Source organism: Streptomyces sp. NPDC039462, assembly GCF_055639375.1.
In genome coordinates this window covers 1328894-1413246 of record NZ_JBVKAO010000002.1, presented here as the reverse complement: position 1 = coordinate 1413246, position 84353 = coordinate 1328894, and the positions used below count along the sequence as shown (strand labels likewise).

Here is an 84353-nt window from a genome sequence, read left to right as displayed (position 1 = left end):
AACGCCCGGTTACATTCCGAACCCGGAAGCTAAGCCTCATAGCGCCGATGGTACTGCAGGGGGGACCCTGTGGGAGAGTAGGACGCCGCCGAACTATTTTTGAATGGGAAACCCCCGCACCTTATGGTGCGGGGGTTTTCTGCGTTCTGGGGCTCCTGCGAATTAGGGTCGGGATATGCGATACGAACTGGTCATCTTCGACAACGACGGTGTCCTCGTGGACAGTGAGCCCCTCTCCAACACAATCCTCGCCGGCTATCTGACCGAGCTCGGGCACCCCACCTCCTACGAAGACTCCCTGCGGGACTACATGGGCGCCGCCGTCCACCGCGTACACGATCTGATCCTCGAGCGGAGTGGGCAGCGGCTTCCCGAGGACTTCGACGACGTTTTCCACGGACGGGTCTTCGCCGCTTTCGAGCGGGAGCTGCAGCCGGTCCAAGGGGCCGTGGAAGTGCTGGAGAAGCTGACCGACGACGGGGTGGCGTACTGCCTGGCCTCCTCCGGGAGTCATGAGCGGATTCAGGTCGGGCACCGGAAGGCCGGGCTCGACAAGTGGTTCGACCAGGGGCGGGTCTTCAGCTCGCAGGACGTGGGGCGGGGAAAGCCGGCGCCCGATCTTTTCCTGTATGCCGCCGAACGCATGGGCGTGGCGCCCGAGAAGTGCGTCGTCGTGGAGGACAGCCCGCTGGGCGTGCAGGCCGCGGTCGCCGCCGGAATGGATGTCTTCGGGTTCACCGCCATGACGCCGCCCGAGCGGCTGGCGGGTGCCACCAAACTCTTCGGGGACATGCGCGAGTTGGTGGACCTGCTCGCATGACGACAGTGACGACGTGCCGAGATTGGGCGGGTGATCCATCTACCCACTGGTAGACCTGGGGCCTACGCTCTGCAGCCATGACCGAAGTGCTGCGGCGCGGCAGGGCCTCGCTGGCGTTCGCCTTCCTGGTGCAGGGAGTCACGTTCGCCCTGCTCGTGACGCGGATTCCGGCGATCCAGGACCGCTACGGGATATCGGACGGGCTGCTGCCCGTCTTCCTCGCGGCGGTGCCGATCCTGGCCGGAATCGGGAGCCTCGGCACCGAGCGGCTGGTGCGGAAGGTGCCGCCGAGCGCGGTGCTGAGATGGTCGCAGCCCGCGGTGCTGCTGGCGCTGCTCGGGGTCGGCGCGGGTGACGCGATGTGGCACGTGGCCGTGGCGCTCGGGGCGTTCGGGCTTGCCGTGGGGGCGCTCGACGCGTCCATGAACATGCTCGGGGTGAGCCTCCAACGGGCGTACGGGCGCAGCATCATGCTCGGATTCCATGCCGCGTACAGCCTGGGCGGGATCGTGGGCGCGTCGGCCGCCTGGGCCGGGGCGCACTGGGACCTTTCGCTCTTCGTCTCCTACCTGCCGGCCGTGGCGGTCCTGCTGCCGGCCGCGCTGGTTGGCAGCCGGTGGTACGTCGACGCGGCGCCGGTCCAGGGCGCGGCGGTACCGACGGAGGGGGCGGGCGGAGGTGTCGGCTTCAAGTTGCTGCTTCCGCTCTGCCTCGTGATGACGTTCGCGTACATCGGGGACTCGACGGTCTCCAACTGGAGCGCCAAGTATCTGCAGGACGTGCTGGGGAGCTCGGAGGAGGTCTCGACGGTTCCGTACAACGTCTACATGGTCATGACGCTGGTGGGGCGCGGGCTCGGGGATCTGGGGGTGCGGCGGTTCGGGGCCGTGGCGGTGGTGCGGGGCGGGTCGGTGGTGGCCGCGCTGGGGTTCGCGGTGGTGGCGGCGGCGCCCGGGGCGTGGGTGGGGATCGCCGGGTTCACCGTGCTCGGGCTGGGGCTGTGCGTGATCGTTCCGCAGACGTTCGCCGCGGCGGGGAGATTGTTCCCGGGGGCTTCGGATGCGGCCGTGGCACGACTGAATGTCTTCAACTATGTGGGGTTTTTGATCGGTTCGCCGCTGGTGGGCGGACTCGGGGATGTCTGGAACTACCGGGGGGCCATGGTCGTTCCTCTGGTGTTGGTGCTCCTGACCTTGCTGTACGCCCGTTCCTTCGCCCCGGGACCGGACCGGTACGGTGACGGGCATGAGTGGCCGCGCGCAGCTGATGTGGGACGAGGCAGTAACGGGCTATGACTTCGGCCCGGGTCACCCGATGGACCCGGTCAGGCTCGGGCTGACCCGAAGTCTGGTCGACGCCTTCGGGCTCGACCAGGAGCTGGAGGTCGTCGCGGCCAAGCGCGCCGGAGACTCGACGCTGCGGCTCGTGCACCGCGGGGACTACGTGGACGCGGTCAAGGCCGCTTCCGCCGATCCCGCGTCCGCCCGCGGGGAGTACGGGCTCGGCACGGAGGACGACCCGGCCTTCGCCGGGATGCACGACGTGTCGGCGCTGATCGCCGGGCAGTCCGTGGGCGCTGCCGAAGCGGTGTGGCGCGGGGACGCGCTGCACGCGGTGAACTTCGCGGGCGGGCTGCACCACGCGATGCCCGGGTCCGCCTCCGGCTTCTGCATCTACAACGACGCGGCGCTGGCCATCGCCCGACTGCTCGAACTGGGCGCCGAGCGCGTCGCGTACGTGGATGTGGACGTGCATCACGGCGACGGGGTCCAGGCCGCGTTCTGGGAGGACCCGCGGGTCCTCACGATCTCGCTGCACGAGCATCCGCGGACGCTGTTCCCGCAGACCGGGTGGCCCGAGGAGACCGGCGCGGACGGCCCGGCGGAGGGCACCGCGGCGAACGTCGCGCTGCCGGCCGGGACCGGTGACGCCGGATGGGTGCGGGCCTTTCACGCCGTGGTGCCCGAGCTGCTCGCCGAGTTCCGGCCACAGGTCCTCGTGACGCAGCACGGGGCCGACACGCACTTCGAGGACCCCCTGGCGCACCTCGCGGTGTCGCTGGACGCTCAGCGGGCCGTGCAGGTGGCCTGCCACGACCTGGCCCACGAGCACGCCGACGGGCGCTGGGTCGCTCTCGGGGGCGGGGGGTACGCCGTGGTGGATGTGGTGCCGCGCTCCTGGACCCATCTCGTGGCCATCGCGGCGGGACGCCCCGTCGAGCCCACGGCGGAGACCCCCGAGGCGTGGCGGCACGAAGTGTTCGCGCGGACGCGGCAGTTGGCGCCGGGGCGGATGACGGACGGCCGGTGGCCGGTGGACTGGAAGGGCTGGGAGTCGGGGTACGACCCCGCCGACCGGCTCGACCAGGCTGTGCTCGCCGCGCGGAGGGCGGTGTTCCCCTTGCGGGGACTGCTGGCGTAGGGGTGTCGGCGTAGAGGCAGAGGGCTGTCGGCGTAGAGGCAGGAGGCTGTCGGCGTAGCGGCAGGGGGCTGTCGGCATAGAGGATGTGCGGCGAGGCCGCCGGATTATGCCCGCGTTAGCCCAACTGTGGGGGCTTTCCGGGGTTTTGAGGCACCATGGGCGCCGGTGCGCCAGCATCGGACCGTGTTGAGCACCGGAGCGCTGCGTGCGCATCTGTTGGCGGCTCGGTTGGCCGGGCCCGTGGCCACGTCGCGGGAGCAGAGCCTGCGGAGTTATCGGCTGTTCGCGGCGCGGGACCCACGGATACTGCTGGGGCTCGACCCCGAATGGAGCTGGGGCTCCGGCGACCTGCTGCGCCTGATGTCCGACAAGTGCGGAGTGTCCGCCGACCCGGGGTGCACCACGGGCGCCGATGTCATCGATCCCGAGCGGACGCTGACGGCGCTCGACGCCTTTGCGGAACGGCTCGCGGCGGCGGCGCGACGACGGCTCCCGGTGCTTCTCGGGACCGGTCACCCGCACCGACTGCTCGGGTTCTACGCCGCGTTGGCGGACGCTTTGTCGGCGGCGGGATGTCCCGTCCTCACCCCCGCGCAGGGCAGCAGTGTCGACATAACGACCCGGTTCGGCCTACGCACGTACAACCTTGACTACGTACAAGGAGTCGCGCTGGTGCGCGAACCCGGCGCGCGTCCCACCGGGAGTGACACCGGCGCACACACCCACTCACCCCTCCCGATTCGGGCCGCTCTGGACGCCGCTGCGGAGGCCGGCGGACCGCTTCCCGAGTTGGTCATCGGGGACCACGGATGGGTCTGCGGAGCAGGTCAGCTGGGGTTTGAGGCGATCGGTCTGGCGGATACGGACGATCCCGCGCTGTTCGTCGGAGAGGCCGAGGGGCAGGTGTCCGTCGTCGTTCCGCTTGATGACGCTGTGCGGTCTGATTACTACCGACCGCTTACTCGCTATGTACTCAATCGAGCGTGTCTGTCACAGTAGGCGGCCGATCGCGGCTCCTCTTCCCCACTCGCATCATCCGCCCCTAGTCTGGGGAGTGAGCGCGCAGAGACGAAGAGTCACCGGAAGGGGAAGCCGGTGCCCGTCATGTGCGGAAGGTTCAGGTGGGGTGTCATGGCTGCAGAGCAGAGGCCGCTGAACGAGGTCGCGTTCCTGACCGTGGCGGAAGTCGCCGCGGTGATGCGAGTGTCCAAGATGACCGTGTACCGCTTGGTGCACAGCGGTCATCTGCCCGCCATCCGGGTCGGGAGGTCCTTCCGGGTCCCGGAGCAGGCGGTTCACGAGTACCTCCGCGAGTCTTATGTGGGGGTTGAGGCTGGTTGAGTCACGGGTCCCCGGGTCCGTGGCGCAGGGTTCATGGCTCCTCGATTACGTCCCTCACGCGGGGGCAGGTAGGCTAGGCCGACGTAGGTCGTGTGGGCCCAGTCTGCTGCCCCGCACCGAGTGAAGAGAAGTGAGCGAGGGTAGTCGTGGGCTCTGTTATCAAGAAGCGGCGTAAGCGGATGGCCAAGAAGAAGCACCGCAAGCTGCTGAAGCGCACTCGCGTTCAGCGTCGCAACAAGAAGTAAGCGACAGCTGCACAGCGTGTCCGAAGCCCTCCCCTCATCCGACGGGAGGGCTTCGGTGTTTTCGGCCGTCTCTGGGTGCGCGGTCGTCACAGCGCGACGTCCACCCGCTAGCGTGGTCCGCAACGCCGACGGTGGTGCGGCGACGGTGGTGGGGCGAGGGTCGGGGAAAGGCAGGCGCTGATCTTGGGCAAGGTCGTGCTCGTGACCGGAGTGGCCCGGCAGCTGGGCGGACGGTTCGTCCGGCGGGTCCAGCGCGATCCCGAAGTCGACCGGGTGATCGCCGTCGACGTCGTCCCGCCCGAGCACCATCTCGGCGGCGCGGACTTCGTCCAGGCCGACATCCGGCAGCCCACGATCGCCAAGGTCCTCGCGGAGCACAGCGTCGACACGGTCGTCCACATGGACGTCAGCGCCACCGCCCTCGGCGGCCGCGACGGCAGGGGCGGCCGCGGCTCGGTCAAGGAAACCAACGTCATCGGCACGATGCAGCTGCTCGGCGCCTGCCAGAAGTCGCCGACGGTGAAGCGGCTCGTGGTGAAGTCGAGCACCAGCGTGTACGGCTCGGCGCCCAGGGACCCCGCGGTCTTCACGGAGACCACGCCGCCCAAATCGCTGCCGAGCGGCGGCTTCGCCAAGGACATCGTCGAGGTCGAGGGCTATGTGCGCGGGTTCGCGCGGCGCCGTCCCGACGTCGCCGTGTGCGTGCTGCGCTTCGCGAACATCCTGGGGCCCGCTGCGGACTCCCCGCTCGCCGAGTACTTCTCACTGCCGGTCCTGCCGACCGTGTTCGGCTACGACCCGCGCCTGCAGTTCGTCCACGAGGACGACGCGGTCGAGGTGCTGCGGCTCGCCTCGCACGAACCGCAGCGCGGCACGCTCAACAGCGGCACCTTCAACATCGCCGGCGACGGCCAGCTGCTCCTGTCCCAGTGCTCGCGGCGGCTCGGCCGCCCCACCGTGCCCCTCTTCCTGCCGGCCGTCACCTGGGTCGGCTCGGCGCTGCGCACGGTCGGCATGACGGACTTCTCGCCCGAGCAGATCAGACTGCTCACCCACGGCAGGGTCGTGGCCACCCGGCAGATGCGCGAGACACTGGGGTTCCGGCCGAAGTACACGACCGCGGAGGCCTTCGCGGACTTCGTGCGCAGCCGGGGCCCGGGACTGCTGCCGCCAGGTGCCCTCGCGGGGGCAGTCGACCGGATCGCCGCGCTGCCCCTCGCGGGTGGCCACCAGAGCGCCAACTGAGGAGAGCGTCAACCATGGCGGACGCCAAGGTCATTCCGTTCGACGACGACCGGTCGCGCGGGAGTGCGCAGCGCACCTCGCGACGGAGGTCCGCGCCCCGGCGCAAGGGTGATCCCGTGGCCGGGGTCAAGGCGCTGCCCGGGCAGCAGGACGGGCCCCAGCAGGGCGGCCCCCAACAGGGCGGGGACCCGCGGGTGACGCCCCCGGAGCCTTCAGGGCGGGAGCAGGGACCCGAGCCGCGGAGCGGCGGCGGGTGGGACCGGCGCGTCGCGGGCGGCCTGGCCTTCCTGCGGCGGCGGCTCACGGGGGAGTACGAGGTCGACGACTTCGGTTACGACGAGGAGCTCACCGACCAGGTCCTGATGTCGCTGCTCCGCCCGTTCTACGAGAAGTACTTCCGGGTGGAGGTGAAGGGCATCGAGAACATCCCCGCCGACGGCGGGGCGCTGATCGTCGCCAACCACTCCGGGACGCTGCCGCTTGACGGCCTGATGATGCAGGTCGCGGTGCACGACAACCACCCGCACGGCCGGCATCTGCGGCTCCTCGCCGCCGACCTCGTCTTCATGCTCCCGGTGATCAACGAACTGGCCCGCAAGGCCGGGCACACGCTGGCCTGCGCGGAGGACGCGGAGCGGCTCCTCGAGCGGGGCGAGCTGGTCGGTGTGATGCCGGAGGGCTTCAAGGGCATCGGAAAGCCGTTCAGCGAGCGGTACAAGCTGCAGCGGTTCGGCCGCGGCGGCTTCGTGTCGACGGCGCTGCGGACGGGCTCGCCGATCGTGCCCTGCTCGATCGTCGGGGCGGAGGAGATCTACCCCATGATCGGCAACGCGAAGACGCTGGCGCGGGTGCTGGGCATCCCCTACTTCCCGATCACGCCGACGTTTCCGTGGTTGGGGCCGTTGGGGGCGGTGCCGCTGCCGACGAAGTGGACGATCCAGTTCGGGGAGCCGATTCCGACGGACGGGTATCCGCCGGAGGCGGCGGAGGATCCGATGCTGATGTTCAACCTGACGGACCAGGTGCGCGAGCAGATCCAGCATTCGCTGTACAAGTTGCTGGTGCAGCGGCGGTCGGTGTTCTTCTAGGGGTTCTTCGTCCGTCCGGCGTCCTTCCTGGCGTTCTTCCATGCCGTACGCAGTCGGGGGCGCCCTCCTGTGTGGAGGGCGCCCCCGACCGCGTACTGGTGGGTGCTACTTCGTGTCCTCGCCCTTGATGCCCAGCTCCGGGAGCTGGAGACCCGGCAGGAGCGGTGGCAGCGTCACGTCCGGTTTGGGGGGCGTGGTGTGCTGGCCGGGCTTGCTCTTGCCGTCCGAGGGGGCCGGGCTCGTCTTCTTGTCGTCCGGCGGGTCGAGGAGGCCGCCGGTGGTGCCGCCGAGGATGCCCTCGTCCTCGCGGTCCGACGTGGAGGGCCTGGGCTTGCTGTCGCTGCCCGCACCGCCGCCGTGCGAGCTGCCGCTGCCCGAGGGGCGGGTGGGGCGCCCGTCGGAGCTGTCGGAGCCGCTGGGGCTCTGGGACGTCCGGCCGGTGCTGCCGCCCTTTTCCGGGGGGCTGGGCAGCAGGGACCGCAGCGGTTCGACCTCTTCGTCCATGGCGTCGAAGACGGAGTTCACCTGCTCGCCCACGTCGCCCAGCTGGACGGGGAGGCGGCCCTGGAGGTCGCTCCACGCCTCGCGGTGCGACCGGGAGAACGCGGACAGCGCCTGGATGGCGCCCAGGGAGCCGTCGCGCTCGTACGCCTCGAGGAGGAGGCGGTGGCCTTCCGTGGCGTCGTGCCGCATGCCGGAGAGGGCTCGCCTGACCTCGCCGAGCGACTCGTGGTCGAGGGCGCCTGAGCGGCCCCGCTCCATGAGCCTGCGGGCCTCGCTCAGCCGCGTGGAGGCCTGGTCGAGGTAGATCCGGCCGCGGTCGCTGTCGTCGTCGGCCAGGCCCCGCTTGAAGTCCTCCATGCCGCGCTTGAGGCCGTACAGCGAGTCGCCCGGGAGGGCGTCGGAGCTGGCGGCGGCGACACCGCCGAACGCGCCCGCGGCGACGCCGACAGTGAGGCCGCCGGCCGCGATCCCCTTGGACAGGCGGGAGCGCGGACGCAGTTTCTGCAGGGCGCCCGCCCGGTGGGCACCCTTGCGGGACCGCTGCTGTGGCACCGACGGGGTGCCGCCCTCCAGGAGCATGGCTTCCATCGCGGCCACGAGCTGGGCGCGCTGGACGACCTTGACCTCGGGGTCGAGGGCGGGTTTGGGCAGTGCGTCGAGACCGTCCGCCAGGGCCAATAGGTGGCTCTGCTCGGTCGGCTCGGCGCGGGCCGCGGTGGTTTCGGTGGACTCCACGGGTGCGGCCGCGGGCGCGGGCGTGAGTGCGGAGTCCTCGGACTGCTCGGCTGCCGGGCCCTGGTCGGAACGCTCCTCCAGGGCCTGGGCGAAGGCGTTCGCCCGCCGGTGGGCCGATACGTTCGCGATCACTGGCGGCACCTCCTCTCGTCATGACGGTCGACTCCCCAGGGGGTCCTGAGGGTTGCATGTCCTGACCATTTCCACACGATCGAGTGAGCGGAGCCAGCCAGGTAGCGACCACAGGGAGCCTGCATCCCGCACAACGAGCGTCGCGGCACTTGGGTTACGGACGGCGGATGATCGGACCGCGACAATTCCGTGGCGACCATCTGGCCGCCACGGAGGGGGAGTTGGGCATGGCGGACTGCTAGCGGGCGTCGTCGGGCAGCAGGCGGGCGAGGGTGCGCACCGCGCGGTACTGAAGGGTTTTGATCGCGCCTTCGTTCTTGCCCATGACCCGCGCGGTCTCGGCGACGGAGAGGCCCTGGAGGAAGCGCAGGGTCACGCATTCCTGCTGCTGGGGGTTGAGGCGGCGGACGGCTTCGAGGAGGGCGGCGTTCGAGAGGGACTCCAGGACGGAGTCCTCGGGGCTGCGCTCGACTTCGTTGGCGTCGAGCATTTCGCCGGTGGTCACTTCGAGGCGGAAACGGCTCGATTTGAAGTGGTCGGCGACGAGATTGCGGGCGATCGTGACCAGCCAGGCGCCGAAGTCACGGCCCTGCCAGGTGAAGGTGCCGATGCGGCGGAGGGCGCGCAGAAAGGTCTCACTGGTGAGGTCCTCGGCGGTCGCCTTGCCGCCGACGCGGTAGTAGATGTAGCGGTAGACCGTGTCGCTGTACTGGTCGTAGAGACGGCCGAAGGCGTCGGACTCGCCGGCCTGGGCGCGCTCGACGAGCTCCATCATGCGGGCGCTGTCGCTGTCCGCGGCGGGACGGCGGGGGGTGGGTGCGGAGGTGGCGGCAGCGGCGGAACGGCCCCGTCTGCCGACTGCCGCACCGCCGTTCGCCAGGGCATAGCACGGCCCGGCGGGTGCGGGGACGGCGAGGGCGGGGACGGCGGGGACGGCGTACGCGGTGGGGACGAAGCCGCGCAAGCGGTCGATGACCGTTGCGCGCAGCGTAGCCAGGCCCGAGGTGTCAACCCCGACGTGTGGGTACACGGGACTCCCAGAGGCAGAGCTTCCATCACGTGCAGTGCGGGACCGTTCACCCGTCGTAGCGACGTGTGGGGTCCCTTATGCGTCTGAGGAGAATAACGCTTCGTACAGGCAGCACTACACCCAGTTGCTCAAATCATCGATTACGTCGCTTCTGTAACCGATTGACGCCCGTTCAAGTGCCGGAGAGTGAGCACTTGTTGATCGAATGAGTTCACATTCCGTGTCGGCCTGAGGCGTGTTGTGGCCGAGTGCTACCGGCGCGACTGGCGGGAGACACCCTGGGGTAGGACCGACGGATGCTCAGTGGCGGCGGCGGTGCAGGGCCACGGCCGCGGCCGCGCCGCCCGCGAGGGCGCCGACGCCCGCGGCGGCCGGGATGCCGACCTTCGCGGCCTTGCGGCCGGTGCGGTAGTCCCGCAGCCGCCAGTCCCTGGCGCGGGCGTGCTTGCGCAGTTTGGCGTCGGGATTGATCGCGTACGGATGCCCGACGAGCGAGAGCATCGGGATGTCGTTGTGCGAGTCGCTGTACGCGGCGCAGCGGCCCAGGTCGAGGCCCTCGGCGGCGGCCAGGGCGCGGACCGCCTCGGCCTTCGCGGGGCCGTGCAGGGGTTCGCCGACGAGCTTGCCGGTGTAGACGCCGTCGATGGACTCGGCGACGGTGCCGAGGGCGCCGGTCAGGCCGAGGCGGCGGGCGATGACCGTGGCGATCTCCACCGGGGCGGCGGTGACCAGCCAGACCTTCTGGCCCGCGTCGAGGTGGGCCTGGGCGAGGGCGCGGGTGCCCGGCCAGATCCGCTCGGCCATGTACTCGTCGTAGATCTCCTCGCCGATGGACATCAGCTCGGCGACGCGGTGGCCCTTGACGATGGAGAGGGCGCTGTCGCGGGCGTCCTGCATGTGCTCGGGGTCCTCGACGCCGGCGAGCCTGAACCACGCCTGCTGCCAGGCGAACCGGAACAGCTCCTGGCGTTCGAAGAACTTCCGTTTGTAGAGGCCGCGGCCGAAGTGGAAGATCGCGGCGCCCTGCATCACGGTGTTGTCGAGGTCGAAGAAGGCGGCGGCCTTGTCGTCGCCGACGACGGGGAACTCCGGCTCCCGCGGGGCTTCGTCGGGCGCGGTCCGCGCGGCGAGGGCGTCGAGCTCCTCCAGTTCCTGCGAGGACTTGCGCGCTGCCTCGGCCGAGGCCTCGCCTGCCAACACGCTCCGCGCCGTGGCGGAGCGCCTACGGGGGGTGAGCCATCCGAGAGCGGCCATGTCGTGAGCATAGCCAGTCTGTTCGGTGGTCCCGGAGTCGGGAGGATTCGGGCCTGTGAACTCTCCGCGACCGAGCCGTTAATCGGGGCGCGCCGGGGATGTCCTCCGGCGCGGCACGCCGGGCGAGAATGGGGCCATGAGCCCGATTTTTCGCCGTAGTGGCGGTCGTACGGAGAAGAAGAAGCCGCAGGAGCGGTTGGTCACCCTGATCGGGAAGCCGGGTTGTCATCTGTGCGATGACGCACAGGCGGTGATCGAGAAGGTCTGCGGGGAGCTCGGCACGCCCTGGGAGAAGAAGGACATCACGCGGGACGAGGAGCTGCACCGGGCCTACTGGGAGCAGATTCCGGTGGTGCTCGTGGACGGGGAGCAGCACACCTTCTGGCGGGTGGACGAGGGCCGGCTGCGGCGCGAGCTCGCCGGGTAGGCCGGAAAGGGCCGTCACCTACTGACCGACCAGTCCAAAGTTCCCGCGAAGTCGATTACGCTTTGGGGCGGTTTTGGTCTCGGGGGCGATGATCGTGAGGAGAGTGTGCGGTTTTGCCCCCATCAAATGAGCAACGACGCTCCGTGCGCGCCGGTTCCACGATCGCGCGCCGGGGGCGCGTGACCCCGGTCACGTTGGCCGGGCAAATCGGACACCATCTTTGTGCACGCGTTCACAAAGACATAGCCTGCATTCGACGGGGCGGTCTGGGGACGAGTGACCGCCTGCAGCCCCGCTCTACCCGCAGGAGCACCGTGGCAACTGGCCGAACTCACCGACCGGCGACCCGCAGCCGAGGGATTCCCGAGGCCACCGTCGCCAGGCTTCCGCTGTACCTCCGAGCCCTCACCGCACTGTCGGAGCGCTCGGTGCCCACGGTCTCCTCCGAGGAGCTCGCGGCCGCCGCGGGGGTCAACTCCGCGAAGCTGCGCAAGGACTTCTCGTACCTCGGGTCCTACGGGACGCGCGGCGTCGGCTACGACGTCGAGTATCTCGTGTACCAGATCTCCCGTGAACTCGGGCTGACCCAGGACTGGCCGGTTGTCATCGTCGGCATCGGTAACCTCGGCGCGGCCCTCGCCAACTACGGCGGGTTCGCCTCCCGCGGTTTCCGCGTGGCGGCCCTGATCGACGCCGACCCGGCCATGGCGGGCACGCCCGTCGCGGGCATGCCGGTGCAGCACACCGACGAGCTCGAGAAGATCATCGAGGAGAACGGCGTCTCGATCGGCGTCATCTCGACCCCGGCCGGCGCCGCCCAGCAGGTCTGCGAGCGGCTCGTCGCCGCCGGTGTGACCTCCATCCTGAACTTCGCGCCGACCGTCCTGTCCGTGCCGGACGGTGTCGACGTACGCAAGGTCGATCTCTCCATCGAGCTGCAGATCCTCGCCTTCCACGAGCAGCGCAAGGCCGGGGAGGACGCGGCGCCCGAGGGCCCCGTCCCGCCCGTCTCGGCCAAGCAGCAGCGGAAGGGACCCGACGGGGACGTCCCCGCCGTGATGCCGGCATGAGTCTCCTGGTCGTGGGGCTGAGTCACCGCAGCGCCCCCGTGAGCGTCCTCGAGCGTGCCGCGCTGTCCGCGGACGCGCAGGCCAAGCTGCTGCAGGACACCCTGGCCGCCGAGCCCGCCGCCGAGGCGGCCGTGCTCGCCACCTGCAACCGCATCGAGCTCTACGCCGACGTGGACAAGTTCCACGCGGGCGTCGCCGAGCTGTCCACGCTGCTCGCGCAGCACAGCGGCGTCGGCCTGGAGGAGCTCACCCCCTATCTGTACGTCCACTACGAGGACCGCGCCGTCCACCACCTCTTCTCGGTGGCGTGCGGCCTTGACTCGATGGTCGTCGGCGAGGGGCAGATCCTCGGGCAGATCAAGGACGCCCTGGCGCGCTCGCAGGAGCTGCACACCGCGGGCAAGCTCCTCAACGATCTCTTCCAGCAGGCCCTGCGGGTCGGCAAGCGCGCGCACTCCGAGACCGGCATCGACCGGGCCGGGCAGTCCCTCGTGACCTTCGGCCTCGAACAGCTCGCGGCGCGCGAGCCGGTCGACGCCTGGGCGGCGGGCAAGCGGGCCGTGGTCATCGGCGCGGGCTCCATGTCCTCGCTGGCCGCGGCGACGCTCGCGCGCGCCGGTGTGGCGGAGATCGTGGTCGCCAACCGCACGCTGGAGCGCGCGGAGCGGCTCGCGGAGATCCTCGGCGAGTCCGGCGACCACGGGGTGCGCGCCCGCGCCGTCCCCATGGACGCCGTGGCGGACGAACTGACACGTGCCGACGTGGCCGTCTCCTGCACCGGAGCGACCGGCCTGGTGCTGACCGCGGAAGCCGTCACCGCCGCCGTCGAGGGGCGCGTGCCCCCGGCCGACGGCCCGCTCGACGAGGCGCCCGCGCAGGCCGGAAACGGTTCGCCGGGCTCCGGTGCCCGGACGGCCACCGTGGCCGACGAGGGCTGCCCGGTCGACCTGTCCGCGCCGCGCGGCTTCTCCGTCGCCGGCGAGGAGGCCGTCGCCGGGATGGACGCGGCGTCCCTGGAACAGCACGCGGCCTGGGTGGACAACGCCCCGGCCGAGCGCCGCGAGGAGCAGGCCGCCGACCCGCGGGCCGAGGCCGACGCGATCGCCGCCCTGGTGGCCGCCGCGCGCGTCACGGGCCGCCTCCCGGAGCGGCGCCTGCGCGCGTCGTCGGCCGGTGCGGCCCGCCCGGCCGTGCTCGCCCTCCTCGACCTGGCCATGCCCCGCGACATCGACGCCGCCGCGCACCGCGTGCCCGGCGTGCGGCTCGTGGACATCGAGTCGCTGGCCGAGGCTTCCGCCGACGCGCCCATGGCCAACGACGTCGAGCAGGTCCGCGGCATCGTCTCCGACGAGGTCGCCGCCTTCGGCGCCGCCCAGCGGGCCGCGCACATCACGCCGACCGTGGTCGCCCTGCGCACCATGGCCGCCGACGTGGTGGCGGGTGAGATGGCCCGGCTCGAAGGACGTCTGCCGGGTCTCGAGGACAAGCAACGCGCGGAGATCACCCAGACCGTGCGCCGCGTCGTCGACAAGCTGCTGCACGCGCCGACGGTGCGGGTCAAGCAGCTGGCGAGCGAGCCCGGCGGCGCCGGGTACGCGGACGCGCTGCGCACGCTCTTCGACCTCGACCCGCAGACGGTCGCGGCGGTCAGCAGGGCTGACCACCTGAACAACGAGAACGACGACCCGAATAGAGGCCGGGCATGACCGAGAGGGCCCTCAGACTCGGGACCAGGCGCAGCAGGCTGGCCATGGCCCAGTCCGGCCAAGTGGCCGAGGCAGTCAAGGAGCTGACGGGGCGCCCCGTCGAGCTGGTGGAGATCACGACGTACGGCGACACCTCGCGCGAGCACCTCGCGCAGATCGGTGGCACCGGCGTCTTCGTGGCGGCGCTGCGCGAGGCGCTGGCCCGCGACGAGGTCGACTTCGCCGTGCACTCGCTCAAGGACCTGCCCACCGCGCAGCCCGCCGAGCTCACCCTCGCCGCGGTGCCGGTGCGCGAGGACCCGCGCGACGCGCTGGTGGCGCGCGACGGGCTGACCTTCGCGGAGCTCCCCGACGGAGCTCGCGTGGGCACCGGTTCGCCGCGCCGCATGGCGCAGCTGAACGCCTACGCGCGCAGCCACGGCATGACCATCGAGACCGTGCCGATCCGGGGGAACGTCGACACCCGTATCGGATACGTCCACAAGGGGGAGCTCGACGCCGTCGTGCTCGCCGCCGCCGGACTCAACCGCGTCGGCAGGTCCGACGAGGTGACCGAGCTCCTGTCGGTGGACACCGTTCTGCCCGCCCCCGGCCAGGGGGCACTGGCGATCGAGTGTGCCGCGCACAACGCGTCACTCGCCGCCGCGCTCGCCGAGCTCGACGACCCGTACACCCGGGCCGCCGTGACCGCCGAGCGGTCCCTGCTCGCCGCCCTGGAAGCCGGCTGCAGCGCACCCGTGGGTGCGTTGGCCGACTTGCTGGCCGACGGGCAGATTGTCAAGGAAATGCGCCTGCGCGGCGTCGTCGGTACGACCGACGGCTCGACGCTGGTGCAGCTGTCCACCACCGGTCCCGTGCCCGAGACGGAGACCCGAGCCATGGCGCTGGGCCGCGAACTCGCGGTCGAGATGCTTGCCAAGGGCGCGGCCGGTCTGATGGGGGAGCGAGCACTTTGAGCCCCACCTCGAACCTTCCAGGCCTTCCCGCACACGGGCACGTCACCTTCCTCGGTGCCGGACCCGGAGATCCGGGACTGCTGACCCTGCGCGCCGTCGAGGCGCTGGCCCGAGCGGATGTGCTGATCGCCGAGCCTGATGTGCTCGACGTCGTCCGCGTGCATGCCAGGGGAGGTGTGGACACACCCCAGCCGACAGCTGACGACACGTCAATGACCGCCGACGCGACGCCGTTCCGAGCTGCCGCCAATCTTGTCATGGAGGCGGCGCGGGGCGGCAGGCGGGTCGTGCGTGCGGTGAGCGGCGACCCGGGCCTCGACACGTACGCGGCGGACGAGATGCTCGCCTGCGCCGCCGAGGGCATCCCCTTCGAGGTGGTGCCGGGCATCGCGGCCGCGGTCGGTGTGCCCGCGTACGCGGGTGTGCCGCTGCGGGACGCGCAGGGCACGGACGTCCGCTTCGTCGATGCCCGTACCGCCTCCGACCGCTGCTGGAGCGAGGTCGGCGCGTCCGACGGGACGGTCGTCGTCTCGGTGGCGCTCGACTCCGTGGCCGCGGCGGCCGGTGAGCTGGTGGCCGCGGGCCGCAAGCCGGACACCCCGATGACCGTCACCGTCGCCGGTACGACGACGCGCCAGCGCACCTGGACCGCGACGCTCGGCACGGTGGCGCAGGTCCTCAAGCAGGCGAAGGTGCTGCCCTCGCCGGACGGCGGCCGGACCGTCATAGCCGTGGTCGGCGAGTCCTGCGCCGCCGCCCAGCGCGATCAGCTGTCGTGGTTCGAGTCGAAGCCGCTCTTCGGGTGGCGCGTGCTCGTGCCGCGTACGAAGGAGCAGGCGGCCTCGCTCTCCGACCAGCTGCGGTCGTACGGCGCCGTGCCGCACGAGGTCCCGACCATCGCGGTCGAGCCGCCGCGCACGCCCCAGCAGATGGAGCGCGCGGTCAAGGGCCTGGTCACCGGCCGGTACGAGTGGATCGCCTTCACGTCCGTCAACGCCGTCAAGGCGGTGCGGGAGAAGTTCGAGGAGTACGGGCTCGACGCGCGTGCCTTCGCCGGGATCAAGGTCGCGGCCGTCGGTGAGCAGACCGCCGCCGCGCTGATCGCCTTCGGCGTGAAGCCGGACCTGGTGCCGAGCGGTGAGCAGTCGGCCGCGGGGCTCCTGGAGGACTGGCCGCCGTACGACCCGGTCTTCGACCCGATCGACCGGGTGTTCCTGCCGCGGGCCGACATCGCCACGGAGACGCTCGTCGCCGGGCTCATCGACCTCGGGTGGGAGGTCGACGACGTCACCGCCTACCGGACGGTGCGGGCGTCGCCGCCGCCGGCGGAGACCCGTGAGGCGATCAAGGGCGGTGGCTTCGACGCGGTGCTCTTCACCTCGTCGTCCACGGTGCGCAATCTCGTCGGGATCGCCGGGAAGCCGCACAACGTCACGGTGATCGCCTGCATCGGGCCCGCCACCGCGAAGACCGCGGAGGAGCACGGGCTGCGGGTGGATGTGATGGCTCCGGAGCCGTCCGTGCACAAGCTGGCCGAGGCCTTGGCGGAGTTCGGTACGCGGCGGCGGGTGGCCGCTCTTGAAGCGGGGGATCCTGTTACTCGGCCCAGTGAGCGTCGGCCCGGTTCGCGTCGGCGACGCACGGCGCCGTAGGTTTCTCCGGGTGGGCGCCGCCCTCAACAGTGCTCTGCACCGGGGGTTGTGCCCACCCGTTCCGCCGTGCGGAACGCCTGCCCACAACGGGAACGGCTGAGCGCACCCGGCGGGACCGTCAGAGGTAGCGGTCGGTAAGAGGTGAGGGTTTCAGTGACTAAGTACGGATCGTTTCCCGGGGCGCGGCCGCGGCGGTTGCGGACCACTCCTGCCATGCGGCGCATGGTCGCCGAGACGCGGTTGCATCCGGCCGATCTGATCCTGCCCGCGTTCGTGCGCGAGGGGATCAGCGAGCCGGTGGAGATCGGCGCCATGCCCGGCGTCGTGCAGCACACCCGCGACACCCTGAAGAAGGCGGCCGTCGAGGCGCTGGAGGCCGGGGTCGCCGGGATCATGCTGTTCGGTGTGCCGGAGGAGTCGAAGAAGGACGGCCTGGGAACGCCGGGCACGGACCCGGACGGCATCCTTCAGGTGGCGCTCCGCGACGTGCGTGCCGAGGTCGGCGACGACCTCATCGTCATGTCGGACCTGTGCCTCGACGAGACCACCGACCACGGGCACTGCGGTGTCCTCGACGCCGAGGGCCGTGTCGACAACGACGCGACCCTGGAGCGGTACGCGGAGATGGCGCAGGTCCAGGCCGACGCGGGCGCCCATGTGGTGGGCCCGAGCGGCATGATGGACGGTCAGGTCGGCGTCGTGCGTGACGCGTTGGACCAGGTCGGGCACGAGGACGTCGCCATCCTCGCGTACACGGCGAAGTACTCGTCGGCCTTCTACGGCCCCTTCCGCGAGGCCGTCGGCTCGTCGCTCAAGGGCGACCGCAAGACCTACCAGCAGGACCCCGCCAACACCCGGGAGCCCCTGCGGGAGCTGGCGCTCGACCTGGAGGAGGGCGCCGACATGGTGATGGTGAAGCCCGCGGGCCCCTACCTCGACATCCTCGCCCGGGTCTCCGACGCGGTGGAGGTGCCGGTGGCCGCGTACCAGATCAGCGGTGAGTACGCGATGATCGAGGCCGCCGCCGAGCGGGGCTGGATCGACCGGGACAGGGCGATCATGGAGTCCCTGACGGGGATCAAGCGCGCGGGCGCGAACATGATCCTGACGTACTGGGCGACCGAGGTCGCGCGGCAGCTCTGAGCCGCGGTACGGCGGCCCTTGACCTCAACCTTGGTCGAGGTCGGAGGGTGGTGTGCATCGACGTTCGTTTCCACGTTCCGAGGAGCACACCATGCGCGCTGTCGTCCTGCACGAGTTCGGTCCCGCCGAGAACCTGCGGTACGAGACCCTGCCCGACCCCGTCGCGGGGCCCGGGCAGGTGCGGATCGCCGTACGGGCGGCGGGAGTCCACTTCGTCGAGACCGTCATGCGCCGGGGCGAGGCGTCCGACATGGCGCCACCGCTGCCCGAGCTGCCCGCCGTCTTCGGCGGCGAGGTCGCGGGGACGGTGGAGGCCGTGGGCCCCGACGTCGACAAGACATGGCTCGGGCGGCCCGTGGTGGTCTCGCGCTCGGCACCCGGCGGGTACGCCGAGCTGGCGGTCGCCGACGTGGCGAAGCTGCACACCGTCCCGGACGGGCTCGGCTTCGAGGACGCGGTGGCCATGGTGGTGACGGGGGCCACCACCATGGGGCTTCTGAGTGCGGCGCAACTCCGGTCGGACGACGTGGTGTTGGTGACGTCCGCCGCCGGTGGCGTGGGGCGGCTCGTGGTCCAGTACGCGCATGCCCTCGGGGCGACGGTGATCGGCGCGGCCGGCGGCCCCGCCAAGGTCGAGGCCGTGCGCGCGCTCGGCGCCGACATCGCCGTCGACTACAACGAGCCCGGCTGGCAGCACGAGGTCGCCGAGCGGCTCGGCGGCGGGCGGCGCGTCACCGCCGTACTCGACGGGGTGAGCGGTGAAAAGGGCGCTGCCGCCTTCGAGTTGATCGCCGACGGAGGACGGTACGTCGTCATCGGCTGGTCGTCGCAGGAGGCCTTCGAGCCGGGCCCCGAGGTGCTCGCGGAGCGGCGGATCACCTTCACCAACGCGCTGCTCCAGCTGCTCGGGAGCCCCGAGGACGGTCCCGCGTACGAGCGGGAGGCCCTGGAGGCGCACGCCAAGGGGGAGTTGGCGCCCGCCGTCCAGGCGTTCCCGCTGGAGCGGGCGGCCGAGGCGCACGCCGCCATCGAGCGCCGGGAGACCACGGGGAAGGTGGTACTCGTCCCGTGACCCCGCCGCCCGGTGCCCCGCACGTCAGTCCTTCGTGAGCAGCAGCGGCATGCGCGAGAACCCGTCGGCTCCATAGCCCTGCTCGACGGCGCGGTCCAAGAGGTCCTGGAACGGCTCGAACAGGTCGGTGCGCAGGCCCTGTTCGGCGAACGCGGTGGTGAAGTTGGGAAACGCCTCGCGGTTCATGGCGAGGTTCGAGACGTCCGTCAGGTGCTGGTCGGTGTCGAGCGCCTCGGCGCCCGTGGGGACGAGCCCCTGCGTCATCGCGATGATCCAGTCGGTGAGCAGCGGCGCCAGCTCACGGGCCGGGATGCCCTCGCTGCGGATCATCGCGAAGGCCTGGGCGACACCCATCGCCATGCCGTACATGCCGGTGAGCAGCGACAGGTCGTACAGCGCCGCGAGGCCGGGGTCCTTGCCGACCCACTTGGTGTCGGCGAGGGCGGCGAGCGTCGGGCGGTGCGTCTCGAAGGCCGCCTCGTCGGTGCCGCTGTAGAAGATGTACGCGCCTGGGGTGGCGATCATCTGCGGGACGGCCATGATGCCGCCGTCGATGTACGTGATGCCGTGCGCCGCCGCCCAGTCCGCCAACTCCCGTGCCTGGCCCGGGGTCCCGTTGGTGAGGTTCACGACGGTGCGGCCGGCGAGCGCGTCGGCCTCGGGCGCCAGCAGGGTGCGTACGTTGTCGTTGGTCGTGAGGCAGACGATGACGAGGTCGGCGGCGGTGATGGCGTCCCGCGCGGTGTCGGCGGGGGTGGCGCCCTGGGCCGCGAGGGGCCCGGTCTTGGACTTCGTGCGGTTCCACACGGTCGTCGGGTGCCCGGCCTTGACCAGGGCGGTGGCGAGGGCGGTGCCCATGAGGCCGAGGCCGAGGACGCTGACAGGGGACGTGCCGGCCTGCTTGCTGCTGCCGTTGCTGGGCACGGGGGAGCTCCTTCGAGGGCGTTGCGTCGGGTACGCGTTCGATCCTCGTCCCGCCCTCACCACCGGACAAGTACCGACTTTTTTGTGCGGTACTCACCAAAAGGTGTGTGAGCAGGTCGGAGCCCCCCGGGCCGGGTGGTGGTCAGCCGAACTGGCCGGGCTGGTAGTCGCCTGCGGGCTGCTGGACGATGACGTTCAGCCGGTTGAAGGTGTTCATGAGCGAGATCAGCGTCACCAGGCCGACGAGCTGCTCCTCGTCGTAGTGCTTCGCGGCGTTGGCCCACACCTCGTCCGGGACACCGCCCGCCCCGTCGGCGATGCGGGTGCCCTCCTCCGTCAGCTCCAGGGCGGCCCGTTCGGCCTCGGTGAACACCGTGGCCTCGCGCCACGCCCCGACCAGGTGGAGACGCGTCGACGTCTCACCGGCGGCGATCGCTTCCTTGGTGTGCATGTCGAGGCAGAACCCGCAACCGTTGATCTGGCTCGCGCGGATCCGCACCAGCTCCTGCGTCGCGGCCGGCAGCCCCGTCTCCGAGACGGCCTTGTTGACCGCGGTCAGGTGCTTGATGGCCTTTCCCGCGGCCGGGCTGGCGAAGACGTTCAAACGGGGTTCCATGATGTGCTCCTGTGCCGTTGTTGGTGCCAGGTCCTACACCTCTACGACGGACGGGCACGGCCGGGATGTGACAGGAACGGTTGTGACCTGGATCTCTCTTCGCCGGGCGGTCGTCCGAGGTCACCGGTCCAGGGCGTCCTGCCGCGACGGCTGCCAGTAGGTGACCGTGGCGGAGCTGTCCACGTACACACCCCCCGCGGGGAGCTCCAGAACCGCCTCGGGGCCGATGCTGCCGTCCATCGCCCGGTCGGCGAAGTGGACGCCGAGGCGGTGGGCGGTGCGGCCGTCCGTACCGCCGCCGTCCGCCGCCGCGGGGACGACGCCCGCGTACGCCGACTGGCCCGGGCGCAGGGTGACGACCGCCTGCGGCACGGAGTCGTGGTCGACGGCGGTCGTGGATCGGGCGTCGTCGAAGCGGAGGTAGGGGGCGTTGTAGGCGTGGCAGGGCACGTCGCCGATGTTCGTGGCGGTGATCAGGAGGTGGTTCGCGGGGCGGGTGACCTCGGTGACCTGCACCTCGGTGTCGGCGCCGGTGCAGGCGACCGGCTGCCGCGCCCGGTCCCCGGTGCGCCGGTTGGTGGTGGGCCCGGGAACCGTGCTGTGCTTGGTCGTCGTCTGTGCCACGAGCGTCGCCGCGCCTTCGTCCCGGGTGCCGGTGCCGTCCGAACAGGCCGTCAGGGACAGCCCGCCGAGGGCGATCCCGGTGGCCGCGAGGGTGCGGACGGCGAGGGTGGTACGGGAACGGGAGCGGGGGCCGGTGCGGAACATGGCTGATCCTCTGTGTGGGGTGCCGGAAGCGGCGTGCTTGTATGGGCCACAGCTTGTGCCGTGGTTCGGCCGAGGCGCTACGGGGGCCGGGGAGTTGGGGACGCTGGAACGTTCGTACCGACTCTGGCCAGGGGGTATGACCTCCCCCTGGAACGTCTGAATGGAATGGTGGAGGGCGGAGATGGCGTCTCTCGCGGAGTTGCTGCGGGAGCTCAAGGAGCGGTCCGGGCTCAGCTATGGAGTGCTGGCGCGACGGCTTCACATGAGTACGTCGACGTTGCACCGGTACTGCAACGGGGATGCCGTGCCAACGGAGTTCGCCCCCGTGGAGCGGCTCGCCCGGCTCTGCAAGGCGACCCCCGAGGAGCTCGTCGAGGTCCACCGGCGGTGGATCCTCGCGGACGCGACGCGGGGCAGGAAGGCGGAGCCCGTCGCCCCGAGCGCCCCGGAGCCCGCGCCGGCCCCACAGCCACAGGAGCAGGCGGACCCGGAGTCGGACCCGGACCAGGTCGTGGTCCTCTCCAAGCGGCCCCCGTTACGGAGGCGGCGGACCGTCGTCCTCGCGGCCGCCGTCGCCGCGGTCGTCGGGCTCGGCTCCGTCGCCCTCGCCATGAGCGGCGGGGGAGACGGCGACGGGAACCGGCACAAGGCGCAGGCCGCTTCCTCCCCGGAACCCGGTGACCCCGCGGACACCGCGCCCGGCAAGGCCGAGGCCGAGGGCAAGGACGACGGCAAGGACGACGGCAAGGACAAGAAGGACGACGCCGAGAACAAGAAGGGCGCCCCCTCCGCCTCGCCGTCCGGAAAGGGGAGCCCGCCCTCCGACGCCTCCCACCCCGGCCGCAAGGGGCCCACGTCCGGCGGCGCGCAGAGCGACCCCGGCGTGCCGGTGACGGCTCGCACCAGGCCGTACGCCTTCGACGACCCCTGCCTCCAGGACTTCCTGGTGAACCGCAAGGCCGACGAGGTGCCGCAGCAGCCCGCGGTGCAGGACGCGGCCGGCTGGGTCGGTGACCTCGGCGCCGTCCCCGCCGGCCGGCAGCTCATCGAGGTCACCGTGCAGGGCATGGGCAAGGACACCGTCGTCCTCCAGGACATGAACGTCCGGGTGCAGAGCACCAGCGCGCCGCTGGCCTGGAACAACTTCCAGATGGCGACCGGCTGCGGCGGCAACGTGGACCCCAAGTCCTTCTCCATCGACCTCGACGACGGCTCACCGCGCCTCAAGCCCCAGTCGGGCCAGCGCGACTTCCCGTACAAGGTCAGTGAGAACGACCCCGAGGTCTTCTTCATCATGGCCGACACCGATCTGCACGACGTGCGGTGGTACCTGGAGCTGCAGTGGTCGAGCGGCAAGCGGCACGACTCGCTGCGCATCGACGACCAGGGCAAGCCGTTCCGCACCAGCGGCAAGAAGGGGCGCCCCACCTACGGCTGGCCGCCCGGCGGCTCCAAGTGGACGAGGCAGCTGCAGGACGGCTGAGCCGCCTCCTCGTCGGCGTCCGCATCCCGGAATGGCGTGTGTAGCCCGCACCTACGTGCTTAGGGTGCGGGCTACACACGCCACAGCCGCCACAGCCGCCACAGCCCGAGGAGCCGCCGCCGTGACCGTCACCGAGCCCGCCCGTACCGCAGCCGCCCCCACGCCGCCGCTCGCCGCGCGCGCCGCAGCGGTCGGGGGCTCGCCCGTACGGGACATCCTCGCGGTCACCGCGCGGCCCGAAGTCATCAACTTCGCGGGCGGGTTGCCCGCCCCCGGCCTCTTCGACGCCGACGGGATCGCGGCCGCCTTCCGCGCGGTCCTGGAGGAGACTCCGGCGCGGGCGCTGCAGTATTCGACGACCGAGGGCGAGCCCGCGCTGCGTACCGCCGTCGCCGCGCGGGCGGCCGTCCGCGGCCTGCCGACCGACGCCGACGACGTGCTCGTCACCACCGGATCCCAGCAGGCGCTCTCGCTCCTCGCGACCGCGCTGATCGAGCCCGGCGACACCGTCCTCGTGGAGAACCCCTGCTACCTGGCGGCACTCCAGGCCTTCGCCTTCGCGGGCGCGCGGGTGTTGCCCGTGCCCTGCGACGAGTCCGGCATCGACCCGGCCGCCCTGGACGAACTCGTCGCCCTGCACCGCCCCAAGCTGCTCTACACCGTCCCCACCTTCCAGAACCCGACCGGCCGCACCCTGCCCGCCGACCGCCGCGCGGCCATCGCCGAGGTCGCCGGGCGGCGCGGGCTCTGGATCGTCGAGGACGACCCGTACGGCGAACTGCGCTTCGAGGGCGAGCGGGCGCCGTGGATCGCCACGTACCCGGGCGCCGGTGACCGGACCGTCCTCCTCGGCAGCTTCTCCAAGATCATGGCGCCCGGCCTGCGGCTCGGCTGGCTGCGCGCGCCCGCCGCGCTGCTGCGCGCCTGCGCCGTCGCCAAGCAGGCCGCGGACCTGCACACGCCCACCGTCAACCAGCTCGCCGCGGCGTGCTACCTGGCCGACCGGGACCTGGACGCGCACGTCGCCCGCGTCGCGGACGTCTACCGCGACCGCCGGGACGCGATGCTCGCCGGCCTCGCCGACGCGCTGCCTGAGGGTTCCCGGTGGATCCGGCCGGAGGGCGGCATGTTCGTGTGGGCGAAGCTGCCCGACGGTTACGACACGACGGAGCTGCTGCGGACGGTCGTCACGCACGACGTGGCGTACGTGCCGGGGGCGCCGTTCTTCGCCGGGGAACCGGACCGGTCGACCCTGCGCATGTGCTTCGTGACGCAGACCGAGGAGGAGATCGCGGAGGGGCTTCGGCGGCTCGGCCGGGGTATCGGCCGGGGGCTCGGTGAAAAATGAGCTAACTCGCGGGATCGCGGGGGCAGTTGACGGGCGGCGAGCCTAGGGTGACCACTGTTGACAGCTCATCCGCCCGGGGAGTGCGGATGCTTCACAGAGGGGATCATCCATGCGTACTTCGGCTCTGCCCGCCGGGAGACTCCGGCGCGCCCTGGTGGGCGTCGCGGTGGCCGGCGGCCTGCTCGCCGTCGCCGCCCCCGCGCAGGCCGCCCCCGGTGACCCGGTGGCCGTCAGCTCGTACGCGTACACGAGCGCCGCGGGCGACTACATAGGGGACGGCAAGTCCGCCTCGTACAAGGCACCGGACACCGCCCTGCGGATCAGCGGCACCGCGGAGGACGTGACGGTGGAGCTGCCCGACGCGAACTGGGAGGTCCAGCTCGCGGCGCCCAAGGGCGAGAAGCTGCACCCCGGCGTCTACCGCGACGCCGAGCGCGCGGATTTCCGCACCGGCCGCGCGCCCGGCCTCGACGTGAGCGGTGAACACCGCGGCTGCAACCGGATCTGGGGCCAGTTCTCCGTCAACCAGATCGAGACCGACGCGTCGGGCCAGGTCACCCGACTCGACGCCACCTTCACGCAGAACTGCGAGAGCGCCACGGCCCCCGCCCTCAAGGGCACCGTCAAGTACGACGCCTTCCCGCTCTCGTACAGCTACAAGAGCGACGCGGACGACTGGATCGGGCAGGGCACGGACGGGACGCACACCGGGGCCCGCAGCACCTTCCTGCTCGACGGGAACGTCCGCACCGGCTTCCGGTACACCGTCGAGGGCAAGCGGGAGGACTGGACCGTCCGCTTCTACGTGCCGGAGGGCGACAGGCTCGAAGCGGGCCGCACCTACACCGTCACGACCGAGAAGGGCGGCCTGTCGATGCACGGCAACGGCCGTGGGTGCGGTGAGGCGAGCGGCAGCCTGACCGTCACCCGCCTCGCCACGGCGGACGACGGCACCATCAAGGCGCTCGCCGCCCGCTACAGCCACTACTGCGGAGGCGGGGAAGCCGGCATGCACGGCACCATCCACTACTACGCCTGACCCCGCCCCCGCCGGGCCGCCCGAGCGTCAGAGGCGCTCGGGCGGCCTGATGCCCAGCAGGGCCATGCCCTGGTGCAGGGTCCGTGCCGTGATGTCGCACAGGAACAGGCGGTTCTCGATCTGCGCCGGGGAGTCCGCCTTCAGGACCGGGCACTTGTCGTAGAACGACGTGTACAGCGACGCGAGCTGGTAGAGGTACGCGGCCAGCTTGTGCGGGGCGTACTCCTTGGCGGCGTCCGCGACCGTGTCGCCGAACGCGTCCAGGTGCAGGCCGAGTGCCCGCTCCGCCGCGTCGAGCACCAGCTCCGGACGGGCGGCGGGGCGGACCTCGCCGGCCTTGCGGAGGATCGACTGGATGCGCGCGTACGCGTACTGGAGGTAGACCGACGTGTCGCCGTTCAGGGAGACCATCTGGTCGAGGTCGAACTTGTAGTCGCGGTTGGCCGATGTCGAGAGGTCCGCGTACTTCACGGCGCCGATGCCGACCTGGAACGCCCGCTCCTGGATCTCGTCCTCGGTGAGGTCCCGCGCCTTCTCCCGCACGACCTCGGCGGCGCGCTGCACCGCCTCGTCCAGCAGGTCCTCCAAGCGCACCGTCTCGCCCTCACGCGTCTTGAACGGCTTGCCGTCCGCGCCGAGCACCGTGCCGTAGCCCATGTTGTGCGCGGTGACGTCGTCGTTCAGCCAGCCCATCCGGCGGGCCGCCTCGAAGACCATCTTGAAGTGCAGCGACTGGCGCACGTCCACCACGTACAGCAGCGTCGTGGCGTGCAGGCCGACGACGCGGTCGCGGATCGCCGAGAGGTCGGAGGCCGCGTAGCCGAAGCCGCCGTCCGCCTTCTGGACGATCAGCGGGACCGGCTGGTCGTCCTTGCCCTTGATGTCGTCGAAGAACACGACGAGCGCGCCCTCCGAGCGGACCGCGACACCCGACTCCTCCAGGAGCCGGGCCGTCTCGGCCATCATGTCGTTGTACGCGGACTCGCCGACGATCTCCTCGTCGCGGACCTCCATGTCCAGCTTCTCGAAGACCGAGTAGAAGTAGACCTTCGACTCGTCGACGAACCGCTGCCACAGGTCGAGCGTCTCCTTGTCGCCGGACTGCAGGGCGACGACCCGCTTGCGGGCCCGCTCCTTGAACGCCTCGTCCGCGTCGAAGACCGCGCGCGACGCCTTGTAGATCCGGTTCAGGTTCGACATGGCCTGCTCGCCGTCGACCTCGTCGGCCGGGGCCAGCTCGCCCGGGTTCTCGATCAGGTACTGGATGAGCATGCCGAACTGGGTGCCCCAGTCGCCGATGTGGTGGCGGCCGATCGTCTTCTCGCCCGTGAAGTCCAGCATGTGGCGCAGGGCGTCGCCGATGACGGCCGAACGCAGGTGGCCGACGTGCATCTCCTTCGCCACGTTCGGCTGGGCGTAGTCGATGACCGTCGTGCCCGCGTGCGGGTTCAGGGGAACGCCGAGGCGGTCGCCGTCGGCGGCGCGGGCGGCGAGCGTCTCGATGATCGCCTTGTCGGTCACCGTCACGTTCAGGAAGCCGGGGCCCGACACCTCGACGTCGGCGAGCAGGTCGCCGGCGGTGATCTTCTCGACGACCTGGGTGGCCAGCTCGCGCGGGTTGGCCTTGGCCTTCTTCGCGAGCGCCAGGATGCCGTTGGCCTGGAAGTCCGCCCGGTCGCTACGTCGCAGCAGCGGATCCGCGGCGCCGGCCTCCGGCAGGGCAGCCGAGAGGGCGTCCGCGAGGCGCTGGTGGACGGAGGCGGTGAGGGACGTGACCGAGGCCATGAATGGGTGCCGTTCTGCTCGGGTGCCTGGTGTGCTGAAGCTACGAAAACCGAGTATCCCACGCGGTGAAAAGCGGTTTTCGCGGTTACGGGGCGACCTGGGAGAATGGCTCCGACAAGCGGTACTCACGTAGAAGAGGAAAGGCGTGCCGATCGTGGCTCAGAGCACCGATACCACCGACTGGGTCTCCCGCTATGCGGATGAGGTCATCGCCGAGTCGGAGCGTCGTGCCCCGGGCGCGAAACACGAGGGCGCCGCCGCGCCGGTGGTCGTCGTCGCCTCCGGACTCTCCCCCTCGGGCCCGATCCACCTCGGCAACCTCCGCGAGGTCATGACCCCGCACCTGGTCGCCGACGAGATCCGCCGCCGCGGGTACCAGGTCCGCCACCTGATCTCCTGGGACGACTACGACCGGTACCGCAAGGTCCCGGCCGGCGTCCCCGGCATCGACGAGTCCTGGGCCGAGCACATCGGCAAGCCGCTGACGTCCGTCCCGGCCCCGGCCGGATCCGCGTACCCGAACTGGGCCGAGCACTTCAAGGCCGCCATGGCCGAGGCGCTCACCGAGCTCGGCGTCGAGTACGACCCGATCAGCCAGACGGAGCAGTACACGTCGGGTGCCTACCGCGAGCAGATCCTGCACGCGATGAAGCACCGCGCCGACATCGACGCGATCCTCGACCAGTACCGCACCAAGAAGGACCCCGCCAAGGCCGGCAAGGGCAAGCAGCAGCAGAAGCCCGTCGACGAGGCCGAGCTGGAGGCCGCCGAGGGATCCGGCGCGGCCAGCGAGGACGACGGCAGCGGCGGCTCCGGCGGCTACTACCCGTACAAGCCCTACTGCGGCCAGTGCGAGAAGGACCTGACCACCGTCGTCTCGTACGACGACGAGACCACCGAGCTCGTCTACACCTGCACGGCGTGCGGCTTCGGCGAGACCGTCCTGCTCAGCGAGTTCAACCGCGGCAAGCTGGTCTGGAAGGTCGACTGGCCCATGCGCTGGGCGTACGAGGGCGTCGTCTTCGAGCCGTCCGGCGTGGACCACTCCTCGCCCGGCTCGTCCTTCGTCGTCGGCGGCCAGATCGTCCGGCAGATCTTCGACGGCGTCCAGCCCATCGGCCCCATGTACGCCTTCGTCGGCATCTCCGGCATGGCGAAGATGTCGTCCTCCAAGGGCGGCGTGCCGACCCCGGCCGACGCCCTGAAGATCATGGAGGCGCCGCTCCTTCGCTGGCTGTACGCCCGCCGCAAGCCGAACCAGTCCTTCAAGATCGCCTTCGACCAGGAGATCCAGCGGCTCTACGACGAGTGGGACAAGCTGGAGGCGAAGGTCGCCGACGGCTCGGCGCTACCCGCAGACGCCGCCGCGCACTCCCGCGCGGTGCGCACCGCCGCAGGTGAGCTGCCGCGGACCCCGCGCCCGCTGCCGTACCGCACGCTGGCCTCCGTCGCCGACATCACCGCGGGCGCCGAGGACCAGACGCTGCGGATCCTGCGCGACCTCGACCCGTCCGACCCGATCACGTCCCTCGACGAGGCCAGGCCCCGCCTGGACCGCGCCGAGAACTGGATCACCACCCAGGTCCCGGCCGAGGCCCGCACCATCGTCCGCTCCGAGCCGGACACCGAGCTGCTCGGCTCGCTGGACGACGCGGGCCGCGAATCGCTCCGCCTCCTCCTGGAGGGCCTGGACTCGCACTGGTCCCTGGACGGCCTCACCCACCTCGTCTACGGCGTGCCGAAGGTGCAGGCGGGCTTCTCGGCGGACGCGACGGCGAAGGAGCTCCCGCCGGAGATCAAGGTGGCGCAGCGCTCGTTCTTCGCGCTCCTGTACCGCCTCCTCGTCACCCGGGAGACCGGCCCGCGCCTGCCCACGCTGCTCCTCGCGGTCGGCGCGGACCGCGTGCGCAAGCTGCTGGGCGCCTAGCGCCCCGGTGCGACAGCAAGGCCCCGTTCCGGGTGGAACGGGGCCTTTGCCGTGCGCGGTGCATCCTTCGGACTACCGCGGATTCGGCCGGAGGCAGGACGTGCGCCCCGGATCCGTGGCCGATCGTGGACGTATGAGAGAGATCATCGCCATCGTCGGCTGGGTCGTGGGAATTCAGGGCGGCCTGGGCGTCGCCGGACGGCTGTTCGGCGACGGCCCCTGGGGCATGCTGCACAAGTGGTGGGACGTGCCCACACCGCTGTACGCCGCGCTCTTCGTGGTGGGCGCGGGGCTCGCCCTCTACGGCGAGACGTCGAAGCACCGGCGCAAGGCCCGCGCCTGAGAGCCCGTCTTCGGCCCGCTCAGGCCACGGTCGCGCGCCGCTTGGGCGCGGACAGGGCCGGCAGCAGGACGGTGACCGCGGCCACCGCCGCAAGCACCCAGAACGCCCGGTCGCCGTCGTGCGACGACGAGGTGGCGACCGCCGCGGACAGGGCCGCGATGCCGTTGACCCCCGCCGCCGAGCCGATGTTGCGCAGCATCGTCGCCGCCGAGGTCGCCACGCCGAGCTGCGCGGGCGGGGACTGGTCCTGGATCAGGGCGAGCGTCGCCGCCGTGACCGCACCCGTCCCGACGCCCGCCAACAGCCCGGCCAGCCACGGGAGTTCACCGGTGGCGCTGAGGGCGGCGCTGGCGAGGAGCGCGAGCGCGCCCGCGACCATCGAGGGACGGTAGCCGTGCTTGGCGATCAGCCCGCCCGTCACGGCGCTCCCGGCCACCCAGCCGAGCGCCGAGAGGCCGACGACCACGGCGACCCCCGCGGTGGACATGCCCCGTTCGGCGAGCCGGACGGGCAGCACGGTCACCGTGGCGTACATGACGACGCACGCGCCGACGGTGGCGAGCGCCGCGCCCGCCGACGGCGTCCGGGCGAACATCTGCCGCGGTACGAGGCTGCCGCCGAAGCGGCGCACCAGCGCCAGGGCGAGCAGCCCGACGACCACCGCGGCCGCCCCGCCCGCGGTCCCGATGCCGAGCGAGCTCCCCTGCAGACCGCAGAGGAACAGCGCCGAGCCGCCCGTGACCAGGGCGTACTCCCCGACCGGGAAGCCCTTGCGCGCGGCCGCACCGTCCTCGTGGCCGGCGCGCCCGGGCAGCGCGACCGCGATCGCGACGACGACCAGCACGCACAGCGGCACGTTGACGAGGAACACCCAGCGCCAGCCCCACGCCTCGGTGAGGCTCGCGCCGACGACGGGGCCGAGCACCGCGGCCACGCCCCAGACCATGCTCAGCATGGACTGCGCCTTGGCGCGCCGCTCGGGCCCGAAGACCCGGCCGACGATGACGTAGCTCGACACGACGATCGCCCCGGCGGTCAGCCCGTGCAGGACGCGCGCCGCGACCAGCACCCCGAAGGAGTCGGCGAGCCCGGCGACGACGGACGCGGCGAGGAAGACCACGGTCGCGCCGATGGCGAGCACCCGGTCGTCGAGCCGGTCGGAGACCCAGCCCGCGAGCGGGGTGCCCGCGACCTGGGCCAGCATGAACCCGGACACCAGCCAGGCGTACCCGCCGCCGGAGCCGCCGCCGACGTCCGCGAGCACGCTGGGCAGCACCGTGCCCATCACGGTGGCGTCCATGGCCGCGAGGAGCAGGGCGAGCACGGCCGCCGCCACCGCGATCCGGCCCGTGGCGGCGGCGCGGCCCGCCGCCGGGGCCTGCGGGGCGGCGTCCGTGCTCACCGTCGACGAGGTCACTGGGGAGCCCCGACGAGCGGCGGTACCGGGGCGGCGAGCGGCGGAATGCCCGCCGCGTGGACGCGCGCGGTGCCGGAGAACGCGGTGATCATGTCGCTGAGTTCGTCGTCGAGGATCTCGTCGACGGTGTGCAGCGTCCCGTCGGCGGCGAAGACCTTGCCGCCGAACGCCTTGGTCATCTCCAGCTGGACGGCGGCGGCCGGGTTGCCCGTCACGAAGTCGACGCCGAGGATCCGCTCGGTGGCCGCCTGGAAGGAGTCGGCGAGCTTGCGGTTCAACTCCTCGATCTGGTCGAGGAGTTCGCGTACCCGGGCCTGCTGCGGAGCGGTCAGCGCCGGGTAGATCAGCTTCATGGCGACGTGGTCGATCTTCACGTGCCGGGCCTCGTCCAGGCCGTGCGTGTGCAGCAGCCGGGTGAAGAACCGCTCGCGCCCCGGGTCGAGGGCGTCGGCGCGGTGCTCGAAGACGGTGATGACGGACTCGCCGACGTACGCCGAGCAGCACAGGGCGACCAGCTTCACGTACGGGTGGTCGTCGGTGCGGAAGACGTCGAGACGCTCGTCGAACAGGGCCTTGTCGACACGCGGTTCGCTGCCGGAGAGCGCGCGCACGTACCGGTAGAAGGTGTTCGCGTGCTGGATCTCCTCGGCCGCGAAGCACGACAGGGCGTGGTGCAGCTCGTGGCCGACGTTGACCGCGTCCCGCAGGTCGTGCAGCTCGCCCATGACCATGGCCATGACCGTGCTCACGTGCCGTTCGATCTCGGCGAGCTGGGCGAGTTCCTTGGTGAGGTAGGCGACGGCCTGCTCCTCGTGGCCCGGTTCGCCGTACGCGACGGTGGAGACGTACGCCAGCTCCTCGGGGGTGCGTGCCTCCGCCCAGTCGAAGGCGCCCGGGTGGAACGTGTTGATGTGGGCGAGCCGGGTCACCGAGGCCAGCTCGGCACGGACGGCGTCCGCGATGGCGTCGAACTGGTCAGGCGTTGTCATTCTCGTACTCCTTGTAGCCGTCCTGGATGCCGATGGAGATGTCGCGCAGGCGCACCCAGCCATGCGCGATGAAGTCGCTGTCGCGGAGCTTCTCGATGAAGTAGTAGTAGGACGTGAGGTCGTCGGTCTCCACGAACAGGAAGTCCGAGTAGTCGGTGGAGAAGGCCTCCGCGTCGAAGTGCCGCACGGACAGCTTGTCGGCGAAGGGCCCGACGATCTCCTTCTGGAAGACCTGCTCGTTGGCGTTGCGCTCGTCCCTGCTGAGCCGCAGCCACGACGCGTCGAATTCGTAGCGGATGACGATGCCGTACTTCATGGTCAGCTCCTGGCGTAGCTCTGTGCGTTGAGGATGGTGCGGTCGGGGTCGGTGATGGCCCTGCGGCCGTGCATGACACGGGAGTTGTCGATGAGGACGATGTCGCCGTCCTCCCAGGCGATCTCCTCGGTGACGGCCTCGGTGACCTCCGCGTACTCGGCGATCACGGCGTCGGGGATCGGGGAGCCGTCGGCGAAGCGGATCTCGGGGGCCTCGTAGTTGAAGGAGGGGCCCAGCAGGCTGTTGGCCCACGCGGTGCGGGTCGACCAGCGGGTGGGGTGGGCGACGTACACGGTGTACGTGTAGGTCAGGCTGCCGTCCGCCTCCTCGGTGAAGGTCGCGTCCGCGCCGTCGTTCGCCAGCGCGTACAGGCTGGACACCTCCATCTGGTCGGGCTGCAGCCCACCGCCCGCGAGATGGGCGGCGAGCCGCTGCCACATCTCCCTGGGCACGTTGCGCGTGTACTTCACCGGCTGGGCGGCGAACAGCTCGCGCGACCGCTCGGAGAGGGCGTCCCAGACCCGGAACCCGTCGCAGACGGTCGTCTCCGAGCCGGACCTGGCCGCCTTGACGCAGTGGAACCACAGCAGGTCGGGGGCGAACGGCGTCGCCCCGTTCTCCAGGTGCAGGCCGATCGGGTCGTGCCCGGAGTCGACCTTCTGCGCGGCGTCGCCGTGGAAGGTGCGGGCCGGGTCGAGCGTCGTACGGGAGCTGTAGCGCCGCACGAGCTCGTTGAACTCCTCGACACCCGGGTCGAAGCCGCGGATGAGGAGGTGGCCCGCGTCGGCGAGGAGCTGGTCGAGGCCCGCCTCGTACAGCTCGGCGAAACCGGCCGTCCCTCCGGCCGGATTGATCATCATGCCGTCGCCGTCACCGATGGAGGTCAGGCGAAGGGCGTTGTGGGTGAGCGTTGCCATGGAAAGTGATCCCCCTGTTGATCATTTGCTGTGCACTCGGGTGCGCCGACGCTGCGTTGAGCTGGCGCTGGGTTGCGTCGGTGCTGTGCTGCGTCGGTGCTGTGCTGCGCCGACGCGGCGTTGAGCCGGCGCTGGGTTGCGCCGGCGCCGCGTTGGGCTGGCGCTGGGTTGCGCCGGTGCTGCGTTGAGCCGGGCGTGCTGTGGCGAGCCCGGCGCTGTGGTGAGAGGCGGGTTGCGTCGAGGCGGACTGGCGTCGAGCTGCGCGCCGCCGTCAGCCGTGGGCCGTCGACGGCCGTGGGCTGCCGTCAGCCGTGGGCTGCGGTCAGCTTCGGGCCGCCGTCAGCCGCGGGTTGCCATCAGCCGCGTGCCGCCGTCAGCCGCGGGCTGCCATCAGCCGCGTGCCGCCGTCAGCCGCGTGCCGCCGTCAGCCGCGGGCTGCCATCAGCCGCGTGCTGCGGTCAGCCGCGAGGTGCGGTGTTCCGCGTGCCGTCGGTAACCGCGCTGCCGTCAGCCACGGGCTGCGGCCAGCCGCGTGCCGTCGGCAACCGCGCTGCCGTCAGCCGCGAGCCCTCGGCAACCGTGGGGCTGCCGTGTGCCGCGTGCTGCGGTCAGCCGCGAGGTGCGGCCTTCCGCGTGCCGTCGACAACCGCGCTGCCGACTGCCGCGTGCTGCGGTCAGCTGCGAGGTGCCGTCAGCCACGGGCCGCCGTCAGCCGCGCGCCGCCGCCAGGCGCCGGCGCGGCGCCCGGCACGAAGTCGTCGTAGATGAGCTGCCGCCGCGGGCGGCCGGTCACGGTGAAGTACCGGTCGCGGAAGGCGCGGCCGTCCTGTACGACGACGAACGTCTCGGGGCGGTCGGTCTCGGCGAGGTGCGCCTCCGCGTACGCCCGGGCCTGCTCCCGCGCCGTCTCCGCCGCCACGTCGTCGGGCGTGACGAGGACCGCGACCAGATGCTCCATGCCCTCGCCGAACACGACGGCGTCGACGACGGCGGAACAGCTGCGCAGATTCCCCTCGACCCACTCCGGAGAAACGTTTCTGCCGTGGCTGGTGATGATGACGTTCTTCAGCCGGCCGAGGATCCGGATATACCCGTCCTCGTCGATCTCCGCCCGGTCCCCCGTGTGCAGCCAGCCCTCCGCGTCCACGGGGCGGCTGGTCGGGTCCTCCACGGTGTACCCCGCGAACAGCGACGTCGACGTGACCAGAAGCTCCCCCTCCGCAGAGAGCTTCACCCGGCAGTGCGGCAGCGGTCTGCCCACCGTGCCCGGCCGCCAGTGCTCGGGCGTGTTCCAGGACACCACCGAGCTGTTCTCCGAGAGGCCGTACCCCTCGTGCACCCGCAACCCCGCCGCGTCGAGCCGCAGTTGCGCCTCCACGTCGACAGGCGCGCCCCCTGCCATCAGGAACGGCCGCTGCCCCGCCCCGAGCAGCGCGTCGGCGTCCGCGCCCGGCTCGCGGACGGCCTTGTCGAGCGCGCTCACCGCCGCGGGCGGCAGCACGGCTGCGGTCGGGCGCGCCGCCCGCAGCCACGCCACGACGTCGTCGGCGCGGGAGCCCGCCGTGCCGAGGAGCGCGGCCGTGTCCGGCAGCAGGATCATCCGGCCGCCGCTGAGCAGCGGCAGGTACACCGCGGTGACCTGCTCGATGAGCAGGCTGAACGGTACGAGCGACAGATAGCGCGCGTACACGCCGGGTGGGGAAACGGAGTGCAGTGACTCCAGCAGGGCGCCGAGTGCGCCGGCCCTGATCTTCACGCCCTTGGGCGTCCCGGTGGTCCCCGACGTATGAATGATCTTGATGATGCGCTCGTCGGAGGGCGCGGGCAGCAGCTGGGGATCGTCGTGGGCCCCACCCGGGTGTTCGCCGATCGGGATGATCGTGAGCGCTTCGGCGAGGCCCCACTCGTGGAGCTTGCGGGCCCCGGCCTCGTCGGCCAGACACAGGTGGACCTCACGCAGCAGCGACCCGGCCTGCTCGGCGGAGAACGCCAGCGGTACCGGCACCTCCACCAGACCGCCCTGCAGGAGCGCCAGGTCGGCGGCGACCCACTCGGGTCCGTTGCCCGCGACGAGGCCGATCCGGGCGCCGGACGGCGTGGCGTGCGGGCTGCCCGGCTCCGACAGGCAGCGGTGAAGTGCCGCCGCCCAGCGGGCGATGCGGTCGTAGGTGTACGTCTCGGCGGTCGTGCCGTCCGCGGCGAGCCGCTCGACCAGGACCCGGTCGCGGTGCTCGGCGGCCAGCAGACTGTCCCGCACGGCCTTCATCGGGCGTCCACCCCCTGGCCGGCCCCGGCCAGCGCGCTCTCCTGCCCCCAGGTGACGGCGAGGTGGTAGCCCGCGCCCGCCTGCCGGCCGAGGCCCGCGTCGAAGGCGCGCAGGTCCACATAGCCGGCGACCGGAGCGGTGTCGTAGTACGTCCCCCAGTTCCCGCGCTGCTCCGGCGGGAGGGAGTCCTCGCGGGCCTCGGCCACGCCGGTGAACCGAATGCCGATACGGTCCAGCATCCGCGCGAGCGGAGCGGTGACCGTGCACAGCAGGTACGAGGCGCCGTTGCACCAGACCAGCGCCGGCACCATCCGGATCAGCTCACGGCCGGCCCCCGCCTCGCGCGAGGCGAGCGGACCCACCTCGATCAGGTCGGCGGGCCGGCACTTCTCTCCCGACCGCTCGGCGAGCAGGTCCGTCACCGGGCCGCCGAGGTAACTCTCGATCAGCAGGTCCTTGGTGCCCCCGTAGGTCAGACCCGCACACGCCAGCGGGACCGGGCCCCCGGCGCCCTCCGTGTCCCCGGCGCCCTCCGTGTCCGCGCACAGAGCGATGTAGCAGTCCGGCGACGGCTCGATCCGCGCCTGGTAGTCGCGCGCGTAACGATCCTTCGCGAGATCGGTGCACGCCTGCCACAGCTCACTGCCGCGGCGGGCGATGTTGATGCGCATAGCCCCTCCATTCGCATCTGCCCAGCCCGGCGGCTGAGCACGACTCAATTATTGACTACTAGTCGTTTTTTGACGCCCAGTTCATTTAATGAGTCGGCAAAGAGATGGTCAGAGCTTGGTGGAGGGGAGGCGAGAGGGAGGGGAGGGGTGCGCTACCGGCCCGTCTCGTAGTCCCGGGTGATGTCGCCGACGATGCCGACCACGACCTTGTGGATCTCCGCCAGCTCCGCCTTGTCGAGCTTCGGCCAGCCGAGGCCGCCCATCATCGACGCCATGACGGCGAGCCGGCCGTCCAGGTGTTCCTCGTCGGCCCACAGGAAGCGGCGGGAGAGCAGATGCATCGCCGCGTACCCGAGGATGTAGGCGCGCAGGGCGTCCACCGCCACGTCGGTCGGCACATCGGGATTGCGGTACGCGCCGTCCGCCACCGTGCGCTGCACGGCGAAGCCGACCACCTGCGCCATCTGGGATTCGACCAGGTCGCGCCGGGTCATCCGGTCCTCGGACGCCGTCCGGCAGACCGCGTCCGTGCGCGCGGTGATGCTGCATTCGAACAGCACCGGGGCCACCACCGCGTGGTGCAGATACGCGAAGGCCATGCCGTAGAGCGCCCGGGTGCCGCTCCAGGGCAGGTCCGCGATGGCCTGGAAATAGCGCAGCTGGCGGCGCGCGCTCTCGGCGGACAGCTCGATGAGCAGGTCCTCGCGGCAGGCGAAGTGGTTGTAGACCGTGCCCTTCGAGTAACCCGCCTCCTGGGCGAGCTTCCCCAGGGTCAGGTTGTGGAAGCCGTCCCTGCTGATCATGTCCAGCGCCAGGCGCACGAGCGCCTGGTCGCGCTCTGCTACTTCTCGTGTCTTCCTCTGGGATGTCCGCATGGGGAAATTATGGGTGACAGATGGTCGAGAATCGACTGAACGTCAAAATTTCACGGTACCTGTACACGCCATGCGGAGGGGCTACGCGATGTGGTCTTCCACGAACTCGTTCTCCAGGCGGGCCGAGAACCGGTCCATGTAGTTGTTCAGCTCGCGCGACTGGAGGCGCAGACCGAAGGCCGCCTCCGCGTTCGCCGCGAACGCGCCCGGAGTCGGCATGCCCTCACCCTCTATCGACTGACGGAACACCTGGTACAGGTCCTCGTCAGAGGGAGCAGGAGCAGGAGCAGGGGTGGGAGCGGCGCCGGGGTCCGGCTGCGGGATGCCGTCGCCGAGCGGACGCGTGCCGCCCGCGCCGTTCGGCACGGGGAACTCCGGACCGTGCTCGCCGTCGGCACCGCCGGCCTGCTGCTCGTGCTGCCGCTCCTGCTCGGCGTACCACTCGTCGTACGGAGCCACGGGTGCGTACGACGCGTTGTGCGCCGCGAACCAGGGGCTCGTGTGGTTGGCCACCGGGAGCATCTCCTCCGGGTGCTGCGGCTCCTGCTCCGGTTCCTGCTCCGGGCCCTGGGCGGGCTTGGGCCCGGACTCGGGCTCGGGCGCGGCGGCCTCCGCGGGCCCGGCGGCCAGCTGCGGCTGCTGCGACTCGCCGACGGACTTCACCGTCGAGACCGCGGGGGCGGGCGGCAGCAGCACCGGCTCGATGCCCGCCGCCGCGAGCCCCGCCGGGGCGGTCTCCGCGAGAGGAACGCCGTAGCGCGCGAGGCGCAGCGGCATCAGCGACTCGACCGGCGCCTTGCGGCGCCAGGAGCGGCCGAACCGGGCCTGCAGGCGCGCCTGGTAGACGAGACGTTCCTGTTCCAGCTTGATGACCTGCTCGTAGGAGCGCAGCTCCCACAGCTTCATCCGGCGCCACAGCTTGAAGGTGGGCACGGGGGAGAGCAGCCAGCGGGTCAGGCGCACGCCCTCCATGTGCTTGTCGGCGGTGATGTCCGCGATCCGGCCCACCGCGTGCCGCGCCGCCTCGACGGCGACCACGAACAGCACCGGGATCACCGCGTGCATGGCGACACCGAGCGGATCGCCCCAGCTGGAGGCGGCGTTGAAGAGGATCGTGCCCGCCGTGAGCAGCCACGCCGTCTGCCGCAGCAGCGGGAAGGGGATGCGCAGCCAGGTCAGCAGGAGATCGAGGGCGAGCAGAACGCAGATGCCCGCGTCGATGCCGATGGGGAACACCGCCGAGAAGTCGCCGAAACCCTTCTTCTCGGCGAGCTCGCGCACCGCCGCGTACGACCCGGCGAAGCCGATCCCGGCGATGACGACCGCTCCGGCGACGACCACCCCGATGAGTATCCGGTGCGTGCGTGTCAGCTGCATCGCGGCCACCCGCGAACCCCTCCCTGTTCAAGTCCCTGTCTCAAGGCCTGTGTCGGCTTGTTTGCGCTTGTTTGCGAGCGACAGCCTGGCACACGTGTGCGGAAGGCCGTGTGCCGGTACGCCAGAAGCCCGGCCCCCCGGGGCCGGGCTCCTTCAACGTGCTTGCTCGCGGCGCGAGTTCACCGGCGCGCTCGTCAGGCCTTGCTGCTGCTCTTCTTCTTGGCCGTGGCGTCGTCGGCCTTCGCGTCGTCCGACTTGCTGTCGTCGGACTTGCCGTCGTCGCCCTTCGGGTCGTCGGCCTTCGGCTTCTCGCTCGGGTCGGAGGACGCCTTGCCGCCACCCTTGCCGCCGTCGCCCTCATTGGCGGCCACGACCGCCTCCGCGGCCTCCTTGGCCGCCTTCTGCGCGTCCTTCCCCAGCTTGCCGGCGTCCGGGGACTTGTCGCCCGCGAGGCCCGCGCCGTTGAAGTCGACGGTGATGACCGCGTTCTCCACGCGGGTCACGAACGTCTGCTGCTTGAAGGTGTCCTTGTCCTTCTTCAGGTCGTACCGCACGAGCGTCGCCTGCTGGCCGACGCCCTGCACCGGCTCCGCCTTGACGCCCTTCGCGTCCTTGATCGCCTGGGCGTCCGCGACCTGCTTGGCGAAGTTCTCCTGGGCGCGCTTCGCACCGCTGCCGAGCGAGGGGTCCGACTCGAAACGCATCAGCGAGACGCGCAGCCAGCGGAACTGCGAGCCGTCCACGCCGTTGTTGTCGAGGCTGTCCCAGGAGCAGCTGCCGCGCAGCGCCGTGTCGGTGGACGTGCCCGCCTTGCCGGACTTGTCCTTCGCCTTCGGCACCAGGTCCTCGAGCGTCTTCTTCGACAGGACCTCGCAGGGCTCGGGAAGCTTGGCGTACGCCGCCTTCTCCACGGTCGGAGCCTTGTCGCCGGCCTTGGCCGAGGCCGAGGCCTTGGCGCCCGCGTCCTTCTTGGCCCCGTCGGATCCGGAGTCGGATCCGGAGTCGGAGGAGCAACCGGCGACGAGGATCGCCGGTACGGCGGCCGCGCAGACGAGGAGGCGGCTGCGGAGCTGTCGCTTTCGCTGTGCAGGTCGGTGCATGGTTCCTTCACTCTGTTCGTCTCGTGACGTCCAGTTCGTCTCGTGACGTCGTCGGGTCCGAGGGGCCACGGTACGCGCATGGGGCGACGGACGACTCCGCTTCACGGCAGCAGGGGCCCCGTCCGCGCCCGCCACGCCCCTTCCCTACTCGTCGAACTCCCCGGCCAGCGTGTCGGCCAGTTCCTGCGCCTTGTCCTGCATTTCCTTGCTGTCGGGGACGTCCGTGCGACGGCCGGGCTGCTCGTCGTACTCGATGGTCACGACGACGTTCGACGTGCGGAACACCACAGTCACGGTGCGGTGACGGGAGGCCGAGGCGGAGGTGGTGAGGGCGTCGTCGAGGAACGCCTCGTCACCGAGGTCGGTGAGGGTGCGGGGCTCCAGGCCGGGGGGCGGGGTGGCGGACAGGGAGGACTCGTCCCCGGCGTCAGGACTCCCCGACTCCGTGTCTTTGTCGTCCTTCTTGCCCTTCTTGCCCTTCTCGCCCTTGTCGTCGTCGCTGCGGCCGTTCTTCCCGCCCTGGGGCTTGTCGCCCGCCTCGGAGTCCTCGGCGGTGGGGGACGTGTCCTCCGAGGACGTGCCGGTCGGCCGGGTGAGGCCCGCTTCGCGCAGCTTCGTCGCGTAGACCTCGGCGGCGCGGGCGTCGTCGCTGACCGTGCCGTCGTACGAGACGACGCGCTCGAAGTCGATCAGCAGGTGGTGGGAGGCGCCGGACGACTCGACCTTCCAGCGGCAGCCCACGCGCCGGTCGGTGTCGTACGTCCCCGTCGGCGTGCCCTCGTACGCCTTCTCGCGCTGCTCGGCGTCCTCCATCTCCGCGATGCCGGGCAGCATCGCGTCGAGGGTGTCGGTGTCGACCTCGCCGCAGGGCTCGGGGAGCGTGCGGTACTTGCCGGGCTGGGCGACGGCGGTCGAGCTGCCGCTGTCACCCGGCTTGGAGTCGTCGCTCCCGGCGTCGCCGGACCCACCGGTGCAGCCGGTCAGCAGCACCGCGATGAGTGCGGCGACGCCGGGTACCCGGGCCTTGGCCTTCCGCTGCACCGTGATGGCTCCTCTCGCCTGGCTCTGCCTGGTTATTGGGTTGCCGCTGGTGGGCGGCCGGTGGACACAATGTGTATCGCACGCGCTGCCGTGGACGCCGGTCCGTCACCCCTTTCGTCGACCTTGGCGCCGGTATTTGCGCTTCTTGGCTTGTGGTTGATTACCGTTGATTAGGGATAATTGCGGGGGAATGAGGGCGATATGTCGCATGTAGAGGTTCCGGGGGCGAAGGTACCGATCCGGATGTGGGCGGACCCGGCCACGGTCGAGGACGCGGCGATGCGCCAGCTCCAGAACGTGGCGACGCTGCCGTGGATCAAGGGCCTGGCCGTGATGCCGGACGTCCACTTCGGCAAGGGTGCGACGGTCGGCTCGGTGATCGCCATGCAGGGCGCGGTCTGCCCGGCCGCGGTCGGCGTCGACATCGGCTGCGGCATGAGCGCCGTCAAGACGTCGCTCACCGCCAATGACCTGCCGGGCGACCTGTCCCGCCTGCGCTCGAAGATCGAGCAGGCGATCCCGGTGGGGCGCGGCATGCACGACGCCCCCGTAGCGCCGGAGCGCTTCCACGGCATGGCGACGGCCGGGTGGGAGGACTTCTGGGGCCGGTTCGAGGGGGTCGCGGAGGCGGTCAGGTTCCGCGAGGAGCGCGCGGCCAAGCAAATGGGAACGCTTGGCTCCGGAAACCATCACTTGGAACTATCGTTCGATACTGAAGGTGCGGTCTGGCTCACGCTTCACTCCGGGTCGCGCAACATCGGCAAGGAGCTTGCCGAACATCACATCGGCGTTGCTCAGACACTCCCGCACAACCAGGGGCTGGTCGACCGGGACCTCGCGGTCTTCGTCTCGGACACCCCGCAGATGGCGGCATACCGGAACGATCTCTACTGGGCTCAGGAGTACGCCAAGTACAACCGCTCGATCATGATGGGGCTCCTCAAGGACGTGGTCCGCAAGGAGTTCAAGAAGGCGAAGGTGACCTTCGAGCCGGAAATCAGCTGCCATCACAACTATGTGGCGGAGGAGCGGTACGAAGGCATGGATCTGTTGGTGACGCGAAAGGGCGCGATCCGGGCCGGTACGGGGGATCTCGGGATCATCCCCGGCTCGATGGGTACCGCCACGTACATCGTGAAGGGGCTCGGGAACGAGAAGGCCTTCAACTCTGCTTCGCACGGTGCGGGTCGGCGCATGAGCCGAGGTGCGGCCAAGCGCCGCTTCTCGACGAAGGACCTGGAGGAGCAGACGCGCGGGGTCGAGTGCCGAAAGGACTCTGGCGTCGTGGACGAGATCCCGGCGGCCTACAAGCCGATCGAGCAGGTGATGGAGCACCAGCGCGACCTGGTGGAGGTCGTGGCGAAGCTGAAGCAGGTCGTCTGCGTCAAGGGGTGAAACGGGCGGGGCCCGTGCTGATACCGGCACGGGCCCCGCTGCTCAGTGCCTCACTGATCGTTCGAGGGCATGGGGGCCCGGCCGCTGCGGAGGCGCCAGAGGCGCAGACTGCAGCTCTGGACCGTCCGTCCCAGCTCGGTGGCCGAGGCCTCGGCATCGCAGTGCTGCAGCAGGTTCCGGTCTTCCCATTCTTTCCAGCGCCGACGGGGTGGGGCGTGCCGCATGTCGGCCGGGCGGACCCATGAGGCCAGCTTCGCGGCGGCGGCGCGCTTGCGGTCCAGGGCGAGGCATCCCGGATAGTAGAGGTCGCTTGCCAGCTCCAAGGCTGTTTCTTTGGTGTAGGTGATGTTGTAGATGTCGTCGCGTGCGTTCCTCTTGATCAGGCGCTCGGTGCCGGTGAGCAAGCGCGCGTACCTGCAGAGGTAGACACCTACTGCGGTACTTGCCGTGGTCAGCGAGATGAACGGGAGGCCCTGGCCGGTGTAGCCGACGGCGCCGTCCGCGTCGATGATGCCCCGGAGGTAGTCCCGTCGCGAGAATTCGACGCGCGGAGGCGTGATCCCTTTCGACTTGCGGCCGTACGGCAGACCGAGGTCGTTGAGCTTGGTTCTGGCTTCGAGGGAGCACAAGGTCCAGGTTGCCGACGTGTGCGTCTCGGCGAAGTTCGTCGAGCGGGTGCGCTCGCTGATGGTGGTGTTGTACGGGGTCAGCCGCTGGAACTCGCGCAGGATCCTGATGTCCCGCACGCTGATCTCGACGGTCAGACGCCCCTTCCGTCCGGGGCCTGGTGCGAGATGCCCGTCGGCCTGCAGGAAGCCGAACATGTAGGCGTACTCGGGGACGCTGAGGTCCATGAACTGCGGAGCGCTAGGCTCGTGTTCAGCCATGAGGAAGTTGTAGGCCTTCCTGTGTGGTCAGGCCCTCGGCTCGGGGTTGCAGCCCGGCCGGGGGCCGTCGCATGTGATGTTGTCGTGCCGAGCCTAGGCAGGCCGCACAGCAACTCGCATGGCGATACGTCGCGTTCACCGATGTGGGTGACTCTTAATCGGCGGGCGCTCATGGCGGGACGCCTACTTCGCGTGGGTGACCGCGTAGATCATGATGAACGCGACGATGTGGATGCCGAAGAGGAAGTACGCCAGGTACCACCAGACCAGGCGTTCGTTCTTCGCCTCCTCGGCGAGGGAGCGGGCCTCGTGTTCGTGGGTGAGGCGTTCCAGGGGGTCGGGGGAGTCCGCGGAGTACGCCGGTCTGCCGGGGTCGTCGCCGGGGAGCCGCATCGTCAGGACTCCCTGTGGACCTTCGTGTTGGAGGCCTGGGCGCGCGGGCGGACCACCAGGAGGTCGATGTTGACGTGCGGCGGGCGGGTCACCGCCCAGGTGATCGTGTCCGCCACGTCGTCGGCGGTGAGCGGCTCGGCGACGCCCGCGTACACCTTCGCGGCCTTCTCGGCGTCGCCGCCGAAGCGGGTCAGCGCGAACTCGTCGGTCTTGACCATGCCGGGCGCGACCTCGATGACGCGGACGGGGGTGCCGACGATCTCCAGGCGCAGGGTCTCGGCGAGGACGTGCTCGGCGTGCTTCGCGGCCACGTAGCCGCCGCCTCCCTCGTACGTGCCGTGCCCGGCGGTCGAGGAGAGGACTACCACCGTGCCGTCGCCGCTCGCGGTGAGGGCGGGCAGGAGCGCCTGGGTGACGTTGAGCGTGCCGATGACGTTCGTCTCGTACATCCGGCGCCAGTCGGCCGGGTCGCTGCTCGCGACGGGGTCGGCGCCCAGCGCGCCGCCCGCGTTGTTCACCAGGACCGCGATCTTGCGGAAGGCGGTGGCGAACTCGTCCACGGCGGCGCGGTCGGTGACGTCGAGCGCGTACGCCATCGCGTCGTGTCCGGCGTCCTTCAGCTCGGCGGCGAGCGCTTCGATGCGGTCCTTGCGGCGCGCGGTGAGGACGACGCGGTATCCGGCGGCGGCGAGGCCGCGGGCGGTGGCGGCGCCGATACCGCTGCTCGCGCCGGTGATGATCGCGATGCGGTTGGCTGCGGCGGTCATGGGCGCTCCTCGGGCAGGCGTACGGCGTACGGCGTACGGCGGATGACGTCTGGCGTATGGCGTATGGCGTACGCCGGGGTCGGTCCTCGTCAGGATATGCGTGCGGGTCGGCGGGCCCGCGGGTGCGTCAGCGTGTGCGCGGTGCGTACATGATCACGGCCATGCCCGCGAGGCAGATCAGCGCCCCGGTCACGTCCCACCGGTCGGGCCGGTAGCCGTCGGCGACCATGCCCCAGGCGATCGAGCCCGCGACGAAGACGCCGCCGTACGCGGCGAGGATGCGGCCGAACTCGGCGTCGGGCTGGAGCGTGGCCACGAAGCCGTAGACGCCGAGGGCGATGACACCCGCGCCGATCCACGCCCAGCCCTTGTGCTCGCGCACGCCCTGCCAGACGAGCCACGCGCCGCCGATCTCGAACAGCGCGGCGAGGACGAAGAGGGCGGCGGAGCGGACGATGAGCATGGTCAACAGGGTGGCATGCGGTGTTCCCGGGCCGGCGGAGTGGCATGTATCGGGACGGAGTGTGAAGTTTCGGCCGACGGGGGCGGAGGCGGAGGTTGCTGTGCGGGTTCCTCGTGCGGGTGTGTGGTGCGGCGGTGCGGCGCTCGTGGCGGCTGCCGTGGGCATGGTCCTCGGCGGCGGCGCGGCTGCCGCCCTGCCCGGCGACCCCGAGGCCGACCTCGCCTTCCACGGTGACGTGTCCGTGCGCGAGGGCGTCGTGACGGTGCGGTTCGTGCCGCAGAACCACGGGCCCGCTGACCTCGCCGACGCCACCGTGCGCGTGCGCTGGTCGGTGCCGGTCGCGGAGGTGCGGACGCTGCCGGGGACGTGTTCGGCGTCGGGGACGAGCGCGGTGGTGTGCCGCACGGGCACGCTGGCCGCGGGGGCCAAGGGGGAGCCGGTGGAGATCGTGGTCCGGACGGTGGGGGAGCCGGGCGCGGTGAGCGTGCGGATCAGCACGGAGGCGGAGGGCGGCGCCGCGGACCTGAACCAGCGGAACAACGAGCACGCGGTGTTGGCCCTCGACACCGGGGACACCTATCACTTCTGATCACGTCTGACGTCACCTCTGATGTCCCTTCCGACGCACCTGCGCCGCTGATACGTGCGTCGTACGATTGCTGTCCGACGCAGCTATGGACCTCCTGGAGGAGCGTGCCCGTCATGGCGGACGACAAAGACGGCAAAGGGGAGAGCGGGCGGTCGGCCGACGGCCGGCGTGGGCTGCTGATGAGCGAGCTGTCCGTCGAGTCACGGCGCTACATGGCCTCGTACGCCCTCTTCAACCAGGCCGTCGCCGACCATCTGAAGCTGCACCCCACCGACGTGCAGTGTCTGAACCTCCTCAGCCTGGAGAGCGGCCCCGTCACCACCGGCCGTGTCGCGGAGCTGACCGGGCTGACGACGGGCTCGGCGACGCGGCTCGTCGACCGCCTGGAGAAGGCGGGCTACGTCGTACGCGAAAGGGACACCGCCGACCGGCGCCGGGTGCTCGTCGCGACGGTGCCGGAGAAGGTGGCCGAGTTCGGGCGGATGTGGGGAAAGCTGAGCGGCGGCTGGTACGCGCTCTTCGAGGGGCTCGACGACGACGAACTCGCCCTGCTCATCGGCCATATGAAGCGCACGGTGGAATTCAGCGGGGCGCAGGTGGAGCGGATCCGCGGCGGGGAGCTGGACGGCTGACGGGCCGGTCCGACGCGGGGCGCCTCGGGTGCGTGGGCGTCAGTGCTGTCCCTCCGGTGCCTTGCGCGGCAGCAGGCGTACGAGGGGGACGCACAGCAGCGTCACGCCCGCGACCACGGCGAGGCTGACGGTCATGGCGTGCCCGGCGCCGCCGCCCGCTGTCTTGAAGAAGACGGTGGTGACGGTGGCCGCGCCGACGGCGTTGGCGAGCTGCTGCACCGCGCTCAGTGAACCGCTCGCGCTGCCCGCCTCCGCCGGGGCGATGTCGCCGATCGTGACGTCGTAGACGGTGCCGAAGCAGGTGCCCATGCCGACGCCGATGACGAGCAGCGGCGGGACGAGGGCCCACCTGCCGGTCTCCGTGCCGGTGGCGGCGGTCTGGGCGAGCAGCCAGCCGGTGCCGGTGAGCGTGATCAGCAGACCCGCGAGGACGAGGGTGCGGCCGAACCTGCCGATGAGGCCGTAGCAGGCGATGGACGCGACGACGATGCCCGCGGAGAGGGGGAGCAGGCCGAGCGCGGTGTCGGAGGGGGAGAGCCCGAGGCCCTGTTGCAGGAAGAGCGAGATGACGTAGAGCAGTCCGGAGACGGCGGCGAAGAAGACGACGCCGAGGACGAGGCCCGAGGTGAAGCCGCGGTTGCGCAGCAGCGAGGGCCGGATCAGCGGGTTCCGCGCGGTGGTCTGGCGCTGGCAGAAGAGGGCGAAGGCGATGAGTCCGGCGGCGATGAGGAGGACGGGGGCGGCCGTCCAGCCGTTGGCGGAGCCTTCGATGAGGCCGGCGAGCAGGCCGAGCATGGCGGCGCCGAGGAGTGCGGAGCCGGGGCCGTCGACGGAGGTGGCGGGGTCGCCGGCGTCCTTCGGCAGGAGGCGGGCGGCGGCGAGGAGCGCGGCGCCGCCGAGCACGAGGTTGATCAGGAACATGGGGCGCCAGCCGAGGCCGCCGAGGTCGGCGTCGATGAGGAACCCGGCGAGGACCGGCCCGCCGACGGCGGAGAGGCCCATGACGGGCCCGAAGAGGCTGTAGGCCTTGCCGATGTGCTCGCGGGGCCAGGTGGCGCCGAGGATCCCGAACCCCTGCGGGATGACGAGCGCGCCGAACGCGCCCTGTGCGAGCCGGGCGGCGACGAGGGTCTCGGGCGTGGGGGCGAGGCCGCAGGCGAGCGAGGCGAGCGTGAAGCCGGCGAGGCCGACGAGGAAGAGGCGGCGGCGCCCGTACCGGTCGCCGAGCCGGCCGCCGACGACGAGCAGGACGCCGAGCGCCAGCGCGTAGGAGGCGCCGAGCCACTGGATCAGGGCGGGGCCGCCGCCGAGGTCCTTGGTGATGGCGGGGGCGGCGATGTTGGTGATGGTGGCGTCGACGAGATCGAGGATGTCGGCGGCGAGGACGACGGCGAGGATCGCCCATCGGCGGCGGGCGGAGGGGGACTGGGCCAGGGGCGGGATCGGGGCCGGGTCCGTGGACGTGGTGGTCACGTGAGTCCTTGGGTGTGGAGCGGCGCAGCGGCGCACCTCTCGTGCGGTGCTTGCCGCTGGGGCGGGCGATTTGACTGCGTAACGCATAAGTTTCGCGATGCATAAGCTGCGTGACGCAGATAAATGTGAGGGTGGCGCCCCCGCGCTGTCAAGGCGATTCGGGCGGGCGGGGCGCCCTGCCCGCCCGTGTCCCCCTCCCCGGGCCGCCTCACCTCACCGCAGTACGACCCGCCAGTCGTTGCACGCGTGCCAGTTGCCCTTCGGGTACTCCACCGTCGACTCGCCGCGCAGCGTGAAGCCCGCCTTGCGGCACACCGCGTTCGACGCGCCGTGGTCCGTCGCGGGGAACGCGTGCAGGTGGGCGTGGCGGCCCGCGGCCCTCGCCTCCTCGATCACCAGGCGCGCCGCGCCCGCGGCGATCCCCAGGCCCTGGAACTCGGGCAGGACGCCCCAGCCGGTCTCCCAGACCGGCTCGCCCTGCCAGGTCGTCTCCCAGAACCCGATCGAGCCCGCCGTCCGCCCGTCGGCCGTGATGCGGAACATCCGGCCCTTGTCGTCGAGCCGGAGATAGCGGCGGTGGCGGTCGACCACCTTCTCGTGGGTCTCCGGGCCGCCCAGATGTTCCGTCATCTCCGGGGTGTTGAGCCGCAGGAGCAGCGCGAGGCCGCCCTCGTCGGTCCAGGGTTCGAGATGGATTGCCGGTGGCCGACTCGGTGACGCGGGCTGTGATCGGTGCGATCGGTGCGCTTGGTCCATTGCCTCACCGTAGGTGTGGGGTCTGACAAGCGCGGGCCGGTGAAGGGGGGGCTCGTCGACCGAGGATCCCTGCCGGGAATAGGTCGGCCCGAGCCCTCGTTCTGCGGGTATAGTTGAACCGTAAACAAAATGCGGACCCGCGGAGAGTGAGCCAGCCATGCAGTTCGGGATCTTCAGCGTCGGCGACGTGACCACCGACCCGACCACCGGCCGCACGCCGACCGAGGCCGAGCGGATCAAGGCCATGGTCGCCATCGCCCTCAAGGCCGAGGAGGTCGGCCTCGACGTCTTCGCGACCGGCGAGCACCACAACCCGCCCTTCGTGCCGTCGTCCCCGACCACGATGCTCGGCTACATCGCCGCCCGCACCGAGCGGCTCGTCCTCTCCACCTCCACCACCCTCATCACCACCAACGACCCGGTGAAGATCGCCGAGGACTTCGCGATGCTCCAGCACCTCGCGGACGGGCGGGTCGACGTGATGATGGGCCGCGGCAACACCGGCCCGGTGTATCCGTGGTTCGGCAAGGACATCCGCCAGGGCATCAACCTCGCCATCGAGAACTACGCGCTCCTGCGCCGGCTCTGGGACGAGGACGTCGTCACCTGGGAGGGCAAGTTCCGCACGCCGTTGCAGTCCTTCACCTCGACGCCCCGGCCCCTCGACGGTGTGGCGCCCTTCGTCTGGCACGGCTCGATCAGGTCCCCGGAGATCGCCGAGCAGGCCGCGTACTACGGCGACGGCTTCTTCCACAACAACATCTTCTGGCCCGCCGAACACACCGCGAAGATGGTCGAGCTGTACCGGTCGCGTTACGCGCACTACGGGCACGGCACGCCGGAGCAGGCGATCGTCGGGCTCGGCGGGCAGGTGTTCATGCGCAAGAACTCCCAGGACGCGGTGCGGGAGTTCCGGCCCTACTTCGACAACGCGCCGGTCTACGGCCACGGGCCGTCCCTGGAGGAGTTCACCGAGCAGACCCCGCTCACCGTGGGCTCCCCGCAGCAGGTGATCGAGCGGACGCTGGCCTTCCGCGACACCGTGGGCGACTACCAGCGGCAGCTGTTCCTGATGGACCACGCCGGGCTGCCGCTGAAGACCGTCCTGGAGCAGCTCGACATCCTCGGCGAGGAGGTCGTGCCGGTGCTGCGCGAGGAGTTCGCGAAGAACCGCCCGGCCGGCGTCCCGGACGCGCCGACCCACGCCGCCCGGAAGAACCAGCAGGCCCAGCAGGCCCAGCAGGTCCAGAAGGAGGTCACCGCATGAAGCTCGTCGTCGTCTCCGCGGGGCTGAGCCAGCCCTCGTCCACCCGGCTGCTCGCCGACCGGCTGGCGGCCGCCACGACACGCCACGCCGGCGCCGAGGTGGAGGTCGAGGTGATCGAGCTGCGGGACCTGGCGACGGAGATCGCCCGGCATCTCGTCACCGGGTTCCCGCCCGCCCGTCTTGCCGCCGCGCTCGACGCGGTGGCCGGCGCGCAGGGGCTGATCGCCGTCACGCCGGTGTTCTCCGGGTCGTACAGCGGACTGTTCAAGTCGTTCTTCGACGTGCTCGACAAGGACGCGCTGACCGGGAAGCCGGTGCTGATCGGCGCGACCGGCGGCACCGCGCGGCACTCGCTGGTCACCGAGCACGCCCTGCGCCCGCTCTTCAGCTACCTGCGGGCGCTGGTCCTGCCGACCGCTGTGTACGCGGCGTCGGAGGACTGGGGCGAGGAGGGCCTCGCGGCGCGGATCACCCGTGCGGGCACGGAGCTGGCGCGCTTCATGGCGCCCGGCGGCCAGGCGCAGGCGGACCCGGCAAGTGACGCGGCACCCTCGAGCGGTGCGGCTCCCCTGAGCGGTGCGGCTCCCCCGAGCGGTGCGGCACCCGACACCGACACGGCCGCGGCCATCGCGCCCCGCTCGCTGACCGGTGCGATCACGTCGGTGGACCCGGCGAGCGGCTTCGAGGTCGTCCCGTTCGAGCAGCAACTCGCCGCGCTCAGAGTGGAGTGAACAAGCGTCAGGGCCAGACCAGGCAGTACGCCTGATGGCCCGCGTCGTGCAGGCGGTGGCTGAAGTCCTGCCACTCGTGGAGGAGTTGGTACACGTTGAAGGCGTCGCGCGGGCCGCCGCGGTCCGGGACGGTGGACCAGATGAACGCCGCGGCGCCCACCGACTCCTCGCCGACGCCGCGCAGCGGGTCGACGACGGTCATGGGGAGCTTCACCACGGCGTAGTCCGGGTGGAGGACGACCAGTTCGAGCGGGGGGACCTTGTGCAGGGGTATGCCCTCGATGCCGGTCAGGACCATCGCGGCCATCGTCTCCGGCTTGATCTTCGTGAACATGCCGCCCATGCCGAGCTCGTCGCCGCCGAGCTCCTCGGGCCGCATCGAGATCGGCACGCGGGCGGCGGTGGCGCCGTCCGGGGCTCCGAAGTACTTGTACGTCACCCCCACCCCGCCACTCCTGCTGGTCACCCGGTCCCGCCGGGACTCGCCGGAAGCGCCGAGCGTCTGGTCGGACGCCTGCGCCGGTTCCGCTTCCGCCTCGCGCCGGTGCTTGCCCCGCCGGGCACGCCGGGGGCCCAGGCCGTCGGTCCCCTCGCCCAGTCCGCCACCGCGATGCATATCTCCACCCGACTGCTTTGCCAGGGCGGCACGGCCCTGTCTTTTCTAGGCCTCGCGGCCCCCGCCACGCAACCCGATCATCGTGTCAGTGACCTCCCCCGCGGTCACCCTCTAAAACGTGGAGTGAAACACCTGTCCGCAGGATGTCCGGACGCTCTGACACCATGGCTCGTGTGAGCTTCCCGTATAGCGCCCCAGTTTCGCAGACTCTTTTCGACCGTGCGGCGGCCGTGACGCCCGGCGGTGTGAACTCTCCCGTGCGCGCGTTCCGCGCTGTGGGTGGTACGCCCCGTTTCATGGTGTCCGGTACCGGTCCGTACCTGACTGACGCCGACGGCCGCGAGTACGTCGACCTCGTGTGTTCGTGGGGTCCGATGATCCTCGGGCACTCCCACCCCGAGGTGATCGCCGCCGTGCAGGAGGCCGTGTCGCACGGCACCTCCTTCGGCACGCCCGGCGAGGGCGAGGTCGCGCTCGCCGAGGAGATCGTGGACCGCATCGAGCCCGTCGAGCAGGTGCGGCTCGTCTCCAGCGGCACCGAGGCGACCATGTCCGCCATCCGGCTGGCCCGCGGCTTCACCGGCCGCGCCAAGGTCATCAAGTTCGCCGGGTGCTACCACGGACACGTCGACGCGCTGCTCGCCTCGGCGGGTTCGGGCGTGGCGACCCTCGGTCTCCCCGACACGCCGGGCGTCACCGGCGCCCAGGCGGGCGACACCATCGTCGTGCCGTACAACGACCTCGAAGCGGTGCAGGAGGCGTTCCACAAGCACCCCGGTGAGATCGCGTGCGTCATCACCGAGGCGTCGCCCGGCAACATGGGCGTGGTGCCCCCGCGCCCCGGCTTCAACGAGGGCCTCAAGGCCGCCTGCGCCAAGAACGGCGCGCTGTACATCTCGGACGAGGTGATGACCGGCTTCCGTACGTCGAAGGCCGGCTGGTTCGGCGTGGACGGGGTCAAGCCCGACCTGATGACCTTCGGCAAGGTCATGGGCGGCGGCTTCCCGGCGGCGGCCTTCGGCGGCCGCGCCGACGTCATGGCGCACCTCGCCCCGGCGGGCCCCGTCTACCAGGCGGGCACGCTGTCCGGGAACCCGGTCGCGACGGCCGCGGGCCTCGCGCAGCTGCGGCTCCTCGACGACGCGGCGTACGCCAAGGTCGACGCCGTCTCCGAGCAGCTGCGCGGCCTGGTGACCGAGGCGCTCGCCAAGGAGGGCGTCGCGCACCGCGTGCAGAACGCGTCGAACATGTTCTCCGTCTTCTTCACCGACCGCGAGGTGCGGAACTACGAGGACGCGAAGGCGCAGGAGTCCTTCCGCTTCACCGCGTTCTTCCACTCGATGCTGTCGCAGGGCGTCTATCTGCCGCCGTCGGCCTTCGAGTCGTGGTTCGTGTCGACCGCCCACGACGAGCGGGCGGTCGAGCGGATCGCCGCCGCCCTGCCGGGTGCCGCGCGCGCGGCCGCGGAAGCGACGGAGGCCACCGCATGACCGGCACCCCGGCGGGCGACGAGCTGACCGTCGTCCACGTGATGCGCCACGGTGAGGTGCACAACCCGGACGGGATCCTGTACGGGCGGCTGCCCGACTACCACCTGTCCGAGCTCGGCCGGCAAATGGCCGACCGCGTCGCGGAGCACCTCTCCCACCGTGACGTGACGCATGTCGTCGCGTCGCCGCTGGACCGCGCCCAGGAGACGGCGACGCCGATCGCCAAGGCGCACGGCCTGGACCTGGCCACCGACGCCCGTCTCATCGAGGCGGCCAACGTCTTCGAGGGCAAGACCTTCGGGGTGGGCGACGGCGCGCTGAAGAACCCGGAGAACTGGAAGCACCTCGTCAACCCCTTCAAGCCGTCCTGGGGCGAGCCGTATGTCGAGCAGGTCGTGCGGATGATGGGCGCCCTGGACGCGGCGAAGGACGCGGCCCGCGGGCACGAGGCGGTGTGCGTCAGCCACCAGCTGCCGATCTGGATCGTGCGCAGCTTCGTGGAGAAGCGGCGGCTGTGGCACGACCCGCGCAAGCGGCAGTGCACGCTCGCCTCGCTGACGACGTTCACGTACCGCGGCGACCGAATCGTCTCGGTGGGTTACAGCGAGCCGGCCCGGGATCTCGTGCCCGCACATCTGCGCGCCGGCGCCAAGCCCGTGAAGGGCAGTAATAAGGGCAACAGCAAGGCATTCGGGGCCTGATAAACCGGCCTGTGAGCAACCGCGTGTAATCGCTCGGCAACTGTATGTCCCGTCCGGCAAATAACCGTAAATAAATGCGGCTTGTCCGGAACCCCACTGTTCGTCGCGCCCTCTAACGGGTCGTCCCTCTTGCATGGCAGATACGGCAGGAACGGATCCAAGGGCGCGACGAATGGGGTAGGAATGCGCGACATCAGCCGCAGGGGAATGCTCGGTCTCGGAGCGGGCACGGCCGCCGCTTTCGGGCTCGCGGCGTGCGGCTCCGGGGGCGGCGGCGATTCGTCGAAGTCCGCGGGAAAGGCCGGGGAAGGCGCCGGTGCCGAGAAGCGCCCGGCCAAGCCGATCGGTGACGGGTCGACCGCCTACACCGGCAAGCAGCCACGTCAGCCGGGCAAGCCCGTCCCGCTGGAGCCGGGCGAGACGCCCCCGCAGTTCGTGATCTTCTCCTGGGACGGCGCGGGCGAAGTGGGGAACGGTCTGTTCCCGCGCTTTCTGAAGCTCGCCGAGGACCACGACGCGCACATGACGTTCTTCCTCTCCGGGCTTTATCTCCTTCCGGAATCGAAGAAGCGCATGTACCGGCCGCCGAACAACGCGGTCGGCGCCTCCGACATCGGTTATCTCACCGACGGTCACATCAAGGACACCCTGAAGTACGTCCGGCAGGCCTGGCTCGAGGGCCATGAAATCGGCACGCACTTCAATGGGCACTTCTGCACGGGTACGGGTTCCGTCGCCAACTGGACGTCCGCGCAATGGCAGGACGAGATCGACCAGGCCAAGTCCTTTGTGAAGAAGTGGCGTACGAACACCGGCTGGACCGATCTGCCGTCGCTGCCCTTCGACTACGAGAAGGAACTCGTCGGCGGCCGCACGCCCTGTCTGCTCGGTCAGGACAATCTGCTGCCGACGGCGAAGAAGCTCGGCTGGCGCTATGACGCATCCTCGCCCGGCGGCCGCCAGAAGTGGCCCCAGAAGAAGATGGGCGTCTGGGACCTGCCCCTGCAGGCCATGCCTTTCCCCGGGCACTCCTTCGAGGTCCTGTCGATGGACTACAACATCCTCGCCAACCAGTCGAAGAACTCGACGAAGGCGCCCGCGCACAACTACCCGGGCTGGCGCAAGCAGGCCACGGAGTCCTACATAGCCGGCTTCAAGCGTGCCTATGAGACCAACCGCGCGCCGTTCTTCATCGGCAACCACTTCGAGGAGTGGAACGGCGGCATCTACATGGATGCCGTGGAGGAGGCGCTGAAGCACATCGCGGGCAAGAAGGACGTGCGGCTCGTGTCGTTCCGCCAGTTCGTCGACTGGCTCGACGTGCAGGACCCCAAGGTGCTCGCGAAGCTCCAGGGCCTGGAGGTCGGCCAGCAGCCCGCCGGGGGCTGGAAGAGCTTCCGCTAGGCGTCTTTCGGGCGCCTGAAGTGGGCGATTCGTTCGGTGGAGGGGGTGCGGAAGATCCCCGAAATGGACATGCGAAACTTTTCACATGAGTGTTGCCTGCCGTGCCCCACACCGCGTCGATAGCAGCAGTCACCGTCGCAGCCGTGCCGCCCTGCTCACCGCAGGCGCCGCGGTCGCGGCGCTGGCTCTGACCGCTTGCAGCTCAGGCGGCGTGTCGGGCGGTTCCGGAAACACCAACTTCGTCGCCGGGTCCGATGGCATCGCCACCGTCAAGAAGGGCGACCGCAAGCCGAACCCGTCGCTCGACGGAGAGACCCTCGACGGCAAGAAGCTCGACATCACCAAGGCCTACAAGGGCAAGATCGTCGTCATAAACGTCTGGGGCTCCTGGTGCGCACCGTGCCGGGCCGAGGCGCCGAACTTCGTGAAGCTCGCCAAGGAGACCAAGTCCAAGGGCGTCGAGTTCGTCGGGATCAACACGCGTGACCCCGAGCGCAGCCCGGCGATCTCGTTCGAGAAGCAGCACAAGGTTCCCTACCCGAGCCTGTACGACCCGATGGGGAAGCTGATGCTGCGCTTCCCCCAGGGTTCGCTCAACCCGAACGCCATTCCCTCCACGCTCGTCGTCGACCGGGACGGGAAGATCGCGGCCCGCGCTCAGCAGCCGCTGAGCGAGGAGAAGCTGCGGAAGATGATCGACCCCGTCCTCGCGGAGAAGTGATGTCGGCGCTCGCGGCCGTCACCGGTACGAACCAGACCGTCATGAGCGGGGCCCTGCTCCTCGCGATCCCGGTCGCGCTGCTCGGCGGGCTCATCTCCTTCTTCTCGCCGTGCGTCCTGCCGCTGGTGCCCGGCTATCTGTCGTACGTCACCGGGGTCGGCGGCCAGGACCTCGGCGAGGCGCGGCGCGGCCGGATGGCAGCGGGGGCCGGCCTTTTCGTGGCCGGGTTCACCGTCGTCTTCGTCTCCGCCACGGTCTTCTTCGGCGCTCTCGGCCGCACGCTCAAGGAGCACCAGAGCACCATCAACACGACGCTCGGCGTGGTGATGATCGTGCTCGGCCTCTTCTTCATGGGGCTCATGCCCTGGCTCACCCAGCGCGAGTTCCGCTTCCACAAGCGGCCCGCCGTCGGGCTGGCCGGCGCGCCGGTGGTGGGCGCCCTCTTCGCCGTCGGCTGGACGCCGTGCATCGGCCCGACCCTCGCCTCGGTCATGTTCCTCTCTGCCGACGGCGGCAACCCGCAGCGTGGGGCGATCCTCGGTGTCGCGTACTCCCTGGGGCTCGGCATCCCGTTCATCCTCGCGGCCGTCGCCTTCCGCAAGGCGCTCGGCGCGTTCGCCTGGGTGAAGCGGCACTACGTCTGGGTGATGCGCGTCGGCGGCATCATGATGATCGCGACCGGCCTGCTCCTCGTCACCGGTGTGTGGGACAGCATCGTGCAGGACATGCAGGTCTGGACCAGCAGCTACTCGGTGGGGATCTGATCCATGAGCAAGACGGAAGCGCCCGAGGGCAAGACCGGAACCCCTGACGAGCAGGGTGAATTCGGTGCCGCGGGCGCCAGCATGTCCACCGCCCCGCGGGACAGGGAGCGGGACGAGTCGGCGCCCAACCTCCCCAAGCTCGGTGTCATCGGCTGGCTGCGCTGGTTCTGGCGGCAGCTGACGTCGATGCGGGTCGCGCTCATCCTGCTCCTGCTGCTCTCCCTCGGCGCGATCCCGGGTTCGCTGATCCCGCAGAACAACGTCGACGAGCTCAAGGTCCAGGACTTCACGGAGCGGCACACCACGCTCGCCCCGATCTACGACAAGCTGCAGCTCTTCGACGTCTACAGCTCGGTGTGGTTCTCCGCGATCTACATCCTGCTCTTCGTCTCCCTCATCGGCTGCATCGTGCCCCGCACCTGGCAGTTCGTCGGCCAGCTCCGCGGCCGCCCGCCGGGCGCGCCGAAGAAGCTGACGCGGCTGCCCGCGTACACGACGTGGCGCACCGAGGCCGACCCCGATCAGGTGCACGAGGCCGCGCTGACGATGCTCAGGCAGCGTCGCTTCCGCGCGCACACCGCGGGCTCCGGCGCGGGCGCCTCGGTCGCCGCGGAGAAGGGCTATCTGCGCGAGGCCGGCAACCTGATGTTCCACATCGCGCTGATCGTGATGCTGATCGCGTTCGCCGCCGGGCAGCTCTTCAAGTCCGAGGGCGGCAAGCTGATCATGGAGGGGGACGGCTTCGCCAACACCCTCAGCCAGTACGACGACTTCAAGTCCGGCAGCCTCTTCGACTCCGCGAACCTCGAACCGTTCAGCTTCAAGCTCGACAGGTTCGTCGGTACGTACGAGAAGTCGGGCCCCAACCGCGGCACGGCCCGCACCTACCGTGCGGACGTCACCTACACCGAGGGCGCCGACGGCCCCGAGAAGAAGAAGTCCATCGAGGTCAACAAGCCGTTGGAGGTCGACGGCTCGAAGGTCTACCTCATCGGCCACGGCTTCGCCCCCGCGGTCACCGTCCGCGACGGCAAGGGCAAGGTCGTCTACCGGGCGTCCGTGCCGCTGCTGCCCATCGACCAGAACGGCACCGCGACCGGCGCCATCAAGGTCATGGACAACTACCGCGACAAGAACGGCAAGCCGGACCAGCTCGGGTTCAACGCCTTCTTCGTGCCGACCTTCGCGGGCGTCGGCAAGGGCCAGATGTTCTCGCAGTTCCCGGCCGCCGAGTACCCGGTGCTCGCGCTGTCCGCGTACCACGGCAGCCTGGGCGTCGACGCCGGTGTCCCGCAGAACGTGTACCAGCTGGACACCCGCAAGATGAAGAAGTTCAAGGACGCCGACGGCCAGCTGTTCAAGCAGCGGCTGCGCCCCGGTGAGACCATGAAGCTCCCGGACGGCGCCGGGTCGATCACCTTCGAGAAGAACCTCAAGGAGTGGGCGACCTTCCAGATCTCGCAGCAGCCCGGCACCGGATGGGCGCTCGGCGGCGCGATCGCCGCCGTCGCCGGTCTCGCGGGGTCGCTGTTCATCCAGCGCCGCCGCGTGTGGGTGCGGGCGGTCCGGGGCGCCGACGGCGTCACCGTCGTGGAGATGGCGGGCCTCGGCCGCAGCGAGTCCGCGAAGGTCCCCGAGGAGCTCTCCCAGCTCGCCGCCCACCTGCACGACCAGGCGCCGACGGCGCCCGAGCCCAACGCCGATGTCGTACCTGCCGAAGGGGCCGAGAAGTGAATCTCGCCACCACCCTGGCCGCCGAGCCCAACGAAAACCTCGCACACATCAGCAACGTGCTGATCTACTCCGCGATGGCCGTCTACCTCCTGGCCTTCTTCGCGCACATGGCGGAGTGGCTCTTCGGCAGCCGCAGCAAGGTCGCCCGCACCGCCGCGGCGCTCACCCCGAGCAAGACCGCCGCGGCCGCGGCGCCCGCGGTCACCGTCCAGGCCAAGGGCGGCACCGCCACCCTGGAGCGGCCGAAGGTCGTCACCCGGTCCGTGGCCGGTACGCGTGACGTGCCGGACGGTCCCGGCGCGTCCGCCGGGGACGAGAAGGGCGACCTCTACGGCCGCATCGCGGTCTCCCTCACGGTGCTCGCCTTCCTCCTGGAGTTCGGCGGCGTCCTCACCCGCGCCCTGTCGGTGCAGCGCGCGCCGTGGGGCAACATGTACGAGTTCAGCATCACCTTCTCCACCGTCGCCGTCGGCGTGTACCTGGTGCTGCTCGCGCTGAAGAAGCCCATCGCCTGGCTCGGCCTCCCGCTGGTCACGACGGTCCTGCTCGACCTCGGCCTCGCCGTCACCGTCCTGTACACCGACAGCGACCAGCTGGTCCCGGCCCTCCACTCGTACTGGCTGTGGATCCACGTCTCCACCGCGATCTTCTGCGGCGCGGTCTTCTACGTCGGGTTCGTCGCGACGATGCTCTACCTCTTCCGCGACAGCTACGAGACGAAGCTGGCGGGCGGCGGCCAGCCCGGCAAGTTCGCCACCTCCGTCCTGGAGCGCCTCCCCTCGGCGGGCTCCCTCGACAAGTTCTCGTACCGCCTGAACGCCGCCATCTTCCCGCTGTGGACGTTCACGATCATCGCGGGCGCGATCTGGGCGGGCGACGCCTGGGGCCGCTACTGGGGCTGGGACCCCAAGGAGGTCTGGTCCTTCATCACGTGGGTCGCCTACGCCGGCTACCTCCACGCCCGCGCCACCGCGGGATGGAAGGGCCGCAAGGCCGCCTACCTGGCCCTGATCGCCTTCGGCTGCTGGCTGTTCAACTACTACGGAGTGAACATCTTCGTCACCGGCAAGCACTCGTACGCCGGCGTCTGACCCGCCGCAGCGCCGCCTCGTGAGGCCGGTTCCCGTGACCCAGGTCACGGGAACCGGCCTTTGCCGTACGGACAGTCAAAGGGCGTGGAGACGAATCAGGGGGAACCTCAGGCACGTCACAGAGCGCTGCGCGTCCGCATCAGGGACGGCGACGCCGATGCCTTCGGCGAGCTCTTCGACGCGTACGCGCGCTCCGTCTACAACCACGCCTTCCGGCTGACGGGCGACTGGTCATCGGCCGAGGACATCGTGTCCCTGACCTTCCTCGACGCGTGGCGGCTGCGCGGCCGGGTCGACGCCGACGGCGGGTCGCTGCGGCCCTGGCTGCTGGGCGTCGCCACCAACGTCACCCGCAACGTGCGCCGGGCGGCCCGCAGGCACGCGGCCGCCGTCGCCCGGCTGCCGCGGGACGAGCCGGTCCCCGACTTCGCGGACGAGCTCGCCGGGCGCATCGACGACGAGGAACAGCTCGCCCTGGTCCGTACGGCACTGGCGAAGCTGCGCCGCGCCGAGCGTGAGGTGCTCGCGCTCTGCGTCTGGTCGGGGCTCGAATACACCGCCGCCGCGCGGGCCCTCGGCATTCCGGTCGGCACCGTGCGCTCCCGGCTCTCCCGGGCCCGTACAAAACTCGCGAAAGCCTTGGAACCCCGCAAAGGGCACGGACAGGTAAGAGGTGGCCGCACGTCCGCGGTCAGGCCCATCAGGGAGGGAGAACGATGAACGAGCTTCCCGAGCGCGACCTTCCGCCGGGCCGTCATCACCTGCTCAAGGAGCACCTGTTGACCGAGATCCGGCAGAACGAGAAGATGGCGCCCGCGCGACGGAAGGTCTGGTTCCGGCCCGCGCTCGTCGCGGGAGCGGTGGCCGCGGCCGTCACGGCGGGCGTCCTGGTCGCCTCGCCGTTCGGCGACCGGGCGGCGCAGGCGGGGCCGCCGTCGGAGGAGACCGTGCGGATGCTGGAGGAGATCGCCGCGGCGGCGAAGGCACAGCCCGCCCCGAAGGGCCTGCGCGACGACCAGTTCGTGTACATCAAGACCAAAGAGAGGTACATGGAGACGGGCAGCGACGAGACGTCGCGCCTCCAGCCCCTGCACGTCCGGGAGTACTGGAGCTCGGTGGACGGCAAGCACACGGAGGTGATCAACGACCGTGTCGACGGCTTCGACCACGAGCGGATGCCGCCGGACCTGCCGCTCGTGGAGGGCGACTCCCACTACCGCAGCCTGCAGAAGCTGCCGACCGACCCGGTGAACATGCGGGACTGGCTCTACCGGGTGGCCTCGGGCGGCGAGAGCAAGGACCAGAACGCGTTCGTCCAGGTCGGCGACCTGTGCGGCGGTCTGATGCCGCCGAAGCAGGCGGCCGCGCTCTACCTCGCCGCGTCGACGATCCCCGGCGTCGAGGTGCGCGGGGACGTGGTGGACGCGGCGGGGCGGCACGGTGTGGCCATCACCCGCGAGAACGACGGCGAGCGCCAGGAGCTGATCTTCGACAAGAAGACCAAGCAGTTCCTCGGTGAGCGGCAGGTGGCGGTCGAGGACCTGCCGACGGGCTTCAAGAAGGGCACGGTGACCGCCCACACCGCCGTCCTGGAGCGCGTCGTCGTCGACGAGGCGGGACGGCGTCCGTAGGCGTGTGTCCGGGCCGCGGAAGGCGTGTCGCGGCCCGGCTATTCCACCGTGATCGCGTCCAGCTGGCCCCTCAGGTACACGTGGGAGTCGATGCCCTTCCCGTCCGTGCCCGGGTCGCACTCGTAGAAGTAGACGAGGGACATCAGCTCCTCGGTGGGGTGGTCGGCCGGTGGAGGGAGGACGCGGTGGCGGCCGGACTGCCAGCGGTTTCCGGTCCAGCGGGCCATCAGGTCGCCGATGTTGACGGTGAAGGCGGCCGGGTCGAAGGGGGCGTCCTCCCAGCCGCCCTCGTCCGTGAAGACCTGGAGACCGCCCCGGCCCGCCTGCCGGTCGAGGACCGTGACCGTGCCGAAGTCCGTGTGCGGGCCGATGCGGAACTGGCCCGGCTCGGGGTCGCCGACGCGCTCCCGGCCCGGGTACCAGTTGATGTTGAAGCCCCAGGTGGGGTGGGTGGTGTGGCGGGTGAAGTGGTTCTCTGCCTCGCCGAGTGCCACGGCGAGCAGTTCGAGCAGGCGGTCGGAGAGGGAGCGCATCTCGTGGAGGTACGTCTGGACGAGCGCCCGTAGTTCGGGGGTCTCCTCCGGCCAGGTGTTGGGGGTGAACCACTCGGCGTCCACGGCCGGGTCGCCCGTCGGGTCGTCCGCCGCGAAGGACAGGGACTCCTTCAGGTCCGGGGGAGCGGGCGTGCCCTCCGCGTAGCTGTTCGCCTCGGCGCCGGGGCCGAGCCAGCCGCGCCCGCCGACCCGCACCGCGTACGGCCGCTTCGCCTCGGCGGGCAGGTGGAAGAAGCCGCGGGCCGACGACCGGATCGCCGTGCGCAGCGCCGGGTCGACGCCGTGCCCCGTCACCAGGAGGAACCCGGCGGTCCGCAGGGCCTCGTCGATGGTGCGGGCCGTCCGCGCGCGGGCGTCGGGGTCGCCGGAAAGCCACGGCCGCAGGTCGACCGTCGGAATGCGGGATGCGCTGCTCATGCCTCCCATCGTGCCCCTCCGGGCCCCCGGTCAGGCCTCATCGACAGCGCCGATGGAGCCATCGAGAGGACGCCCCACTGGCGCGTGGACCAGGGCGTACGCCCGCTCGTAGCTTCGGCGGCATGACCACCACCAAGTCTTCGGAGCGCACGGGCACCGCCCAGCTCACCGCCGCGATGGTGCTCTCCGGCACCCTCGGGATCTTCGTCGTCGAGTCCGGCGCGGCGGCGTTCGACGTCGTCTTCTTCCGCGTCCTGTTCGGCGCCCTCGCCCTCGGCGCGTACGCCTTCGCCCGCGGCTACTTCCGCGACCACGGGCTCACCCTCAAAAAGCTCGGACTCGCCGCGCTCGGCGGCGTGTTCATCGTCTTCAACTGGGTGTTCCTCTTCAAGGCGTACGAGGCCACCTCGATCTCACTGGCCACCGTCGTCTACCACACGCAGCCGTTCTTCCTGGTGCTGCTCAGCGCCGTCGTCCTGCGCGAGCGCCTGAGCCGCTCCCAACTGGGCTGGCTCGTCGCCGCGTTCGCCGGGCTGGTGCTGGTGTCCGGGGTGCGCCCGGGCGACGCGGGATCGCTCGCCGGCATCGGACTCGCGCTCCTCGCCGCCGTCCTCTACGCCCTGTCCACCCTCGTCACCAAGCGCATAACGGGAGTCCGCCCGCATCTGATCGCCCTGGTCCAAGTCGTCGTCGGCATCCCGCTGTTGCTGCCCTTCGCCGACGTCGGCGCGATGAGCGGCACGGGCGCCGGATGGGCCTGGCTCGCCGGGCTCGGCGTGATCCACACCGGTCTGATGTACGTCCTGATGTACGCGGCGTACGCCAAGCTGCCCACCGCCAAGATCGCCGTGCTCGCCTTCACCTACCCGGCGGTCGCGATGGTCGCCGACTGGGCGGTCTACGGCCACCACATCGGGCCCGTCCAGGCCCTCGGCGTCCCGCTGATCGTCCTGGCGAGCCTCAAGGTCACGCTGGGCCGGGGGACCGGACCTGCTCCCGCACGAGCCGCACGGCCTGCTCCACGAACAGCCGCACCTGCGGCGGCAGACGCTTCCCCGACCGCCACGCGAGCTGCGTCCACAGCGTGAACGGCGGCTCCCACGGCAGCCGGACGAGCGTGCCGTCCGCCAGCTCCCGCGCCACCGCCACGGCGGGCAGCAGCGCCACCCCGAGGCCGCCCGCCACGCCCTGTTTGGTCGCCTCGATGGTGCCGAACTCCATGAACGGGGGCGGCGTGCCGGTCCGCTCGCGCAGTTCCGCCTCGAAGAGGTCCCGGTACGGGCAGCCGGGCTCGGTGCCGACGAGCTGCGCCGACGTCAGGTCGTCCGTGACGAGCCCGTCCGTCCCGCGCGCGGCCAGCGGATGGGCGGGGGCACAGACCAGGACCAGCGGCTCCTCGGCGAGGACCTCCGTCTCCAGGCCGTGGTGCGCGGTCTCCGGCTCCATCAGGAAGCCCACGTCGTACGTCCCCTGCCGCAGCGCCTGCCGGGTCTCGTCGCCCAGCGTGGGCCGCAGCGAGAGCCGCACCTTCGGGTAGCGGTGGTGGAAGAGTTCGAGGAGCGGCGGGAGGCGGTAGGACGTCAGGGACTCCATGGTGCCGACCGCGATGGTGCCGGACGGCTCCTCGGCGTCGACGACGGCGGCCCGCGCCTCGTCGGCGAGGTCGATGATCTGCCGGGCGTAGGGGAGGAGTCGCTCACCCGCCTCGGTCAGGCGGATGCGGCTGCCGAGCCGGTCGAAGAGCTCGGTGCCGAGGGAGGTCTCCAGGGCGCGGACCTGGCTGGTGACGCTGGACTGCGCGTACTTCAGCTCGGTGGCGGCGCGGGTGAAGCTGAGGACGGTGGCGACCTTCTCGAAGGTCACGAGGAGCCGCAGTTCCACGGATACGGGTCCTCAGCCCTCGGTGCCCTTGTCGCGCTTCTTGTCGTCCGGGTCCTCTTCCTTGAGGGACTTCAGGAACTCCGGGTTGTCGTCGGGCGCGACCCAGCGGGTCCTGCCGCCTCCTGCGCCGGGCGCGTGCCGCTTCTTGCCCGTGACGAACCAGGCGATCGGGCCGAGCAGCACCTCCCCGAAGAGCAGCACGATGATGACCCACACCACCTTGGGCAGATGCCTGACCTCCTTCTCCGGAGTGTTCAGTACATCGATGAAGGCGTAGATCCACACCGCCAGGACCAGCAGGAACGGCAGATACCTGAGCATGGTGGCGGGGTCCCCCAAGCAGTGACGGCGGGAGGCGTGCAGGCCCCCGGTGACGGGGCCAGGGTAACCGGTGCCGGATACTGGAACGCATGGCTTACGACGATCTTCGCTCCCTGCTCCGGGCACTGGACCGCGAGGGCGATCTCAAGCGCATCAAGGCCGAGGTCGACCCGTATCTGGAGGTCGGCGAGATCGTCGACCGCGTCCAGAAGGCCGGCGGCCCGGCGCTCCTCTTCGAGAACGTCAAGGGCTCGGCGATGCCCCTGGCGATGAATGTGTACGGGACGGACCGCCGCCTCCTGAAGGCGCTGGGCCTGAAGTCGTACGGCGAGATCAGCGAGAAGATCGGCGGCCTGCTCAAGCCGGAGCTGCCGCACGGCTTCGTCGGGGTGCGCGAGGCCTTCGGGAAGCTCGGCGCGATGACGCACGTACCGCCGAAGAAGGTGAAAGAGGCTCCCGTCCAGGAGGTCGTCCTCACCGGCGACGACGTCGACCTGGAGCAGTTGCCCGCGCTCTTCACCTGGCCCGAGGACGGCGGCTCCTTCTTCAACCTGGGCCTGACCCACACCAAGGACCCGGACACCGGGGTGCGCAACCTCGGCCTGTACCGCCTCCAGCGCCACGACAAGCGCACCATCGGCATGCACTGGCAGATCCACAAGGACAGCCGCAACCACTACCAGGTGGCCGCCCGCAGGGGCGAGAAGCTGCCGGTCGCGATCGCCTTCGGCTGCCCGCCCGCCGTGACGTACGCGTCGACGGCGCCGCTCCCCGGCGACATGGACGAGTACATGCTGGCCGGGTTCATCCAGGGCAAGCGCGTGGAGATGGTCGACTGCAAGACGGTCCCGCTCCAGGTGCCCGCGCACGCCGAGGTCGTCATCGAGGGCTGGCTGGAGCCGGGCGAGATGCTGCCGGAGGGCCCCTTCGGCGACCACACCGGCTTCTACACGCCGCAGGAGCCGTTCCCCGCGCTGAAGATCGACTGCGTGACCATGCGGAAGCGGCCGCTGCTCCAGTCCATCGTCGTCGGCCGCCCGCCGACGGAGGACGGCCCGCTCGGCCGCGCGACGGAGAGGTTCTTCCTCCCCCTCCTCAAGGTGATCGTCCCGGACATCGTCGACTACCACCTGCCGGAGTCGGGCGGCTTCCACAACTGCGCGATCGTCTCGATCGACAAGAAGTACCCGAAGCACGCGCAGAAGGTCATGCACGCCATCTGGGGCGCGCACATGATGTCCCTGACGAAGCTGATCGTCGTCGTGGACAAGGACTGCGACGTCCACGATCTGCACGAGGTCTCCTGGCGGGCGCTCGGCAACACCGACTACGCCCGCGACCTCACCGTCGTCGAAGGCCCGGTCGACCACCTCGACCACGCCTCGTACCAGCAGTTCTGGGGCGGCAAGGCGGGCATCGACGCCACGAAGAAGCTGCCCGAGGAGGGCTACACCCGGGACGGCGGCTGGCCGAACATGGTCGAGTCCGACCCGGAGACGGCGGCGAAGGTCGACCGTCGCTGGAAGGAGTACGGACTCTCGTGAGTTCAGCATCAGCCGCGATCCCGCAACCGGGGCGCACCAAAGCATTCCTGCGGCTCGTCATGATCGAGCACTCCGTGTTCGCGCTGCCGTTCGCGTACATCGCCGCGCTGACCGCGATGTTCCGGCTGGACGAGAACATCCACTGGGGGCGGCTGCTCCTGGTGACCGTCTGCATGGTCGGCCTGCGCACGTTCGCGATGGCGGCGAACCGGATCATCGACCGTGAGATCGACGCCCGCAACCCGCGCACCGCGCACCGCGAGCTCGTCACGGGCGCGGTGTCGGTGAAGTCCGCGTGGACGGGCGCGCTGATCGCGCTCGCCGTGTTCCTCGCGTCGGCCGCGCTGCTCAACCCGCTCTGTCTGGCGCTGGCGCCCGTCGCGGTGGTGCCGATGGTCGTCTATCCGTACGGCAAGCGGTTCACGAACTTCCCGCAGGCGATCCTCGGCCTCGCGCAGGCGATGGGCCCGGTCGGCGCGTGGATCGCGGTCACCGGCGAGTGGTCGGGCCAGGCGGTGATCCTCGGGCTCGCGGTCGGCGTCTGGATCGGCGGCTTCGACCTGATCTACGCCTGCCAGGACGTGGAGACGGACCGCGAGGTCGGCGTGAAGTCGGTGCCCGCGCGGTTCGGCATCCCCGCCGCGATCTGGGGCGCCCGCGGCTGCCACCTCGTGACGACCGCGCTCTTCGTCTGGTACGCCGCGTCCACCGACGCGGGCGTGTTCTTCTGGATCGGCCTCGCGGTGGTCGCCGGTGCCTTCGTCTACGAGCACTCGATCGTGAAGCCGCACGACCTGTCTCGCCTGAACCGCGCCTTCTTCCAGGTGAACGGGTTCATCGGGATCGCCCTGTTCGCGTGCGCGCTGCTGGATCTGCTCGTACGCGGGCTCACCGTCTGAAACGCCGACGGATAGGCTGCACAGCGTGAACCCAGGAGATACGCAGCGTAGGCCTTGGATCGTGGGGGTGTCGGGCGCCTCCGGGACGCCGTACGCCGCCGCGGTGCTGCGCGCGCTGCTCGCGGCGGGGGAGAGCGTGGACCTCGTCGTCTCGCGGGCGTCGCGGCTGACGCTGCTCGACGAGACGGGCATCGCCTTCCGGGACGCGCACTGGCGGGACGACCTGCGGCAGTGGCTGGCGCGCGGCGCGGACGGCAAGCCGGGGGTGTTCGACCCCGATGTGTCCGACGTGCGGTACTGGGCCGCCGGCGACCTGGCGGCCGGCCCTTCCTCGGGGTCGTACGCGACGAAGGGGATGCTGATCGTGCCGGCGTCCACGGCGTGCGTGGCCGGGGTGGCGCTCGGGCTCTCGAAGGATCTGCTCCAGCGGTCGGCGAGCGTGACGCTGAAGGAAGGCCGACGGCTCGTGGTCTGCGTACGCGAGACGCCGCTGAACGGGCAGACGCTGAGGCACCTGGTGAGCCTGGACGACGCGGGCGCGATCGTGCTGCCCGCCTCCCCGGCGTTCTACGCGGGGGCGACGCACATCCAGGACCTGGTGGACTTCGTCGCCGGGCGGGTGCTGGACGCGGCCCGGGTGCCGCACGGCCTGTACCGCAGGTGGGAGGGAGAGCTCGGCTCCGGCTCCCGGGGGGAGTAGCGCCTCCAGCGCGGCCGTCCTGTGGACACGTGGGAAAGATTTACAGGGTGTAGACCCTGTTGCGCCTTAGATTCTGCACATAGACTCGCGGTATCGCTGAATAATGAAAGGCATCGCACCTATGGACGCCGTGGACAGGCAGCTCATCCAGGCCCTGCGGGAGAACGGCCGGGCCTCGTACGCAGAACTCGGGCGGCTCGTGGGCCTCTCCGGGCCCAGCGTCACGGACCGGATCAACCGCCTCGAGGCGGCCGGTGTCATCACGGGCTACCGCGCGACCGTCGACTCCGCCTCGCTCGGCCTCGGCGTCATCGCCCTCATCGGGATCTCGCTCTCCGACGCCGCCGACCACGAGGACGTGGCGCGGCGCCTGAAGGACCTGCACGAGATCGAGGACTGCTGGTTCATCGCGGGCGACGACTCGTACATGCTCAAGGTCAGGGCGAGCGACGTGGACGGCCTGGAGAAGACGATCCGCAGGCTCAGCGGCACGCGGGGCGTCTCCCGGACGCGTACGACGATCGTGCTCTCCACGAAGTGGGAGAACCGGGTCGGAGAGCTGCCCGAAGAGGAGTGAGGCGCGGGGGCGTACGGTTGGCGGGAGTTTGTCGTAGGGCGCGGGCCGCAGGCCGCGGGTTGCTGGAGAGGTAAGGGCGAGGGCATGGACGCAGGTCTCAAGCGCGATCTTGAGCAGAAGGTCCGGGACGGTGAGCGGCTGTCCCGCGAGGACGGCATCGCGCTCTACGAGTCGGACGACCTGGCCTGGCTCGGCGGCCTCGCCCACGAGGTGCGCACCCGCAAGAACGGCGACGTCGTGCACTTCAACGTCAACCGTCACCTCAACATGACGAACGTGTGCACCGCGTCCTGCGCGTACTGCTCGTTCCAGCGGAAGCCGGGCGAGAAGGACGCGTACACGATGCGCATCGAGGAGGCCGTCCGCCTCGCCAAGGCGATGGAGGGCGAGAACCTCACCGAGCTGCACATCGTCAACGGCCTGCACCCGAACCTGCCGTGGCGGTACTACCCGCGTTCGCTGAGCGAGCTGAAGAAGGCCCTCCCGAACGTCTCGCTGAAGGCCTTCACGGCCACGGAGATCCACCACTTCGAGACGATCTCCGGCATGTCGGCCTCCGACATCCTGGACGAGCTGATCGAGGCGGGCCTGGAGTCGCTCACCGGCGGCGGCGCGGAGATCTTCGACTGGGAGGTCCGCCAGCACATCGTCGACCACCGCACCCACTGGGAGGACTGGTCGCGCATCCACCGCCTCGCGCACGAGAAGGGTCTGAAGACCCCGTGCACGATGCTGTACGGCCACATCGAGGAGCCGCGCCACCGCGTCGACCACGTCCTTCGGCTGCGTGAACTCCAGGACGAGACCGGCGGCTTCCAGGTCTTCATCCCGCTGCGCTACCAGCACGACTTCGTGGACATGAAGGACGGCAAGGTCAGGAACCGCCTCCAGGCGCGCACGACCATGGCGTCCGGCGCGGAGGCCCTGAAGACCTTCGCGGTCTCGCGCCTCCTCTTCGACAACGTCCCGCACGTCAAGGTCTTCTGGGTCATGCACGGCCTCCAGACCACGCAGCTCGCGCTCCAGCACGGCGCGGATGACATGGACGGCTCCGTCGTCGAGTACAAGATCACGCACGACGCGGACAACTTCGGTACGCCGAACAAGCTGACCCGCGAGGACCTCCTCGACCTGATCCGCGAGGCCGGCTTCCGCCCGGTCGAGCGGAACACGCGCTACGAGGCGATCCGCGAGTACGAGGGGCCCGACCCGATGCTGCGCGAGACCCCGCAGGCGATGCGGGTCTGACCCCTTGCCGGGGATGACCCCCTTGCCGGGGACGAGCCCTCTCGTGCTTCACTGGAGAGGCTCGTCCTGCTCGGGCCCATTTCGGAACGGAAGAGTGGATTGACATGCTCCGCTACACGCTGATGCGCCTCGGAATCTTCGTGGGTTGCTTCTTGGTCGTCTGGGGCCTCGTCTACTCCGAGATCCTGCCGCGAGGACTCGGCGACTCGAACCTGCTGTGGGTGCTGCTGCTCTCGCTGGTCGTCTCCGCGCCCATCAGCTTCGTGGCCCTCCGCAAGGAGCGCGACCGCGCCTCGATGGACGTCGTCGCGCGCGTGGACCGCGCCAAGGCCAACCTGGAGGCGAACCGCACCCAGGAGGACGAGGCGGACGACGTGGCGCGCGCCCAGCGTTCGTAGGTCGTAGTTCGTAACGTTCATCACTCTCACCGGAACCCCGGCGCTGCGGCGCCGGGGTTTCGTGCGTTCCGTGGCGTTCCGGGGCACTCGCGGAAGCCCGCTACCTCAAACAAGACCTTTGATGTTCTCAAAGCACGAGTGTTAACGTGTTTGTCATGAAGACAGCAGCAGCGCACCGTCACGCCGTGAGCGTCCCGCTCGTGGCGCGCCTGCATGTCGACCTCTGCCGCTGCATGTCCGCGGCCTGTCACATCTGAACGTGACCCCCGCTGCAGCGGCGCTGCTGACCCTTCGCGGTCGCCGCTCCCGTACGTCCCCCTCACCCTGACTTTCCTCACCGGAGTGTGTCCGTGTCCGCGAATTCCGCGACGCCCGCCGACAAGACGGGCCAGACCGAGAAGCCTGAGTCCCGCTTCCGGATAACCAAGTACCTCAAGATGCCCTTCTGGGCGCAGATCCTCGGCGGCCTGGTCCTCGGTGTGCTGCTCGGCTGGATCGCCCGCGACCAGGACGTGTCCTGGCTCGTCACCACGCTGGACAAGGTGGGCAGCACCTTCATCCAGCTGCTGAAGCTCGCGGTCGCCCCGCTCGTCTTCTTCGCGATCCTGGTGTCGATCACCAACCTGCGGAAGGTCAACAACGCCGCGCGGCTCGCCACCCGCACCCTGCTGTGGTTCATGATCACGTCGCTGATCGCGGTCGCCATCGGCCTCACCATCGGCCTGCTGACGAACCCCGGCTCGGGCACCGGTCTGACCCCGAAGGACGGCAAGGCCCCGGAGGACGCCGGCTCCTGGATCGACTTCCTGACCGGGATCATCCCGACGGACGTCATCACGCCCTTCACCGAGCTGAACGTCCTGCAGATCGTCTTCATGGCCGCCGTCGCCGGTATCGCCGTCCTGAAGATCGGTGACAAGGCCCAGCCGATCCTGGAGCTCAGCGAGTCCGTCCTCGCCCTGCTCCAGAAGGCCCTGTGGTGGGTCATCAAGCTCTCCCCGATCGGCACCGTCGGCCTCATCGGCTTCGCCATCGCGGACTACGGCTGGAACCTCATCAGCAAGTACGCGACGTTCACCGCGGACATCTACATCGGCTGCGCCCTGGTCCTCTTCGTCGTCTACCCGCTGCTGCTCGCGTTCGTCGCCAAGGTCAACCCGCTCCAGTTCTTCAAGGGCGCCTGGCCCGCGATCCAGCTGGCGTTCGTCTCCCGCTCCTCGGTCGGCACCATGCCGGTCACCCAGAAGGTCACCGAGCGCCTCGGCGTCCCGAAGGAGTACACGTCCTTCGCCGTGCCCTTCGGCGCGACCACGAAGATGGACGGCTGCGCCGCGATCTACCCGTCGATCGCCGCGATCTTCGTCGCGCAGATCTTCGACGTGAACCTGGGCATCAAGGAGTACCTGCTCATCGCGTTCGTGTCGGTCGTCGGCTCGGCCGCGACGGCGGGCCTGACCGGCGCCACGGTCATGCTGACCCTGACCCTCTCCACGCTCGGCCTGCCGATGGAGGGCGTGGGCCTGCTCCTCGCCATCGACCCGGTCCTGGACATGATGCGCACCGCGACGAACGTCGCCGGGCAGGCACTGGTGCCGGTGATCGTCGCCGCCCGCGAGAAGATCCTCGACCACGAGGCGTACGAGAGCGCGTCGGCGTCCCCGCTCGACGACTTCGACGAGTCGCCTTCGTCCCGCGCGGTGCCCGCCACCGCCTGATCTCCGGCCGGCTCCTCGGCCGCAGCCCCGTCCCGGTATTCCGGGGCGGGGCTTTCCGCTGATCGTGACTCGGTGTCCGTTGACCGTACGCTGACGGGTGAACGGACAGCGTGGGAAGGCGGGGGCCGGGGTGGGCGTGGGCGTGGGCGAGAAGCGGCGGCAGAAGAGGATGCCGCGGGCCGTGCGTGAGCAGCAGATGCTGGACGCGGCGGTGCGGACCTTCGGGCAGCGGGGGTACCGGGCCGCCTCCATGGACGAGATCGCGGAGCTCGCCGGGGTGTCCAAGCCGCTCGTGTATCTCTATCTGAACTCCAAGGAAGAGCTGTTCGGCGCGTGCATCCGGCGGGAGGCCGCCGCGCTCGTCGCCGCGGTGCGCAAGGGCGCCGGCGGGGCCGTGGGCGAGCCCGCCGACCGGCAGCTGTGGGACGGGCTGCGGGCGTTCTTCGCGCACACCGCCGAGCGGCCCGACGGCTGGTCGGTGCTGCACACCCAGGCGCGTACGCAGGGGGAGCCGTTCGCGGCCGAGGTCGCCGCGGCGCGGGAGGAGATCGTCACGTTCGTGACGTCGCTGATCGCGCAGGCGGCGCGGTCGGCGCACGGCGACCCGTCGCTGCCCGAGCGGGAGGTCGCGGGGCTGGCGCAGGCGCTGGTGGGGGCGGCGGAGTCGCTGGCGGGGTGGGCCAACACGGACGGGTCCGTCTCGGCCAAGGAGGCCGCGGGCACGCTGATGAACTTCGCGTGGGCGGGGCTCGGGGGGCTGATGGAGGGGCGCCGGTGGTCGCCCCTCCCCGCTCCTTGAGGCACGGCTGGGTGTGGTTACTCCTGCGTAGGGTTACTCGTCGGTTATGAGCTGTTCGAGGTATATGCCGAGGTATGTGCCCTGAACGGGCGAGGGGCGCGTCCCGCGCTTAGGGTGAGCGAGGGGCACACCCTGGGAGGTTGCCGTGCGCAAGGCTTGTGCAGTCGCCGGCGTCACCGTTCTGGTCGTCGCGGGAACGGGCGTGACGGGGATATCGGGCGTGCCGGGTGCCGCCGTCGCCGCCGACGGTGGTGGGCGGCCCGACCTGGCGCGTTTCTATACGCAGAAGATCAAGTGGGCCGGTTGTAAGGGCGACACCGAGGCCGTGGCGGAGGCCACGGGCGGCGCCAAGGGCATCCGGTGCGGGAAGGTGACCGTCCCGATCGACTACGCGAAGCCCGGCGCCGGAACCGTCGACCTCGCGATGATCCGGATGAAGTCCAGCACCAGCGGCAAGCCGCGCGGCTCCCTGCTGCTGAACTTCGGCGGACCCGGCGGGCCCGGCGTCTCCGCCCTCGCGGGCGCGCAGAAGGAGTTCGGCTTCCTGAGCAAGGACTACGACATCGTCTCCTTCGACCCGCGCGGGGTCGGCCAGAGCGCCCCGGTGAGCTGCGGCGACGCCGACGAGAGCACCGATCCCACGGCCGGCGGCGCCGAGGACCCGGCCGCCGTGCTCAAGGAGATGCGCAAGGTCGCCAAGGAGTGCGCGGACCGGTCGGGACCCGTCCTGCCGCACATGGGGACCGTCAACGTCTCCCGCGACCTGGACGTCATGCGGCAGGCCCTCGGCGACAAGAAGCTGAACTACCTGGGGTTCTCGTACGGGACGCGGCTCGGTGCCGTCTATGCCGCCCAGTTCCCGAAGAAGGTCGGACGGATGGCGCTCGACGGCGTCGACACGCTCACCGAGCCCGTCGCCGCACAGTCCCTCGCCACCGCAGAGGGACGCCAGACAGCCCTCGACAACTTCCTCACCTGGTGCACGGGGAACGCCGGCTGCGTCTTCGGCACGGACGCGCGCAACGCGCGGCAGAGCATGGTCACGCTCATCCAGGAGATGGACCAGATGCCGCTGCAATCCATGGACGGCGCCGAGTTCACAGGGCAGGACGTCGTCAGCGTACTCAGCCAGGCGCTGTACAGCAGGCAGGCCTGGCCCGCGCTCTCGCAGGCCCTCGGAGCGCTGCTCGCGGACGGTGATCCGAGGGCGCTGATCCGGATGAGCGGCGGGCTCGCGCACGCGCCCGTGCGGGGTGAAGACGCGATGGGGGAAGAAGTGCCCGCGGACAACATGGCCGCCGCCCTCATGGCCGTGAACTGCGCCGACGATCCGGACCGGCCCGACGCCGCGCGCATAGAGAAGGAAGTCGGCAGGCTCCAGAAGGAGTTCGACGCCGCCTCACCAGTCTTCGGCAAGTCGATGCTGATGCCCGTGCTGCTCTGCTTCGGACGGCCTCCCGGGACCACCTACATCCGTGAGGACGTACGCGACGTGAAGACGCCCAAGCTGCTGCTCGTCGGCACGCGCGGCGACCCGGCCACGCCGTACCGGTGGACGGAGGAGACCGCGCGGCGGCTCGGGCCGCAGGCCGTCGTCCTGGACAACAAGGGCGACGGGCACACGGGTTACCTGGGTTCGGAGTGCGTGCAGGACAAGGTGAACGGGTTCCTGCTGTACGGCGAGACGCCCAAGACGGGTAGTTCGTGTGCGGCGGAGTGAGAGCAGGGCGGGGGGACGGGCGACTGTGTCAGGCCTGTGTGGTCAGGCCGAGCATCGCCGTCTCGTCCGGCGTGCCCGGCGGGGCCTGGTAGACCACCATGCGCTGGCCGCCCGTCCGCGCCAGTGCCATCACCTCGTACGTGAGCGTCATCGGACCCACCTTCGGGTGCTCGATCGTCTTGGTGCCGCCGCCGCGCTCGCTCACGTCGTACCGCTCCCAGATGCGGGCGAAGTCCGGGGACTTCAGGAGGAGTTCGCCGACCAGGTTCGTCAGCTGGGGCGAGTCGGTGTCGGTGCCGCCGATCGCGCGCAGGTGTGACACGGACTTGGCGACCGTCTCCTCCCACGGCCGGTACAGCGTGCGGCCGACGGGGTGCAGGAAGACGTAGCGGATGAGGTTGCGCTGCTCGGCGGGCCACTCCCACAGGCCAGGGAGCAGCGCCTTGCCGGCGGCGTTCGCGGCCAGCATGTAGTTGTGCCTGCTCACCACGTACGCGGGCAGCGGGGCCAGCGCCTCCAGTGTGCGCAGCGTGGAGTCACGGACCGTGTGGTCGGGCGTCGGGTGCGGTTCCGTGAGGCGGCCCGAGGCGAGCTCGGCCAGGTCGCGCAGGCGGTCGTGGGCTTCGCCCGTCAGGCGCAGGGCGCGGGCCAGGGCGTCGATGACGGCGGGGGAGGGGTTGGTCTCGCGGCCGCGCTCCATCCGCGTGTAGTAGTCGACGCTCACCCCGGCGAGGGTGGCGAGCTCCTCGCGGCGCAGGCCCGGCGTGCGGCGGATCCCCGCGCCTGCGGGGAGGCCCGCTTCGGCGGGGGTCACTTGGGCGCGGCGGGCGCGCAGGTACCGGCCCAGTTCCGTGCCGGTACGGGCGGCGGCTCCCGTGGCCGCGGGGGCGCTCGATGTGCTGTCCGTCATCCGCTCATTGTCCCTGGTGGGGTACGAGGGCCGGGGGTGACGTGGGGGGCTGTGTCAGGGCCAGGAACGCGGGACCCCGGTGAGGTGCGGCCTGCCACGGCGCGGGGCTTCGGCGCAGAGTGGTTGACGTCAGGCGGCTCGGGCCGCCGCGGCCCAGGGGGTGCACGGCACCGGGCCGCGGCCGCGGTGGCCCGAGCTGCCTGAGCTGCACGCCGCACGCTGCGCGGTGCCGGTTGCCTGCCGCTCCGTGGCTGCCCCAACCGGCCTTGCCGCTCCGCGACGGGTCTTCCCCCGCTGTCCATCTCACCGTAGGAGCCCCATGTCCGCCGCTGTCCTCGCGCCGAGTCCCGTCCAGGACGGTGCCGCCAGGCCCGCTCGCTCGGGTCCTGTCGCGCTCGTGGCCGCCCTGCTCGGGTTCGCCGTCATCACCATCGACGTCACCGCAGTGAACATCGCGCTGCCCGACATCCGGAGCACCCTGCACGGGGGCATGGCGGGACTGCAGTGGGTCGTGGACGCGTACACGCTGATGTTCGCGGCGCTGATGCTGTCCGCCGGAGCGCTGGCCGACCGGGCGGGGGCGCGGCGGGCCTATGTGTGGGGGGTGGGGCTGTTCACCGTCGCGTCGCTGGCGTGCGCGCTCGCGCCCGGGATCGGCGCACTGATCGCGGCCCGGGTGGCCCAGGGCGCGGGCGCGGCCGTCGTGATGCCCGCCTCGCTCGCGCTGATCCGGCAGGCGTACGACGATCCGCGCCGTCGCGCCCGCGCCGTCGCGCTGTGGACGGTGGGGGGTTCCGCGTCCGTCGCGGTGGGGCCCGTGCTCGGTGGGGTGCTGACGGAGACGGCCGGGTGGCGGTCCGTGTTCCTCCTCAACCTGCCCGTGGGCGCGGTGATCCTCGTCCTCCTGGCCCGGGTCGCACGCTCCCCGCGCCGCCCGGCGCCGCTCGACCTCGCCGGGCAGGTCACGGCCGTACTGGCCCTGGCAGGCCTTGCGTTCGCGGTCATCGAGGGCGGGCACCTGGGCTGGGGAAGCGCACCGGTACTGGCCGCCTTCGCCGTGGCCGTCGCCGCCGGATTCGCCTTCCACCGCGCCGAGAAGCGTCACGCCGCGCCCATGGTGCCGCTCGAACTCCTGCGGCGGCGGCCGGTCTCGGTCGCCCTCGCGGTCGGCTTCGCGGTGAACGCCGGGTTCTACGGCGTGACCTTCCTCCTCGGCCTCTACTATCAGCAGCTGCGTGGGATGTCGGGCGTCGAGGCGGGCCTGATGTTCGTGCCGCTCGCCGCGTTCATCACCGGGACGAACCTCGTCTCGCCGCGTGCCGCCGAACGGCTCGGGCGGCGTACGGTCATCGTCCTCGGGCAGGCGATCCTCGCCCTCGCCATGTTCGCGCTCGTTCCGCTGACCGCCGACACGCCGCTGTGGCTCGTCCTCGTCCTGCTCGTCCCCACGGGTCTCGGCGGCGCCTTCGCGGTCCCCGCGCTGACCGCCCAACTCCTCGACAGCGTCCCCGGCGAACGCGCCGGCACCGCCTCGGGCCTCCTCAACTCCCTTCGTCAGACGGGCGGCGCGATGTCCGTGGCCCTCTTCGGCTCCCTCCTCGCGGGCGGCGGGAGTGGTGGCGGGGCCTCAGGGTTCTCGCTCTCCGGGATGCACACGGGGCTCGTCGTCGCGGGCGCCACACTCTGCGCGACGACGGCCCTGGCGGCGTGGCTGCTCCCCCGCGACTGACCCGCATAATTCCCACCGTGGACCTACGCCCCGAGCTGCTGCCCCCGCCCGTATCCCCGGAACGCCTGGCTGCGCTCAGCCGCGAGATCGAGCGGGTCGCCGAGCTGGTGCGCGACGGGGTCGGGGACGAGCACGTCGCGGCGTTCAACGCGGCGACCGGGCATCGCTACGGGCCGCTCGACTTCGTCGAGTACGACGGGTGGCGGAGCCTGGAGGAGTTCGCGCGGGAGGCCGCGCGGCCCGCGTGGCCCCGGGTGCCGGATGTCACGCGGGACGAGCTCGCCGAGATCGTACGGCGGGTTCTGGCCGACGCGGCGTCCCCCGACTGCGACTACTACCTGCTGTTGCTCGCCGCGAACGTCCCGCACCCCCGCGCCCGCGACCTGGTCCTGGGTTCGGACCTGGGGCCGGAGAGCGGTGCTGACGCGGCGGGGCGGGTCGTCGATGCGTTGCTCAGCTACCGGGCGATCAGTCTCTGAAGTGTCGCCCGGCCCGCGCGGCCCCACGTCACCTTGCCGCCCGGCAGGCCCCGTTCGCCGTTGCGGCCGATGGCGATGAGGACCAGGGCTTGCAGGACGGCCCGGCCCCGGGCGCGCCGGATCGTCGCGTCGTCGGCCCGCTCGTACGCCTCGAAGAAGCGTGGCGCCGCCCCGTTCGGCAGGAGCAGCCACGCCGCCGCGAGGTCCGTCGCCGGGTCGCCCGCGCAGAGTTCGCCGAAGTCGATGACGCCGGAGAGGGTGCCGTCGGTGACGACGACGTTCGCGGGGTGCAGGTCGCTGTGCAGCCAGACGGGGGTGCCTTGCCATGGGGGTGCCGTGACGGCGTCCTCCCAGACGGTGCGGAGGGCCGGCGCCTGGCCCCCTATTTCCTGTGCCAGGTCGCGGAGTTGCTGTTCGAAGACGTGGGAGAGGGTGGGGAGCGGCGCCCCTCGCTCTTGGACGCGGGGTGCGTCCTCCGGGGCCTCCTTGTGCAGCGCGCGCAGGAACTCCGCGAGCGCCTCGGCCGCGTGGTCGCCCTCGCTGATCGGGGTGCGGTCGGCCGGAGAACCCGGCACCCAGGCAGCGATGGTCCACGGCTGCGGGAAGCGGGGCGTCGGCTCGACCAGGTGCACGGGGGTCGGTACGGGGAGGGGGAGCGTCGGCGCGAGTGCCGGGAGCCAGCGGTGTTCTTTGCGGAGGAGCTCCGGGGCGCGCTCCGTGCGGGGCAGGCGGGCGGCCAGGTTCTGGCCCAGGCGCCAGAGTTCGTTGTCCCATCCCCTGGCCGGGGAGTGGATCTCCAGCTCCGCGAGGTCGGGGTGCTGCTCCTTGAGGAGGGCGCGGATCAGAGTCTCGGTGACCTCTTCCACGTCAGCCCTTGGCGTACGGGAGGAACTCGGACCAGGTGGTGGGGGCTATGGAGAGGGTGGGTCCGGCGGGGTTCTTGGAGTCCCGGACGTGGATCGCGTGGGGACAGGACGACAGCTCTACGCATTGGCCGCCCTCGCCGCTGCTGTAACTCGACTTCGTCCATTTGTGGGCGACTTCGAGGCATTGGCCCCCCTCGCCGTCGCTGTAGCTGGACTTGTACCACTGGAGCTGTTCGGTGTTCATCGGTCTCCCAGCATCTTCTCGATCAGGGCCCGGGACTCCTGGGGGTTGAGGGCCTGGGCTCGGATGATCCCATAGCGGAGGGCGATGACGCGGACTTCCTCTCGGGCAGAGATCAGCCGGGGGTACCCGTGCGTTTCCATGTACGCCACCTGCTCCCGGCCCTTGGGCGTCAGCAGCGTGAACGAGCCGTCCACACAGGGATGTTCTTCGCGCTCTGTAGGCATCACTTGCAACTGGACGGTCCGCATCTGCGCGATGCGGAGGAGGTGTCGCAGCTGCTTCTCATGGACGGCCGCCCCGCCGATGGGCCGACGAAGTACCGACTCCTCCATGATGAAGCTGAACTCTGGAGGCGGCCACTGTTCGAGTACCTGTTGGCGTGAGAGCCGGTCGGTGACCCGTTGCTCAATGGTGTCTTCGTCCAGTGGCGGCCGCCGTTGAGTGAAGACGGCTCGTGCATACTCCTCGATCTGGAGGAGGCCGAGGATAGCCATGGTGCTGAAGTCGTACAGCTCAACAGCTGTGCCCTCCAACTCGGCGTAATCCCGATACCACTCCGGATGCCGAGTCCGCGCCTTCTTCAGCGCCTCCTCGACGTCCTCGATGGCCGCCACCAGCACCCCGCCCGCCTTGAGCACCTTGTCGGCCCGCCGGAGGAACTCCGGCTGAGGCGTGCGGACGCCGCGCTCCATCGCGGAGATCAGGCCCTCCGTACAGTGGACCTCCAGGGCCAGTTGCTTCTGGCTCATCCCGGCGTGCTCGCGCAGAACCTTGAGTTGTTTGCCGAGGGCCCGGAAGAGGTGGGCCGTTCCGTCCACCACAGAGGGTCGCTCGGGGCGCTCCTCGTTCTTGCTCGCCATTGCCCGTACCGCCCTTGTCTGGGTCACGGTCGACGTCTCGTACGCCAACGGGCCGTACCCGTACAGCTACCCGGCGTCGTGGCGTCGTACCTGGGCAGCGTAGAACCGCTCGGCCACGCTGAGTCACATGAATCCCCAAATGACCACCCGCGTCAGCGACTCCGAGGCCGCACCCCAGAGATTTGCGCAATTGCTCAGCCCCACCCGGCGAGGTGCCCGTCTGGCGCGGCGCCTCGCCACCCACCAGCTGGACCTCTGGGGCATCCCGCACGGGAGCGAGCTCTCCGACGCCGCCGCGCACATCGTCGCCGAGCTCGCGGCGAACGCCGTCACGCACGGCCACGTGGCCGGCCGTGACTTCGAGCTGCGCCTCGTCCGGACGAGGCCCGACACGCTCCGTATCGAAGTCGCGGACTGCCGGGGCGACCGCAGGCCGGAGGTGCAACAGGCCGCCCCCGACGGCGAGTCGGGACGCGGGCTGTGTGTCGTCCAAGCGCTGGCCAGCGCCTGGGGCGTGACAGAGCGCGCCGTCGGCAAGACCGTCTGGGCCGAGCTGCGCCACGAGGGGCATGCCGCCGCTAGCCCACCGTGAAGCGCACCTCGTGGACGGAGTTGCGGGCGCCCGGCGGCGGCTGGACGCGCCCCGCCGCGTCCGTCGCGCGGGAGCGAACCGTGTGCGGCCCCGGCCGCAGCGTGCGGCGGAGGGAGAAGCCCTGCCAGGTCGGCTCGGCGCCGAGGACGTCGAGTGTGGCGGGCTCCCATGGGCCGCCGTCGACGGACAGGTCGAGGCGGACGACCTCCGTCGTGCTCCAGGTGCGGCCACGGAACACCACATCACCGGGCGAGACAGTGGAGCCGTCCGCAGGGGCGAGGATCTTGCTGTTGACGTCCACCGCACGCACCGGCTGCGGGGTGTCTTCCCCCGGCAGCACACGCGTGTAGAACGTCGTCGTGAACATGTGCTGCGGCCGCTCCTCCGTGAGGACGACGCGGGTCAGCCACTTCACGGAGTTGGTGCCGAACATGCGGGGGACCACGGCCCGGAGCGGCCACCCGTGGCGGGCGCGCAGGGGCTCGCCGTTCATGCCATGGGCGAGGAACACGTCACGGCGGGCGGTCTCCAGCGGGAGGTCCTTCACGTACGAGAGGCCGTCCTCGCCCTGGAAGGAGCCGGTGTCCGCGCCCTCGAAGCGCACGTGCCGCGCGGCGGGCAGCGGGCGCGCGCGGTCCAGGAGCGCGGCCAGCGGCAGACCCGTCCACTCGATGTTGGTCACCGCGCGCGTGGGCGTGTCGGGGCGGAACGGGCTGCCGAAGCACTCGTGGACGGCGGTGAGCTGTTCGCGCGGGAGGGCGAGGACCGCAGGCAGGTCGAGGCGCAGGGGGCGGGCCACCAGGCCCTCGACCGTCAGCGTCCACGTCGAGGGGTCGATGTCGGGGAGGCCCAGGTGGGTGCGTACGAAGACGTTGTCCACAGGGGTGACGAAGTCGGGACCCGGCGCGGGGTCCGCCAGCGAGGGGTCACCCGGCGGCGGCGTCAACGGCGCCGCCTCCGGAGCGGACGGAGCGGACGTAGCGGACGTCAAGGGTGGCGTCATCGGGCGGCCTCCTTTCCGGCGGCGCCTTCCGGCTCCGCGCCCGGCTCCGCCGTGGGGCGGTGCGGCATCGTGTCGGACGCCTTCATCGCCAGGACGAACAGGGCCAGCATGGTCAGGGACAGGGCCGTGGGTGCCAAGAGCATGACGAGAAATCCCCCCGGTTCTCGAAGTCGTGCAAACCTCGAGATCCTAGGGGGACTTCGCCGCACTGCCCACTAATTTTTCGCCGGTGACCCGCAGGTCATCTCAATCCACGGGCCCGGGTCAGCAGTTGCCGCGCGCCGGCTTGCCCGCGAACCGGTCCGCCAGCCACCCGGCCGCGAACGGCGACTGCGTGATCACGCCGCTGACGTGCTCACCGACCGCCACCTTGTGCCACTCCACGTTCGCGCCCCGCGCGCACCACTCCTCGCGGACCTTCTTGCCCACGCTGTACGGGATGAGCTCGTCGCCGAGCGCGTGGTACTGGTACACGGGCGCGTCCGGCCTGACCGTGCCGACCCGCGACTCGTTCAGGCGCTGCTGCCAGTCGGGCTGGTCGAGGGGGTTCTTCGTGGTCATCGACGAGATCGGCTTGAACGCGCCGAGCACCGCGGCGTCCGCGACGCAGGCGTTCCGCAGGGCCGCGATGAGCTTTTCGCCCTTCGGGTTGAGGTAGGAGGCGAGGTTCAGCTCGGGGAAGGCCGCGTCCTGGCCGATCGCCGCCAGGAAGATCAGGCCCGAGCCGTACGAGCCGTCGTTGAACTTCGCGACCTTCATCAGGTCGCCGGGGACGCCGCCGGTCGCCGTGCCCTTGACGTCGAGGTCGGGGGCGTACGAGCCGTGCAGTTCGGCCGCCCACGACGAGGCCTGGCCGCCCTGCGAGTAGCCCATGATGCCGACCGGCGTGTCCTCGCCGAGTCCCGCCTCGGGCAGCCGGATCGCGGCGCGGGCGGCGTCCAGCACGGCCTGGCCCTCGGCGCGGCCCACCGTGTACGTGTGGTCGCCGGGGGTGCCGAGGCCCTCGTAGTCGGTGACGACCACCGCCCAGCCGCGCAGGGTCAGCTGCTGGATGAGGTTGGCCTCCACGGTGGTGCCCTTGGGGAAGCCCGCGCTGGGCGCGCAGTGGTCGCCGACGCCGACGGTCCCGACGGCGTACGTGATCAGGGGGCGGGGGCCCTCGCGGCCGTCCTGGGGCACGATGACCGTGCCGGATACGGTGTTCGGCTCGCCCTTGGCCGTGGTCGAGCGGTAGTGGATCTTCCAGGCCTTCGTCTTCGTGGGCTGGCCCGGCAGCGGGTGGAAGCTGCTCGGCTCGGAGCTCACGATGTCGCCGGGGGAGCCGGCCGAGCCGGACAGGCCGAGCAGTCCGAGGGGGCCGGAGGAGCCGAGGGGGCCGGAGGGCCCGAGAGGACCGGCGGAGCCGAGGGCGCCGGAAGAGCTGAGGGGGCCGCCGGCCGCTCCGGGGGGCTCGGAGCCCTCGGCGTGCGCGGCGGTGAGCGGGGTGACGGCCGACAGACCGAGCGCGGCCACCACGGCCCACGCTCTGACGCTGGTACGTGTGTGCATGCGGCTCTCCCAACTGTCCTCAGGGGCGGAGGGGTGTTCTGACAATGACCGTAATGACCGGTGAGTAATCCATGGGTGACCCGGACGCTCACCTTCGTTGACTTCTGCTCACACTCAGCCGACCGGGCCTTGCGCTCACAGGTATCCAGCGGGCCGCCCCAACGCTACGTTCACAGAAGGGAAGCCGCGGGCTGCCGGGAGCACGCGGGTGACGCCGCCGGTGCCGTCACGGCGTACGAGGAACTGCTCGCCGCCCTGCCCAGCCTCGCCTTCGGCCTCGAGCAGGAGTTCACGCGACGAGAGCAAACCCACCATCCGACCCCGAACGGAGACCGTCATGCCGGAAGAGACAAGCCAGCCGCGGCCCGCCCGCCTCGACCAGGCGCTCGCCTGCTTCTACGAGGCCCGCGGCCTGACGGACCCCGAGGAGTCGCCGGGCGTCTACGGCATCATCCTGCACGACATCGCCGACACCTACCGCGACGCCGACGACCTCGAGGAGGCCGTCGAGTACTTCCGGCAGGCCGTCTCGTACAAGCAGCAGGCCGACAACCCGAGCGACCTCGCGACGACGATGACCGCCCTCGCCAACACGCTCGCCGCGCTGGGCGAGCGGAGCGAGGCGCGGGACGTCCTGGAGCGGCTCGCCGGGGAGGTCCCGAAGATCCCGGACACCGAGCGGCGGGCCGCCGTCCTGCACAACATGGCGCTCACGTACGAGGAGCTGGGGCGGGCGGGCGTCGAGGGGGCCTACGCCGACGGGGTCGCCACCTGCCAGGCCGTGCTCGCCCTGGTCGACGGCGAGAGCGACCCGGGCTGGTACGCCTCCGTCCTCAAGGACATGGGCGACGCCTACGACGCGCAGGACATGGTGGCGCAGGCGCACGCCGCCTATGAGGAGGCCGTGCGCTACACACGGCGCATCGAGGGCACGTCCACGTCGCTGATCACGGTGCTCATCGCACTCGGCCGCACCAGCCGGCGCCTCGGCAAGCTGGAGGGCGAGACGACGGTGCGGGCGGACGCGGCGACGGTCAACGGCGCGGTGTTCGACGAACCGGGGGGTCAGCCGCGGGATGCGCCGTCCGGGGGCCGGGCCGGGACGGCGCCTGATGGTGCGGGGGGCGAGCCGACGGGCGGCGAGGAGTCGTAAGGGGCGCGGTCGGAGCCGGGGCCCGGGCCGCAGGAGCGGACTGTCTCCGTCCGGTACGCCCCGGGCGTCGTCCCCGTCCACCGGCGGAACGCCCGGTGGAATGCCGTGTCCTCGGAGAAGCCGAGCCGCGCCGCCAGCTCCGCGATCGGCTCCCGCCCCTCGACCAGACCGGCGATCGCCGCGTCCCGCCGCACCGCGTCCTTCAGCTGCTGGTACGACGTGGACTCCTCCGCAAGGCGGCGGCGCAACGTCGCCGGGCTCACCGCGAGCCGCGCCGCGATCTCGCCGAGCGAAGGCAGCCGCGGCGAGGTGCGCAGGGCGCGGGCGAGGACGCGGCGCACCTGCTCGGCGACCGTCGTGCCGTACTCGCGCCGGGAGAGCAGCTCGAAGGGCGCCCGGCGCAGCATCTCGTCCAGCGCCGCCTCGTCCCTGATCAGCGGCGCGTCCAGCCAGTGCGGGTCGAAGCCGGCGCCGGTGCGCTCGGCGCCGAACCGCACGGCACAGCCGAAGAGCAGCTCGTACTCGTCCTTGTGCGGGGGCGGCGGATGCCCGAACTCCGCCCAGCGCAGCGGGATGCGGCGGCCGATCAGCCAGCTGCACAGGCGGTGCCAGATGATGACGAGGCACTCGGCGAGGAAGTAGTCCTGTTCGAGGTCGTCGCGGACGCCGAACACCGCCTCGTCGTCGCGGCGTTCGAGGACGAGGTCGGGGCCGCCGGGGAACAGGCCGTAGAAGGTGACGCCGCGCCGCACCGCGGAGCCGAGGTCGCCGCAGCCCAGCGAGGCCTGGCACATCATCGCGAACGTGCCCGGTCTGCTGACGGCGGAGCCGAGGCCGAGGAACTCGTCCTGCGTGACGCGGTACAGCTCGCGGAAGAGCCGGGCGAACTGGGGCGCGGTGACCCGGGCCCGGTCGTCGCCGAGGAGCAGCGGCGGGATCTGCGCCACCCGCAGCAGCGGCACGGTGTCCACGCCGCGCCGCTCGGCGCCGCGCAGCACGGCCCGTACATGGTGCACGGTGATCGTCCGCCTGGCCATGTCACGACGGTAGTGACGGCTGAGCGGACCGGCCAGTGCTGCTGACGTTTCGCGTCATCCCGGCAGCCGGGCGCGGTCCCTAGCGTCGTACGCATGCAGCAGATGCGGAAGGACCCACTGAAGCCGTCCGAACTGCCCGGCAGCCTGGCGCTCCTGGCGGAGTGGGCGGCGGAGCGGCACGGGGAGCCGCCGGGGTCACCGGGGGAGTCACCGGGGGATCTGCCCGCTCTGCGCTTCCGGCGCGACGGGGCGTGGACCGAGATGTCGTACGCGGAACTCCGGGACGCCGCCCGGCGGGTGGGCCGGGGCCTGCTCGCGCTCGGCGTCCGCCCGGACGACCGCGTGGCGGTCCTCGCCGAGACCCGTCCCGAGTGGACCTGCACCCATTTCGGCGTGCTCGCGGCGGGCGCCGTCGTGGTCCCGGTCTATCCGACGGCGGGGGACGACGAGGTCGCCTGGGTCGTGGACGACTCGGGCGCGACGGTGGTGATCTGCGAGGACGCGGCGCAGGCGGCGAAGATCGAGCGGCTGCGGGGTCGGCTGCCGGGCGTGCGGCACGTGGTCCTGATGACGGAGGAGCCCGCCGAACTGGCCCCGCTCGACGTGCTCTTGGCGCGGGCGGAAGACCGCCGGAGTGACGACCTGGCCACCATCATCTACACCTCCGGCACCACAGGGCCGCCCAAGGGCTGTCTGCTCACGCACGGCAATCTGCTCGCCGTGCAGGCCGCCGCCGTGCCGCTCGTCGACGGCGGCCCCGGCGACACGACGTACCTCTACCTCCCGCTCGCCCATCTCCTCGCCCAGCTCATCGAGTTCACGACACTCATCGGAGGCGGCACGCTCACCTTCTTCGGCGGGCGCATCGAGGACGTCGTCTCCGAGCTGGCCGAGGCGCGCCCCACCCATCTGCCGTCCGTGCCCCGGCTGTTCGAGAAGGTGCGGTCCGTGGTGCTGTCCCTCGCCGAGGCGGAGGAAGGCGGGCGCGAACGGTTCGAGGAGGCCGTCCGCATCGGGGTCCTCGCCGCCGACGGCGAACTGCCCGCCGAGCTGAGGGAGGCGTACGAAGCGGCCGACAAGGCCCTCTACAGCCTGGTCCGGCAGGCGCTCGGCGGCCGCGTCCGGTGGGCGCTGACCGGCGGCGCGCCCATCGCGCCCGACACCGTCGACTTCCTGCGGGCCTGCGGCATCGCGGTCTACGAGGGGTACGGGATGACGGAGTCGGCCGGCGTCCTCACCCTCAACCACCCGGGCGCGGTGCGATACGGCACGGTCGGCCGCCCCGTGGACGGCGTCGAGCTGCGCATCGCGGACGACGGGGAGGTCCTTGCGCGGGGCGCCATGGTCTTCCTCGGCTACCACAACAACCCGCAGGCCACGCGTGAGGTCATCGACGACGACGGCTGGCTGCACACCGGGGACCTGGGCGCCCTCGACGAGGACGGGTTCCTCACGATCACGGGCCGCAAGAAGGACCTCATCATCACCTCGGGCGGCAAGAACCTCACCCCGTCCCTGACCGAACTGGCCCTCCAGACCACCCGTTTCGTGTCCCGAGCCGTCATGGTCGGCGACAACCGCCCCTACCCGGTCGCGCTCATCACGCTGGAC

Annotated in this window: 83 protein-coding genes, 1 rRNA gene and 1 pseudogene (1 of these 85 cut by a window edge); 50 read left to right on the top strand and 35 right to left on the bottom strand. The window is 70.9% G+C overall.

Going from position 1 to position 84353, the window contains the following annotated elements:
* From rrf to ACZ7LU_RS17050, 9 genes are all read left to right on the top strand, one after another.
* A 5S ribosomal RNA gene (gene rrf, locus ACZ7LU_RS17090) occupies window positions 1-94 on the top strand; the annotation flags it as partial.
* Between the two features lie 81 nt (window positions 95-175).
* On the top strand, window positions 176-820 hold the full coding sequence (locus ACZ7LU_RS17085) for an HAD family hydrolase (protein ID WP_471917056.1): 645 nt from the start codon (window positions 176-178) through the stop codon (window positions 818-820).
* 77 nt (window positions 821-897) lie between these two features.
* Window positions 898-2115 carry an MFS transporter gene (locus ACZ7LU_RS17080; protein WP_468316994.1) on the top strand — a complete coding sequence of 406 codons (1218 nt, stop codon included), beginning with the start codon at window positions 898-900 and terminating at the stop codon, window positions 2113-2115.
* Window positions 2066-3241 (top strand): acetoin utilization protein AcuC, encoded by a 1176-nt coding sequence (locus ACZ7LU_RS17075; RefSeq protein ID WP_468316992.1) that lies wholly within the window; start codon window positions 2066-2068, stop codon window positions 3239-3241. Before ACZ7LU_RS17080 ends, ACZ7LU_RS17075 begins: the two co-directional genes overlap by 50 nt.
* Window positions 3242-3424: 183 nt before the next feature.
* Window positions 3425-4240, top strand: a complete 816-nt coding sequence (locus tag ACZ7LU_RS17070) for a phosphatase (protein ID WP_398312775.1) — start codon at window positions 3425-3427, stop codon at window positions 4238-4240.
* 132 nt (window positions 4241-4372) lie between these two features.
* A complete protein-coding gene (locus tag ACZ7LU_RS17065) occupies window positions 4373-4582 on the top strand; it encodes a helix-turn-helix domain-containing protein (RefSeq protein WP_362996452.1) in 210 nt (69 codons plus the stop codon).
* 146 nt (window positions 4583-4728) lie between these two features.
* The gene (locus ACZ7LU_RS17060; protein ID WP_003948845.1) at window positions 4729-4827 is read left to right on the top strand and encodes a 30S ribosomal protein bS22; all 99 of its coding nucleotides are present in this window, start codon (window positions 4729-4731) and stop codon (window positions 4825-4827) included.
* A 183-nt stretch (window positions 4828-5010) separates the two neighbouring features.
* Window positions 5011-6072, top strand: coding sequence for an NAD-dependent epimerase/dehydratase family protein (locus tag ACZ7LU_RS17055; RefSeq protein WP_471917055.1), 1062 nt, complete (start codon window positions 5011-5013; stop codon window positions 6070-6072).
* 14 nt (window positions 6073-6086) lie between these two features.
* Window positions 6087-7160, top strand: coding sequence for a lysophospholipid acyltransferase family protein (locus ACZ7LU_RS17050; RefSeq protein ID WP_468719026.1), 1074 nt, complete (start codon window positions 6087-6089; stop codon window positions 7158-7160).
* 105 nt (window positions 7161-7265) lie between these two features.
* Here ACZ7LU_RS17050 and ACZ7LU_RS17045 read toward each other — a convergent pair whose 3' ends face one another.
* From ACZ7LU_RS17045 to ACZ7LU_RS17035, 3 genes are all read right to left on the bottom strand, one after another.
* Window positions 7266-8531: a DUF5667 domain-containing protein gene (locus tag ACZ7LU_RS17045; RefSeq protein WP_471917054.1), complete on the bottom strand. Its 1266-nt coding sequence runs from the start codon at window positions 8529-8531 to the stop codon at window positions 7266-7268.
* Window positions 8532-8769: 238 nt separating this feature from the next.
* Window positions 8770-9561 carry an ECF subfamily RNA polymerase sigma factor, BldN family gene (locus ACZ7LU_RS17040; protein WP_398312750.1) on the bottom strand — a complete coding sequence of 264 codons (792 nt, stop codon included), beginning with the start codon at window positions 9559-9561 and terminating at the stop codon, window positions 8770-8772.
* A gap of 300 nt (window positions 9562-9861) precedes the next feature.
* A complete protein-coding gene (locus ACZ7LU_RS17035) occupies window positions 9862-10815 on the bottom strand; it encodes an HAD family hydrolase (RefSeq protein WP_398312748.1) in 954 nt (317 codons plus the stop codon).
* A gap of 136 nt (window positions 10816-10951) precedes the next feature.
* On the opposite strand from ACZ7LU_RS17035, the gene ACZ7LU_RS17030 reads away from it, so the two are divergent.
* From ACZ7LU_RS17030 to ACZ7LU_RS17000, 7 genes are all read left to right on the top strand, one after another.
* Complete coding sequence (locus ACZ7LU_RS17030; RefSeq protein WP_398312745.1) at window positions 10952-11242, top strand: glutaredoxin family protein; 291 nt, start codon at window positions 10952-10954, stop codon at window positions 11240-11242.
* 314 nt (window positions 11243-11556) lie between these two features.
* A complete protein-coding gene (locus ACZ7LU_RS17025; RefSeq protein ID WP_398312742.1) occupies window positions 11557-12312 on the top strand; it encodes a redox-sensing transcriptional repressor Rex in 756 nt (251 codons plus the stop codon).
* On the top strand, window positions 12309-14018 hold the full coding sequence (locus ACZ7LU_RS17020; RefSeq protein WP_398312739.1) for a glutamyl-tRNA reductase: 1710 nt from the start codon (window positions 12309-12311) through the stop codon (window positions 14016-14018). Before ACZ7LU_RS17025 ends, ACZ7LU_RS17020 begins: the two co-directional genes overlap by 4 nt.
* Entirely contained in the window at window positions 14015-14974 is a 960-nt protein-coding gene (gene hemC, locus ACZ7LU_RS17015) for a hydroxymethylbilane synthase (RefSeq protein WP_398312736.1), read from the top strand. Before ACZ7LU_RS17020 ends, hemC begins: the two co-directional genes overlap by 4 nt.
* Window positions 14971-16626, top strand: a complete 1656-nt coding sequence (locus ACZ7LU_RS17010) for a bifunctional uroporphyrinogen-III C-methyltransferase/uroporphyrinogen-III synthase (RefSeq protein WP_398312733.1) — start codon at window positions 14971-14973, stop codon at window positions 16624-16626. Before hemC ends, ACZ7LU_RS17010 begins: the two co-directional genes overlap by 4 nt.
* Window positions 16627-16779: 153 nt before the next feature.
* Window positions 16780-17769, top strand: coding sequence for a porphobilinogen synthase (hemB, locus tag ACZ7LU_RS17005; RefSeq protein WP_471917053.1), 990 nt, complete (start codon window positions 16780-16782; stop codon window positions 17767-17769).
* Between the two features lie 91 nt (window positions 17770-17860).
* Entirely contained in the window at window positions 17861-18841 is a 981-nt protein-coding gene (locus ACZ7LU_RS17000; protein WP_471917052.1) for a zinc-binding dehydrogenase, read from the top strand.
* A 24-nt stretch (window positions 18842-18865) separates the two neighbouring features.
* On the opposite strand, the gene ACZ7LU_RS16995 is transcribed toward ACZ7LU_RS17000, so the two are convergent.
* The 3 genes from ACZ7LU_RS16995 to ACZ7LU_RS16985 all read right to left on the bottom strand — a co-directional run bounded on the left by ACZ7LU_RS16995 (window position 18866) and on the right by ACZ7LU_RS16985 (window position 21149).
* Window positions 18866-19765, bottom strand: coding sequence for an NAD(P)-dependent oxidoreductase (locus ACZ7LU_RS16995; protein WP_398312725.1), 900 nt, complete (start codon window positions 19763-19765; stop codon window positions 18866-18868).
* A gap of 142 nt (window positions 19766-19907) precedes the next feature.
* On the bottom strand, window positions 19908-20381 hold the full coding sequence (locus ACZ7LU_RS16990; RefSeq protein ID WP_398312722.1) for a carboxymuconolactone decarboxylase family protein: 474 nt from the start codon (window positions 20379-20381) through the stop codon (window positions 19908-19910).
* A gap of 120 nt (window positions 20382-20501) precedes the next feature.
* Window positions 20502-21149, bottom strand: coding sequence for a DUF4232 domain-containing protein (locus ACZ7LU_RS16985; RefSeq protein WP_471917051.1), 648 nt, complete (start codon window positions 21147-21149; stop codon window positions 20502-20504).
* Between the two features lie 181 nt (window positions 21150-21330).
* Here ACZ7LU_RS16985 and ACZ7LU_RS16980 point away from each other — a divergent pair, with 181 nt between their 5' ends.
* The 3 genes from ACZ7LU_RS16980 to ACZ7LU_RS16970 all read left to right on the top strand — a co-directional run bounded on the left by ACZ7LU_RS16980 (window position 21331) and on the right by ACZ7LU_RS16970 (window position 25019).
* Window positions 21331-22632, top strand: a complete 1302-nt coding sequence (locus tag ACZ7LU_RS16980; protein WP_471917050.1) for a helix-turn-helix domain-containing protein — start codon at window positions 21331-21333, stop codon at window positions 22630-22632.
* Window positions 22633-22753: 121 nt separating this feature from the next.
* Window positions 22754-23980 carry an aminotransferase-like domain-containing protein gene (locus ACZ7LU_RS16975; RefSeq protein WP_471917049.1) on the top strand — a complete coding sequence of 409 codons (1227 nt, stop codon included), beginning with the start codon at window positions 22754-22756 and terminating at the stop codon, window positions 23978-23980.
* Window positions 23981-24089: 109 nt separating this feature from the next.
* Window positions 24090-25019 carry a hypothetical protein gene (locus ACZ7LU_RS16970; RefSeq protein ID WP_471917048.1) on the top strand — a complete coding sequence of 310 codons (930 nt, stop codon included), beginning with the start codon at window positions 24090-24092 and terminating at the stop codon, window positions 25017-25019.
* Between the two features lie 27 nt (window positions 25020-25046).
* Here ACZ7LU_RS16970 and argS read toward each other — a convergent pair whose 3' ends face one another.
* Window positions 25047-26804, bottom strand: coding sequence for an arginine--tRNA ligase (argS, locus tag ACZ7LU_RS16965; protein ID WP_471917047.1), 1758 nt, complete (start codon window positions 26802-26804; stop codon window positions 25047-25049).
* Window positions 26805-26949: 145 nt separating this feature from the next.
* Between argS and lysS the strand changes: the two genes are divergently transcribed.
* Window positions 26950-28731 (top strand): lysine--tRNA ligase, encoded by a 1782-nt coding sequence (lysS, locus tag ACZ7LU_RS16960; RefSeq protein WP_398312704.1) that lies wholly within the window; start codon window positions 26950-26952, stop codon window positions 28729-28731.
* 133 nt (window positions 28732-28864) lie between these two features.
* The gene (locus ACZ7LU_RS16955; protein WP_468316968.1) at window positions 28865-29074 is read left to right on the top strand and encodes a hypothetical protein; all 210 of its coding nucleotides are present in this window, start codon (window positions 28865-28867) and stop codon (window positions 29072-29074) included.
* Window positions 29075-29093: 19 nt separating this feature from the next.
* On the opposite strand, the gene ACZ7LU_RS16950 is transcribed toward ACZ7LU_RS16955, so the two are convergent.
* The 10 genes from ACZ7LU_RS16950 to ACZ7LU_RS16905 form a co-directional block, all read right to left on the bottom strand.
* Window positions 29094-30476, bottom strand: coding sequence for an MFS transporter (locus ACZ7LU_RS16950; protein ID WP_471917046.1), 1383 nt, complete (start codon window positions 30474-30476; stop codon window positions 29094-29096).
* Window positions 30477-30487: 11 nt separating this feature from the next.
* Complete coding sequence (locus ACZ7LU_RS16945) at window positions 30488-31480, bottom strand: P-loop NTPase family protein (RefSeq protein WP_468557268.1); 993 nt, start codon at window positions 31478-31480, stop codon at window positions 30488-30490.
* Window positions 31467-31796 (bottom strand): darcynin family protein, encoded by a 330-nt coding sequence (locus tag ACZ7LU_RS16940; protein ID WP_398312695.1) that lies wholly within the window; start codon window positions 31794-31796, stop codon window positions 31467-31469. Before ACZ7LU_RS16940 ends, ACZ7LU_RS16945 begins: the two co-directional genes overlap by 14 nt.
* Before the next feature lie 2 nt (window positions 31797-31798).
* The gene (locus ACZ7LU_RS16935) at window positions 31799-32713 is read right to left on the bottom strand and encodes a TauD/TfdA family dioxygenase (RefSeq protein WP_398312693.1); all 915 of its coding nucleotides are present in this window, start codon (window positions 32711-32713) and stop codon (window positions 31799-31801) included.
* Between the two features lie 691 nt (window positions 32714-33404).
* Complete coding sequence (locus tag ACZ7LU_RS16930) at window positions 33405-34979, bottom strand: AMP-binding protein (protein WP_471917045.1); 1575 nt, start codon at window positions 34977-34979, stop codon at window positions 33405-33407.
* Window positions 34976-35650, bottom strand: coding sequence for a thermostable hemolysin (locus ACZ7LU_RS16925; protein ID WP_398312689.1), 675 nt, complete (start codon window positions 35648-35650; stop codon window positions 34976-34978). Before ACZ7LU_RS16925 ends, ACZ7LU_RS16930 begins: the two co-directional genes overlap by 4 nt.
* Before the next feature lie 152 nt (window positions 35651-35802).
* Complete coding sequence (locus tag ACZ7LU_RS16920) at window positions 35803-36525, bottom strand: TetR/AcrR family transcriptional regulator (RefSeq protein WP_398312686.1); 723 nt, start codon at window positions 36523-36525, stop codon at window positions 35803-35805.
* An 81-nt stretch (window positions 36526-36606) separates the two neighbouring features.
* Window positions 36607-37902 (bottom strand): DUF2637 domain-containing protein, encoded by a 1296-nt coding sequence (locus ACZ7LU_RS16915; RefSeq protein ID WP_471917044.1) that lies wholly within the window; start codon window positions 37900-37902, stop codon window positions 36607-36609.
* Window positions 37903-38096: 194 nt separating this feature from the next.
* Window positions 38097-39002: a DUF3558 family protein gene (locus tag ACZ7LU_RS16910; RefSeq protein WP_471917043.1), complete on the bottom strand. Its 906-nt coding sequence runs from the start codon at window positions 39000-39002 to the stop codon at window positions 38097-38099.
* Between the two features lie 144 nt (window positions 39003-39146).
* Window positions 39147-40043, bottom strand: coding sequence for a DUF3558 domain-containing protein (locus ACZ7LU_RS16905; protein WP_471917042.1), 897 nt, complete (start codon window positions 40041-40043; stop codon window positions 39147-39149).
* A gap of 201 nt (window positions 40044-40244) precedes the next feature.
* On the opposite strand from ACZ7LU_RS16905, the gene ACZ7LU_RS16900 reads away from it, so the two are divergent.
* Window positions 40245-41438: an RtcB family protein gene (locus ACZ7LU_RS16900; protein WP_468316951.1), complete on the top strand. Its 1194-nt coding sequence runs from the start codon at window positions 40245-40247 to the stop codon at window positions 41436-41438.
* A gap of 50 nt (window positions 41439-41488) precedes the next feature.
* Here the strand turns inward: ACZ7LU_RS16900 and ACZ7LU_RS16895 are convergent, their stop codons facing one another.
* The 4 genes from ACZ7LU_RS16895 to ACZ7LU_RS16880 all read right to left on the bottom strand — a co-directional run bounded on the left by ACZ7LU_RS16895 (window position 41489) and on the right by ACZ7LU_RS16880 (window position 43948).
* On the bottom strand, window positions 41489-42325 hold the full coding sequence (locus ACZ7LU_RS16895; RefSeq protein ID WP_471917041.1) for a hypothetical protein: 837 nt from the start codon (window positions 42323-42325) through the stop codon (window positions 41489-41491).
* A gap of 183 nt (window positions 42326-42508) precedes the next feature.
* On the bottom strand, window positions 42509-42718 hold the full coding sequence (locus ACZ7LU_RS16890) for a hypothetical protein (RefSeq protein ID WP_150217018.1): 210 nt from the start codon (window positions 42716-42718) through the stop codon (window positions 42509-42511).
* A 2-nt stretch (window positions 42719-42720) separates the two neighbouring features.
* The gene (locus tag ACZ7LU_RS16885) at window positions 42721-43485 is read right to left on the bottom strand and encodes an SDR family NAD(P)-dependent oxidoreductase (protein ID WP_468316947.1); all 765 of its coding nucleotides are present in this window, start codon (window positions 43483-43485) and stop codon (window positions 42721-42723) included.
* A gap of 127 nt (window positions 43486-43612) precedes the next feature.
* Complete coding sequence (locus ACZ7LU_RS16880) at window positions 43613-43948, bottom strand: YnfA family protein (RefSeq protein WP_398312667.1); 336 nt, start codon at window positions 43946-43948, stop codon at window positions 43613-43615.
* A gap of 145 nt (window positions 43949-44093) precedes the next feature.
* On the opposite strand from ACZ7LU_RS16880, the gene ACZ7LU_RS16875 reads away from it, so the two are divergent.
* Together ACZ7LU_RS16875 and ACZ7LU_RS16870 are read left to right on the top strand one after the other, a co-directional pair.
* On the top strand, window positions 44094-44537 hold the full coding sequence (locus ACZ7LU_RS16875) for a hypothetical protein (protein ID WP_471917040.1): 444 nt from the start codon (window positions 44094-44096) through the stop codon (window positions 44535-44537).
* Between the two features lie 113 nt (window positions 44538-44650).
* On the top strand, window positions 44651-45169 hold the full coding sequence (locus tag ACZ7LU_RS16870; protein WP_468316944.1) for a MarR family winged helix-turn-helix transcriptional regulator: 519 nt from the start codon (window positions 44651-44653) through the stop codon (window positions 45167-45169).
* A gap of 39 nt (window positions 45170-45208) precedes the next feature.
* Here ACZ7LU_RS16870 and ACZ7LU_RS16865 read toward each other — a convergent pair whose 3' ends face one another.
* On the bottom strand, window positions 45209-46642 hold the full coding sequence (locus ACZ7LU_RS16865; RefSeq protein ID WP_471917039.1) for an MFS transporter: 1434 nt from the start codon (window positions 46640-46642) through the stop codon (window positions 45209-45211).
* A gap of 213 nt (window positions 46643-46855) precedes the next feature.
* Window positions 46856-47398, bottom strand: coding sequence for a GNAT family N-acetyltransferase (locus ACZ7LU_RS16860; RefSeq protein ID WP_471917038.1), 543 nt, complete (start codon window positions 47396-47398; stop codon window positions 46856-46858).
* 157 nt (window positions 47399-47555) lie between these two features.
* Between ACZ7LU_RS16860 and ACZ7LU_RS16855 the strand changes: the two genes are divergently transcribed.
* Together ACZ7LU_RS16855 and ACZ7LU_RS16850 are read left to right on the top strand one after the other, a co-directional pair.
* Window positions 47556-48665 (top strand): LLM class flavin-dependent oxidoreductase, encoded by a 1110-nt coding sequence (locus ACZ7LU_RS16855; RefSeq protein WP_471917037.1) that lies wholly within the window; start codon window positions 47556-47558, stop codon window positions 48663-48665.
* Window positions 48662-49396 (top strand): CE1759 family FMN reductase, encoded by a 735-nt coding sequence (locus ACZ7LU_RS16850; RefSeq protein WP_471917036.1) that lies wholly within the window; start codon window positions 48662-48664, stop codon window positions 49394-49396. Before ACZ7LU_RS16855 ends, ACZ7LU_RS16850 begins: the two co-directional genes overlap by 4 nt.
* A 7-nt stretch (window positions 49397-49403) precedes the next feature.
* Here ACZ7LU_RS16850 and ACZ7LU_RS16845 read toward each other — a convergent pair whose 3' ends face one another.
* Complete coding sequence (locus ACZ7LU_RS16845) at window positions 49404-49841, bottom strand: hypothetical protein (RefSeq protein ID WP_030565229.1); 438 nt, start codon at window positions 49839-49841, stop codon at window positions 49404-49406.
* 335 nt (window positions 49842-50176) lie between these two features.
* Here ACZ7LU_RS16845 and hemL point away from each other — a divergent pair, with 335 nt between their 5' ends.
* The 9 genes from hemL to ACZ7LU_RS16800 all read left to right on the top strand — a co-directional run bounded on the left by hemL (window position 50177) and on the right by ACZ7LU_RS16800 (window position 59548).
* On the top strand, window positions 50177-51502 hold the full coding sequence (gene hemL, locus ACZ7LU_RS16840) for a glutamate-1-semialdehyde 2,1-aminomutase (RefSeq protein ID WP_471917035.1): 1326 nt from the start codon (window positions 50177-50179) through the stop codon (window positions 51500-51502).
* On the top strand, window positions 51499-52203 hold the full coding sequence (locus tag ACZ7LU_RS16835; RefSeq protein WP_398312644.1) for a histidine phosphatase family protein: 705 nt from the start codon (window positions 51499-51501) through the stop codon (window positions 52201-52203). Before hemL ends, ACZ7LU_RS16835 begins: the two co-directional genes overlap by 4 nt.
* Window positions 52204-52386: 183 nt before the next feature.
* Complete coding sequence (locus ACZ7LU_RS16830) at window positions 52387-53607, top strand: polysaccharide deacetylase family protein (RefSeq protein ID WP_468088190.1); 1221 nt, start codon at window positions 52387-52389, stop codon at window positions 53605-53607.
* 85 nt (window positions 53608-53692) lie between these two features.
* Entirely contained in the window at window positions 53693-54328 is a 636-nt protein-coding gene (locus tag ACZ7LU_RS16825; protein WP_398312638.1) for a TlpA family protein disulfide reductase, read from the top strand.
* On the top strand, window positions 54328-55092 hold the full coding sequence (locus ACZ7LU_RS16820; protein WP_471917034.1) for a cytochrome c biogenesis CcdA family protein: 765 nt from the start codon (window positions 54328-54330) through the stop codon (window positions 55090-55092). Before ACZ7LU_RS16825 ends, ACZ7LU_RS16820 begins: the two co-directional genes overlap by 1 nt.
* A gap of 3 nt (window positions 55093-55095) precedes the next feature.
* Window positions 55096-56826 (top strand): cytochrome c biogenesis protein ResB, encoded by a 1731-nt coding sequence (gene resB, locus ACZ7LU_RS16815; RefSeq protein ID WP_471917033.1) that lies wholly within the window; start codon window positions 55096-55098, stop codon window positions 56824-56826.
* A complete protein-coding gene (gene ccsB / locus ACZ7LU_RS16810) occupies window positions 56823-57917 on the top strand; it encodes a c-type cytochrome biogenesis protein CcsB (protein ID WP_471917032.1) in 1095 nt (364 codons plus the stop codon). The genes resB and ccsB overlap by 4 nt, the downstream gene beginning before the upstream one ends.
* Before the next feature lie 84 nt (window positions 57918-58001).
* The gene (locus ACZ7LU_RS16805) at window positions 58002-58637 is read left to right on the top strand and encodes an RNA polymerase sigma factor (protein WP_471917031.1); all 636 of its coding nucleotides are present in this window, start codon (window positions 58002-58004) and stop codon (window positions 58635-58637) included.
* Window positions 58634-59548, top strand: a complete 915-nt coding sequence (locus ACZ7LU_RS16800) for a CU044_5270 family protein (RefSeq protein ID WP_471917030.1) — start codon at window positions 58634-58636, stop codon at window positions 59546-59548. Before ACZ7LU_RS16805 ends, ACZ7LU_RS16800 begins: the two co-directional genes overlap by 4 nt.
* A 38-nt stretch (window positions 59549-59586) precedes the next feature.
* Here ACZ7LU_RS16800 and ACZ7LU_RS16795 read toward each other — a convergent pair whose 3' ends face one another.
* The gene (locus tag ACZ7LU_RS16795) at window positions 59587-60519 is read right to left on the bottom strand and encodes an isopenicillin N synthase family dioxygenase (RefSeq protein WP_471917029.1); all 933 of its coding nucleotides are present in this window, start codon (window positions 60517-60519) and stop codon (window positions 59587-59589) included.
* 122 nt (window positions 60520-60641) lie between these two features.
* Here ACZ7LU_RS16795 and ACZ7LU_RS16790 point away from each other — a divergent pair, with 122 nt between their 5' ends.
* The gene (locus tag ACZ7LU_RS16790; RefSeq protein ID WP_468088178.1) at window positions 60642-61607 is read left to right on the top strand and encodes a DMT family transporter; all 966 of its coding nucleotides are present in this window, start codon (window positions 60642-60644) and stop codon (window positions 61605-61607) included.
* Here the strand turns inward: ACZ7LU_RS16790 and ACZ7LU_RS16785 are convergent.
* Both ACZ7LU_RS16785 and ACZ7LU_RS16780 read right to left on the bottom strand, forming a co-directional pair.
* Window positions 61510-62400 (bottom strand): annotated as a pseudogene (locus tag ACZ7LU_RS16785) (LysR family transcriptional regulator); the annotation flags it as partial. The gene ACZ7LU_RS16790 and the pseudogene ACZ7LU_RS16785 overlap by 98 nt on opposite strands.
* Before the next feature lie 12 nt (window positions 62401-62412).
* A complete protein-coding gene (locus ACZ7LU_RS16780; RefSeq protein ID WP_398312614.1) occupies window positions 62413-62721 on the bottom strand; it encodes a PLD nuclease N-terminal domain-containing protein in 309 nt (102 codons plus the stop codon).
* 89 nt (window positions 62722-62810) lie between these two features.
* Here ACZ7LU_RS16780 and ACZ7LU_RS16775 point away from each other — a divergent pair, with 89 nt between their 5' ends.
* The 9 genes from ACZ7LU_RS16775 (at window position 62811) to ACZ7LU_RS16735 (ending at window position 72321) form a co-directional block, all read left to right on the top strand.
* Entirely contained in the window at window positions 62811-64265 is a 1455-nt protein-coding gene (locus tag ACZ7LU_RS16775) for a menaquinone biosynthesis decarboxylase (RefSeq protein ID WP_398312611.1), read from the top strand.
* A complete protein-coding gene (mqnP, locus tag ACZ7LU_RS16770; protein WP_398312608.1) occupies window positions 64262-65164 on the top strand; it encodes a menaquinone biosynthesis prenyltransferase MqnP in 903 nt (300 codons plus the stop codon). Before ACZ7LU_RS16775 ends, mqnP begins: the two co-directional genes overlap by 4 nt.
* Window positions 65165-65189: 25 nt before the next feature.
* Entirely contained in the window at window positions 65190-65864 is a 675-nt protein-coding gene (locus ACZ7LU_RS16765; protein WP_398312605.1) for a UbiX family flavin prenyltransferase, read from the top strand.
* A 121-nt stretch (window positions 65865-65985) separates the two neighbouring features.
* Complete coding sequence (locus ACZ7LU_RS16760) at window positions 65986-66441, top strand: Lrp/AsnC family transcriptional regulator (RefSeq protein ID WP_030791839.1); 456 nt, start codon at window positions 65986-65988, stop codon at window positions 66439-66441.
* Between the two features lie 84 nt (window positions 66442-66525).
* Window positions 66526-67689, top strand: a complete 1164-nt coding sequence (gene mqnE / locus ACZ7LU_RS16755; RefSeq protein WP_398312601.1) for an aminofutalosine synthase MqnE — start codon at window positions 66526-66528, stop codon at window positions 67687-67689.
* Between the two features lie 104 nt (window positions 67690-67793).
* On the top strand, window positions 67794-68087 hold the full coding sequence (locus ACZ7LU_RS16750; protein ID WP_362996552.1) for a DUF4229 domain-containing protein: 294 nt from the start codon (window positions 67794-67796) through the stop codon (window positions 68085-68087).
* 350 nt (window positions 68088-68437) lie between these two features.
* On the top strand, window positions 68438-69802 hold the full coding sequence (locus ACZ7LU_RS16745; RefSeq protein ID WP_471917028.1) for a dicarboxylate/amino acid:cation symporter: 1365 nt from the start codon (window positions 68438-68440) through the stop codon (window positions 69800-69802).
* Window positions 69803-69971: 169 nt separating this feature from the next.
* Complete coding sequence (locus tag ACZ7LU_RS16740) at window positions 69972-70601, top strand: TetR/AcrR family transcriptional regulator (RefSeq protein ID WP_471917086.1); 630 nt, start codon at window positions 69972-69974, stop codon at window positions 70599-70601.
* A gap of 145 nt (window positions 70602-70746) precedes the next feature.
* Window positions 70747-72321: an alpha/beta hydrolase gene (locus ACZ7LU_RS16735; RefSeq protein WP_471917027.1), complete on the top strand. Its 1575-nt coding sequence runs from the start codon at window positions 70747-70749 to the stop codon at window positions 72319-72321.
* A gap of 28 nt (window positions 72322-72349) precedes the next feature.
* Here ACZ7LU_RS16735 and ACZ7LU_RS16730 read toward each other — a convergent pair whose 3' ends face one another.
* Entirely contained in the window at window positions 72350-73231 is an 882-nt protein-coding gene (locus tag ACZ7LU_RS16730; RefSeq protein WP_468316918.1) for a helix-turn-helix transcriptional regulator, read from the bottom strand.
* 319 nt (window positions 73232-73550) lie between these two features.
* Here ACZ7LU_RS16730 and ACZ7LU_RS16725 point away from each other — a divergent pair, with 319 nt between their 5' ends.
* Together ACZ7LU_RS16725 and ACZ7LU_RS16720 are read left to right on the top strand one after the other, a co-directional pair.
* Entirely contained in the window at window positions 73551-74960 is a 1410-nt protein-coding gene (locus tag ACZ7LU_RS16725) for an MFS transporter (RefSeq protein WP_471917026.1), read from the top strand.
* 17 nt (window positions 74961-74977) lie between these two features.
* Window positions 74978-75439 carry a hypothetical protein gene (locus ACZ7LU_RS16720; protein WP_471917025.1) on the top strand — a complete coding sequence of 154 codons (462 nt, stop codon included), beginning with the start codon at window positions 74978-74980 and terminating at the stop codon, window positions 75437-75439.
* Here the strand turns inward: ACZ7LU_RS16720 and ACZ7LU_RS16715 are convergent.
* The 3 genes from ACZ7LU_RS16715 to ACZ7LU_RS16705 are packed head-to-tail and all read right to left on the bottom strand — an operon-like array spanning window position 75418 to window position 77409.
* On the bottom strand, window positions 75418-76305 hold the full coding sequence (locus ACZ7LU_RS16715; protein WP_471917024.1) for an aminoglycoside phosphotransferase family protein: 888 nt from the start codon (window positions 76303-76305) through the stop codon (window positions 75418-75420). The two genes, ACZ7LU_RS16720 and ACZ7LU_RS16715, sit on opposite strands and share 22 nt — an antisense overlap.
* Before the next feature lies 1 nt (window position 76306).
* Window positions 76307-76549 carry a DUF397 domain-containing protein gene (locus ACZ7LU_RS16710; protein WP_471917023.1) on the bottom strand — a complete coding sequence of 81 codons (243 nt, stop codon included), beginning with the start codon at window positions 76547-76549 and terminating at the stop codon, window positions 76307-76309.
* A complete protein-coding gene (locus ACZ7LU_RS16705; RefSeq protein ID WP_468088152.1) occupies window positions 76546-77409 on the bottom strand; it encodes a helix-turn-helix domain-containing protein in 864 nt (287 codons plus the stop codon). The genes ACZ7LU_RS16710 and ACZ7LU_RS16705 overlap by 4 nt, the downstream gene beginning before the upstream one ends.
* Before the next feature lie 127 nt (window positions 77410-77536).
* Between ACZ7LU_RS16705 and ACZ7LU_RS16700 the strand changes: the two genes are divergently transcribed.
* Window positions 77537-78001 (top strand): ATP-binding protein, encoded by a 465-nt coding sequence (locus tag ACZ7LU_RS16700; RefSeq protein WP_471917022.1) that lies wholly within the window; start codon window positions 77537-77539, stop codon window positions 77999-78001.
* Here the strand turns inward: ACZ7LU_RS16700 and ACZ7LU_RS16695 are convergent.
* The 3 genes from ACZ7LU_RS16695 to ACZ7LU_RS16685 form a co-directional block, all read right to left on the bottom strand.
* A complete protein-coding gene (locus tag ACZ7LU_RS16695; protein WP_471917021.1) occupies window positions 77988-79004 on the bottom strand; it encodes a molybdopterin-dependent oxidoreductase in 1017 nt (338 codons plus the stop codon). The two genes, ACZ7LU_RS16700 and ACZ7LU_RS16695, sit on opposite strands and share 14 nt — an antisense overlap.
* On the bottom strand, window positions 79001-79147 hold the full coding sequence (locus ACZ7LU_RS16690) for a hypothetical protein (protein WP_398312569.1): 147 nt from the start codon (window positions 79145-79147) through the stop codon (window positions 79001-79003). Before ACZ7LU_RS16690 ends, ACZ7LU_RS16695 begins: the two co-directional genes overlap by 4 nt.
* A gap of 121 nt (window positions 79148-79268) precedes the next feature.
* Entirely contained in the window at window positions 79269-80552 is a 1284-nt protein-coding gene (locus ACZ7LU_RS16685) for a lipase family protein (RefSeq protein ID WP_471917020.1), read from the bottom strand.
* 337 nt (window positions 80553-80889) lie between these two features.
* Here ACZ7LU_RS16685 and ACZ7LU_RS16680 point away from each other — a divergent pair, with 337 nt between their 5' ends.
* Window positions 80890-81705: a tetratricopeptide repeat protein gene (locus tag ACZ7LU_RS16680; RefSeq protein WP_471917019.1), complete on the top strand. Its 816-nt coding sequence runs from the start codon at window positions 80890-80892 to the stop codon at window positions 81703-81705.
* Here the strand turns inward: ACZ7LU_RS16680 and ACZ7LU_RS16675 are convergent.
* On the bottom strand, window positions 81618-82742 hold the full coding sequence (locus ACZ7LU_RS16675) for an AraC family transcriptional regulator (protein ID WP_471917018.1): 1125 nt from the start codon (window positions 82740-82742) through the stop codon (window positions 81618-81620). The two genes, ACZ7LU_RS16680 and ACZ7LU_RS16675, sit on opposite strands and share 88 nt — an antisense overlap.
* Window positions 82743-82835: 93 nt before the next feature.
* Here ACZ7LU_RS16675 and ACZ7LU_RS16670 point away from each other — a divergent pair, with 93 nt between their 5' ends.
* Window positions 82836-84353, top strand: the 5' portion of a protein-coding gene (locus ACZ7LU_RS16670) for an AMP-dependent synthetase/ligase (protein ID WP_471917017.1). It continues 267 nt past the right edge of the window; the window shows 1518 of its 1785 coding nt (coding positions 1-1518); its start codon is at window positions 82836-82838; the stop codon falls past the right edge of the window.

Bases quoted from the DNA above. Each gene is read 5' to 3' on its own strand.
- ACZ7LU_RS16800 (WP_471917030.1), top strand. From the start codon at position 58,634: ATGAACGAGCTTCCCGAGCGCGACCTTCCGCCGGGCCGTCATCACCTG.
- ACZ7LU_RS17000 (WP_471917052.1), top strand. From the start codon at position 17,861: ATGCGCGCTGTCGTCCTGCACGAGTTCGGTCCCGCCGAGAACCTGCGG.
- ACZ7LU_RS16895 (WP_471917041.1), bottom strand. From the start codon at position 42,325: ATGGCTGAACACGAGCCTAGCGCTCCGCAGTTCATGGACCTCAGCGTC.
- ACZ7LU_RS16955 (WP_468316968.1), top strand. From the start codon at position 28,865: ATGAGAGAGATCATCGCCATCGTCGGCTGGGTCGTGGGAATTCAGGGC.
- ACZ7LU_RS16900 (WP_468316951.1), top strand. From the start codon at position 40,245: ATGTCGCATGTAGAGGTTCCGGGGGCGAAGGTACCGATCCGGATGTGG.
- ACZ7LU_RS16750 (WP_362996552.1), top strand. From the start codon at position 67,794: ATGCTCCGCTACACGCTGATGCGCCTCGGAATCTTCGTGGGTTGCTTC.
- mqnE (WP_398312601.1), top strand. From the start codon at position 66,526: ATGGACGCAGGTCTCAAGCGCGATCTTGAGCAGAAGGTCCGGGACGGT.
- ACZ7LU_RS16880 (WP_398312667.1), bottom strand. From the start codon at position 43,948: ATGCTCATCGTCCGCTCCGCCGCCCTCTTCGTCCTCGCCGCGCTGTTC.
- ACZ7LU_RS16725 (WP_471917026.1), top strand. From the start codon at position 73,551: ATGTCCGCCGCTGTCCTCGCGCCGAGTCCCGTCCAGGACGGTGCCGCC.
- ACZ7LU_RS16835 (WP_398312644.1), top strand. From the start codon at position 51,499: ATGACCGGCACCCCGGCGGGCGACGAGCTGACCGTCGTCCACGTGATG.
- ACZ7LU_RS16690 (WP_398312569.1), bottom strand. From the start codon at position 79,147: ATGCTCTTGGCACCCACGGCCCTGTCCCTGACCATGCTGGCCCTGTTC.
- ACZ7LU_RS16685 (WP_471917020.1), bottom strand. From the start codon at position 80,552: ATGCACACACGTACCAGCGTCAGAGCGTGGGCCGTGGTGGCCGCGCTC.
- ACZ7LU_RS16675 (WP_471917018.1), bottom strand. From the start codon at position 82,742: ATGGCCAGGCGGACGATCACCGTGCACCATGTACGGGCCGTGCTGCGC.
- ACZ7LU_RS17085 (WP_471917056.1), top strand. From the start codon at position 176: ATGCGATACGAACTGGTCATCTTCGACAACGACGGTGTCCTCGTGGAC.
- ACZ7LU_RS16760 (WP_030791839.1), top strand. From the start codon at position 65,986: ATGGACGCCGTGGACAGGCAGCTCATCCAGGCCCTGCGGGAGAACGGC.
- ACZ7LU_RS16985 (WP_471917051.1), bottom strand. From the start codon at position 21,149: ATGTTCCGCACCGGCCCCCGCTCCCGTTCCCGTACCACCCTCGCCGTC.
- ACZ7LU_RS17035 (WP_398312748.1), bottom strand. From the start codon at position 10,815: ATGGCCGCTCTCGGATGGCTCACCCCCCGTAGGCGCTCCGCCACGGCG.
- ACZ7LU_RS16710 (WP_471917023.1), bottom strand. From the start codon at position 76,549: ATGAACACCGAACAGCTCCAGTGGTACAAGTCCAGCTACAGCGACGGC.
- ACZ7LU_RS16790 (WP_468088178.1), top strand. From the start codon at position 60,642: ATGACCACCACCAAGTCTTCGGAGCGCACGGGCACCGCCCAGCTCACC.
- ACZ7LU_RS16910 (WP_471917043.1), bottom strand. From the start codon at position 39,002: ATGCACCGACCTGCACAGCGAAAGCGACAGCTCCGCAGCCGCCTCCTC.
- ACZ7LU_RS16740 (WP_471917086.1), top strand. From the start codon at position 69,972: ATGCCGCGGGCCGTGCGTGAGCAGCAGATGCTGGACGCGGCGGTGCGG.
- ACZ7LU_RS16925 (WP_398312689.1), bottom strand. From the start codon at position 35,650: ATGCGCATCAACATCGCCCGCCGCGGCAGTGAGCTGTGGCAGGCGTGC.
- ACZ7LU_RS16680 (WP_471917019.1), top strand. From the start codon at position 80,890: ATGCCGGAAGAGACAAGCCAGCCGCGGCCCGCCCGCCTCGACCAGGCG.
- ACZ7LU_RS16970 (WP_471917048.1), top strand. From the start codon at position 24,090: ATGCGTACTTCGGCTCTGCCCGCCGGGAGACTCCGGCGCGCCCTGGTG.
- argS (WP_471917047.1), bottom strand. From the start codon at position 26,804: ATGGCCTCGGTCACGTCCCTCACCGCCTCCGTCCACCAGCGCCTCGCG.
- ACZ7LU_RS16935 (WP_398312693.1), bottom strand. From the start codon at position 32,713: ATGGCAACGCTCACCCACAACGCCCTTCGCCTGACCTCCATCGGTGAC.
- resB (WP_471917033.1), top strand. From the start codon at position 55,096: ATGAGCAAGACGGAAGCGCCCGAGGGCAAGACCGGAACCCCTGACGAG.
- ACZ7LU_RS16795 (WP_471917029.1), bottom strand. From the start codon at position 60,519: ATGAGCAGCGCATCCCGCATTCCGACGGTCGACCTGCGGCCGTGGCTT.
- ACZ7LU_RS16980 (WP_471917050.1), top strand. From the start codon at position 21,331: ATGGCGTCTCTCGCGGAGTTGCTGCGGGAGCTCAAGGAGCGGTCCGGG.
- ACZ7LU_RS16775 (WP_398312611.1), top strand. From the start codon at position 62,811: ATGGCTTACGACGATCTTCGCTCCCTGCTCCGGGCACTGGACCGCGAG.
- ACZ7LU_RS17080 (WP_468316994.1), top strand. From the start codon at position 898: ATGACCGAAGTGCTGCGGCGCGGCAGGGCCTCGCTGGCGTTCGCCTTC.
- ACZ7LU_RS16780 (WP_398312614.1), bottom strand. From the start codon at position 62,721: ATGCTCAGGTATCTGCCGTTCCTGCTGGTCCTGGCGGTGTGGATCTAC.
- ACZ7LU_RS17050 (WP_468719026.1), top strand. From the start codon at position 6,087: ATGGCGGACGCCAAGGTCATTCCGTTCGACGACGACCGGTCGCGCGGG.
- ACZ7LU_RS16700 (WP_471917022.1), top strand. From the start codon at position 77,537: ATGAATCCCCAAATGACCACCCGCGTCAGCGACTCCGAGGCCGCACCC.
- ACZ7LU_RS16920 (WP_398312686.1), bottom strand. From the start codon at position 36,525: ATGCGGACATCCCAGAGGAAGACACGAGAAGTAGCAGAGCGCGACCAG.
- ACZ7LU_RS16850 (WP_471917036.1), top strand. From the start codon at position 48,662: ATGAAGCTCGTCGTCGTCTCCGCGGGGCTGAGCCAGCCCTCGTCCACC.
- ACZ7LU_RS16885 (WP_468316947.1), bottom strand. From the start codon at position 43,485: ATGACCGCCGCAGCCAACCGCATCGCGATCATCACCGGCGCGAGCAGC.
- hemL (WP_471917035.1), top strand. From the start codon at position 50,177: ATGGCTCGTGTGAGCTTCCCGTATAGCGCCCCAGTTTCGCAGACTCTT.
- ACZ7LU_RS16945 (WP_468557268.1), bottom strand. From the start codon at position 31,480: ATGACAACGCCTGACCAGTTCGACGCCATCGCGGACGCCGTCCGTGCC.
- ACZ7LU_RS16940 (WP_398312695.1), bottom strand. From the start codon at position 31,796: ATGAAGTACGGCATCGTCATCCGCTACGAATTCGACGCGTCGTGGCTG.
- hemC (WP_398312736.1), top strand. From the start codon at position 14,015: ATGACCGAGAGGGCCCTCAGACTCGGGACCAGGCGCAGCAGGCTGGCC.
- ACZ7LU_RS16890 (WP_150217018.1), bottom strand. From the start codon at position 42,718: ATGCGGCTCCCCGGCGACGACCCCGGCAGACCGGCGTACTCCGCGGAC.
- ACZ7LU_RS17075 (WP_468316992.1), top strand. From the start codon at position 2,066: ATGAGTGGCCGCGCGCAGCTGATGTGGGACGAGGCAGTAACGGGCTAT.
- ACZ7LU_RS16870 (WP_468316944.1), top strand. From the start codon at position 44,651: ATGGCGGACGACAAAGACGGCAAAGGGGAGAGCGGGCGGTCGGCCGAC.
- ACZ7LU_RS16855 (WP_471917037.1), top strand. From the start codon at position 47,556: ATGCAGTTCGGGATCTTCAGCGTCGGCGACGTGACCACCGACCCGACC.
- ACZ7LU_RS16915 (WP_471917044.1), bottom strand. From the start codon at position 37,902: ATGCAGCTGACACGCACGCACCGGATACTCATCGGGGTGGTCGTCGCC.
- ACZ7LU_RS16730 (WP_468316918.1), bottom strand. From the start codon at position 73,231: ATGACGGACAGCACATCGAGCGCCCCCGCGGCCACGGGAGCCGCCGCC.
- ACZ7LU_RS16990 (WP_398312722.1), bottom strand. From the start codon at position 20,381: ATGGAACCCCGTTTGAACGTCTTCGCCAGCCCGGCCGCGGGAAAGGCC.
- ACZ7LU_RS16825 (WP_398312638.1), top strand. From the start codon at position 53,693: ATGAGTGTTGCCTGCCGTGCCCCACACCGCGTCGATAGCAGCAGTCAC.
- ACZ7LU_RS17020 (WP_398312739.1), top strand. From the start codon at position 12,309: ATGAGTCTCCTGGTCGTGGGGCTGAGTCACCGCAGCGCCCCCGTGAGC.
- ACZ7LU_RS16830 (WP_468088190.1), top strand. From the start codon at position 52,387: ATGCGCGACATCAGCCGCAGGGGAATGCTCGGTCTCGGAGCGGGCACG.
- ACZ7LU_RS17030 (WP_398312745.1), top strand. From the start codon at position 10,952: ATGAGCCCGATTTTTCGCCGTAGTGGCGGTCGTACGGAGAAGAAGAAG.
- ACZ7LU_RS16695 (WP_471917021.1), bottom strand. From the start codon at position 79,004: ATGACGCCACCCTTGACGTCCGCTACGTCCGCTCCGTCCGCTCCGGAG.
- ACZ7LU_RS17065 (WP_362996452.1), top strand. From the start codon at position 4,373: ATGGCTGCAGAGCAGAGGCCGCTGAACGAGGTCGCGTTCCTGACCGTG.
- ACZ7LU_RS16705 (WP_468088152.1), bottom strand. From the start codon at position 77,409: ATGGCGAGCAAGAACGAGGAGCGCCCCGAGCGACCCTCTGTGGTGGAC.
- ACZ7LU_RS16860 (WP_471917038.1), bottom strand. From the start codon at position 47,398: ATGGACCAAGCGCACCGATCGCACCGATCACAGCCCGCGTCACCGAGT.
- ACZ7LU_RS16930 (WP_471917045.1), bottom strand. From the start codon at position 34,979: ATGAAGGCCGTGCGGGACAGTCTGCTGGCCGCCGAGCACCGCGACCGG.
- ACZ7LU_RS16820 (WP_471917034.1), top strand. From the start codon at position 54,328: ATGTCGGCGCTCGCGGCCGTCACCGGTACGAACCAGACCGTCATGAGC.